99 protein-coding genes and 1 pseudogene (2 of these 100 only partly in view) are annotated in these 115,343 nt (G+C 69.9%); 56 read left to right on the top strand and 44 right to left on the bottom strand.

The features are described from left to right. Positions 1-1,396, top strand: partial view of a type 2 periplasmic-binding domain-containing protein gene (locus M4486_RS17040; protein ID WP_249478517.1) — the 3' portion only. Its footprint begins 248 nt before the window's first position; 1,396 of the gene's 1,644 nt are visible here — the last part of the coding sequence; its start codon lies off the left edge, out of view; it ends in the stop codon at positions 1,394-1,396. A 33-nt stretch (positions 1,397-1,429) separates the two neighbouring features. Here the strand turns inward: M4486_RS17040 and M4486_RS17035 are convergent, their stop codons facing one another. Beyond that, a complete protein-coding gene (locus M4486_RS17035; RefSeq protein WP_249478516.1) occupies positions 1,430-2,425 on the bottom strand; it encodes an amidohydrolase family protein in 996 nt (331 codons plus the stop codon). 11 nt (positions 2,426-2,436) lie between these two features. Then, positions 2,437-3,987: an MFS transporter gene (locus M4486_RS17030; protein ID WP_249478515.1), complete on the bottom strand. Its 1,551-nt coding sequence runs from the start codon at positions 3,985-3,987 to the stop codon at positions 2,437-2,439. Positions 3,988-4,273: 286 nt separating this feature from the next. Between M4486_RS17030 and M4486_RS17025 the strand changes: the two genes are divergently transcribed. Then, a complete protein-coding gene (locus M4486_RS17025) occupies positions 4,274-5,134 on the top strand; it encodes a winged helix-turn-helix domain-containing protein (RefSeq protein ID WP_249478514.1) in 861 nt (286 codons plus the stop codon). 60 nt (positions 5,135-5,194) lie between these two features. Here the strand turns inward: M4486_RS17025 and M4486_RS17020 are convergent, their stop codons facing one another. Together M4486_RS17020 and M4486_RS17015 are read right to left on the bottom strand one after the other, a co-directional pair. Further along, positions 5,195-7,087, bottom strand: coding sequence for a glycoside hydrolase family 35 protein (locus M4486_RS17020; RefSeq protein ID WP_249478513.1), 1,893 nt, complete (start codon positions 7,085-7,087; stop codon positions 5,195-5,197). 86 nt (positions 7,088-7,173) lie between these two features. After that, complete coding sequence (locus M4486_RS17015; RefSeq protein ID WP_249478512.1) at positions 7,174-8,310, bottom strand: CobW family GTP-binding protein; 1,137 nt, start codon at positions 8,308-8,310, stop codon at positions 7,174-7,176. A 56-nt stretch (positions 8,311-8,366) separates the two neighbouring features. On the opposite strand from M4486_RS17015, the gene rpmB reads away from it, so the two are divergent. The 5 genes from rpmB to ykgO all read left to right on the top strand — a co-directional run bounded on the left by rpmB (position 8,367) and on the right by ykgO (position 9,838). Next, on the top strand, positions 8,367-8,603 hold the full coding sequence (rpmB, locus tag M4486_RS17010; RefSeq protein ID WP_200502113.1) for a 50S ribosomal protein L28: 237 nt from the start codon (positions 8,367-8,369) through the stop codon (positions 8,601-8,603). Positions 8,604-8,897: 294 nt separating this feature from the next. Continuing rightward, positions 8,898-9,065 carry a 50S ribosomal protein L33 gene (rpmG, locus tag M4486_RS17005; protein ID WP_152351371.1) on the top strand — a complete coding sequence of 56 codons (168 nt, stop codon included), beginning with the start codon at positions 8,898-8,900 and terminating at the stop codon, positions 9,063-9,065. After that, a complete protein-coding gene (rpsN, locus tag M4486_RS17000) occupies positions 9,065-9,370 on the top strand; it encodes a 30S ribosomal protein S14 (RefSeq protein WP_249478511.1) in 306 nt (101 codons plus the stop codon). Before rpmG ends, rpsN begins: the two co-directional genes overlap by 1 nt. 70 nt (positions 9,371-9,440) lie before the next feature. Then, positions 9,441-9,719: a type B 50S ribosomal protein L31 gene (locus M4486_RS16995; RefSeq protein ID WP_249478510.1), complete on the top strand. Its 279-nt coding sequence runs from the start codon at positions 9,441-9,443 to the stop codon at positions 9,717-9,719. Further along, entirely contained in the window at positions 9,716-9,838 is a 123-nt protein-coding gene (ykgO, locus tag M4486_RS16990; protein ID WP_200502117.1) for a type B 50S ribosomal protein L36, read from the top strand. Before M4486_RS16995 ends, ykgO begins: the two co-directional genes overlap by 4 nt. A 141-nt stretch (positions 9,839-9,979) precedes the next feature. On the opposite strand, the gene M4486_RS16985 is transcribed toward ykgO, so the two are convergent. The 4 genes from M4486_RS16985 to M4486_RS16970 all read right to left on the bottom strand — a co-directional run bounded on the left by M4486_RS16985 (position 9,980) and on the right by M4486_RS16970 (position 14,079). Beyond that, on the bottom strand, positions 9,980-10,942 hold the full coding sequence (locus tag M4486_RS16985) for a carbohydrate ABC transporter permease (RefSeq protein ID WP_249478509.1): 963 nt from the start codon (positions 10,940-10,942) through the stop codon (positions 9,980-9,982). Next, positions 10,939-11,823, bottom strand: coding sequence for a carbohydrate ABC transporter permease (locus M4486_RS16980; RefSeq protein ID WP_249478508.1), 885 nt, complete (start codon positions 11,821-11,823; stop codon positions 10,939-10,941). The genes M4486_RS16985 and M4486_RS16980 overlap by 4 nt, the downstream gene beginning before the upstream one ends. Beyond that, positions 11,820-13,154, bottom strand: coding sequence for an ABC transporter substrate-binding protein (locus M4486_RS16975; RefSeq protein WP_249478507.1), 1,335 nt, complete (start codon positions 13,152-13,154; stop codon positions 11,820-11,822). The genes M4486_RS16980 and M4486_RS16975 overlap by 4 nt, the downstream gene beginning before the upstream one ends. A gap of 184 nt (positions 13,155-13,338) precedes the next feature. Continuing rightward, on the bottom strand, positions 13,339-14,079 hold the full coding sequence (locus tag M4486_RS16970; protein ID WP_249478506.1) for a GAP family protein: 741 nt from the start codon (positions 14,077-14,079) through the stop codon (positions 13,339-13,341). A 103-nt stretch (positions 14,080-14,182) separates the two neighbouring features. Here M4486_RS16970 and M4486_RS16965 point away from each other — a divergent pair, with 103 nt between their 5' ends. Both M4486_RS16965 and M4486_RS16960 read left to right on the top strand, forming a co-directional pair. Next, on the top strand, positions 14,183-15,499 hold the full coding sequence (locus M4486_RS16965; protein ID WP_249478505.1) for a sensor histidine kinase: 1,317 nt from the start codon (positions 14,183-14,185) through the stop codon (positions 15,497-15,499). After that, complete coding sequence (locus M4486_RS16960) at positions 15,499-16,251, top strand: response regulator (RefSeq protein ID WP_249478504.1); 753 nt, start codon at positions 15,499-15,501, stop codon at positions 16,249-16,251. The genes M4486_RS16965 and M4486_RS16960 overlap by 1 nt, the downstream gene beginning before the upstream one ends. Positions 16,252-16,313: 62 nt before the next feature. On the opposite strand, the gene M4486_RS16955 is transcribed toward M4486_RS16960, so the two are convergent. Next, positions 16,314-17,327, bottom strand: coding sequence for a hypothetical protein (locus tag M4486_RS16955; protein WP_249478503.1), 1,014 nt, complete (start codon positions 17,325-17,327; stop codon positions 16,314-16,316). Positions 17,328-17,571: 244 nt separating this feature from the next. Between M4486_RS16955 and M4486_RS16950 the strand changes: the two genes are divergently transcribed. The 3 genes from M4486_RS16950 to M4486_RS16940 all read left to right on the top strand — a co-directional run bounded on the left by M4486_RS16950 (position 17,572) and on the right by M4486_RS16940 (position 21,497). Next, positions 17,572-18,753: a MarP family serine protease gene (locus M4486_RS16950; RefSeq protein WP_249478502.1), complete on the top strand. Its 1,182-nt coding sequence runs from the start codon at positions 17,572-17,574 to the stop codon at positions 18,751-18,753. Continuing rightward, entirely contained in the window at positions 18,741-19,682 is a 942-nt protein-coding gene (locus M4486_RS16945; RefSeq protein WP_249478501.1) for a phosphotransferase family protein, read from the top strand. Before M4486_RS16950 ends, M4486_RS16945 begins: the two co-directional genes overlap by 13 nt. A gap of 120 nt (positions 19,683-19,802) precedes the next feature. Continuing rightward, positions 19,803-21,497: a glycoside hydrolase family 16 protein gene (locus M4486_RS16940; RefSeq protein ID WP_249478500.1), complete on the top strand. Its 1,695-nt coding sequence runs from the start codon at positions 19,803-19,805 to the stop codon at positions 21,495-21,497. A 77-nt stretch (positions 21,498-21,574) separates the two neighbouring features. Here M4486_RS16940 and M4486_RS16935 read toward each other — a convergent pair whose 3' ends face one another. From M4486_RS16935 to M4486_RS16925, 3 genes are all read right to left on the bottom strand, one after another. Next, positions 21,575-22,624, bottom strand: coding sequence for a putative FMN-dependent luciferase-like monooxygenase (locus tag M4486_RS16935; RefSeq protein ID WP_249478499.1), 1,050 nt, complete (start codon positions 22,622-22,624; stop codon positions 21,575-21,577). A 94-nt stretch (positions 22,625-22,718) separates the two neighbouring features. Further along, the gene (locus M4486_RS16930; protein WP_249478498.1) at positions 22,719-24,233 is read right to left on the bottom strand and encodes an amidohydrolase; all 1,515 of its coding nucleotides are present in this window, start codon (positions 24,231-24,233) and stop codon (positions 22,719-22,721) included. Continuing rightward, the gene (locus M4486_RS16925; protein WP_249478497.1) at positions 24,233-24,916 is read right to left on the bottom strand and encodes an FMN-binding negative transcriptional regulator; all 684 of its coding nucleotides are present in this window, start codon (positions 24,914-24,916) and stop codon (positions 24,233-24,235) included. The genes M4486_RS16930 and M4486_RS16925 overlap by 1 nt, the downstream gene beginning before the upstream one ends. Positions 24,917-25,072: 156 nt before the next feature. Here M4486_RS16925 and M4486_RS16920 point away from each other — a divergent pair, with 156 nt between their 5' ends. The 6 genes from M4486_RS16920 (at position 25,073) to M4486_RS16895 (ending at position 32,488) form a co-directional block, all read left to right on the top strand. Then, positions 25,073-26,656 carry a peptide ABC transporter substrate-binding protein gene (locus tag M4486_RS16920; RefSeq protein WP_249478496.1) on the top strand — a complete coding sequence of 528 codons (1,584 nt, stop codon included), beginning with the start codon at positions 25,073-25,075 and terminating at the stop codon, positions 26,654-26,656. Positions 26,657-26,745: 89 nt separating this feature from the next. Further along, a complete protein-coding gene (locus M4486_RS16915) occupies positions 26,746-28,194 on the top strand; it encodes a M14 family zinc carboxypeptidase (RefSeq protein ID WP_249478495.1) in 1,449 nt (482 codons plus the stop codon). Beyond that, positions 28,191-29,138, top strand: coding sequence for an ABC transporter permease (locus M4486_RS16910; RefSeq protein ID WP_249478494.1), 948 nt, complete (start codon positions 28,191-28,193; stop codon positions 29,136-29,138). Before M4486_RS16915 ends, M4486_RS16910 begins: the two co-directional genes overlap by 4 nt. Then, the gene (locus tag M4486_RS16905) at positions 29,135-30,013 is read left to right on the top strand and encodes an ABC transporter permease (RefSeq protein ID WP_249478493.1); all 879 of its coding nucleotides are present in this window, start codon (positions 29,135-29,137) and stop codon (positions 30,011-30,013) included. The genes M4486_RS16910 and M4486_RS16905 overlap by 4 nt, the downstream gene beginning before the upstream one ends. Before the next feature lie 85 nt (positions 30,014-30,098). Beyond that, positions 30,099-30,695, top strand: a complete 597-nt coding sequence (locus M4486_RS16900; protein WP_249478492.1) for a GbsR/MarR family transcriptional regulator — start codon at positions 30,099-30,101, stop codon at positions 30,693-30,695. A gap of 2 nt (positions 30,696-30,697) precedes the next feature. Beyond that, a complete protein-coding gene (locus M4486_RS16895) occupies positions 30,698-32,488 on the top strand; it encodes a dipeptide ABC transporter ATP-binding protein (protein ID WP_249478491.1) in 1,791 nt (596 codons plus the stop codon). 45 nt (positions 32,489-32,533) lie between these two features. On the opposite strand, the gene M4486_RS16890 is transcribed toward M4486_RS16895, so the two are convergent. The 4 genes from M4486_RS16890 to M4486_RS16875 are packed head-to-tail and all read right to left on the bottom strand — an operon-like array spanning position 32,534 to position 36,937. Then, positions 32,534-33,892, bottom strand: a complete 1,359-nt coding sequence (locus M4486_RS16890; protein ID WP_249478490.1) for a sulfatase-like hydrolase/transferase — start codon at positions 33,890-33,892, stop codon at positions 32,534-32,536. Between the two features lie 2 nt (positions 33,893-33,894). Continuing rightward, positions 33,895-34,794 (bottom strand): carbohydrate ABC transporter permease, encoded by a 900-nt coding sequence (locus tag M4486_RS16885; RefSeq protein WP_249478489.1) that lies wholly within the window; start codon positions 34,792-34,794, stop codon positions 33,895-33,897. Beyond that, positions 34,791-35,696, bottom strand: a complete 906-nt coding sequence (locus M4486_RS16880) for a carbohydrate ABC transporter permease (protein WP_249478488.1) — start codon at positions 35,694-35,696, stop codon at positions 34,791-34,793. Before M4486_RS16880 ends, M4486_RS16885 begins: the two co-directional genes overlap by 4 nt. Before the next feature lie 5 nt (positions 35,697-35,701). Further along, the gene (locus M4486_RS16875) at positions 35,702-36,937 is read right to left on the bottom strand and encodes an ABC transporter substrate-binding protein (RefSeq protein ID WP_283257984.1); all 1,236 of its coding nucleotides are present in this window, start codon (positions 36,935-36,937) and stop codon (positions 35,702-35,704) included. A 112-nt stretch (positions 36,938-37,049) separates the two neighbouring features. On the opposite strand from M4486_RS16875, the gene M4486_RS16870 reads away from it, so the two are divergent. Further along, positions 37,050-38,330, top strand: coding sequence for an ROK family transcriptional regulator (locus tag M4486_RS16870; protein ID WP_249478486.1), 1,281 nt, complete (start codon positions 37,050-37,052; stop codon positions 38,328-38,330). Positions 38,331-38,469: 139 nt separating this feature from the next. Here M4486_RS16870 and M4486_RS16865 read toward each other — a convergent pair whose 3' ends face one another. The 7 genes from M4486_RS16865 to M4486_RS16835 all read right to left on the bottom strand — a co-directional run bounded on the left by M4486_RS16865 (position 38,470) and on the right by M4486_RS16835 (position 45,857). Beyond that, the gene (locus M4486_RS16865; RefSeq protein ID WP_249478485.1) at positions 38,470-39,876 is read right to left on the bottom strand and encodes an MFS transporter; all 1,407 of its coding nucleotides are present in this window, start codon (positions 39,874-39,876) and stop codon (positions 38,470-38,472) included. A gap of 26 nt (positions 39,877-39,902) precedes the next feature. Next, positions 39,903-41,321 (bottom strand): aldehyde dehydrogenase family protein, encoded by a 1,419-nt coding sequence (locus M4486_RS16860; RefSeq protein WP_249478484.1) that lies wholly within the window; start codon positions 41,319-41,321, stop codon positions 39,903-39,905. Further along, positions 41,318-42,385 carry a mandelate racemase/muconate lactonizing enzyme family protein gene (locus M4486_RS16855; RefSeq protein ID WP_283257983.1) on the bottom strand — a complete coding sequence of 356 codons (1,068 nt, stop codon included), beginning with the start codon at positions 42,383-42,385 and terminating at the stop codon, positions 41,318-41,320. Before M4486_RS16855 ends, M4486_RS16860 begins: the two co-directional genes overlap by 4 nt. Positions 42,386-42,453: 68 nt before the next feature. Continuing rightward, entirely contained in the window at positions 42,454-43,323 is an 870-nt protein-coding gene (locus M4486_RS16850; protein WP_249478482.1) for an NAD(P)-dependent oxidoreductase, read from the bottom strand. After that, complete coding sequence (locus M4486_RS16845; protein ID WP_249478481.1) at positions 43,320-44,027, bottom strand: GntR family transcriptional regulator; 708 nt, start codon at positions 44,025-44,027, stop codon at positions 43,320-43,322. The genes M4486_RS16850 and M4486_RS16845 overlap by 4 nt, the downstream gene beginning before the upstream one ends. Positions 44,028-44,315: 288 nt before the next feature. Further along, positions 44,316-45,086, bottom strand: coding sequence for a glucose 1-dehydrogenase (locus M4486_RS16840; protein WP_249478480.1), 771 nt, complete (start codon positions 45,084-45,086; stop codon positions 44,316-44,318). 84 nt (positions 45,087-45,170) lie between these two features. After that, complete coding sequence (locus M4486_RS16835) at positions 45,171-45,857, bottom strand: helix-turn-helix transcriptional regulator (protein WP_249478479.1); 687 nt, start codon at positions 45,855-45,857, stop codon at positions 45,171-45,173. A 238-nt stretch (positions 45,858-46,095) separates the two neighbouring features. Here M4486_RS16835 and M4486_RS16830 point away from each other — a divergent pair, with 238 nt between their 5' ends. Genes M4486_RS16830 through M4486_RS16805 form a run of 6 tightly spaced genes read left to right on the top strand, consistent with a single transcriptional unit; the run spans position 46,096 to position 52,592 of the window. Next, positions 46,096-47,490: an MFS transporter gene (locus M4486_RS16830; protein WP_249478478.1), complete on the top strand. Its 1,395-nt coding sequence runs from the start codon at positions 46,096-46,098 to the stop codon at positions 47,488-47,490. A 1-nt stretch (position 47,491) separates the two neighbouring features. After that, positions 47,492-49,216, top strand: coding sequence for an N-acyl-D-amino-acid deacylase family protein (locus M4486_RS16825; RefSeq protein ID WP_249478477.1), 1,725 nt, complete (start codon positions 47,492-47,494; stop codon positions 49,214-49,216). Positions 49,217-49,248: 32 nt separating this feature from the next. Further along, positions 49,249-49,653: a RidA family protein gene (locus tag M4486_RS16820; protein ID WP_228357248.1), complete on the top strand. Its 405-nt coding sequence runs from the start codon at positions 49,249-49,251 to the stop codon at positions 49,651-49,653. A 20-nt stretch (positions 49,654-49,673) separates the two neighbouring features. Next, entirely contained in the window at positions 49,674-50,666 is a 993-nt protein-coding gene (locus M4486_RS16815) for a sugar kinase (protein WP_249478476.1), read from the top strand. After that, positions 50,663-51,280 (top strand): bifunctional 4-hydroxy-2-oxoglutarate aldolase/2-dehydro-3-deoxy-phosphogluconate aldolase, encoded by a 618-nt coding sequence (locus M4486_RS16810; protein ID WP_249478475.1) that lies wholly within the window; start codon positions 50,663-50,665, stop codon positions 51,278-51,280. The genes M4486_RS16815 and M4486_RS16810 overlap by 4 nt, the downstream gene beginning before the upstream one ends. A 34-nt stretch (positions 51,281-51,314) precedes the next feature. After that, positions 51,315-52,592 carry an alanine racemase gene (locus M4486_RS16805; RefSeq protein WP_249478474.1) on the top strand — a complete coding sequence of 426 codons (1,278 nt, stop codon included), beginning with the start codon at positions 51,315-51,317 and terminating at the stop codon, positions 52,590-52,592. A gap of 19 nt (positions 52,593-52,611) precedes the next feature. On the opposite strand, the gene M4486_RS16800 is transcribed toward M4486_RS16805, so the two are convergent. From M4486_RS16800 to M4486_RS16780, 5 genes are all read right to left on the bottom strand, one after another. After that, entirely contained in the window at positions 52,612-53,406 is a 795-nt protein-coding gene (locus tag M4486_RS16800; RefSeq protein WP_249478473.1) for a class I SAM-dependent methyltransferase, read from the bottom strand. Next, entirely contained in the window at positions 53,403-54,194 is a 792-nt protein-coding gene (locus M4486_RS16795) for an ABC transporter ATP-binding protein (protein WP_249478472.1), read from the bottom strand. Before M4486_RS16795 ends, M4486_RS16800 begins: the two co-directional genes overlap by 4 nt. Beyond that, positions 54,191-55,216: an ABC transporter substrate-binding protein gene (locus tag M4486_RS16790; protein WP_249478471.1), complete on the bottom strand. Its 1,026-nt coding sequence runs from the start codon at positions 55,214-55,216 to the stop codon at positions 54,191-54,193. Before M4486_RS16790 ends, M4486_RS16795 begins: the two co-directional genes overlap by 4 nt. After that, positions 55,216-56,358, bottom strand: a complete 1,143-nt coding sequence (locus M4486_RS16785; protein WP_249478470.1) for a FecCD family ABC transporter permease — start codon at positions 56,356-56,358, stop codon at positions 55,216-55,218. The genes M4486_RS16790 and M4486_RS16785 overlap by 1 nt, the downstream gene beginning before the upstream one ends. A 75-nt stretch (positions 56,359-56,433) precedes the next feature. Continuing rightward, positions 56,434-56,862, bottom strand: a complete 429-nt coding sequence (locus M4486_RS16780) for an ArsR/SmtB family transcription factor (RefSeq protein WP_249478469.1) — start codon at positions 56,860-56,862, stop codon at positions 56,434-56,436. A 199-nt stretch (positions 56,863-57,061) separates the two neighbouring features. Between M4486_RS16780 and M4486_RS16775 the strand changes: the two genes are divergently transcribed. Further along, entirely contained in the window at positions 57,062-57,736 is a 675-nt protein-coding gene (locus tag M4486_RS16775; protein ID WP_249478468.1) for a YitT family protein, read from the top strand. 14 nt (positions 57,737-57,750) lie between these two features. On the opposite strand, the gene thmT is transcribed toward M4486_RS16775, so the two are convergent. Continuing rightward, a complete protein-coding gene (gene thmT, locus M4486_RS16770) occupies positions 57,751-57,960 on the bottom strand; it encodes a 2-hydroxymuconate tautomerase (RefSeq protein ID WP_200502154.1) in 210 nt (69 codons plus the stop codon). Between the two features lie 102 nt (positions 57,961-58,062). Between thmT and M4486_RS16765 the strand changes: the two genes are divergently transcribed. Further along, entirely contained in the window at positions 58,063-58,395 is a 333-nt protein-coding gene (locus M4486_RS16765; RefSeq protein ID WP_249478467.1) for a winged helix-turn-helix transcriptional regulator, read from the top strand. A gap of 12 nt (positions 58,396-58,407) precedes the next feature. On the opposite strand, the gene M4486_RS16760 is transcribed toward M4486_RS16765, so the two are convergent. Then, complete coding sequence (locus M4486_RS16760) at positions 58,408-59,043, bottom strand: TetR family transcriptional regulator (protein WP_249478466.1); 636 nt, start codon at positions 59,041-59,043, stop codon at positions 58,408-58,410. A gap of 142 nt (positions 59,044-59,185) precedes the next feature. On the opposite strand from M4486_RS16760, the gene M4486_RS16755 reads away from it, so the two are divergent. Next, positions 59,186-59,839 carry a hypothetical protein gene (locus M4486_RS16755; protein WP_249478465.1) on the top strand — a complete coding sequence of 218 codons (654 nt, stop codon included), beginning with the start codon at positions 59,186-59,188 and terminating at the stop codon, positions 59,837-59,839. Between the two features lie 84 nt (positions 59,840-59,923). On the opposite strand, the gene M4486_RS16750 is transcribed toward M4486_RS16755, so the two are convergent. Together M4486_RS16750 and M4486_RS16745 are read right to left on the bottom strand one after the other, a co-directional pair. Continuing rightward, a complete protein-coding gene (locus M4486_RS16750) occupies positions 59,924-61,453 on the bottom strand; it encodes a GMC family oxidoreductase (protein ID WP_249478464.1) in 1,530 nt (509 codons plus the stop codon). 413 nt (positions 61,454-61,866) lie between these two features. After that, positions 61,867-64,041 (bottom strand): substrate-binding domain-containing protein, encoded by a 2,175-nt coding sequence (locus M4486_RS16745; protein WP_283257942.1) that lies wholly within the window; start codon positions 64,039-64,041, stop codon positions 61,867-61,869. Positions 64,042-64,225: 184 nt separating this feature from the next. Between M4486_RS16745 and M4486_RS16740 the strand changes: the two genes are divergently transcribed. The 13 genes from M4486_RS16740 (at position 64,226) to M4486_RS16680 (ending at position 81,777) form a co-directional block, all read left to right on the top strand. Next, on the top strand, positions 64,226-65,680 hold the full coding sequence (locus M4486_RS16740; protein WP_249478462.1) for an ABC transporter substrate-binding protein: 1,455 nt from the start codon (positions 64,226-64,228) through the stop codon (positions 65,678-65,680). After that, entirely contained in the window at positions 65,655-66,617 is a 963-nt protein-coding gene (locus M4486_RS16735; RefSeq protein ID WP_249478461.1) for a carbohydrate ABC transporter permease, read from the top strand. The genes M4486_RS16740 and M4486_RS16735 overlap by 26 nt, the downstream gene beginning before the upstream one ends. Further along, positions 66,614-67,546 (top strand): carbohydrate ABC transporter permease, encoded by a 933-nt coding sequence (locus M4486_RS16730; protein ID WP_249478460.1) that lies wholly within the window; start codon positions 66,614-66,616, stop codon positions 67,544-67,546. Before M4486_RS16735 ends, M4486_RS16730 begins: the two co-directional genes overlap by 4 nt. Before the next feature lie 105 nt (positions 67,547-67,651). Further along, a complete protein-coding gene (locus tag M4486_RS16725) occupies positions 67,652-69,091 on the top strand; it encodes a sulfatase-like hydrolase/transferase (RefSeq protein WP_249478459.1) in 1,440 nt (479 codons plus the stop codon). Positions 69,092-69,438: 347 nt separating this feature from the next. Further along, entirely contained in the window at positions 69,439-70,413 is a 975-nt protein-coding gene (locus M4486_RS16720; RefSeq protein WP_249478458.1) for an ABC transporter permease, read from the top strand. Further along, entirely contained in the window at positions 70,410-71,375 is a 966-nt protein-coding gene (locus M4486_RS16715; RefSeq protein WP_249478457.1) for a carbohydrate ABC transporter permease, read from the top strand. Before M4486_RS16720 ends, M4486_RS16715 begins: the two co-directional genes overlap by 4 nt. A gap of 2 nt (positions 71,376-71,377) precedes the next feature. Further along, positions 71,378-73,012 carry an extracellular solute-binding protein gene (locus tag M4486_RS16710; protein ID WP_249478456.1) on the top strand — a complete coding sequence of 545 codons (1,635 nt, stop codon included), beginning with the start codon at positions 71,378-71,380 and terminating at the stop codon, positions 73,010-73,012. Beyond that, positions 73,009-74,712, top strand: a complete 1,704-nt coding sequence (locus M4486_RS16705; RefSeq protein WP_249478455.1) for an arylsulfatase — start codon at positions 73,009-73,011, stop codon at positions 74,710-74,712. The genes M4486_RS16710 and M4486_RS16705 overlap by 4 nt, the downstream gene beginning before the upstream one ends. Positions 74,713-74,973: 261 nt before the next feature. Further along, on the top strand, positions 74,974-76,044 hold the full coding sequence (locus M4486_RS16700; RefSeq protein WP_249478454.1) for a LacI family DNA-binding transcriptional regulator: 1,071 nt from the start codon (positions 74,974-74,976) through the stop codon (positions 76,042-76,044). A 228-nt stretch (positions 76,045-76,272) separates the two neighbouring features. Then, positions 76,273-77,556, top strand: coding sequence for an ABC transporter substrate-binding protein (locus M4486_RS16695; protein ID WP_249478453.1), 1,284 nt, complete (start codon positions 76,273-76,275; stop codon positions 77,554-77,556). Between the two features lie 3 nt (positions 77,557-77,559). Next, the gene (locus tag M4486_RS16690) at positions 77,560-78,534 is read left to right on the top strand and encodes a carbohydrate ABC transporter permease (RefSeq protein WP_249478452.1); all 975 of its coding nucleotides are present in this window, start codon (positions 77,560-77,562) and stop codon (positions 78,532-78,534) included. Then, entirely contained in the window at positions 78,531-79,436 is a 906-nt protein-coding gene (locus M4486_RS16685) for a carbohydrate ABC transporter permease (protein ID WP_249478451.1), read from the top strand. The genes M4486_RS16690 and M4486_RS16685 overlap by 4 nt, the downstream gene beginning before the upstream one ends. A gap of 184 nt (positions 79,437-79,620) precedes the next feature. Then, positions 79,621-81,777, top strand: a complete 2,157-nt coding sequence (locus tag M4486_RS16680) for a beta-galactosidase (protein ID WP_249478450.1) — start codon at positions 79,621-79,623, stop codon at positions 81,775-81,777. 62 nt (positions 81,778-81,839) lie between these two features. On the opposite strand, the gene M4486_RS16675 is transcribed toward M4486_RS16680, so the two are convergent. The 3 genes from M4486_RS16675 to M4486_RS16665 are packed head-to-tail and all read right to left on the bottom strand — an operon-like array spanning position 81,840 to position 85,089. Next, positions 81,840-83,408: an FGGY family carbohydrate kinase gene (locus tag M4486_RS16675; RefSeq protein WP_249478449.1), complete on the bottom strand. Its 1,569-nt coding sequence runs from the start codon at positions 83,406-83,408 to the stop codon at positions 81,840-81,842. A 42-nt stretch (positions 83,409-83,450) separates the two neighbouring features. Then, positions 83,451-84,005, bottom strand: coding sequence for a hypothetical protein (locus M4486_RS16670; RefSeq protein ID WP_249478448.1), 555 nt, complete (start codon positions 84,003-84,005; stop codon positions 83,451-83,453). 7 nt (positions 84,006-84,012) lie between these two features. Further along, positions 84,013-85,089 (bottom strand): helix-turn-helix domain-containing protein, encoded by a 1,077-nt coding sequence (locus tag M4486_RS16665; RefSeq protein WP_249478447.1) that lies wholly within the window; start codon positions 85,087-85,089, stop codon positions 84,013-84,015. Between the two features lie 222 nt (positions 85,090-85,311). Here M4486_RS16665 and M4486_RS16660 point away from each other — a divergent pair, with 222 nt between their 5' ends. The 9 genes from M4486_RS16660 to M4486_RS16620 all read left to right on the top strand — a co-directional run bounded on the left by M4486_RS16660 (position 85,312) and on the right by M4486_RS16620 (position 93,806). After that, a complete protein-coding gene (locus tag M4486_RS16660) occupies positions 85,312-85,773 on the top strand; it encodes a PTS sugar transporter subunit IIA (protein ID WP_249478445.1) in 462 nt (153 codons plus the stop codon). A 62-nt stretch (positions 85,774-85,835) separates the two neighbouring features. Continuing rightward, complete coding sequence (locus tag M4486_RS16655; RefSeq protein WP_249478443.1) at positions 85,836-86,138, top strand: PTS sugar transporter subunit IIB; 303 nt, start codon at positions 85,836-85,838, stop codon at positions 86,136-86,138. A gap of 1 nt (position 86,139) precedes the next feature. Further along, the gene (locus tag M4486_RS16650; protein ID WP_200502170.1) at positions 86,140-87,429 is read left to right on the top strand and encodes a PTS sugar transporter subunit IIC; all 1,290 of its coding nucleotides are present in this window, start codon (positions 86,140-86,142) and stop codon (positions 87,427-87,429) included. Between the two features lie 44 nt (positions 87,430-87,473). After that, a complete protein-coding gene (locus tag M4486_RS16645) occupies positions 87,474-87,962 on the top strand; it encodes a hypothetical protein (RefSeq protein WP_249478441.1) in 489 nt (162 codons plus the stop codon). Positions 87,963-87,978: 16 nt separating this feature from the next. Beyond that, positions 87,979-88,824: a class II fructose-bisphosphate aldolase gene (locus M4486_RS16640; RefSeq protein ID WP_249478439.1), complete on the top strand. Its 846-nt coding sequence runs from the start codon at positions 87,979-87,981 to the stop codon at positions 88,822-88,824. A 38-nt stretch (positions 88,825-88,862) separates the two neighbouring features. Then, entirely contained in the window at positions 88,863-89,651 is a 789-nt protein-coding gene (locus M4486_RS16635; protein ID WP_249478437.1) for a P-loop nucleotide/nucleoside kinase family protein, read from the top strand. After that, complete coding sequence (locus M4486_RS16630) at positions 89,648-91,672, top strand: BglG family transcription antiterminator (RefSeq protein WP_249478435.1); 2,025 nt, start codon at positions 89,648-89,650, stop codon at positions 91,670-91,672. The genes M4486_RS16635 and M4486_RS16630 overlap by 4 nt, the downstream gene beginning before the upstream one ends. 96 nt (positions 91,673-91,768) lie before the next feature. Next, positions 91,769-92,089: a nucleotide pyrophosphohydrolase gene (locus tag M4486_RS16625; protein WP_249478433.1), complete on the top strand. Its 321-nt coding sequence runs from the start codon at positions 91,769-91,771 to the stop codon at positions 92,087-92,089. After that, entirely contained in the window at positions 92,076-93,806 is a 1,731-nt protein-coding gene (locus M4486_RS16620; protein ID WP_249478431.1) for a DUF2075 domain-containing protein, read from the top strand. Before M4486_RS16625 ends, M4486_RS16620 begins: the two co-directional genes overlap by 14 nt. 330 nt (positions 93,807-94,136) lie before the next feature. Here the strand turns inward: M4486_RS16620 and M4486_RS16615 are convergent, their stop codons facing one another. The 9 genes and pseudogenes from M4486_RS16615 to M4486_RS16580 form a co-directional block, all read right to left on the bottom strand. Beyond that, complete coding sequence (locus tag M4486_RS16615) at positions 94,137-96,113, bottom strand: sialidase family protein (RefSeq protein WP_249478429.1); 1,977 nt, start codon at positions 96,111-96,113, stop codon at positions 94,137-94,139. Then, positions 96,110-96,778, bottom strand: a complete 669-nt coding sequence (locus M4486_RS19840) for an extracellular solute-binding protein (RefSeq protein ID WP_283257941.1) — start codon at positions 96,776-96,778, stop codon at positions 96,110-96,112. Before M4486_RS19840 ends, M4486_RS16615 begins: the two co-directional genes overlap by 4 nt. Positions 96,779-96,845: 67 nt before the next feature. After that, positions 96,846-97,244 (bottom strand): annotated as a pseudogene (locus tag M4486_RS19835) (ABC transporter substrate-binding protein); the annotation flags it as partial. A gap of 262 nt (positions 97,245-97,506) precedes the next feature. Continuing rightward, a complete protein-coding gene (locus M4486_RS16605; protein ID WP_249478427.1) occupies positions 97,507-98,406 on the bottom strand; it encodes a carbohydrate ABC transporter permease in 900 nt (299 codons plus the stop codon). Positions 98,407-98,408: 2 nt separating this feature from the next. Continuing rightward, positions 98,409-99,332, bottom strand: a complete 924-nt coding sequence (locus tag M4486_RS16600; RefSeq protein WP_249478425.1) for a carbohydrate ABC transporter permease — start codon at positions 99,330-99,332, stop codon at positions 98,409-98,411. A gap of 9 nt (positions 99,333-99,341) precedes the next feature. Further along, positions 99,342-100,745, bottom strand: a complete 1,404-nt coding sequence (locus M4486_RS16595; RefSeq protein WP_249478423.1) for a hypothetical protein — start codon at positions 100,743-100,745, stop codon at positions 99,342-99,344. Beyond that, entirely contained in the window at positions 100,742-101,635 is an 894-nt protein-coding gene (locus M4486_RS16590) for a dihydrodipicolinate synthase family protein (protein WP_249478421.1), read from the bottom strand. Before M4486_RS16590 ends, M4486_RS16595 begins: the two co-directional genes overlap by 4 nt. Further along, positions 101,632-102,360, bottom strand: coding sequence for a FadR/GntR family transcriptional regulator (locus M4486_RS16585; RefSeq protein WP_249478418.1), 729 nt, complete (start codon positions 102,358-102,360; stop codon positions 101,632-101,634). The genes M4486_RS16590 and M4486_RS16585 overlap by 4 nt, the downstream gene beginning before the upstream one ends. A 1,010-nt stretch (positions 102,361-103,370) precedes the next feature. After that, a complete protein-coding gene (locus M4486_RS16580; RefSeq protein WP_249478416.1) occupies positions 103,371-104,510 on the bottom strand; it encodes a zinc-binding dehydrogenase in 1,140 nt (379 codons plus the stop codon). Positions 104,511-104,866: 356 nt separating this feature from the next. Between M4486_RS16580 and M4486_RS16575 the strand changes: the two genes are divergently transcribed. The 6 genes from M4486_RS16575 to M4486_RS16550 form a co-directional block, all read left to right on the top strand. After that, positions 104,867-106,528 carry an alpha-L-arabinofuranosidase C-terminal domain-containing protein gene (locus tag M4486_RS16575; protein WP_249478414.1) on the top strand — a complete coding sequence of 554 codons (1,662 nt, stop codon included), beginning with the start codon at positions 104,867-104,869 and terminating at the stop codon, positions 106,526-106,528. 250 nt (positions 106,529-106,778) lie between these two features. Continuing rightward, positions 106,779-109,565 (top strand): ATP-binding protein, encoded by a 2,787-nt coding sequence (locus M4486_RS16570; protein ID WP_249478412.1) that lies wholly within the window; start codon positions 106,779-106,781, stop codon positions 109,563-109,565. A gap of 10 nt (positions 109,566-109,575) precedes the next feature. Next, complete coding sequence (locus M4486_RS16565) at positions 109,576-110,595, top strand: hypothetical protein (protein ID WP_249478410.1); 1,020 nt, start codon at positions 109,576-109,578, stop codon at positions 110,593-110,595. A gap of 863 nt (positions 110,596-111,458) precedes the next feature. Further along, positions 111,459-113,198, top strand: coding sequence for a DEAD/DEAH box helicase (locus tag M4486_RS16560; RefSeq protein WP_249478409.1), 1,740 nt, complete (start codon positions 111,459-111,461; stop codon positions 113,196-113,198). Between the two features lie 56 nt (positions 113,199-113,254). Continuing rightward, a complete protein-coding gene (locus M4486_RS16555; protein ID WP_249478407.1) occupies positions 113,255-114,307 on the top strand; it encodes a restriction endonuclease in 1,053 nt (350 codons plus the stop codon). An 82-nt stretch (positions 114,308-114,389) separates the two neighbouring features. Further along, positions 114,390-115,343, top strand: the 5' portion of a protein-coding gene (locus M4486_RS16550) for a TerB family tellurite resistance protein (RefSeq protein WP_249478403.1). The gene runs 261 nt beyond the window's last position; the window shows 954 of its 1,215 coding nt (coding positions 1-954); its start codon is at positions 114,390-114,392; its stop codon lies off the right edge, out of view.

The raw sequence follows: 115,343 nt of genomic DNA, 5'->3' as shown, positions 1-115,343 counted from the left end.
GATCACCTCGGGCACGATCTCGGCGCTCACGCAGACCTTCGCGACGCCCCCGCCGCCGATGAAGTCCAACCCGTTCTGGAAGAACCTGAACTCGGAGCTGGGCGGGACCCTCAAGATGCAGGTCGTCATCGACTCCTACCCGGACAAGTTCGCGACGATCCTCGCCTCCGGCGAACTTCCCGACCTCATGTGGGTCCCACCGAATCAGGGCATCCCGAACGTGGGCCCGATGCTCGAGTCCCAGTTCACCGACCTCACGGAGTACCTCTCGGGCGATGCCGTCCTCGAGTGGAAGAACCTCGCGGCGCTCACCCCGAGCTCGTGGCGCACCGCCGTGGTCAACGGCAAGATCTGGGGCGCCCCGATCCCCTCGACCCCGTTCGGCCAGGTCTACCTGGGCAACCCCGAGGTGTGGAAGGAGGTCGACGGCTTCCAGTCGAACGACGCCGACGAGTTCCTCGAGAAGTGCAAGGACGTGTCGATCAAGGGCAAGCGCTGGGCGCTCGAGCCTTTCCTGCCCAACGCCTTCCACATGTTCGGCGAATGGTTCGGGGTGCCCACGGGCTACCGCGTGAACGAGGACCGCACTCTCACCGCCTCGTACCAGACCGACGAGTACCTCGAGACCCTGGAGTACGCGCAGAAGGTCTTCAAGGCCGGCGTGTTCTACCCGGACCTGAACCTCGCCGAGTCCTCGCAGTACTTCGCCAACGGCACCATCGGCGCGATCGTGTCCGTCGGCCCCCGCGGCGCGTCCGAGTACCGCCACTACAACAAGGACCTGCTCGCCGACATCCTCATCCCGTTCGCCGCGGACGCGGACCGCACCCAGGTCTACGACATGGGCTACGGGACCGTGGGCTTCACGCCGCTGAAGAAGACCGACGACGAGAAGAAGATCCGGGAGCTGCTGGATCTCATCAACTACCTCTCGGCTCCCTTCGGCACCGAGGAGTACATGACGGTCAACTGGGGCCGTGAGGGCCAGGAGTACGAGGTCGAGGACGGCAACTACGTGCTCACCGAGGACGGCGAGACGAACGTGCCCGGCCTCCAGAGCGCACTGGAGATCATGGCCGCCGGCGAGGGCGTCATCTACAACCCGATCGCCGACGACTCCGAGTACATCTACAAGCAGGAGAAGAAGCTGCTCGAGCATGCCTCGCAGTCCCCGATCAAGGGGCTGTACTCGGACACCGCCTCCTCCAAGGGCACGGAGCTCAGCACTCGCCTGAACGACGTGCGCGACGACGTCATCCAGGGCCGCAAGACCATCGACGACTTCACCAAGGCGCTCAAGGCCTGGGAGGACGGCGGCGGCAAGAAGATCCTCGAGGAGTACGCGGAGGTGCTGCCCGCGGACGTCCCGGTGACCAAGGACCCGAAGAAGAAGTGACCCTCTGAGGGGCGTCCTGCCCCCGGTCGCCCCTCAGATCCTCCCGCCGTACAGGCGCTCGGCGTTGCCGCGCAGGATCCCGGTGATCGCCTCGTCGTCGAGCTGCGCGGAGCGCACGTAATCGACCGCGCGCACATACTTCTCGCGCTGGAAGTACGGGTGGTCCGAACCGACCATGATCCGCGAGGCGCCCAGGACCTCTGCGGTCACCCGCAGCGACGGCTCGGAGAAGTTCGCCGCATCCACCATCAGGGAGGCGAGCGTCGTCGACGGCGAGGCCGGGAACGCGTTCCAGTCCTCGTAGTTGTCCTCGAGCCGCCGGACCAGGAACGGGAGATCGCCGGCCAGGTGGGCGATGTGCAGGGTGAGACGAGTGAACCGCTGCGGGATCCCCGCCTTCATCAGCTGAAGGGTGGCGATGGCATCCTCGACGGGTGCCCCGTTCACCCAGTCCAGGCCCCAATCCGTGATCAGCGGGGATCGAGCCCCGCTCCCGGTCGCATGAATGTTCACCACGGTCCCGAGCGCGTCGAGAGCGGCCCACACCTCCTCGAAGGCTGCGTCGGCCGGAGAGGCGCCGTCGGGCAGCACCGCCGGCAGGGAGATGCCGACGACCCCTTCCTCGCCGGCGATCCGCTCGAGCTCGCGCAGCGACGCCTCCACGTGCGGCAGGGGCAGCGCGCCGTACAGCAGGAACCGATCCGGGTGAGCACGCCGGATCCTGTCGTACTCGTCGTTGATCCAGCGGGCCGCGACCGCGGAGGCCGAGGGGTCGGGGAGCGACGGGCTCTGGGGCGTGACGGCGAGGACCTGGACGCCGACCTGGGCGGCATCCATCCAGCGCAGCCGTTCGGACAGGTCCGCGTCGCTGGAGTCGGCGCCCAGGTTCCGGGCGATGGCCGTCGTCGAGGGATCGGCCCCGCACTCCTCGAGCAGATCGAGGTAGGCGGCCGGGTAGACGTGCGCATGCGTGTCGATCGCTCCGTCGGCGAGCGCACCCGATCGCGCGGTCGATGCGTTCGTGGTCATGGAGGACTCCTTCATCGTTCCGCGGACGGCACGGTGCCATCATGCCTCTCGCCCTGACGACGGGCGAACGACGCGAGCACTGTGCTCACCGCGCTGAGCACGAGGCCGATCAGTGCGATCGTCCCGAGCGAGGTGGCCGACGGGACGATGCCGCCGTCGGCCTCGGCGACCAAGCCGGCGGTGATCGCGGCGACCAGTGCGCTCGCGATCGCCGAGCCGATGGCGCGCATGAGCGCGTTGACCCCGTTGGCCGATCCCGTCTCGCGCGGCGGCGCGTAGCGGACCACGAGCATGGGCATCGCCGCGTACGCGATGCCCACGCCGATGCCGATCAGGGTGGTCCACACGATCGCGACCGGTGCGCTCGGCGTCACGAGCAGGCGCAACAGATACCCGAGCGCCGTGACGACACCGCCGATCTCGAGGACGGGACGCGGGCCGAACCGTGCGGCCAGCCGGGCCGTGAGCGCCGCCACGGCGAACATGGCCGCCGCGTTGGGGAGCATCGCGAGACCTGCGGCGCTCGCGCTCCACCCGAAACCGCCCTCGGTCGTCGGATTCTGCAGAGTGCGGGTGGTCAGGAGGAGATTCATGAACATGAGGATCCCCATCAGGATCGAGGCGGTGTTCGTGAACAGCAGCGGACGCGAGCCCGAGGTGCGCAGGTCCACCAGCGGCGACGCCTGACGCAGCTCGAACGCGCCCCACGCGACGGCCGAGACGACGCCGACGAGCAGGCTGCCGAGCGACGCGGGACTCCCCCAGCCCCATGTGTTCCCCTGCGACACGGCCAGCAGCAGAGACGTGAGTGCGATGGACAGGAGCACCGCACCCACCAGATCGAAGCGGCCACGAGGATCGGCGGGGGCGCTCGCGGGGAACACGAGGGCGATGAGAAGGATCGCGGCCACGGACAGCACGGCGGAGGTCCAGAACATCCCCGTCCAGCCGATGGACGAGAGGATCACGCCGCCGAGCGGCACACCGATCCCCCCGCCCACGCCGAGCGTCGCCGAGAGGATCGCGAGCGCCCCGCCGACGCGGTGCGGTGACAGGCTGTCCCGCATCTGCGCCATCGCGACGGGCACGAGAGCGGTGCCCAGGCCCTGGAGTGCACGTCCGAGGACGAGCGTCCCGATCCCGCCCCAGGGCGCGATGACGGAGCCGAGCAGCACGAATGCCATGGACAGCACGAGCATGCGGCGCTTGCCGAACAGGTCTGCAAGACGGCCGATGATCGGGGTCGCGACCGCACCGGTCAGCAGCGTCGCGGTCACCAGCCAGCCGACCGCCTCCTGCGTGGTGCCCAGGAGTGCCGGGAACTGCGGCACCGCCGGCACGACGAGCGTCTGCTGCAGCGCGACCACGAGACAGCTGAAGGCCGCGACCGCGATCAGGAGCCCGTGAGGAGCGTTCGCCGGTGCAGCGCTGGGGCCGGCCGGAGCGTCTCGGGGGCCTGAACCTCCCGGATCCGCATTGCGGGCGCGCCTGTCCAGGGCATCGGCAGATACGGGATCGAGGGCGGCGCCGGCGGAATGCGCGCCGGTTGCAGTGCGTGGCATGAGCTTCTCTCCGAGGTGGTGCGAGTTCCGATGCGCGCGCCGCGCATCGGGCGTCCTGACGCCCTCGATCCCAGCGCGGCGGCGCCCCGTACCGGTGGAACTCGCACGTTTCCGGCAGACTGACAGCTGAACTCCACGTGAGCCACCCAGAAGGAGCGCCATGGCCGCAGAACCGTCACTCCCGCCCGAGCGGACACGGCACTCCGGAGCGAGCGCGGGGCGGCCCCTCCACCACGGGTCGTCGACCGGCGTCCCCCGAGGTCCCCTGTCCGTCCGATTGGACCCGATGGACAGGCGTCTGCTGACGGCTCTGGATCGGGACCCGGGGGCCAGCATCGTGGAGCTCGCCGGTCGGCTGGACGTCTCCGAGCGCACCGTCGCGCGCCGTCTGCACAGGATGATCAGCGCAGACGTCGTCCGGATCCTGGGGCGCACTCTGCCGGGGTTCGGGGGTCGTCTCGCGCGCCTGGTCCGCGTGCATGGGCCGACGCCCGCGCTCGCGCACCTGGCCGGCGACATGGCGACGCAGGACGAGAGCCGGTGGGTGCGCCTCTCCCGGGACGGCGGGGAGCTGATGTGCGGGTTCGTGGTGAACGCGGACGAATCTGCCGATCCCCTGCAGGCGGCGGCCGCGGAGAGCCCTCGGCTGCAGGTGCAGGCGCACGACCTATTGGAGGTGTGGAGCGGCTCGGCGGACGCCGTGCTCGCCCCGGCCCGGGAGCTCGAACCCGTGGACCACGAGATCCTGTCGGCCCTCGCCCACGACGGCAGGATGCGCAGCGAGACTCTCGCCCGACGCGTCGGCGTGGACCGCAGCACCGCGTCCCGGCGCCGACGGCGACTGCTCGAGGAGGGGGTCCTCTACCTCGAGGCGGACATCCACCCGGCCGCGGTGGCCGAATCAGGAGACGCCATGCTCTGGATGCGCGTCGCACCGGGAGGGATCCGCGAGCTCGGTCGTTCCCTGCGCTCGCGCCCCGAGGTGCGGTTCGCCGCCGCGACGAGCGGCCCGTGCACGATCGTCGCCAACGTCGCGCTGCCGGATCGTTCCGACCTGGTGACCTTCGTGGACGAGCAGCTGGCGGGCCACGGGGTCGCGCACTGCGAGATCGTCACCATGGGACGTGTGCTCAAACGCGCGGGGTGAGGCGACAGGCGGCTCGAACGCGTCGACGGCAGCGGCCCGAAGCACGCCATCGCCCGACGGTCAGTCGAACAGCGGCCGGTCCACCAGACGGAGGCGGCTCGGCACCCGATCGAGATCCAGCAGCAGGACCTCGTTGCGTCCCTCGCGGATCCAGGGCGCGGGAACGTACAGCGACTGCTGGGGGCCGATGCCCCAGTACCTGCCCACGCAGCGCCCGTTGACATAGGCGACGCCGTGCCCCGCTGCGGAGAGGTCCAGGTGGGCGTCCGCCTGCTGCTCGGTCTCGAAGGAGGCGACGACGAGCACGGGGAGGGCGTCCGCCTCGGCAGCACCACACGGAGCGGCCTCGACCGGTGGCAGGTCGGCGGCCACCCGGGCGAGCTCCTCCCCCATCTCCTCGAGCGGCCAGGGATCGGCCTCCCAATCGCCCAGGAAGCGCACGCGGTCCCAGACGCCGCGCAGGATGCCCTTGCGTCCGCCCAGGTAGGGGCCGAAGTTCACGCGCCCCAGGTTCTCCACGAGGATCTCCACGCGCACCGTGCGGTGCCCGCCCTCGGGCAGCAGACGGTCGACGAACGGCGCGAGCTCGACGACGGCGGGATCGGTCTCCCCGGCCACGGTCCCGTCGACCGCGCCCTGCGCGCCGATGCCCGCGGACCCGACGGCGATCCCATCGACGTAGACCCATGCCCGGTCGGCGAGGCCGAAGAGCTTCAGGGGCGCGAGGGTCCGGGTGCCGTCGGCGCGGTCGGAGGCCTCGATCTCGACGTCCCGTGAATAGCGGAGGATCCCGCGCTCGAGCCCGAGGTCCTCGAAGGCGGGCGGCACCACGTGGGTGGGCGCGGTGCGGGTGAAGCGCTCGGACGCGCGCAGCGGCGCCATGCGCTCGATCTGCACGTCGCGGGCTCCCAGGGCGGCCGGCTCCGCGTCGATGCCCAGCTCGGCCAGCTGCTCGGCGAGTGGCGGCAGGTCGCGATGGCGGGCGATGACCTCGCGGAAGGCGTGGAACTTCTCGGTGAGGCGGCCGTCCTCGGCGATCGGGGCGTCGTAGTCGTAGCTCGTGGTCGTGGGCTGCAGGACGCCGTCGTGGTTCGCGCCCGCGGTGAGCCCGAAATTGGTGCCGCCCAGCGCCATGTAGAAGTTCACGCTCATGCCGGCGGCGAGCATGTCCTCGAGCTCGGCGGCGGCGCTCCCGGCGTCCCGGCTGTGGTGCTCCTCGCCCCAGTGGTCGAACCAGCCGTTCCAGAACTCCATGCACATCAGGGGCCGTGCCGGCAGCTCGCGCTGCGCCATCTCGAGCACGTCCCGGGTGCGGGAGCCGAAGTTCACGGTGGGCAGCGCGCCGTCGATCGTCCCGGCGGTCAGCCACATCCGCGCGGGGCCGTCGGACGTCACCAGCAGCTCCTCGATGCCGCGGGCGCGCAGGCCGTCGCGCAGGTGCGCGAGGTAGAGGGTGTCGTCGCCGTAGGAGCCGTACTCGTTCTCGACCTGCACCATCACCACATTGCCGCCGCGGCCCACCTGCCGCTCCGCGATCACGGGGATCAGCCGGTCGAACCAGTCGTCGACGAGCCGCAGGTAGGCCTCATCGTGCACACGCAGACGCATCCCACGGTCGCGCAGCACCCAGCCGGGGAACCCGCCGTTCTCCCACTCGGCGCAGATGAAAGGGCCCGGCCGCACGATCGCGTCCAGCCCCTCCTCGGCCGCGATGTCGAGGAAACGCCCCAGGTCGGCGATGCCCTCGAAGGTGACAGTCTCGGGATCGGGCTGGTGGATGTTCCAGGCGACGTACGTCTCGACGGTGTCGCAGCCCATGGCGACCAGGCGGCGCAGCCGGTCCCGCCACTGGTCGGGGTGGACGCGGAAGTAGTGGATCGCGCCGGAGACGATCCGGTGGGGCTCGCCCCCGCGCAGGAAGCCGTCAGGGGTGGGCTCGAGCAGGGCAGGCATCGTCGGGAGTCCTCTCGGTGAACCGTTCTACGGGCGCCAGTCTTCCACGGTCCGGCGCGGGGCGAGCCGCCGCCCGCCCCGCACCCTCAGGCGGCGGCCTCGCGCTCCCCGAGCCACGGGGCGAGCCGGTCCTCGATGCCGAGCCACGGGGCGAGCCCGTCGGCCCATTCCTCCGGGGTGAGCAGGATGCGGCCGAAGGCGCGGCGCACGCGCTCGGCATCGGCCGGTCCGACGCCCGTGACGACGAGCCGCGTGGTGGGCAGGTCGCGCCCGGCGTCGGCGATCGCGCCGATCGAGACCTGGCCGCCGGCGCCGTCCCACTGGCAGATCGTGCCGGGGCGGTCCGGGACCCAGAAGCGGCCGCGGCCGCGCAGCCGGCCCGCGCCGAGCTCCTCGATGTGCTCGAGGAGGCGATCCGGGTGGAAGGGCCGGTCGGAGCTGAGGTCCAGGGTCCAGGTGCCGTGCGCAGTGGGCCCGCCGTAGGGAGCGACGCGGCGGGGGTCGCGGCGCGCCTCGGCGCGGGCGCGGGAGTGGCGGCCCAGCAGCAGGGTCTTGGGGTGCAGCGTGTGCATCGAGGCGGCGACCTGCTGCTCGGGCGCCCGGAGGTGCTCGATGAGTTCGCGGGCGGCGCCGTCGGCCCCGTCGAGGACCAGCAGATCGGCGTACTCGATCTGGGCGGCGAGGGCCTCGCCCACCGCGCGCTCGTCGCCGTCGGCCCACTGCAGCCCGCGCTCGGCGAGGGTGTCGTCCTCGAGGAGGTCGTGCACGGCGGTGCGCGTGTCGACGACGGCGGCCGAGGCGCCCAGGTGCCAGCCCTGCCGCCCGGGCAGGATGGTGCGCACGACCACCTCGGGGTCGGCGCTGATCGGCGGGGCGAGCAGCAGCCCGTTCCAGCGGCTCTCGCCGGCGAGGCGCGCGAGGAGCGGAATCGCGTCCTCGCGCATGGCGCAGGAGACGCAGGGGTGGTCGAGCTCGACGAGCGAGTCGTCGATCACGCGCTCGGCGTCGCCGAGGACGCGGCGCAGCGCACCGTGCTCGGCGTCGACGTCGTAGCGCAGGGCGAGCATGCCCGGACGCTCGAGCAGCAGGCTCGTGACCAGCACGTCCCGCAGGACCGGGTCGATCGAGGAGATCAGGCTGACGGGAAGGGAGCCGGTATCGGGCACGGGGCGGAGGGGCCCGTGGGCATCGGGGCCGCCGTGTGCGGCATCGTTCGCGGACATCGGTCGCGACCTCACTTCTTGACGAGAATGATTATCAGTAGCTAGTCTCCTCCATCATGACCCAACGTTGTCAAGTCACCGGCGCCGTGCCGCGGATGGGACGGAACGTCTCCCACTCCCACCGCCGTACGCCCCGCCGCTTCAGCCCGAACATCCAGCACAAGAAGTACTTCGTCCCCTCGCTCGGCCGCACCGTGCGGCTGACCCTCTCGGCCAAGGGCATCAAGATCATCGACCAGCGCGGCATCGACGCGGTGGTCCAGGAGATGCGCGCGCGGGGCGAGAAGGTCTGAGGGCCGCGGGGCCGACGGGACGAGGGTCCGACGGGCCGACGCCCCCAGGGGCCGACGGTGATGTGACGTGCGAGCACCTCTGACATCGGGACGGGGCTGCCGGGCGTCGTACCGGGCACGGAAGGAACGGGGCGCGCGATCTCAGGCAGGCGGCCCCGCCCCCGCCGAGTCGAGCACCGCGTCGCACGGATCCCTCGCGGCCCCGCTCCTCGATCACCAGTCCTCACCACCCCCGCGCGGCGCCGTCGGCCCGTGCGTATCGATCCACCCATCACGACCCGCAGGAGGGCACCCATGAGTCGTCGCAACGACGTCCGCCAGACCGTGAAGATGCGTTCCACGGCCGGCACCGGTTTCACGTACATGACCACCAAGAACAGGCGGAACACTCCCGACCGCCTCAGCATGCGCAAGTTCGACCCGCGCGTGCGCGAGGTCGTCGAGTTCCGGGAGGAGCGCTGATGGCCAAGACCTCGAAGATCGCCGCCGACGAGCGCCGACGCGCCGTCGTCGCCCAGTACGCCGAGCGTCGGGCCGCCCTCAAGCGGGCCGTCAAGGACCCGGCCTCCTCGCCCGAGGAGCGCGCCGATGCCCAGCGGTCCCTGCAGGCGCTCCCCCGCGACGCGAGCCCGACGCGCCTGCGCAACCGCGACGCGATCGACGGCCGCCCCCGCGGCCATCTGCGCCGCTTCGGGCTCTCGCGCGTCCGCTTCCGGGCCGCCGCCCACCGCGGCGAGCTGCCCGGCATCACCAAGTCCAGCTGGTGAGCCGCGTCCGTCGGCCGATCCGCCGGCGGCCCGACTCCCCCATCCCTCCGACTCCCCGAAGGAGCTCTGCATGAAGAACGGCATCCACCCCGACTACCACCACGTCGTGTTCCGCGACGCGGGCGCCGGTCATTCGTTCCTGACCCGCTCCACCGTCACCTCGGACAAGACCGTGCTGTGGGACGACGGCCGCGAGTACCCCGTCATCGACGTGGAGATCTCGTCCGCCTCGCACCCCTTCTACACGGGCAGCGCCCGCGTGGTCGACACCGCCGGTCGCGTCGAGAAGTTCCGCCGCCGCTACGGCACGAAGAGCGCCGGCGCATCCACCCAGGAGGCCGCCCGATGAAGGTCCGCAACTCGCTGCGCGCGCTGAAGAACCTGCCCGGATCGCAGGTGGTCCGCCGCCGCGGGCGCACCTACGTGATCAACAAGAGGAACCCCCGCCTGAAGGCCCGACAGGGCTGACCGGGCCGGCCGCGCCGAAGGCGCGCAGCGCCGCACGTCGGCCCCGACGACGAAGCGAGGGTGGCGAACCAGGATCCGTGGATCGTGGTTCGCCACCCTCGCTTCTCTGCGTGCGGGCCCGCGACGCGGACCGCCCCGCGCTCAGCCCTTGACGGAGCCCTCGGTGAGGCCGCCGCGCCAGAAGCGCTGCAGCACGATGATGAGGATCGCCAGCGGGATCACCGAGAGCAGCGCGCCGCCCACGGTGAGCTGGTAGAACTCCGGCAGACGATCGGTCTGGGCCCGCCAGTTGTTCAGGCCCAGGGTGATCGGGTACAGCTTCTCGTCGGCCAGCATGACCAGCGGCAGGAAGTAGTTGTTCCAGATCGCGACGAACTGGAACAGCAGGATCGTCACGATCGCCGGCACCAGCTGGCGCAGCACGATGGTGTGGAAGATCCGCATCTCGCTCGCACCGTCCATGCGGGCGGCCTCGAGGACCTCGTCGGGGATGGCCGCGCTCGCGTAGATGCGGGCGAGGAACAGGCCGAAGGGGCTCAGCAGCGAGGGGATCAGCACCGACCAGTAGGTGTTGGTGAGCCCGATCTTGCTGAACACGAGGAACAGCGGCAGCGCGGTCGCCGTGCCGGGCACCAGCACGCCGCCCAGGACGAACGCGAAGATCGCGTTGCGGCCCGGGAACTCGAACTTGGCCAGGGCGTATCCGGCGGCCACGGCGAAGTAGCACGCGAAGACCGCGCCCACCCCGGAGTACAGCAGCGAGTTCAGCGCCCAGCGCGGGAACGCACCGCCGTTGGCGGTGAGCACGTCGCCCAGGTTCGAGAACAGCTGGAAGCTCTTGCCCAGCCAGAAGCCGTTGGTGCCGAAGAGGTCCTCGGTGGACTTCGTGGCGTTGACGATCACCCAGTACACGGGCACCAGGAAGTACAGCGCGACGATCACCAGGATCGCGGTGACGATGATGGTGGTGGTCGGCTTGGTGCCGGCGGTGCGGGACTCGCGGGCGGCCTTGCCGGTCTTCGTGCGCTTCGAGGTCGCGCCCGGCGTGCCGGCGCCCCCGGTCGAGTGCGCGGACGATCCCTGCGTCTGCGTCGAGGTGCTCATGACTTCCTCCCCAGACGGTTGGAGATGCCCAGCGCGGCGGCCGAGAGGATGAACGCGGCGAGGGCGATGATGACCGCCTCGGCCGAGGCCATGCCCAGGTCGTTGTACTGGAACGCGTAGGCGTAGGCGGACAGGTTGGGCGTGTACTCCGAGTTGATGCCGGAGCTCATCGAGGAGAGCACCTGGGGCTCGGCGAACAGCTGCAGCGTGCCGATGATCGAGAAGATGATCGTGAGCATCAGCGCCGGACGGATCAGCGGCAGCTGGATCGAGGTGACCACGCGCAGCGGTCCGGCCCCGTCGATCTTCGCGGCCTCGTAGAGGTCAGCGGGTATCGCCTTCAGCTGGGCGATGATGATGAGCATGTTGTACCCGGTGTAGGTCCAGGTCACGATGTTCGCGATCGACCACAGCACCATGTTCGGACCCAGGAAGTCGACGTCGATGCCGACCCAGCCCAGGGCGTCCACGATCGGGCTGAGGCCAGGGACGTAGAGGAACGACCACAGGATCGTCGCGATCACGCCGGGGATGCCGTAGGGCAGGAAGTAGGCGGCGCGGAACAGGCCCGGCCACCTCGCGCTCGCGCTCTCCAGCAGCAGGGCGAGGATCGTCGAGGCGACGATCATGACGGTCACCTGCACGACGCCGAAGGCCAGCATCCGCAGGATCGAGTCGGTGAAGTTCTGGTTGGTCAGGGCCGCGAGGTAGTTCTCCAGGCCGGCGAAACGGCTGACGGCGCCGTCCTCGCCGACCAGCCCCGTGCGCTGCACCGTGAGGAAGGACTGGACGATCGCGATGATGATCGGCAGCACCATGGTGAACAGGAACAGCAGCAGGAAGGGCGCCATCAGCACCCAGGGAGCGCTCTTGCTTCTCATTTGGCGATCTCCACCTTCAGGCCGATCTTGCGCATGATCTCGGCGATGTCGTCCTGGGCCTGCGGGAGCATCTTGGTGAAGGTGCTGCCGCCGCCGACGACGTCGAGCATGCCGTCGCCGAGGCGGTCGATGATCCGCTGCATGAGCGGCGCCCAGGTCCAGTCGAGGTTCTGGCCCTTGGCCATCGGCTCGATGACGTCGACGTTGTACTTCTGTCCGGAGAAGAAGTCGCTGGCCTTCTCGCGGGACTTGCCGATGTAGTCGGCGGCCGGGGACCAGCCGATGCCCGAGTTCTCGATCATCGCGTCGATGCCGTCGGGGTCGGTGCACATCCAGCGCAGGAACTCGAGGGCCTCGGCCGGGTGCTCGCTCGTGGACAGGACCGCGGCCGAAGAGCCGCCGAGCCCGCCGGAGGCGTACCCGTCGTCCCAGCGGGGCATGTCGGCCACGGCCCACTTGCCCTTGCCGCCGGGGACGGTCTCGATGAGGGCGTCGCCCCACGAGCCGCCGACGTAGGAGAGCACGTCGCCCTTGCCCGCCGCGGCGTACCACGGCGTCGAGAACGCGCCGTAGCCGGTGGAGACGAGCTTGTCGGCGAAGATGCCGTCCCAGAAGTCGGCCATCTCCATGGTGGGGTCGTCGGCCATGTTCAGCACCCAGGTGTCGTCCTGGGGCTCGAACCAGACGGATCCCTTCTGCATCGCCCAGAAGGGCAGCACGGACCCGTCGCCGGGGTCGAGCGTCATCAGGGTCTTGCCGGCCTTGGTGACCTCCTCGGCCACGGTGCGGAACTCGTCCCAGGTCTTCGGCGGGGTCAGTCCGAGCTCTCCCTCGAAGACGTCCTTGTTAAAGAACATCGCGCCGGGCCCGGTGTCCTGCGGGACGGCCCACAGCGAGTCGCCGACCTTGATCTGCGCGAAGGCTCCAGGGTCGAAGTCCTTCTCGTCGTCGGCGAAGCCGTAGCGCGAGAGGTCCGTGAGCGCGCCGGCGAGGGCGAACTCGGGGACGCTGCGCAGCTCGACCTGGGCGATGTCCGGGCCGCCGCCCGCGGCGACGGCACTGAGGATCTTGGCGTAGCCGCCGGCGTTGCCGCCGGGGATCCAGGTGGCGTTGACCGTGATGCGGTCCTGGGAGGCGTTGAACTTGTCGGCGACCTTCTGGAGGTCCTTCAGCCAGGCCCAATATGTCAGGGTGACGGGCCCGTCCGACGGAGGGATGACCGCTTCCGCGTTCACCTTCCCTGCGCCGGTGGGGGCACATGCCGCGAGGCCCGCGGCGAGGGCTGCTGCGCCCCCGGCGAGGGCCGTGCGGCGTGGCACGAGCGGTCTCATGGGTACTCCTCTTCCTTGCGAAGTCGGGGCCCACATTAGCGCTCGGCGACTATTTGTGGGGCGCCACACAGCTCCCGGAGTTCCGCATCGGTGGCGCGCAGAGCTTCCGCAGGTCCGCGACCTCGTGATCGTTCACGGCCGGGTGTCGTGATTCACACCCGCGGAGGGGCGTCGCCGCACCGCTTCACCCGACGCCGAGCGCGTCCAGCACCGTCCCCAGGTTCCGCAGCAGGAGGATGACGCCGACGATCCCGACCACCCAGGAGAGGGTCTCGGCGGCGCTGCGGATCGCCCAGTCGTGCAGGCGCTGGAGCAGGCGGTCGGCCCGGGCCCCGGCGAGCGCGCGGACGCCCGCGAGCACGAGCCCCGGCACGATCATTACGGCGCAGTAGCCGACCAGCACGAGCGCACCGCTCGCGAAGCCGAGCCCCATCTGCCCGATGATCCCCATCGCCGCGAGGTACGGGAGCATCGACGCGGCTTCGATGACGCCGGCGAGGAGGGCGAGGCCGACGAGGGCCCGCGGCTTCCCGGCCGCCGCCCGCACACGCTCCGACCAGCGGCGCGCGGAGTCCTCGGGATCCCCGCCGCGCTTGCGGATCGACTTCGGGTCGAGACGGAACGACCAGGCGAGCAGCCCGGCGCCGATCAGGGCCAGGGCGACGCCGGCGGCCGGGGTCTCGAGCAGGCCCTGGGCGGAGTGCATGAGCGGCAGCAGCCCGGCCAGCAGGACCACTCCGAGCACGAGGTAGAAGACCCCGATGACCAGGAGGTACAGCACGGTGCGAGCGGCCACGCGCCGTGCGCCGCCCTGGCCGAGGACGAGCAGCATCGCGGGGATCACGAGGGTCCCCACGGACGTCGAGTCGACAAGGGCGAGCACCACAAGTCCGAGCGGGCCCGTGGCATGGGTCAGAGCATCCATGGGTTCCAGGTTTCCGGTCCCGCGGGACCGGTGCGTCATCCCTTGGTGCTGGACCCCTCGATCACCGGTGCCGGCCTCCGCCGCGCCGTCTAGCCTCGTGGGCATGGAATCCGAGCCCGAGCACGCACCGTGGCTGCCGCGCCGCGACCTGCTCGTCGCGGCGATCTACGTGGTCGCCGTGGTCACGCTCGGCGGCATCGGCGGACTCGGGATCGGCACCCAGGGGCTGCTGGCGCAGGGGCCGCTGTGGTCGAACGGCGCATCGATCGCGCTTCTCGTGCCCGCGGCCCTGGCGACGGCGCTGCGGCAGCGGGCGCCTGCGGTGACGCTCGTCGTCACCGGCGCCCTCTCGTGCGCCGAGGTGCTGGGCGGTTCCACGATCGGCGGATACGTGCTGCTCTTCGAGGCGCTGTGGTCGCCCCTCGCCTACGGGTCCCGGCGCCTGGCGCATGTGACGAGCGGCGTCGGGGTGGCGATCTCGATCGCGATGATCGCGGTGACCTCCACCTGGCCGCAGCCGGGCCCGTCGATCATCGTGGGGCTGCTGCTGATCGTCGTGGTCGTCGGGACTCCCCTCGCCTGGGGCTGGGAGGTGCGGCACCTGCATCTGGCGCGGGCGACGGCCGAGCGTCTCGCCTCGGCCGAGCAGGAGCTCGCCGCCGAGCGGGCGGAGCGCGCGGTGGAGACCGAGCGTCGGCGTCTGGCCCAGGATCTGCACGATGTGCTGTCCGGGCATCTCAGCGCGGTCACGCTGCACGCCGGGCTCGCGACGCAGCTGCCCTCGGCGGACGCGCGCGAGCGCTCCCTCGTCACCACCCGGGAGTCGGCGCAGGCGGCGCTGCGGGACCTGCGCTCGGTGATCACCATGCTCACCGACGAGAGCGCGGTCCAGCCCGAGGTGACGCTCAGCTGGGATGCGCTCGCGGCGCGGCTCGATGCGGGGGCGCACACGCCGGTCGGCGGCGTCGGCGGCGACGGGGCCGACGGGGCCGACGGGGCCGACGGGGCCGACGGGGCCGACGGGGCCGACGGGGCCGACGGGGCCGACGGCGGCAGTCTCGTACAGGTCGATCCGGCGGTCGAGGATCCGGCGCGCGTGGATCCGACGCTGCGGGCCGCGCTGCTGCGGATCGGCGCCGAGGCCGTCGCGAACGCCCTCGCCCACGGACGGGCGCCGCGCCGGCTGGACGTCTCCGCGGACGCCGACGCGGTCCACCTGATCTGCACCAACTCATTCGTCCCCGGCCGTATCCGGGCAGACGACTCCCCCGGGCTGGGTCTCACGACGATGCGCTCGCGCGCCCTCGCCGTCGGCGGTTCCCTCAGCGCCGGACCGGACGCGTCGGACCCGTGGACCTGGCGCGTCGAGGTCCGGGTCCCGACGCAGGACCACTCACCGCTCACGACGGAGGCCCCCTGATGTCCGACGCACCCACACCGCCCCTCGCCCAGGTGGCGCCCGAGACGCCGATCCGCGTGCTCGTGGCCGACGACCACCCGGCGGTGCGCGCTGGACTCGTCGCCCTGCTCGAGGCCGACCCGAGCACCGAGGTCGTCGCCCAGGCCGCCGACGGCGACGCCGCCGTCCGGCATGCACGGGCCCAGCGCCCGGACGTCGCGCTGACCGACGTGCGCATGCCCGGAGCGACCGGCATCGAGATCACGCCGGCGCTGCGCGAGGCCGGCGCGCGGGTGCTCGTGATCTCCGCCTTCGACCTCGACTCCTATGTGCTGGGCGCACTCGCGGCCGGGGCCGACGGGTACCTCGTGAAGACGGAGGAGCCGCGCAGGATCCTCGAGGCCGTGCACGCCGTGGCCAGCGGTGACGCCGTCCTCTCCCCCGCCGCCACCCGGGCGGTGGTCGCTGCGCTGCGGAGCGGGTCGGCGGAGGCCCCGTCGGCTCCGTCGGCCCTGACGAGCCCGTCGTCCGCCGTGGCCGCGACGACGAGCGCCGAGGACCGTCCGACGCCGACGGCACAGGGCGCTGAACTCACGCGGCGCGAGGAGGAGGTGCTGCGCCTGCTCGCCCGGGGACTGTCGAACCAGCAGATCGCGCGGGATCTGGTGGTCGAGGTGACGACCGTGAAGACCCACATCACGCACCTGCTCACCAAGCTGCAGGTGGAGTCGCGCGTGCAGGCCGCGCTGTGGTGGCACCGCCACCGAGGATGAGATCGGCTCGACGTGCACGGCCGCAGCCGAGGTCCTGGTGCTGTCAGGACGCGAGCCCGGCGTCACTGACCGGTGCCGGACCCGCCCTGCGCACCGGAGCCTCCGGAGCCCGAGCCGCTTCCCGACCCGGAGCCTGAGCCCGAGCCACTGCCGCCGCTCCCGGAGCCGCTGCCCGATCCCGAGCCGCTGCTCCCGGAGCCGCTGTCACCGGAGTCCCCCGAGCTGCCGGACCCGCCGGAGCTGCCGGAGCCGGAGCTCCCGGAGTCGCCGCTGTCCCCGTCCGTGCTCCCAGAGCCCGAGGAGTCGTCGCCGCCGAAGGGGTTCCAGCCCGAGGAGTCGTCCGTGTCGTCCCCGGTCGAGTCGTCGCCCGTCTCGGAGTCGTCGGTCGTCGAGGAGTCCCCGGTCGAGTCGTCGGTCGAGGAGGAGTCGTCGCGGGTGGAGACGTGCTCGGTGCCGGTGACCGAGCGCTGGATCTGGCCGGTGCCCGGCGAGAGCTCCGTGCCGACGACCCGCTGGACGCCGAACACCGCGGCGATGCCGATCACGGCCATCGCGAGCGCGAGCAGGATGATCCTCGGCGCCCGGGACTTCTTCGCGCCGTCCTGACCCTCGGCGTCCTCGGCGCGCTCGGATCCGGCGCCGAGCGAGGCGACGCCCGCCGCCGCGTCCTGCTGGGCCGCGCGGCGACTCGTGCGCGAGGAGTGCGGGAGATCGTTGACGGAGGACGCGGACGCGCGTGCGCCGGGCTTCAGCGCCTTGACCTGCACCTGCTTGAGCTTCTGCTTGCTGCGGTTCACGGAGTCCGTGTAGAGCGCGAGCGCGGCGGCGGAGACCACGGAGGTCAGGGCCGCGCCGAGCACGGTCCCGGCGATGCCGAGCTGTCCGCCGATCACCGAGGCGGTCGCCGCGGCGGCGCCGCCCGCGACGAGGCCGGAGGGCGAGAGCTTCTTGACCTGGGAGTCCGAACCACCCTCACGGCCGTCGCCGTGCGCGGGCCCGCCGCCCGGTCCGGCGCCTCCGCCCCGGTGGTGATCATCGAGGGCAGGGCGATCCGAGGCATGGGAAGAGGAGGACATGCGCTGAATCTTGCTGCTCTTCGTCAAAGATCGCGACGACGGACCTCACAGTTCGCTGAGAGCCCCCGGAATCACTGCATGACCTGGTCCTTCTTCGATGATGAAGCGCGTCACAACCCTCCCCCGCGGTCCGATGCGCCACGCCCCCGGGGCCGGCCGGCGACCGGGGCGGGGCGACGGTCAGCCATTCCTCGCGCGCACCCGGCATCATGGGGGCATCGCGCACGGCTGAGGAGGTGGACCGATGGTCTGGATCGTCGATGTCGTCGCCGTCGTCATCGTGCTGGCCTCGCTCGCGGCCGGACTGCGCTCGGGCTTCGCGGCGACGCTCGGCGCCCTGCTGGGGCTCGCGGCCGGTGCCGCGGCCGCGGTGTGGGCACTCCCCCACGTCTCCGGCGCGGTGGATCCGCCGTGGCGCACGGCGGCCGTGCTCGGCGCACTGTTCCTGCTGCTGGTGGTCGGCTGCGCGATCGGCTCGGGCATCGGCGGGCTGATCCGTCGGGGCGCCGACCGCATCCACCTGCGCGTCCTCGAACGCCTCCTCGGCGGGGTGCTCGGGCTCGTGCTGGGCCTGGTCGTGGTCATGTTCGGCGGGGCAGGACTTGTCTCCGCGGGCATCCCTGGCGTCTCCAGCACGGTCGCGTCCTCGCGGGTCCTGCAGCAGATCGACCGTGCCACACCGGAGCCCGTCGACGACGCCCTCGCCCAGCTGCGCGCGGAGGTCGTCGGCGCCCTGCCCATGCCCACCATCGTGAGCCCGCCCGAGGGACTGGGCGAGGCCGACGTCCCGACGTCGGCCCCCGTCGACCTCGACCAGGCGGACCTCGCGCAGGCCGCGCAGTCCGTCGCGCGCGTCTCCGGGCCGACGAACGGCTGCGGCACCATCTCCACCGGGTCCGGCTTCGTGATCGCGCCCGATCGCATCGTCACCAACGCCCACGTGGTGGCCGGCGTGGAGCATCCGATGGTCGAGCTGCCCGGCGAGAGCGCCCGGGAGGGCCGCGTGGTCCACTTCGACGTCGAGAACGACCTGGCCGTGATCGCGGCCGACGTCGACGCCGAGCCCCTGAAGCTCGTCGACACGCTGGACGACGGCGCCTCGGCCGTGATCCAGGGGTATCCGCACGGCGGGCCGTTCCGCTCGTCGTCGGCGACAGTGCGCGCCTCGGGCAGCGCCGAGGTGCACGACGCGCACGGCGAGGGCAGTGTGCGCCGTGACATCTACGTGCTGGACGCGGAGGTCGAGCCCGGCAACTCGGGCGGTCCGCTGCTGGACTCGGACGGCGGCGTCGCGGGGGTGGTCTTCGCGCGCGGTGAGTCCGACGACGACGTCGCCTACGCGATGACCAACGCCGAGCTGCTGCCCGTCATCGCGCAGCTCGACGGCGAGACGGAGACCGTCTCGACGGGCGCGTGCACGGCGTGAGCGCCGAGGGCGTCGAGGGCGTCGAGGGCGCTGAAGGCGCTGAGTACGATCTCGACCCGGAGCTGCGCCGCTGGCTCCACCCGCTCTTCGGAGAGGTCGAGCTCGTGCGTCCCCTGGTCGGCGGGATCACCGGTCAGATGCTCCAGTTGCGGCGAGCCGACGGCGGCGACGATCTCGTCGTCCGCCGCTGGCGCCGCACGGGGTCGGAGGAGCAGGACCGGGTGCGGCGCGAGGTGACCGGGCTCGAGGCGCTGGCCGCCTCGGGGCTCTCGATCCCCCGGCTGCTCGCCGCGGATCCCGACGGCAGCGGATCGGGCCTGCCGACGACCGTGACCACGTTCCTCCCGGGCCGGGTGGAGCTCGATCCCCCGGATCTGCGGGAATGGGTGCGGCGGCTCGCGGAGATGCTCGTGCGCATCCATGCCGTGCCGCCGCCCGCGCTCAAGACCTGCGAGTACATGCCCTATGCGCAGCACCCGTGGCTCGTCGCCCTCGACGACGCCGGTCTCGCCCGGGATGCGCACGAGCTCGCCTCGCGCACCCCTGATCCGTCGACCGCAGTGCTCTCCCACGGCGACTTCCAGCACTTCAACGTGCTGTGGGAGGGCGCGGAGCGGCCTCGGATCCGTGCCGTGGTCGACTGGCCGACGGCGGGCCTCGCCGACCGCGGTCTGGACGTGGGCCACTGCCGGCTGAACCTCGCCGTGCTCTTCTCGGCCGATGCCGCCATGTGGTTCCTCGAGGACTACGAGCAGGTCGCCGGGGTACGCGTGGCCCCGGCTGCCGACGTCGCGCAGCTGCTGGGATTCAGCGATCAGTGGCCCGGGTTCATCCCGATCCAGGTCGCGGGGCGCCGGGCCGTGGACGGGCCCGGGATGGCCCGCCGGGTGCAGGAGACGATCCGGCGGACGCTGGATCGGTCGGGGTGAGGGGACGAGCCAGACCCTCACCACACACCAAAAGCGTCACGAGTATTGACACTTTTGCGTCCCCTCTCTAGCGTGAGCGCACCCCGTCCGGGCACACCATCCTGATCCAGGAGCACGACGATGACGTCATCCCGCCCTTCCGACTCGTCCACACGAACTCTCACGGGCCCCGCCCTGCGACGCCGCACCCTGCTCGGCCTCGCGGCCGCCGGCACGGCCGCCGCCGGGATCGCCCCCTCGTTCCTGCGCCCCGACGCCGCCCACGCGGCCGGCGGCCCCACCGACGACTCCGGGCACGCCGATTTCTCCCTGACCTGGGAGGAGAACTTCGACGGCTCCCGCCTCGACCCCACGACGTGGGAGTACGAGCTCGGCAACATCCGCGGCAACGAGCAGCAGCACTACTCGAGCAGCACGGACAACGTACGCATCGAGGGCGGTCGCCTGATCCTCGCCGTGACCGATCGGCCCGCGGCGGACCAGTACCGCAACACCGAGCGGCTGGGCTCGGCGGCGCGCCTGGTCAAGTACAACTCGGGCAGCGTGCGCACCCACGCCGGGCGGGACTTCCTCTACGGCCGCCTCGAGATCCGGGCGCGACTGCCGAAGGGCAAGGGCGCGTTCCCCGCGATCTGGACCCTGGGCCACGACTTCCCGATCGACGGCCGGATCGACCCCTCCCAGGGGTACGGCTGGCCCTCGACGGGAGAGATCGACATCGCGGAGATGATCGGCGCCCCCACCGCCGAGCGCGCAGCGCAGGGCGAGACGGCGAGCGCAGGCACCAGCAACAGCACCGTCTACGGGACCCCGCACTTCTGGTACTCGGAAGGCGACGCCGACGGGGACGGCACCTATGCCCCCTACGCGCTGGGTGGGAAGACCACGACCACGGAGGACCTGCACGAGGATTTCCATGTCTTCGGCGTCAACCGGACGCCCGACAAGCTCGCATGGCTCCTGGACGGGGTCGTCTACAAGACCCTGCACTTCGTCTCCGAGGACCCGGCGGACCAGGCGCGGCGCGACGCCGCCCGCGCGGGGCTCGCACGCCCCGCCTACCTGCAGATCAACCTCGCGACCGGCGGCAACTGGGCGGGCGACGCCGGTGACCACCTCGCCGAGGACGGCGCCCGGTTCGAGGTCGACTGGGTGCGCTTCTCGCAGACGAAGGAGCAGGCGGCCCAGGACGCCGCCTACCGCTCCTCGATGCCCGCGCTCTCCGGCGTCGAGGACGTGGCCATCCGCCAGGGCGATCACGCCGACCTCGTCGCCGGCGTCACCACCGACACCAAGGACCACGCGGTGGAGGTGTCCGTCAACGACAGCCCCCTGTTCGTCAACACCGGGGCGCCGGGCGGCCGGAACGAGGTGCATCTGCGCGTGGCCTCCGCCGACGACGCGGATGCGGTCGCCGCCCTGCCCGAGGGGACCTACGCGATGTACCTGACGGCGGTCCCGCGCGGAGAGGCGCTGAGCGGCGGCCGTGTGCCCACCGCGCTGACCCGACGCAGGAAGGCGACCCTCACGGTGCTCCCGGCAGAGGGCATCGAAGGAGACTCCCGGGGCACCGTGGCGACGGTGGACCTGCCGGACGGGTACTCCTTCCGCGACCCGTCGCTGCGCTTCTCACGGAACGACGAGTACGTGGTGGACTTCGTGAACCCGGAGGATCCGATCCCCGCGCGCAAGCGGCCCGTCCACCCCTTCGTCCTGCAGGAGTCGGCGATCACCCTGCGCGCCTGCTCCCCCGCACACGGGGATCCGCATCCGCGGAAGGGAAAGAAGAAGGGCCGGGGCCGCCACCACCGCTGAGAACGCCGTCCCGGCCGCCGGGGCCAGGGGAATCGTGACCGACGGGGCCAGGGGAATCGTGACCGACGGCCACGGGCTCAGGATCCGGCGCCCACGGTCCCGGCGCGCAGGGACGCGGCCGCCTCCCATCCGGTGGCGAGGCCGAGGCGCGGGGCGACCTCCGTGGCCAGCAGCTCGAGGCTGCGCAGGGTCATCTCGTGGGGCGCGGCGATCGAGTGCACCTGGAACGAGACGTCGGTCGCCGCGGGCAGCGTCTCGTCGGCCGCGAGCGTCTCGCAGACCTCGTCGACGGTCCCCACGTGCGTGTCGGTGACGGCGACGAGCTGCTCGATGCTCGCTCCGGCGGCGTCGAACCCGCTCTGGCCCGCGGCGAGCGCGCGCAGCCCGGGCTCCGCGAGGGCCAGCGCGCGGTCGCGATCCTCGGGATCGACGACCAGAGCCGTGCGCGAGGCGAGGACCCGCGGGACCGCCCCCGCGGGGAGCGCGCTGCGGTAGGCCTCGATGATGGGCAGCTGGAGCTCGTGCAGGGGCAGGTCGAGGGCGTCCTCGGGGCGCACCTGGGTGCGCGAGAGCATCAGCCCGTCGCCGGCCTCGCCGGCGCGTCGGCCGCCGTCGGCGGAGAACGTCGCCTGCCAGATGCGCCGGCCGAGGTCCCCGGCGGGCGGGTAGATCCTCGACTCGGTCCCGCGGACCCCGCGACCGGCGAGCGCGTCCCGCAGCACGCCCAGGTGCTCGGCGAAGATCTCCCGGCGCCGGGCGGGGTCGCGGCCGAAGGCGGGGAACGACGAGGGCGTGCCGCCGGCGGCGATCCCGAGCTGCACGCGCCCGCCGCTCAGGGCGTCGAGCACGGAGGCGTCCTCGGCCGCGCGCAGAGGACCGTCGATCGGGAGGGTGAGCACCCCGGTGGCCAGTGCGATGTCGCGCGTGCGCTGCGCCGCGGCGGCGAGCAGCACGAAAGGCGAGGGCAGGCCGCCCTCGTGCTCGCCGAAGTGGTGCTGGGCGACCCAGGCGGAGGCGAAGCCGAGCTCGTCGGCCCGGCTGATCTGCTCGAGCGCGAAGCGGTAGCGGTCGGCGGGGCTCGCCTCCTCGAGGAGTCGGGTGAACAGTCCCAGGCGGGGTCGGGTCATGGTGCGGGGTCTCCTCTGGCGCCGGGTGCGGATCCGGTCCTCCCGAGCATCTCACCCGTGGGCCGCCCGCGGACATCCGGGGCGGCCGCGCGGCTCAGAGCGCGCGGTGCGTCCAGGCGCCTGCGCGGATCGTCCCCAGCACCTCCATGTCCCGCAGCGCCGATTCCGGCACCGCGAGGGGATCCTCGGCGGTGAGCACGAGGTCAGCCGTGTCCCCGACGCCGATCGATCTGCGGCCGTCGGTCGACGCGCTCCAGGCGATCTCCCGCGGGATCCGCTGCTCGGGATGCCAGGCCTCGCGGCCGTCGCGCTCCCTCGTCACCGCCGCCGCCATCGAGATCCAGGGGTCGAGCGGGGCGACGGGGGCGTCGGACCCCAGGCGGAGCCGCGCGCCCGCCCGCACGAGCGAGCCGAAGGCGAAGGCGCGTCCCGTGCGTCCGCTCCAGTGGCGGTCGGCGACATCGCGGTCGTCCATCGCGTGCTCCGGCTGGACGCTCGCCTCGACGCCCAGCTCCGCGAAGCGGGGCAGGTCCTTCTCGCTCACGAGCTGCGCGTGCTCGATGCTCCCCCGCGCCCCCGTCTCCTCGAAGATGTCGAGCGCGAGGGCCACCGCACGATCGCCGATCGCGTGCAGCGCGGGGACGAGGCCGCCGTCGTGCGCCCTGCGGGTGAGGGCGAGCGCCTCCTCGGCAGACAGCGCGCGCAGTCCGTGGTCCGTGCCGTCGGCGTCGTAGGCGTCCTCGACCCATGCCGTGCGGGTGCCGAGCGACCCGTCCAGGACCAGCTTGAAGGGCCCGACGGTGAGCAGTCCCGCGGTGCCCTCGACGGACTCGCCCGTCCGCAGTCCGTCGCGCAGCGCGCGCTCCAGCTCGCGCGGATAGATCCCGGAGCGCACGCGCAGAGCATCGGCGCCGGCAGCCATGCGGCGCTGCCAGGACTCGATGCCGAAGCCCATCTCCAGGTCGACGACGCCGACCACGCCGCGCTGCGCGGCGTCCCGGACGGCCTCGCGGACCCAGCCGTCCAGGGTCTCCTCGGGCACCCGGGACAGCTGCCCGGTGGCGTCGAAGGCATCGGCCTCCCGCAGCACCCCGTCCCCTGGGAGGGGCCTGCCGAGCCCGCGCGCGAGCAGGTCCAGGGCGGGTCCGTTCGCCCAGACCGTGTGCAGATCGTGGCTGATCGCGACCGCCGGCCGGTCGGGCACGGCGGCGTCCAGGAGGGCCCGCTCCGCGCGATCGGGCCACACCCCGTCGCGGAAGCCGTGCCCGATGAGCACCGGGTCCCGGTCGCGGTCGCCGGTCCCCGCCGCGGCGGCCATGGTGCGGGCGAGCTCGGCCGCGCTCGCGCACGCGGAGACGTCGATGCGGCGCCGCGCGAGGGACCACTGGTCCATGTGCGTGTGGTGGTCCCAGAGGCCGGGGCCCACCCAGGCGCCGCCTGCCGCGACGACCTCGTCGTCGGCGCGCGCCGCGAGCCCGCCGGCCGGTGCGATCTCCTCGATGGCCCCCTGGACGATGCGGAGGTCCACGGGCGCCGCGTCGGCCCCGATGCGACGCACCTCCTGCAGCAGCGTCGCCGGCGGCACCGGCGTGGGCGTCGGCGTCGCCATCAGTCCTCACCCCGATCCGCGGACGGATCCTGCGGGGCCGACCGCTGCGGGTTCGGCTCCCCGTGCTCGCGGACCATCTCGGCGGCGAGCGCCGGGTTCTCGTAGGGCCCGGGCGCGCGCAGCGCGGAGATCACGGACTCGATCACCGCGGGGCCCTTGTCCTGGCTGAGCTTGGCGCGGGCGTCGAAGCGCCGGACCCGCACGCGGATCCCGACGGTCCCGCGTGCGATGCCCCTCGCCCGCTCCTCGTCGATCTGCAGGGAGACGGGGTGGGGCATGCGCTGCTCGAAGTGGTCGACGAGCCGGAAGAGCACGGCGAAGTTCTCCTCGTCCGAGAGGATCTCGGGCGTGCCCCAGAGGTGGGCGGTCACGTGGTTCCACGTCGGGATGAACTGATCGGGCGGGTACCAGCCAGGCGAGACGTATCCGTGGGGGCCCTGGATGATCACGAGCACCTCGTGGCGGCCCAGCTCATGGGCCTCCTCGTCCGGCCGGCCGACGTGGCTGACGAGACTGATCCCGTCCCCCGGGTCCTCGCCCTCGGCCGGCTCCTCGAGCAGGAAGGGGTAGTGGGAGGCGACCAGCCCCGAGGCGGGCGAGACGATCGTCGCCCAGGGGTTGCCGCGGATCAGGCGGCGCACCTCGTCGGGATCCGTCAGCAGGTACGAGGGTGTGTGGCGCATGACCGACACGTTCCCACGAGGTGCTCGCCCCCGCCGCTCCAGCAGATCACGATTCTATAAACTTTCACTATTCACTGAGACTTGAAAGAAGTGCTCCCATACGGTCGACCCACGTCGCCCCCGAGCGGCGGTCGAGGACGACCCACCGGAGGAACCATGCGCAGAGGAGCAGCGCTCACGCTCATCGCCTGGGCCGCGACGCTCACGCTGATCACCGGGTGCTCCGTGGGCACGCCGCAGCACAGCGACCCCGACGGCTTCGTGTTCGCGACCGGCGAGCCCGACCACCTCACCCCCGGCCGGCAGACCGTCGCCTACGACCAGATGCGGGCGCTGTTCTCCCCGCTCGTGTCCGTCGACGACGACGGCACGGTGCACGGCGTCGCCGCGAAGAGCGTCACCAGCGACGACAACGTCACCTGGACCATCACCCTGCGCGACGACTGGACCTTCCAGAACGGTGAGCCCGTCACGGCCGAGAGCTACGTGAAGGCCTGGAACTTCGTCGCCTACGGCCCCCACGCCTGGGAGGACTCCGGCCAGCTCGCCGGCATCAAGGGGTACGCGGACCTCAACCCCGAGTCCGGGAAGCCGACGACGAAGACGATGAGCGGACTGCGCGTCACGGGGAAGAACACCTTCACGGTGACGCTCACGGGTGCGGACAGCTCCTTCCCTCTCCAGCTGACTTCTTCGCAGACCGCGTTCTTCCCGATGCCCGAGGCCGCCTACGACGACCTCGACGCCTACGACCGCAAGCCCGTCGGCAACGGCCCCTACGCGATGACCGAGGCATGGAAGCCCGGCGGCGAGTTCACCGTGCAGACCTGGGACGGGTACCGGGGCGAGGAGCCCCGGACGCAGCGCGTCACCTTCCGCAGCTACCAGGACCAGAACACCGCCTACACCGACGTGCTCTCCGGCAGCGCCGACGTGCTGACCCTGCCCCCGGAGAAGATGACCAGCGCGTCCGCGGACTTCGGCGACCGCCTGCACACCTTCGACGCCGCGGGCATCGACTACCTCGGCTTCCCCCTCTGGGACGAGCGGTACGACGACCCCCGCGTGCGCGAGGCCATCTCCATGTCGATCGACCGCGACGCCGTCAACAGGGCGTTCTTCGGCGGGCTGTACGAGCCGGCCACCTCCCTCACGCCGCCCAGCATGATCGGGGCGAAGGAGGGAGTCTGCGGGAAGCACTGCGAGTTCCATCCCGAGGACGCGAAGGCGCTGCTGGACGAGGCCGGCGGCTTCGACGGCACGATCACCCTGGTCTACCCGGGAGGCGCGGGCCTCGACGCCCTTTACCAGGGGTACGCGAACCAGATCCGCCAGAACCTCGGCGTCGAGACCGTCGCGAAGCCCACCACGGACTTCGCCTCCTTCAACACGGAGCTCGTCGAGAAGACGGTCGACGGACCCCACTTCGGCCACTGGGGAGCGCTCTACCCCAGCCAGCAGGGCACCCTGCGGGCCCTGCTCACCCCCACCGGCGGCTGCGCGCCCTGCACCGGCTACTACCAGGACGACGACGTGGACGCCCTGCTCGCCCGCGCGAGCGCCGCGGCCGACGAGGACGAGGCTGCCGACTACTACGCCGAGGTCCAGGACGCGGCCTTCGAGGACTTCCCCGTCGTCCCCACCTTCTTCGACAAGTACTCCTACGTGACCAGCGAGAAGATCACCGACCTCCCCGATGTCCGGGGCGACGTCGCGATCGCGGAGGTGACCGTCCGATGACCCCGGCGACCCCGCGTCGCAGCCCGGGCCCCGACACCACCGCCGAGGCCGCCCACGGGCCGTCGGCCGTCCGACGAGAGGAAACATGCATGTCCCACCCGGCCACCGACCCGCACGAGGGAGCGCCCCTGCGCGCACCGCAGATCCTGGATCTCGTGCGCGCCCTCCCCGACCACAGCGGATTCCCCACCGTCGACGAGCTGCACGAGAGCTTCGAGGCCCTCGCGCGCAGCACGGATCGCGTTCGCCGGCGTCGCATCGGGACCAGCCGGCTGGGCGAGCCGATCCACGAGTTCGTCGTCGGCGACGGACCCCACCAGGCGGTGATCGCGGGCGGCGTCCACCCCAACGAGCCCATCGGCTCGTGGACCGCCCTGCACCTCGCCGAGATGATGCTCGAGGACGACGGCCCCGCGGAGGCGCTCGCGACCACGTGGCACATCGTGCCCACCATCGACCCCGACGGCATGCGGCTGAACGAGGGCTGGTTCGCCGATCCCTTCGACCGCTCCCACTACTCGCGGCACTTCTACCGCCCGGCCCCGGACAGCCAGGTCGAGTGGACCTTCCCCACCGACTACAGGGACGCCTACTTCGACACGGTCCTCCCCGAGACGCTCGCGCTCATGCGGCTCATCGACGACGTGCGCCCCGACCTGCTGGTCACCCTGCACAACGGGGAGATGGGCGGGGTCTACTACTACCTCTCCCACGACGAGCCGGAGCTGATCGCGGACCTCCACGCGATCCCCGACGCGCTCGGCCTGTCCCTCGACACCGGCGAGCCCGAGTCGCCGCACCTGCGCACGCTCGCGACCGCGGTGTTCGCCATGGACCACATCTCCACGTACTACGAGTACCTCGAGTCGATCGGCCTCGATCCGGCGCCGCAGATCCGCGGCTCCTCCTCGGCCTCCTGGGGCGCGCGCCACGACGCGCTGTGCCTGGTGGCGGAGCTCCCCTACTGGACCCACCCCGACGCCGGCGACGAGACGCCCACCTCCGAGCCCTACCGGGACCTGGTGCTGCGCACCGCCGAGACGATGGGCGCCTCCGGTGAGGCCCTGCAGCAGATCCTCGACGAGGCGGAACGGCACCTGAGCCTGGAGACCCCGTACCTCGAGGCCTCCCGGGCGTTCGTCCCGATGCTCGGGGCGATCGCGGAGACCGACCGCCGCCGGGCGCCGCTCGAGCCGGCCGAGCGGCGGGCGACCGTCGCCGAGCAGTTCGCCTGCGAGGACCTGGTGCGCTGCTTCCGCCTCCGCTACGGCGGGATGCTGCTGCAGGCGATCGAGGCCGAGACCCGGGCGGGCATCGCCCCCGCTCCCCTGCGCGCGCTGCGCGAGCGGATGGCCGCCCTGTACGAGGAGTGGCTGGCCGACGCCGCCACCGAGGCGACGCCCATCCCGATGCGCACCCTCGTCGGCGTGCAGCTCGGGGCGGTGCTCGCGGGCGCCGCGCACGTGGCCGCGACGCGGCCGACGCGGGACGCGCCGTCGGCCGATCTCCCCGTCCCCGGCGACGGCGGCGCGTCATGAGAGGCGCGCTGCTGGTCGCAGCGCGCCGGATCGGGACGCTGGTGATCGTCTTCCTGGGCGTCACCTTCCTCATCTACGTGATGACCTTCGCGCTGCCCGGCGATCCGATCCGCGCGCTCGGCGGTGACCGTCCGCTGAGCGACGCGACCGTGCACACCCTGCAGGCCCGCTACCACCTGGACGAGCCGCTCTGGCAGCGCTACCTGCGCTACCTGGGCGGCCTCCTCCACGGCGACTTCGGCACCGACTTCAACGGCGTGCCCGTCGGCGAGCAGATGGCCCAGCGCTGGCCGGTGACGATCGTCCTCGCGCTCACCGCCTGGGTGATCGAGGTCGTGGCGGGCATCGCCCTGGGCGTCGCGGCCGCGCTGCGCCGCGGGAAGGCCGTCGACCGGGCGGTGCTGATCTCGACGATCACGGTCGCCGCGATCCCCGTGTTCGTGCTCGGCGTCTCGCTCCAGCTCGTGTTCGCGGTGCGCCTGCACTGGTTCCCCGTCGCCGGCACCGCCCAGGGCTGGCCCGTCTCCTTCCTGCTGCCCGCGCTGGTCATCGCCCTGTTCGGGCTCGCCTCCGTCTCCCGCCTCACCCGGGCCTCGGTGATCGAGACCCTCGCGACCGACCACATCCGCGCGGCCACGGCGAGCGGCCTCTCGCGCCGACGGATCATCGGCGTGCACGTGCTGCGCAACTCGCTGATCCCGCCGGTGACGTACCTGGCCACGGACCTCGGACTGCTCATGGGCGGGACCGTCATCGTGGAGGGGATCTTCAACGTGCCCGGCATCGGCAACCTGCTGTTCCAGGGGATCCGCTCCCACGAGGGCGCCACGATCGTCGGCATCTCGACCGCCCTGATCCTCGTCTTCCTGCTCACCAGCCTGCTCGTGGACGGCCTCCACGCACTGCTCGACCCGCGGATCCGCACCAGGGGGACGACGTCATGACCAGCTTCGTCCGCGCCGCCGACGCCCCCGTGCGCCACCGGGTGCTCTCCCCCGCCCTGCGCCGGCCCGGGGTGATCGTCCCCGCGGTCCTGCTCGCGCTCATCCTGCTGATCGCGATCGCCCCGGCCCCGTTCGCGGGGCTCTTCGGGCACGGCGACCCCCGCTTCTGCGACCTCACCCGCAGCGGCGCCTCGCCGACCTCCGGCCACCCCTTCGGCTTCGACGTCCAGGGCTGCGACGTCTACGCCCAGGTCATCTACGGGACACGCACCTCGATCGGCGTCGCCGCCCTCACCACCGCGCTCGCGGGGATCGTCGCGATCGTGGTCGGGACCGTCGCGGGCATGAGCGGGGGCTGGGTCGATTCGGTGCTCTCGCGCCTGACCGACGTGTTCCTCGGCTTCCCGTTCCTGCTGGGCGCGGTGGTCGTGCTGAACACCGTGGGCACGCGCTCGGTGCTCACGGTCTCCCTCGTGCTCGCCCTGTTCGGATGGCCGACGATGGCGCGGCTCGTGCGCGGCTCGGTCCGCGCCGTCGCGCGCTCCGAGTTCGTCTCCGCGGGACGCACGATGGGGCTCTCGCCCTGGTGGATCGCCACCCGGTACGTGCTGCCCTCCTCGCTCTCGCCGCTGCTGGTGCTCGCCACCATCACCGTGGGCAGCGTGATCGTCGCCGAGTCCTCCCTCACCTACCTGGGCATCGGCCTCCAGGCCCCGGCGATCTCGTGGGGGCTCCAGCTCTCCGCGGCGACCGGGCAGTTCCTCTCCGCCCCGCACATGCTGGTCTTCCCCTCCCTGTTCCTGGTGGTCACGGTGCTGACCGTGACCACGCTCGGGGAGACCCTGCGGACCCTGCTCGAACCGGCCCACGGATGAGGGCGGGCGGAATGAGAAGATCCGGAGCACGGCCCGCGGCACTCCCCCGCACGGCCGACGACCCCGGACGGATGGAGGAGAGAGCATGCCCGAGGACCGCAGCGATCCGCGCAGGAGCACCGAGGACGCGCAGGAGCCTGCCGAGCACGACGTGTACCTCGACGCCGATCGCCAGGGCTTCGTCGAAGACCTCGCCGTGATGATGAACCACGCCGCAGGGCTCCCCCTCACCGACGGCCGCGTGCTCGGCTATCTGATGATGACCCAGGCCGACCACACCTCCTCGGCGCAGCTCGCGCAGGGCCTGCAGGCGAGCTCGGGGGCGATCTCCATGGCCACCCGGCGCCTGGTGGAGTCGGGCTTCGTCAAGCGGCACGTGATCCCCGGGGACCGCCGCCACTACTTCCGCACCGAGACGGACGTCTGGGGCAGCTGGCTCGCGACCGAGCGCCGCTACCTCGACCGCCAGCGCGACGTGATCGCCCACGGCCTCGCGACCACCGATCCCGACGACCCGGCGGACGCCCCCGTCCGCGAGCGCCTGGAGAACGGGCGCGACTACATGACCTGGCTCCAGGGGCATCACCGGGCGATGCTCGCGGAGTGGGAGGCGTTCAAGGCCGAGCGCCGCAGCGGGAACCGGAAGAACCGCTCCCCGACCACCCACGAGGAAGAGGACTGACCATGAGCACGAGGCCGGACGCGTCGGAGCACGGCGACGAGGACTCCGCGGCGGTCCTGGAGATCGCGGATCTCCGGGTGCGCTTCGAGACCGACGAGGACGAGGTCCTCGCGGTCGACGGGGCGTCCTTCGAGGTCCATCAGGCGGAGGTCGTGGCCGTGGTCGGCGAGTCCGGCTCGGGCAAATCCATGACCGCGATGTCGATCCTCGGCATCGCTCCCGAGGACGCCCGGATCACCGGCTCGATCCGCGTGCGCGGCGCCGACGATCGCTTGGTGGAGGTGCTCGGCGACGGTCCCAGTCCTCTGCCCGAGCTGCGGGGCCGACGGGTCTCGATGATCTTCCAGGACCCCACGGCCTCGCTCGACCCGGTCTTCAGCATCGGCTTCCAGCTGGCCGAGGTGGTGCGACGCGCCGCCCCCGGGACCAGCCGCCGCGAGGTGCGCGAGCGCAGCCTCGAGCTCCTGCGCGAGGTCGACATCCCGGACCCGGAGGGCGCGCTGCGCAGGTACCCGCACCAGCTCTCCGGCGGGCAGTGCCAGCGCGTGATGATCGCGATGGCGCTCGCCTCCCGTCCGGACCTGCTGATCGCCGACGAGCCGACCACCGCCCTGGACGTCACCGTGCAGGCGGAGGTCCTCGACGTGCTGCGCCGCCTGCGGGAGTCCACGGGCACGGCGGTGCTGCTCATCACCCACGACATGGGCGTCGTGGCCGACCTCGCCGACGCGGTGGTCGTGCTCAAGGACGGGAAGGTCGTCGAGCAGGGGCCCGTGCGCCAGGTGCTGGGATCCCCGCGCGAGGAGTACACGCGCACGCTGCTGGAGGCCGTGCCGCGCCTCGAGATCGACGAACGGCCCGGGCGGGAGCCGGCTCCGCATCGCGAGCCCGGGGGCGAGGACCCGGGGACGACCGAGGGCCCGTCCCAGGGCGCGACCGGGGACTCACACGAGGGCGCGGGCCGCGCGGGGTCGGCGGGCGATCCTGACGCAGCGCTCTCGATCCGCGACCTCTGCGTCGACTACGGGCGCGGCGCTCGCCGGTCGCGGGCGGTCGACGGGGTCGGCCTGGATGTCGCGCCCGGCGAGATCCTGGGCCTGGTCGGCGAGTCCGGGAGCGGGAAGACCACCATCGGCCGCGCGATCGTCGGGCTCGTGCCGGTCGCCCAGGGCTCGATCCTCGTCGAGGGCCGCGATGTGGTCACCGCGGGCCGCGTCGAACGCCGCGCGATGCGCCGGCGCGTGGGCGTCGTGTTCCAGAGCCCGCGCTCCTCCCTGAACCCCCGGTACACCGTGGAGCGGACCGTCACCGAGCCCCTCGTGAAGATCCTCGGGCTCTCCGGGGAGCAGCTCGAGGAGCGCACCTCGCGACTGCTCGCGGGCGTCGGCCTCGACGACTCCTGGCGCCACCGCCGGCCGCACCAGCTCTCCGGCGGCCAGTGCCAGAGGGTCGCGATCGCCCGAGCACTCGCCCTCGATCCCGCCCTGCTCATCGCGGACGAACCCACGAGCGCCCTCGACGTCTCCGTGCAGGCGCAGGTCCTCGACGTCTTCCGCGAGCTGCAGGAGTCCCTGGGCTTCGGGTGCCTGTTCATCACGCACGACCTCGCGGTCGTCGACCAGCTGTGCGGACGCGTGGCGGTCATGCGCTCCGGGGCCCTCGTGGAGACGGACGACAGCGCCCGGGTGCTCCACGATCCGACCCAGGAGTACACCCGGCGCCTGATCGCCGCCGCCCCGGTGGCGGACCCGGACCTGCAGGCCGACCGCAGGGCGCGGCGCTCGGCCGCGTGAGGAGAGGCCCCGGGACGCGGGCGCGGCCCGGGAGGCGTGTCGCCCTCAGCCGTCGCGGCGGGATTGCTCCCACTGCACGGCGGCCTCCTGATAGCTGCTGAGCACGCGTTCGAGGTCGGCCACGATCCGGGGCGCCTGCCCGGAGACGTCCGTCGACTCCTGCGGGTCGGTCTCGAGGTCGAAGAGTGCAGCGCTCACTGCAGCGGGCGGGTCCATGCCCTCGCGAGCATCGTGGACGAGCTTGAAGCGACCTCGCCGCACCGCGTACTGGCCCTGGTACTCCCACACGACGGCACGCTCGGCGGACTCGCCCGCCGATGGGACGTCGCCCTCACCTCCGCCCGCGATTCCACCTTCGGCCCGCAGCGCATCGAGCAGTGAGATCCCGTCGACCTCGGGCAGCTCCGGCTCCTCGCCGTCCACGGCGTGCAGGAGCGTCGGCAGCAGGTCCATCATCGTTCCCACCTGGTCGTACTCGGCGCCGGAGCGGAGCTGCGCGGGCCAGGAGACGATGCCGGGCACGCGGATCCCCCCTTCGAACACGGATCCCTTCGAGCCGCGGAGCCCGCCGGCGGAGCCGCCCGTGTAGGAGATCTCCTCGCCGTCCAGCCAGTTGCGGCTCTCGCGGGAGGGCCCGTTGTCGGAGGAGAACAGCACGATCGTGTCGTCCCGGACGCCGCTGCGATCGAGGGCCGCGAGGATCTCGCCGACGGCATCGTCCATCGCGGCGATCATCGCCGCGCTCTCCCGTCGCCCGGGAGGCAGGTGATCGACGCGCCGCATGTGCTCGTCGGGCGCGTGCATCGGGTAGTGCGGCGCATTGAAGGGGACGTAGCAGAAGAAGGGCGATTCGGGCGCGGTACGAGTGATGAACTCTGCGGCGCGGTCCCCGATGACCGTGGTGAGGTACTCGCCGTTGCGCCACACCTCGTCGTCCCCGTCCCAGAGGTCGTGCACCGGGTTGTGGTCTCCCCAGTAGAAGATGTGCGAGTAGTAGTCGACGCAGCCGGCGCGGAAGCCGAAGGTCTCGTCGAACCCGAAACGAGCGGGCGCGTAGGCGGGGTCGGCCCCCAGGTGCCACTTGCCGAACAGGCCCGTCCGATACCCGCGCTCACGCAGGTGCGAGGCGAGGGTGGGCTGATGGGGCAGCCCGGGCGTGCGCCGGGTGCCGCCGAGGATGGATTCCACACCGGCGTGGGCGGGGTATCGCCCGGTCATCAGCGCGGCCCGCGAGGGCGAGCACACCGGGGAGTTCGCGTACCACTGGGGAAGCCGGACCCCGGCCGCGCAGAGGGCGTCGAGGTGCGGGGTGGGTATGTCCTCGGCCCCGAAGCAGCCGAGGTCACCCCAGCCGAGGTCGTCGGCGAACACGATCACGATGTTGGGGCGGCTCGGCTCTGTCATCTTCACTCCTTCACGGCTCCCGCGGTCATGCCGGCGACGAGCCGACGCTGCAGCAGGGAGAACAGGACCACGGTGGGCAGAGCGGCGACCACGGAGGCGGCCATGACGACTCCCCAGTCCGTGCCGTACTCGCCGAAGAGCCCCGCGATGCCCACCTGAACGGTCTTCAGGGAGTCGCTGGTCAGGAACACCTGCGCGAACAGGAACTCATCCCACATGGCGATGAATGTGGTGACCCCGACCGTGACGATCCCGGGCCAGACCAGCGGCGCGATCACGCGCACGATGACCGTGAGCGTCGAGGCCCCGTCGATCCTCGCCGCCTCATCGAGCGTCTGCGGCACGGCGTTCAGGAATCCGGTCATGAGGAGCGTGGCGAGCGGGGTGGTGATCGCGACGTAGACGATGATCAGCCCGGCGAAGGAGTTCAGCAGCCTCAGCTCGGCGAAGAGGAGGTAGACCGGGGTGATCAGCACGACGAAGGGGAGCAGCTGCGTGGCGACCAGCACCAGCATCACGGCCGGCCTCCCCCGGAACGCGAAGCGCGAGAGCGCGAACCCGGCGAGCGTCGCGATCGCCACCGTGATGACGGTCCCGCTGACGCACACGATGATGCTGTTGGGCAGGTAGCGCCCGAATCCCGTCTGCTCGAACAGGCGCGCGTACGAGTCCAGGCTGAGTCCCGAGAAGACGTTGCGCCAGGTGATGCCCTGCGAGATGGCTTGCACCGGGCGCAGAGAGCTGTAGAGCATCCAGATCACGGGGAAGAGGATCACCAGGAGGACGACGGCGAACGGCACGAGGAACACGAGGTCCCGCGGACGCCTGTTCTCACGCGATGCTCGCCGTGGTGCGGGCCGGGACCGGGCCACGGTCATCCGGTCGGAACGTGCCGTCGTCATCGGGAATCCCCCTTCGTGGAGGTGACACGCAGGTAGACGACGGCGAAGATCGCCATGATCGCCGTCATCAGCAATCCGATCGCCGCGCCCGCGCCGAGGTCGTTGTCGAAGAACGCGGCGCTGTACAGCTCGGTGGCCAGCACGGCGGTCGCATTCCCCGGTCCGCCGCCCGTGGTGAGCCAGACGTACACGAAATTGTTGAAGGTCTGGATCACGGTCACCAGCACCACGACGGTCAGCACGGGACGCAGGTGCGGAACGGTGACGCTGCGCCAGGACGCCCATCGACCAGCGCCATCGACCGCGGCGGCCTCGTACTGCTCCGCCGGGATCGATTGCAGTCCGGCCACGAGCACCATGACCACGAACGGGAGCTCGCGCCAGACGATGATCGCGATGATCGACCACCACACGGTGCTGGTCTGCGCGAGGAAGGGGACGCCCTGATCGATGAGCCCGAGCCCGGTGAGCGCCTGGTTCAGCACGCCCGTGCTCCCGTCGAGGATCCACCGCCACGCTGCGATCGCGACGACCTGGGGGACCATCCACGGGATGAGGATGATCGTGCGGGAGACGCCGCGGAGCCGCCACCGCCTCAGGATCGGGGACTCCAGAGCGAGGGCCAGCCCCAGCCCGATGCCGAGGCGCAGGACCACGGTCGCCGCTGTCAGCCAGAGAACGGTGTTGAGTGCGGCGTGCGGCAGGTCTCCGCTGCTCCACAGGTCGGTGAAGTTCTCGAGGCCCGCAGCTTCGGCCTCGCCCGGCGACTGGTAGGGCGTGAGGTGCTGGAAGGCGAGGACCACGTTGTAGACGGACGGGATGAGGAACAGCAGTCCGATCACGAGCAGAGCGGGGGCACTGAGCAGGTACGGCTGCGCCGAGCGGAGGCGGGATGCGATCACGTCGATCACTCCTCGAGCCCGCGGGCGAGGGCGTCGAGGAGCTTGTGCGACGCGTCCTCGGGCTCCGATTGACCGGAGTAGACGGCGGAGAACTGCTGGTTCACCTGTTCTTGGAGCGAAGCGATCGTGATCGGCGCGTCCGCGTAGCGGGCGAAGGATTCGGAGTGCGGGAGCTGCTTCGTGAATCCTCGCTCCGACGGGTCCACGTCCACCCGATCGAGGGTCGCGGCCGACGCCGGGTACTGCGGGTACAGCTCGAAGGTCTCCGGGGTCAGCAGGTGGGAGACGAACGCCCAGGCCGCTTCCGGCTCCTCGCAGTTCGCGTTGATGCCGAGCGCTCGGCCGCCGAGATGTGTCGCGCCGTCGACGAGGCCGCACGGCATGGGGGCCGTCATCAGCTCGGCGTCGATGCTCTCCCGTGCGGCACGGAATGCCGTCGGCGGCATGAACGTCATCGCGCAGCTGCCCTCGCCGAGAGCGCCTACGATGCTCGGGTCGCCGTAATCGGTGACCGCCTGCATCGCCGCCGGAGTGATGCGCTCGGTGAAGAAGGTGTTGAAGTAGGTCATCGCGTCGGTGAGCTGCTGCTCGTCGACTGCCACCTCCCACGATTCTCCGTCGGCCCTGATCAGTTGGGAGCCGTGTGCCCAGAGGTAATAGTTGATGGGGAACCACTGGGCGCTCGAGTACTGGGCGGCCGCCGGGAACACGAAACCACTGACATCGCCCCCGGAGTCCTTGGTGATGCGCGCTGAGACCTCCGCCAGTTCCTCCCAGTCCTCGGGAGTGTCTGCCACTCCCGCCTTCTCCAGCACATCGGGCCTGTAGACGAGAGCCATCGTGTCCGCGGTCCAGGGGATCGCCCAGGTCTGGCGGTCGTACGTCGTCATGTCTGTGGCCAGGAGATCTTCCTGTCCTTCCGCCGGCTCGCTGGACATGAGCCGATCGAGCGGCGTGAGGATGCGGGGCTCCGCCATGAAGGACACATCGGTGAACGCCAGCTGAGCGATGTCAGGGCCCGAACCGGCATTGGCCTCGCGCGCGAACTGCTGCGGATTGTTCGGCGACAGCGTCTCCATGGTGACGGTGTAATCCGGATGCTCTGCGTTCCATGCCTTGACCGCCTTCGCGAGTCCTGTCGCCTGATCCGCAGGATCGAACTGGCGGAAGACGCGTCGGCCTTCCCCTCTCCCGCCGGCGCAGCCGGCCAATGGGAGCGCCGCCAATCCGGCGGCCAGCATCGTCCGTCGTCTCATGACCAGGTCTCCTCCTGAGGTCTCCACGTCGAGCCTCGGCATTCGCCAGTAGACATGATCAATTTGAATAAGTCAACGGCCGACGTACCATCGGCCCATGGCAATGCAGTACCCGCAGCCGGCGATGGAGCGACCGGGGCGCCGCGGGACGAACCTTCCCCGCGTCGCCGGGTACAACCAGGTCCTGGTCCTCGACCTGATCCGACGCTCTCCCGGCACCAGTCGCAGCGAGCTCGTGCAGCGCACGGGACTGACACCGCAGACGCTCTCGAACATCTGCCAGCGCCTGGTGACTGCGGGACTGATCCGGGAGTCAGGGCGCGTGCGCTCAGGGATGGGCGCTCCACGCATCGTCTACGAGGTCGTTCCCACCGGCCGGTACTCGATCGGACTCCACATCGATCCGGCGAGCCTCTCCCTGGTGCTGCTCGACCTCACCGGCGATGACGTCCATGCGCTGACCGTGCCCACACCGCAGGCACCTGGGCCCGAGCACGTGCTCGAATTGGTCGACGAGCAGGTGCGAGCTCTGCTCGAGGAGGCCGCGGTCCCGCATGAGGAGGTCGCCGGACTCGGTGTGGCGACCCCTGGTCCGCTCGACGTCGAGCACGGATCGGTCGTCGGCCCTCCCCTGCTTCCTGGGTGGGGGACGGTCGAGCTCCGCGAGGAGATCGCGCGGCGCCAGCGCCTGCCGGTGGTGGTCGAGAAGGACAGCACCGCCGCAGCGATCGGCGAGATCTGGCGAACACCGCGCGATGCGGAGAATCTGGCCTTCCTCTACCTGGGGAGCGGCGTGTCAGCCGGGATCGTGCTGGACGGACAGCCGCTGCGCGGAGCAGGGAACGCTGCCGGACGCCTCTCCCATCTGGGCAATATCGGACACCTCACCGCGGACCCGGATGGGCCGCCGTGCGAATGCGGGGGCCGCGGCTGCGTGGCTGTCTCCTCTCTCCCGTCACGGATCGTGGGGACCGCGGTGGAGCAGGGCGCCCTGGAGAAGGGGACCGAACTCGACGACGCACGCTCCGTGGAAGCCGCACTGTCCCGACTCGCGGAGCGCTCGGAGCATCGCGGCGACCCCGTGGCCCGGAAGATCCTCGAGGACGCCGCGCGCGGCTTCGCTCGGGTCGGCATGCAGCTGGCCAACCTGCTGGACCTGGACAGCATCGTGTTCGGCGGTCCGCAGTGGCCGGCATTCGAGGCCGCCTGCCTGCGGATCGCTCCAAGCCTGGTGAACGAGCACTACGTGGCGAAGAACGACCACGCGGTCGATGTGCGGGGAACCGCGATCGGAGGCCACGTCGGCGCCGTCGGCGCCGCGTCCCTGGCGATGGCGGAGACCATGTTCGACGCACCGGGCCAGCTGTATCTGGGGTAAGGGGCTGCTTCGCACGCCGCACGTTGCACTCCCACGCATCCACGACGGCACCCCGGGCCACCCGTTGTGCGTGGCACGGAGTCCACTCGAGGAACACCATCGTCGAAGTTCACCGCACTGCACATCCGCAGAGGCGAACTCACCGAGGCAGGACCTGCTTCCCCTTCTCGACGCGCACGGGACGGATCGAACCGCCCTCGATGTCCACGTCCTTCGGGTCCCATCGGGCCACGAGCACAGTGATGAAAATGATCAGTGGAACGACGGCCAGGATGATCATGGTGTGCGAGAGCCCCACGGCCGCGACCACCAGCGGGAAGACGTAGAACCCGCCGATCGATCCGACGCGGCTGCATGCTTCCGCCCACCCGGTTCCTGTGCCGCGCAGATCGGTCGGGTACGAGAGCGTCGCCATCGTCTTCCCCTGGGACCCGGGTCCGAAGGAGTGGCCGAAGATGAACGCCCCGACGAGCATGGCCGCGAGATACGGGGCCGATGCGACGTCGACCATACCCACTGCGATGAGTGCGACCACGCAGATGGCGCAGCCGATGAGGGTGAGGGCGCGCCCTCCATAGCGGTGGGTGAGGAACGGTTGGATCCCTCCACCCACCAGCCCGAAGAGATTCAGCAGGATCGTACCGAGCACGATTGACGTGACATCGAGTCCGAAGATGAGGCCGACGATGACGGGCAGGTAGAACCCCACCGCGAAGTACTGGACCGCTTGGAAGCCGCTCACCACGGCGACGACGAGGGAGCGCACTCTGTATCCGCTCTCGAATATGCGCCCGAGGCGTGTGTCGGCTTCCTTCTCCTCCTCGCCCTCCTCGATTTCGAACTCGGTACCGGGGAAGTTCTTGCGCAGGATCTTCACTGCCTCGCCCATGCCGAGATTGTGCGCCGCCCACATGGGGCTCTCGTCGGCGAAGAGGAATCGCAGGGCGAGCACGATCAAGGCCGGCACCGCGCCGAAACCCACGGCCCAACGCCACATGTGATCCCCCATTCCGAGGAACACCAGGGGCAGCACGAAGGCCGCCGACGTAATGGTCGCGAGGTACCACATGGGCTGCCAGAGGTTGACGAACTTTCCCTTGTCCTTGTTGCGCGTGAATTCTGCGACCAGGCTCAGCGCGGCCGGCATGTCGAGGCCGACGCCCACCCCGAGCAGGAAACGCCAGAGGATCAGAATCCCGATCGAGGGTGACAGGGCCGAACCGAGCGCGGCCACCACGAAGAGCACCAGATCGAGGATGAGCAGCTTGTACCTGCCCAGCTTGTCGACGAGGTATCCCCCGAAGATCGCCCCCAGCAGGGCGCCCACCGCCATGGCGGAGGTGGTGGTGCCCACCTGGAAGGGAGTTGGGTTCAGCTCCGCCTTCATGGTGTCCAGCCCGATGGCGAGGGACGTGAAGTCGTAGGCGTCGATGAATATCGACCCCAGCGCAATGAGAGCGATGATCCTTCCGCGCGAGCTTCCGGTCGGGTGGTCGTTGACGAACGTGATCACATCGCGCTTCGTGCGCAGGACGACTCTGTCCATGGTGGTCCCTCTCCTGAAAGGTGTGCTCAGCGCGCCGCCGAGATGGTCTGCAGTTCGGTGAACTCGTCGTAGCCGACTAATCCGCCCTCACGCCCGACGCCCGAGTCGCCGAACCCGCCGAAGGGGACCTCGGGAGTGTTCGGGGCACCGTTGTTGATGCCGACGATGCCGATGCGGAGTCGCTCGGCGAGTTCCTGCGCTGCGGCGATGTCACGCCCGCACACGTAACCAGCGAGCCCGACGCCCCATCCGTTAATCTCACTGACGAGGGCGTCCTCGTCCTCATAGATGTCCATGGCGAGGACGGGCCCGAAGATCTCCTGGGCATACAGCTCGGAGTCCCGCGCATCCTCGACCAGGACGGCAGGCATGAAGGCCCCGGAATCGGGGCCCTCCGGACCTCGGACCACTCGTTTCCCTGCGCGCTCCGCCTGCGCCACGAGCGCACGCAGCCTCTCCACCGCTCTCGTGTCGATGAGGGGGCCGAAGTCGGCGTCGGGTTCCTCCTGGCGCCCAGGGCGCACTCCGGCAAGGCGTGCAGCGAGAGCATCTCGGAATTCTTCGGCGAGCGAGGCGTGCACGAACAGCGTGTTCGCCGCGATGCACGACTCCCCGTTGTTGCGCAGTTTCGCGACCATCAGGTGCTCCACGGCGTCGGCCACGTCAGCGTCTTCACGCACGATGAAGGGTGCCCTGCCACCGAGCTCCAGGCATGCACGGGTCAGTGTGCGTGCAGCGCGCTCGGCGATCACCTTCCCGATCGGCGTGGAGCCCGTGAAGGTCACAGCAGCCACGCGGGGATCATCGATGAGGGCGTTCGTGAGCTCGATCCCCTCGCCGATGACCTGCCCGATGACTCCTCGCGGCAGATGCCTCTCACAGATCCGCACGAGTGCGTCTGCTGAGATCGGCGTCCGTTCGCTCGGCTTGAGCACCGTCGGACAGCCGGCCGCGATCGAGGCGGCGATCTTGCGGGCGGGAATCGAAAGGGGGAAGTTCCATGTTCCGACCGCGGCGACGACACCGACGGGATGACGACGCACCCGGAAACGACGGTTCGCAGTGGTGCGCCCCGTCTCCTCCTCTGCGATCACAGCAGCGTCGGCGAACCAGTCGAAGTACTTGGCGGAGAACTCGACCTCACCCTCCGCCTCGCCGAGGAGCTTTCCCGACTCGGCTGCGAGCAAGGGAGCGATGTCCGTCGTCTGTGCACGCAGATCGGAGGCGATGGCACGCAGCGCTGCGGCACGCTCACGGGCCGCGGTCGCGGACCAGAGCTGGAAGGCCTGCGCGCCGGCGCTGACTGCCTTCTCGACGTCGGCGGCGCCCGTCCATCCGACGCTGGCGATCGCCGCGCCGGTCGAAGGATCGATCACGTCGTGGACGTCACCGCCCTCGACGATTCGCCCGGCGATCCGGGCGGCAGGAATGCGGTTGTCGGTCATGGGAGTCTCCGTTCGTCGGTCTGGACTTGGAATCGGTCCACGGCGTCGGGGTCGAGATCACCGACGAGCCCGTGGGCGCTGGGAAGGCTGATGGCTCCATCCGAGAGAGGGAAGCCATCGGTGACGAGCGCGTCGCGAAGCGGGTTGTCGCGTACGTCGAGTTCGATCCATCCGGCCTGTTCGACCGTTGTCGCGAGCGTGATCGAGGCCCGCAGGCCGATGGCCCCGGCGTACCAGTGAGGGCTCAGCGCACACCCCGTTCCAGGGAGGCGCTCGGCCAGTCGAAGCGGGATGGTGAGCCCTCCGGACTTCGCGACGTCAGGCTGGACATGGATCAGACCCTCTGTGCCCGCATAGCGAACGAGGTTCTCGAGTCCGTACACGTTCTCGCCGCCCGAGAGCGGCATGTCGGTGGCCTCGTGCAGAGCGACCAGATCCTGGGGGGAATCTCCGGAGACGGGCTCCTCGAGCCACTCGACGCCGGCATCCCGGAGCCAGGTCGCGTTCTCGACGGCCTCCTCGAAAGTCCACGCCTGGTTGGCATCGGCGAAGACCCGCATATCGGGTGCGGTCTCGCGCACGGCTGCGATCGTGGCGCGATCGGTGTCCGCGCCGAAGCCCACCTTCGTCTTCACCGCGCCGAGCCCCATCTCCGCGGCGCGTTCGGTCAGCTCACGGACCTTCGTGGGGCCCACGCCGCTCGCATACGCGGGGACGGACTCGCGCCTCGGCCCGATCAGCGCGGCGAGCGGTACGCCCGCCAAGCGTCCCTTCAGGTCCCACAGGGCGATGTCGAGGCCGCTGATCGCCTGCCAGATCGGGCCGCGGGCACCCCACTGACGCCCCACGCCGTCGAGCGCGGTGATGAGAGTGTCGAGCACGTCGCCCGGGTCTTCTGCGTCGCGCCCCAGTGCCAGGGGCGCGACGCCTTCGAGCAGGGTCGCCAGCCTTTCGGTCGCTCCCCAGTTCGGGTAGTTGATCCAGCTCTCGCCGATCCCGATCGCGCCGCCCGCGTGCACCTCAACGAGGAATGTGCGGCGAGCGCTCAGCTGCGAGAAGGACATCGGAACCTGGTCCTCGAGTGGACATTCCAGGACCCGCGCGACGATGCGCTCGATGGGCAGTCCGCTCATCAGACGTTTCCGACCTGCGTGCTGTAGAGCTTCCGGACAACTCCCGTGTCCTCATTCGCGAGGCCCTGGTCCATGGCCGCGGAGTTCACGCGGTCGATGACCTCCGCGAGATGGGTCGGAGCTCCGACCGAGCGAGCGAGATCGATCGCGAGCTTGTTGTCCTTGGCCAGCAGCCCCAGCGCGAACGCGGGGTCGAAGTCGCCCGCGATCATCTTCGGGGCGATCTCGCGGAACAGGTTCGACACCGTGGCAGCGCCTGAGTCGGCGACCGTCGAGACGAAGACCTTCGGGTCCACGCCCGCAGCCTCGCAGGTGGTGAGGACCTCAGCGGTGATCGTATTGATCGCACCGAACATCAGGTTGTTCAGGACCTTGACGGCGTGCCCGGCACCGACGTCGCCGACCCGGATGACCTTCGTGGCCACCGTTCCCTCGAGGACGGAGCGCGCCAGCTCAGCGGCATCTTCCGGCCCGCCCGTGGGAAGGGTCCAATGACCGATCTTGTCTGGGCGTCCGAGGACTGGAGCGTCGACGTAGACGACGTCCTGGTCCGCAAGGATCCCCGCTGCCTCGCGGGCTGTGCCGGGATCGATGGTCGACATATCGGCGACCACCGCACCGTGAGCGGTGGAGAGCGGTCCCCGGGCCGTCTCGAGGACGTGTTCGGGACGCGGAACCGAAAGCACCACGAGCTCCGCATCCTGGAGCGCGGCCTCCGCGGTCTCAAAGACGTCGATGCCCGAGTCGGCAGCAGCCTTGCGAGCCCCTTCGAAGGGGTCGAAGCCCCTCACCTCGTGGCCACCGGCCGAAATGGTGCGGGCGATACGCCCTCCCATGGTTCCAAGTCCGATCACAGCGGTGGTGGTCATGATTCGTGCCTTTCGTCGAGGTCCTGGTTGTCCGCGAGAGCCGCGTCGTGCAGGCTCTCGCGCAATCGAACGATGTGATGGCGGGCCACGGATTCTGCTTCTTCCGGATCGCCCGCCGTGATCGCATCGATGAGGGAACGGTGCTCGGCGAGTGCGGCGTGCATGCCGCCGCGGCGGGCGACCGTCGTGTTCATGGCGACCCGGATCTGGCCCTGCAGCCTGCGCAGGCTGTCCGCCAGTCGACGGTTGCCGCTGGCCTCCCGCACGAGTCTGTGGAATGCGGCGTCGAGCTCCATGTGTCGCTCCACGTCACCGCTCTCGACGGCATCGTGGTGAGAGTTCCAGTTCGTCTCCAGCGCCTCCGCGAGCTGCGGATCCGACGATCGGGCCGCGAGCCGTGCGGCCAGTCCCTCGAGGACTTCACGCAGGTCGTAGATCCCGATCAGCTCGTCGAACCCGATCTCCACGACGACCGCTCCGCGGTGGGACACGCTCTTCGCGAGCCCCTCGTACTCGATGCGGGCGATCGCCTCACGGACCGGGCTCCGGCTGATGTCGAGTTGACGCGCGAGCTCCGGTACGGACAATCGGGCCCCAGGTTCGAGCGCCCGGTCGAGGATCGCGCCGCGAATGACCGTGTAGGCCTGGTCCACCAGCGCATCGCCTCGGCTGATCGATCCCGTGTCCAGTGTCGGCTGAGTCATCATCGCCCTCCTTGAGCCGGAAGATTACATGCAACATGTAATTGTGGCAACGAGTACTGATCCACGGGACGCGTTGGTCCGCGCTCGACCGGAATGCATCGAGGCGCCCAACGATCAATGCCCGGGACGACACGTCAAGCCCCTGAACTGGCAAAATGGCACGATTACGCCCAAGGGACACGAGAGATCAGAGGGCGCACGACACCGGGCCAGTGCGCCGGTGCCGGATCCGCGAACGGCATGCAGAGAACACCCGGGGCGTCGCTTGACCGCCCGGGATTCCCGCACTCACACCACCGTGTATCCCCCGTCGACGGTGAGCACGGAGCCCGTCGCGAAGCTCGAGGCGTCGGAGGCGAAAAAGAGCACCGCCGGGGCGATCTCCTCGGGCATGGCGTAGCGCTTCATGGGGGCGTCGTCGATCCAGCGCTGGCGCAGGGACGGGTCGTCGACGGGCGCCATCTCGGTCTTCACGTAGCCCGGGGCGACGGCGTTCACGCGGATGCCGTGCTCCGCCCACTCCATCGCGAGCGACTTCGTGAGGTGGTGGACGGCGGCCTTGGAGGCGTTGTAGATCGGCTGCAGCTGGGGGCGGTTGACGATGTCTCCGGACATGGATCCGATGTTCACGATCGAGCCGCGACCTGCGGGGATCATGGCGCGCGCTGCGGCGCGGCTCATCTCGAAGACTCCGCCCACGTTCGTGTCGAGCACCGTGCGCAGCTCCTGCGCGGTGACGTCGAGCGCTGGTGCGTGGAAGCAGGCGCCGGCGTTGTTCACGAGCACGTCGAGACCCCCGCCGAGCTCCACTGCGGCGGCGACGGCCGCCTCGCACGACGCCGGATCGGTGACGTCCAGGGCGATGCCACGGGTGCGCCGACCGGTCTCCTCTGCGAGGTCGCGCGCCGCCTCCTGGGAGGCGGCGCCGTCGCGGGCGCCGATGACGACGTCGGCCCCGGCCTCGGCGAGACCGCGCGCGAAGGCGAGCCCGAGGCCGCGATAGCCGCCGGTGACGATCGCCGTGCGGCCGGTCAGGTCGAAGGTGGAGAGGATGCTCATCGGGGGATCACCGTCTTCGTCGGGGGCGCCATGGGAGACCGAGCGGAGAGCGCGGCCCGGTGGCAGGGACGCTACCGGAGCCGCTCAGCCCCGCCGCACCTCGTCCAGGTACCCGTACGTCGTCACCCGCGAGACGCCGAGCCGCGCGGAGACCCGCTCGGCGGCGCGCTTGATGTGGAAGGCGCCCCTGCCCTCGAGCAGTCGCAGCACCTCGATGCGATCGGCCTTCGTCATGGCCGGTGCGGGCTTGCCGACGGCGGCGACGGCCTCGGCGATCATGTCGTCCAGGACGTCCGAGACGTTCGGGACCACGAGCTCCTGGGGCTCGGAGGCGGCGTCCTCTGTGGCGGCGGGGAGCAGCGCGGTGAGCGCGTCCACCGCGCCCTGCACCGGGGTGAGGTCGCGGTTGATGCACAGCGCCGCGATGATGCGGCCCTCGTGGTCGCGGTAGTAGACCGAGGAGCTGATCAGCTCGCGCCCGTCGGCCGTGCGGGCGCGATACCCGAAGGCGTTGTGATCGCGGCTCTGGTCGTGCAGCACCTCCGCGCCGAGGTTGGTGGAGGGGCCGCCGACCCTTCGGCCGCTGACCTCGCCGTGGAGGATCGCGTGGATCGAATGCTCGAGGTCGCCCGCCGAGAGGTCGTGCAGGACCACCTCGCAGTGCGGCCCGCCGACGGCGGCGATCGCCTCCATGACCGGCGCGAGAGCGCGATGGGCCTCGTCGATGTCGGCGAAGCGCATGTCCGTCTGCGCAGCTGAGGTCGTCGTCACGGCACTCTCCGTTCGTCGATGCACCGCCATCATCGCACCCGGGTGCACAGACATTCTGTCAGGCTCCTAGAATTTCAGTACACATTTGGGTAGTCTCGCACCGCATCGGCGCTCGACCGGCTCCGATCACCCCGCTTCTGCCGCGCTCCCCGCCCTCTCGAGGTGAGGGCGCGCCCCATCCGCAGGCCACGTCGAGGAGGACACGAGCCATGACGACGACCCCCGCCGCGAGGCGCTCATGAGCGCCTCGACCCCTCAGCGATCCCCGGAGTCCCGGGCCGCGCACAGCCCTGCCGGGGCCGGCCCCGGCACCACCGGGCCCGGGCGCCCGCGCCGCAGGCAGGCGCGCACCATCGCCGGCGGCGCCGTCGGCACCCTGATGGAGTACTTCGACTACTACCTGTACGGACTCGCGGCCGCCGCGGTGTTCCCGCAGGTGTTCTTCTCGGGCAACGACCCCTTCGTCGCCCAGCTCGAGTCCTTCGCGACCTTCGCCGTCGGCTTCCTGTTCCGTCCCCTCGGCGGCGTCGTGTTCGGCTACATCGGCGACCGCATGGGCCGCAAGGTCACGCTGCTGGTCACGGTGATCGGCATGGGCCTGTCCACGGCTGCGATCGGATTCATCCCTCCCGACCACATGATCGGCCTCGCGGCGCCCGTGCTGCTGCTGGTGATGCGGATGCTCCAGGGCCTGTTCGTGGGCGGGGAGATGGGGGGCGCGGCGACGATGGTCGTCGAGCACGCGCCCGTCGGCCGGCGCGGCCTGTTCGGCGCCTTCCTCATCAGCGGAGCCGGGGTCGCGAACGTGCTCTCCGCGGGCATGATGGCGGGCCTGGGTCTGGGGCCGGACTCGTTCTTCATGACCTGGGGCTGGCGGATCCCCTTCGTCTTCTCCCTGGTGCTCTCCGTCTGCGCGGTGCTGCTGCGGCGCCAGCTGCAGGAGTCCGAGGAGTTCACGACCCACACCCAGGAGATCGAGCTGGGCAGGATCCGGCGCCGCTCCCCCATCGTCGAGGTGCTGCGCCACCCCCGGAACACGATCCTGGGCATCCTCATCGGGCTCCCGCAGTCCATCGCGGGCTACATCGTGCTCACGTACGGGCTCTCGTACATGGTCTCCGGCGGCGTCCCGCCCCAGGTGGGCTTCCTGGGGACGATGATCGTGGGTGTGCTGCAGTTCTTCGTCGCCCCCGCCTACGGGGCGCTCTCGGACCGGGTGGGCCGCCGCCGCGTCTACATCGCCGGCTGCATCGGCTTCGCCCTGCTCGTCTGGCCGGCGTTCCTGCTGTACGGGACGCACGTGCCCGCGCTCATCTGGCTCGGCATGATCGTGGGGTTCGTGATCCCCGGCGTCATGATGCAGGGGACGCTCTCGACCCTGCTCACCGAGATGTTCGACGTCGAGGAGCGCACCACCGGCGTGAACGTCGGCTACCAGCTCTCCAACACGCTCGGCGGCGGGCTCGCCCCCTTCATCGCGACCGCGCTCGTGGGCTGGGCGAGCGGCGAGATCTGGCCGGTCATCGTCTACGTCGTCGTCATCTGCCTGATCGGAGCGATCGCCACCGCCGCCGCCTCGATCCGCCCCGATACGGCCGACGCCGGCCGGCTCCACGCCCTGGAGACGACCTGACATGGGCCGGCTGCTGATCCGCGGAGGGCGCGTCGTCCCCGGTGACGGCACCGCGCCCGTGCGCGCCGACCTGCTCGTGGACGGCGAGCGCATCGTCGAGGTCGCCGCGCCGGGCGCGGGACACGCGAGCGCCGACCTCCCCGGGACGCACGTGATCGAGGCCGACGGACGCCTCGTGATGCCCGGCTTCGTCGACGCGCACTCCCACGCCGACGCCGCCGTCTTCGACGAGGACGTGCAGCTCGCGCTGCTGCGCCAGGGCATCACCGCCGTCATCGGCGGGCAGGACGGCGTCTCCTTCGCCCCGGGCGACGGCGCCTTTGCCTCGGAGTACTTCGCACCGATCAACGGCGCGCATCCGGGGTACCCGGCACGGGCAGGAACCGCGGCCCGCGGCGGCGACCCGGGGCCGACGGGCGGGGAGGGGTCCGCCTCTCCCGGAACCCGCTCTTCCGGCAACCGCTCCCCCGGCGCCCGCGTCGCCGACCTGCTGGCGAGCTACGACGGCCGCATCCCCCTGGGCGTGGCCTACCTGGTGCCGGCCGGGACGGTGCGCCACGAGGTGATGGGACCGGCGCAGGACGCTCCGTCGGCCGCGCAGCTCGAGCGCATGGTGGCCCTGGTGACAGAGGGCGTGGCCGACGGGGCCGTGGGCCTGTCCACCGGGCTGGACTACGCGCCGGGGATCTTCGCGGACGCCGCCGAGATGGCTGCGCTGTGCGCGCCGCTCGCGCCCACGGGCCTGCCGTACGTGACGCACATGCGCGGCGGCTACGAGGACAACGCGCGGGTGGGCGTCGAGGAGGCCGGGCGCATCGGCGCCGCCGCCGGCGTCCCGGTGCACATCTCGCACTTCCACACCCCGGCCGACGAGGCCGCACGGCTCATGGACTGGCTCACCGCCCAGGGCGTCGTCGGGAGCTTCGACGCCTACCCGTACACGCGCGGCTGCTCGATCCTCGCGATGACCATGCTGCCGCCGGAGCTGAACGCGATGCGGGCCGACGACCTCGTGCCGCTGCTGCAGGACCCTGCGCAGCGGGAGCGCCTGCGCCGCGAGTGGTTCCCGCGCGTCGCGAAGAACCCGAGCCTCGGCGAGGAGTGGCCCGAGCTGATCACCCTCGCGCACACCTCCGCCCCGGAGCTCGCGTGGGCGCCGGGCCTCACCCTGGCCCAGATCGCGCAGCGCCGCGGCACCGACGCCGTCGATGCGGCCCTGGACGTGCTGGTCGCCTCCCGCCTGGACGCGAACGCCATCATGGCCGCGCACCATCAGCGGCCCGTCGAGGACCTGGGACGGCTGCTCGCGCACCCGGCGCACATGGGCGGGTCGGATGGCATCTTCATCGGCGCGCACCCGCATCCCCGCGCCCGCGGGACCTTCGCCTCCTACCTCGCCACCTATGTGCGCGAGCACGGCTACCTGAGCTGGTCGCAGGCCGCGACGCACCTGTCGACCGCGGCCGTGGACCGCTTCCACCTGGGCGATCGCGGCCGCATCCGGCCCGGTGCGATCGCCGATCTGGCCCTCGTCGACCCCGACGGCGTGCGGGACGCGGCGACCTACGCCGCGCCGCTGCAGCTCGCCGAGGGGATCGACGACGTGATCGTCGGCGGCCGCCCCGTCCTCGCGGACGGCAGGCTGACCGGCGTCACCCCCGGCGGAGGCATCCGCGCCTGCGCCCCCGGCGGCCGCGGTGAACCCCCGTTGGACGCCCGTCCCTGACACCATCACCGGACACCCACCGAAGGAGCACCATGAGCACCGAGAGCACCCAGAAGATCGAGAAGACCGCCATCGTCAGCGAGAGCGCGCCGCAGCCCGCGGGCCCCTACAGCCAGGGCATCGTCAGCGGCGACCTGCTGTTCACCGCCGGCTTCGGCCCGCAGGACCGCGCGAACGGCAACGCCGTCGCCGACTCCGTCGCCGAGCAGACCCGACAGGTGCTGCGCAACGTCCGCTCCGTCCTCACCGAGCACGGCGTGGACATGGACGCCGTCCTGAAGACCACCGTGCACCTCGCGGACCTCGCCGACTTCGCCGAGTTCAACGAGGCCTACGCCGAGTTCTTCACCGAGCCGTACCCCGTGCGCACGACCGTCGGCTCGCAGCTCGCGAACATCCTCGTGGAGATCGACGTCGTCGCCCGCGTGAAGGCCTGAGGACGACGGGAGGGCGCGGGATGACGAGCGACGTCGGCGCGGCGAACCCGACGCGGGAACACTCAGGAGGCGGATCCCGACCCCTGGATCTGCTCGCGATCGGGGAGACGATGGCGCTGGTGACGCCCGCGCGGCCGGAGCCGCTGGAGTCCGCCCGCGACTTCCACGTCGGCACGGGCGGCGCGGAGTCCAACGTCGCCTGCCACCTCGCCGCGGCCGGACGCCGGGTCGAATGGTTCAGCGCCCTGGGCGATGACCCCCTGGGCCGCCGCGTCCGGGCGTTCATCGAGGCCAGCGGTGTGTCCGTGGCGCGGGTTCGCCTCGATGCGGGCGCACCGACGGGCCTGTACGTGAAGGATCCGGGCGCCGGGGTCTCCTACTACCGGAGGGGCTCGGCCGCCTCCCGCCTGGGCCCGGAGGATCTCGCCGGGATCGACGCGGCGCAGGCGCGGATCGTGCACCTGACCGGCATCACGCCCGCCCTGTCGGAGAGCTGCCGGGCGCTGGTCTCCGCGGCCATCGACCGCGCGCACGAGGCCGGCGCGCTGGTGAGCTTCGACGTGAACCATCGGCCAGCCCTGTGGGCGTCGACCGACGAGGCCGCGCGCACAATCCTCGCCGAGGCGCGCCGGGCCGACATCGTGTTCGTGGGCCGGGACGAGGCCGAGACCCTGTGGGGAGCGCGCACCGCGGACGCCGTGCGGGAGCTGCTGCCCGAGGTGCCGCACCTCGTGGTGAAGGACGCCGACGTGGAAGCCGTCGAGTTCTCGGCGGACGGCCGCACGGCCGCCCCGACCCCGCGCGTGGAGGTCGTGGAGGCCGTCGGCGCGGGCGATGCCTTCGCCGCCGGCTGGCTCGACGGCCTTCTCGAGGGCGCGTCCGCACGCTCGCGCCTCGGGCGCGGGCACCAGTGGGCGGCGCGGGCGCTCTCGAGCACCCAGGACATCCCCGAGCACGGCGATCACGCCGATCGCGACGGCTCAGCACGCGACATCCAGGAGGCGACGGCGTGAGCACCCCGAGCGACAGCGGCGGATGGTTCAACGAGGCCTTCCAGGCGGCGCCCCTGATGGCGATCCTGCGGGGCATGGGGACCGAGCGCAGCCTCGAACTGGCCCGCACCGCCTGGGACCTGGGCATCGACATGGTCGAGGTCCCGATCCAGGGTCCGGCCGACGAGGAGGCCCTCGCCGCCGTGGTCGAAGCGGGGCGCGAGCGCGGGAAGGCCGTGGGCGCCGGCACCGTCGTCGACACGGAGACCGTGCAGGCCTCGGCGCGAGCGGGTGCGGCGTTCACCGTGAGCCCGGGCCTGGACCTCGACGTGGTCCGCGCGAGCGAGGCGGCGGGCATGCCCTCGCTGCCGGGCGTCGCCACGGCATCCGAGGTGCAGATCGCCCAGAAGTCCGGGCTGACCTGGCTGAAGGCGTTCCCCGCCTCCGTGCTGGGCGCCGAGTGGTTCACGGCGATGCGCGGCCCGTTCCCGCGCGTGCGCTTCGTCGCGACCGGCGGCATGCACGCGCGGAACGCCCCGGACATGCTCGCCGCGGGAGCCCGAGTCGTGGCCGTCGGCAGCGCCCTGGCCGATGCGGACGAGCTCCCCCGGCTCGCACGGATCATCGAGAACTGACCGACCCACCACGAGACCGAGGACGATGGAGACCATGACGACGACGCAGCCCACTCCCCCGACCACGCGCACCGTCACCGCCGACGACAAGTCCTTCCCCGCGGTGCTCGTCGGCCGCGATGTCGCCGACCTCGACGCGCCGCTCGCGGAGTTCTCGACGCCGCTGTTCGTCCTGGACCGCGAGGCGATGGACCACAACCTCGCCACGATGGCCGCGTGGACGAGCGCGCGCGGGCTGGAGCTGATGCCGCACGGCAAGACGACGATGGCGCCCACGCTCTGGCATCGCCAGCTCGCCGCGGGCGCCACCGGGATCACGGCCGCCACGCCCTGGCAGGCGAGCGTGGCCCTGCGCGCCGGGATCCCCACGGTGCAGATCGCGAACATGTGCCTGGATCCGGGGCAGCTGCGGCAGCTCGCGGCGCACCTCGCCGCGCACACGGAGCAGGAGGTCGTGTGCTGGGCGGACTCGCTCGCGGCGGTCGGGCTCATGGAGCAGTCGCTCCCGGCCGACGCCCGGCTCGGGGTGCTCGTCGAGCTCGGGGCCGACGGCGGGCGCACGGGCGCGCGCCGTGAGGACGAGGCGGTCGCGATCGCCGAGCGCATCGCGGCCTCGCCCGTGCTCGCCCTGCGCGGCGTCGCCGGCTACGAGGGCGCGCTCGCGCACGACCGCTCCCCGGGGTCGCTCGCGACGGTCGGCGCGTACTGCCGTCGCCTCGCCGCACTCGTCGAGCAGGTGCGGCCACTCGTCGACGGCACCCCGTGGGTGACCGCCGGGGGCAGCGCGTACTTCGACCTCGTGGCCGAGGCGTTCGCGGGCCTCCAGGACGTGCGGGCGATCCTGCGCTCGGGCGCGTACATCGTGCACGACAGCGGGTTCTACCGCGGCATCTCCCCGCTGGACGCGACCCGCGGCGTCGCCCCGGAGGAGGCCCTGCGCCCCGCCATGCGCGCCTATGCGCGTGTGGTGTCCCAGCCCGAACCCGGGCTGGGCCTGCTCGACGCCGGCAAGCGCGATGTGCCCTTCGACGAGGGACTGCCGACGGTGCTCGCGGTGGCCGACGAGCTCGGCGGCCAGGAGCGGGCGGTCGAGCCGGGTGCCTTCGAGGTGACGGCACTGAACGACCAGCACACGTTCGTGCGGTGGGGCGCCGCGGGCACGGCGGGTGTTGAGGGTGCGGCGCCTCTCGCCGTGGGGCAGGTCGTGACGCTGGGCCTCTCGCACCCGTGCACGGCCTTCGACAAGTGGCGCCTGGTGCCCGTGGTCGACGGCTCGGGCACGGTGGTGGAGGGCGTGGCCACCACGTTCTGACCGCGCGGCGCGGCGCCGTCTACGCCCGCACGGCCCGGTAGAGCATCTGCAGCTGAGGGCGGTGCCCGGGAGCGACGCCCTGACGTCGGTCCAGCTCCAGCACTTCGTACAGCGGGGTCGCCGTCACGTGCGCGAAGCCGCCGGCCTCCAGGGCCGCCCGCACCTCCGTCTCCCTGCCCGCGGCCAGGGGAAGCTCGCTGATCACGCCCGCCCCGTAGGCGTCCCGGAAGTCCTCGCCGCGTGCTCCCTCGAGGCCGTCACCCAGCTCCCCGTCCTCGGGGAACCAAGCGGAGTCCACGGCGGCGAGGATCCCGCCGGGTCGCAGCAGACGGTGCCACGCGGCGAGGGCGCGCTGCGCATCCCGCAGGGTCCACAGCACGTAGCGGCAGATGATCGCGTCGAAGGCGCCCTCGGGGAACGGCGGGGCGATGGCGTCCCCGGGCAGGAAGCGCACGCCGGACGCCTTCGCGCGGGCGCGCTCGAGCATGCCCGGGGCGAGGTCGATGCCCGTCACCCGGTGCCCGAGCCCGGCCACCTGGATCGCGGCGTTCCCGCTGCCCGTGCCCACGTCGAGCACGTCGAGCGCGTCCGGTCGGTGTGCAGCCGTGGGATCGTCGCCCGGATCGGGCGCGAGCGCGCGCTCCCAGACGTCCCGCCAGGTCCGTCGGGCATCCGCGGATCGCAGGCGCGCGGTCTGCTGGTCGTCGTACTCGTCGGCCCATCGCGACCAGTACGCGGTCATCCGGTCCTGGAGCGTCAACCGATCCTGGAAGGCCATGCGGTCCTGGACGGTCATGGGGTGCTGGACGCTCATGTGGTGCTCCGGTGGTGGAAGAGGAACTGGGCGGTGCCGTCGTCGGCCCGGCGCTCCTCCGCGCCGACGCCGTAGACCTCCTGCAGCTGCGGGGCGCGCAGGGCCTCGGCCGGCGTCCCCTCGGCGAGCAGACGGCCGTCGTGGAGCACGGCGACCCGGTCGCAGTAGCGGGCCGCGAGGTTCAGATCGTGCAGGACGACGATCGTCGCCAGCCCCAGCTGCCGCACGATGTGCAGCACCTCGTGCTGGTAGCCGACGTCCAGGTGGTTCGTGGGCTCGTCGAGCAGGAGCATCTCCGGCTGCTGGGTGAGCGCCCGGGCGATGAGCACGCGCTGGCGCTCGCCACCCGAGAGGGTCGCCATGTCCCGGCGAGCGAGCGCGAGAGCGCCCACCTGCTCGAGGGCCCGTCGGGCGATCTCCCGGTCGCGACCCGGCCGGTGGCGCAGCCCCCGGTGGGGCGCGCGCCCCAGGAGCACCACGTCGGCGACGGTCATCGGCAGCTCGCCGCCGTTCTCCTGCACGACCACCGCGAGACGGCGCGCCCTCTCCCGTCCGCTGAAGGACCGCACCGGCCTGCCGTGCAGCAGCACCTCGCCGCTGGCCGGGCGCAGGGCGGCGGTGAGCACGCGCAGCAGCGTCGTCTTCCCGCTGCCGTTGGGGCCCACGAGGCCCACCACCTCGCCGCGCCGCACCGCCAGGTCCACGCCGTCCAGCACGCGCGCGGAGGCGAAGGAGTGGTGGATGCCGCGCGCGCTCAGCACGGCCGGGTGCTCAGGATCAGGGCTCATGCGTGGAGCTCCGAGAGCCAGTGAGCGAGCTGCTCGGCGCCGTCGACCACGAGCGGCGAGGCGGGCTCGGTGAAGTTGAAGAGCTGGGCGCGCACGCGCCCGTCCTGCACGGCGGCGAGGTCTGCGGTCCCGGCGGTGCGCTCCAGCTCCGTGAGCACGTCGGAGCCGTCGCCCTCGTCCTGGTGGAGGACGATCAGGTGGTCGGGGTCGGCGTCGATCAGCGCCTCGCTGCTGACCTCGAACACGCGCTCGGACGAGGAGGCGAAGACGTTGTCCAGGCCCACGGCGTCCAGCTGGGGCGTGGCCATGGAGGCCGCCCCGTAGGTGTACAGCGGCCCGCCCCCCACCGTCGGGTAGAGGACCGCGGCCGTCATCCGCTTCCGCGAGGAGGCCCCGTCGCGCACCGTGTCCAGGCGCTCGTCGAGTGCGGAGACGAGCTGGTCGGCGGCCTGCTGCCGGTCGAAGATCCTGCCGTACTGCCGCACCTCGTCGAACAGGTCGTCCCAGTCGGCGGGGCCGGCGCCGTCGCAGTACACGTTCTGGACGAGCACCTGCGCGCCGCCCGACGAGAGGCCCTCGCGGGTCACGCCGTCGGGAAGGCCGAGCACGAGGTCCGGCGACCGGGCGATCACCACCTCCTGGTTGATCTGGAGGTGGCCCGCGCCGTTGATGTCATCGGAGAGGACGTCGATGGCGGCGACTCTCTCGGCGAGGTCCCCGAAGTGCTGGGCCCGGTAGTAGGCCGGGGAGAAGACGCCGGCCTTGGCCACCACGGTGTCCAGCACGCCGATGCCGTCGAGGATCGTGACCGGTGCCGTCTCGAGCAGCACCACGCGCTCGGGGGCGGCGTCGAAGGTGAGGGTCGCCTCGCAGTCGGTGAACTCGAGCGGGTACCGGGTCGTGCCCTCCCCGTCGGACGGCCCGGCGGCGGACGTCGCGAAGCCGTCGTCGCAGCCGGAGAGCGCGGCGGTGCCGAGCGCGCCGAGCACGAGAGGGGCGAGCAGGGCGGTGCGGCGGTCCATCAGAGGCCTCTCGTGTGCAGGCGGCGCACGAGCACCACCAGGAAGGGGGCGCCCACCAGGGCGGTGAGGACGCCGATGGGCAGCTCGCGCGGGGCGAGCGCGATCCGGGCGAGGGCGTCGGCCCAGATCAGGAAGAGGGCGCCGAGCAGGGCGGCGACGGGCAGCATGCGGCGGTGCACGCTGCCCACCAGGCGTCGTGCGAGGTGCGGGATGACCAGGCCCACGAAGCCGATCGCCCCAGCCGCGCTCACCGCCGCCCCGGTGCACAGGGACACCACGACGAGGAGGCCCACGCGGGAGCGGTCGGGGTGGATGCCGAGCGACCAGGCTGTCTCGTCCCCCGCGGCGAGCGCGTCGAGGACCGGACCGAGCACGGTGAGCGCGAGCGTGCCCAGCAGCCCCGCGGCCAGGACCAGCGCCAGGAAGACGTCCCAGTGGCCCAGGGCGAGCGAGCCGAGCATCCAGAACATCACCGACCGCGAGCCCTCCGCGGAGTCGGAGGTGAAGATCAGCAGGTTCGTCACCGCGGAGAGCACGTAGCCGACGGCGATGCCGGCCAGCAGCATCCGCAGCGAGGTCACCGCCCCGTGGGCGCGGGCCAGGACGAGGACCGCGAGGGCGGCGAGCATGGCCCCGGCGAAGGCGAGCACGGGCTGGGCGGCCGCTCCGAGCATCCCTCCCGCCCCGAAGAGGATCGCGGCGGCGGCGCCCGCCGAGGCGCCGCCGGAGATGCCGAGCACGTACGGGTCGGCCAGCATGTTGCGCACCATGGCCTGCAGCGCCGCCCCGGACACGGCGAGGCAGGCGCCGACGCCCGCGCCGAGCACGACGCGCGGAGTCCGCACCGCCCAGATGATCGAGTCCTGCGCGGCGGTGGCGTGCGCGTCGACGGGGAGGCCGAGGTGAGCGAGCACGATCCTCGCGGCGCGCAGGGGTGGGATGGCGACGGGGCCGATCCCGAGGCTGACCACGATGCTGAGCAGCAGTGCCGCGGCGAGCGCGACGGTCCACAGGACCGCCCGACGCTCGCGTCGGGCGAGGCCGAGCGGGTCGTGCACGGGCGCCCCGGGGGCCGACGCGAGGTCCCCCTGTGCTGTGCGCGGCGGCGTCGGCGCGGGGTGCGGCGCCTCGATGCGGGTCATGGTTGCAGATCCTTGCAAGTAACGGCGAGGTCGAGCGGTTGCCGTCTGGTGGCATGGCCCTGTCGCCGGGCCCGATCAGGAGCGGTGCTCGACCCCGGGCAGGTGGTCGGAGCCGAGCTCGTGGAGGATGCGATGGCCCAGGGGGTCCGCGAGGTGATAGCGCACCTCGCGGCCGCGCTGCTCCGTGCGCACCCACCCGGCCGTGCGCAGGAGCGTGAGGGCGTGGGAGGTCGTGGAGTCCAGCGCCCCCGTCACCCGGGCGACGTCGGAGCTGCGGATCCCGGGGTGGGCGTGCACGGCGAAGAGGATCCGCAGTCTGCGGGGATCGGCCAGGACCGAGAGCCGGCGCGCGAGCTCGTCGAGGTCCTGGCCGCCTTCCAGCAGCTCGGCCGTCGCGCGCACCGCGTGCTCGCCCTCGAGCGCCGCGGGTCCGACGCTCACGTGCTCGTGCCCCTCGGCGTGCGCGTGCTGGTGCGCTGCGGCAGCACTCGAGTCCTCGACCATGGCTCCATGATCCCCCGGATGCCGGGTCCGGGTGCGCCGGATGCGTGCACGACGGCGGGCGAGGAACGGGCACCGGCGCCTGAGGAGCGGGCGGCTGCAGAGCGGGACCCATCCGCCGACGGACCGGCGGTTCCGGGCGACCGTACGGCGGGACCGGGGAAGCGCCGAGCGCTGACCGCGCGCCGCCTAGGGTGACGCCATGCCCCGCACCACCGACTCCTCAGGATCCGCGGAGAGCGACGGCGCCGACGCGGCCCCGGTCGCTCCTCCGCCGATCGACGTCGTCATCCCCCATCGGCCGACGGAGGACGTGCTCGGCGTCATCACCGGCACGTTCCTCGCCTCGCTCGGTCTCTACCTGCTGCAGTGCGCGGGCGCCGTCACCGGCGGCACGGCGGGGCTCGCGCTGCTGCTGACCCATGCCCTGCCGGTCCCGTTCGCGGTGCTCTTCGCGGCCGTGAACCTGCCGTTCTTCGTGCTCGCCCTGTGGAAGAAGGGCTGGTCGTTCACGGTGCGGACCGTCATCTGCGTGGGGCTGATCTCGCTGTTCAGCCTCGTGCACCCACGGTTCCTCGCGCTCGGGCACGTGCCGCTCGTCTACGCAGTGATCGGCGGGAACCTGCTGGTGGGCGTCGGCCTGCTCATCATCTTCCGGCACCGGGCCAGCCTGGGAGGCTTCAACATCCTCGCGCTGATCCTGCAGGAGCGCGCGGGGCTGCGCGCCGGCTACGTGCAGATGGCCATGGACGTCGCGGTGATCCTGCTGTCCCTGCTGGTGCTCGATGTGCCGCGGGTGCTGCTCTCCGCCGTCGGCGGGATGATCCTCAACGTGGTGCTCGCGCTGAACCACCGCCCGGAGCGGTACCGGGCGTGAGGCGGGCGGCGCGATCAGCCGTGCTGCATCCTGTCCCGCAGCAGCTCGCCGCCCACGGAGTACTTCGCATCGGAGACCTCGCGGATCAGCACGTGCACGGACTCCGCGGGCGCGCCGGTGCTGGTGACGATGGTGTCGGTGATCCCCGCAGCGATCTTCTGGTACTGCTCCTGGCGGTCTCCGAACATGAGCTCGGGGACGATGTCGAGATGGACGATCGGCATGATGCCTCCTGGCGGTCGGATGCTGTGTGCACCAGACTGCGCGGAGGACGCGGAACGCGGAAGACGGCACTTTCTTCTCAGGCACCGACCTCGAGGTAGGACATGGACGATTCAGGAGCACCCGGCGAGGACTACTGCGGGCAGAGCGTGCGCACCACGATCGGCATGATCGGCGGCAAGTGGACGATGCTCATCCTCTTCGAGCTGCTGCAGAGCGAGCGGCGCTACGCGGACCTGCAGCGCCGGGTCGACGGCATCTCGCAGAAGGTGCTGTCGGAGGAGCTGAAGCGGCTCGTGGCCGAAGGGCTCGTAGCGCGCCTTGTCGTCCCCACGACTCCGCCGCAGGTCACCTACAGCATCACCGAGCACGCTCGGAGCCTGGACACGGTGTTCGCGGCGCTGCACGAGTGGGGGCACGGGCACCAGGACAGGTGAACGAGGCGCCCCTCACCCGTCGCGGTCCACAGGGGCGAGGGCGACGTCGGCGGCCGCGAAGAGCACCTCGGACTCGACCTGCGTGAGGGAGTCGACGGCGGGCATCGCGCGCTCCAGGGAGAGCCCGTCGAGCACCGTGCCGAGGAAGCGCGCTCGGCGCGGGATGTCGTCGGCGGGGATCTCGCATTCCTCGGCGAGCGCGCGCAGCCAGCCCTCCGTGCGGCGCTGACCGTCGCGCTGGGCCGCCAGGTAGGCCTCCCGCACGGACGCAGTCTGCTCCGCAGTGATGAAGGTGCTGGTCATCGTCGTCATCGCCTCGCGGGCCTGCGCGCCCGTGCCGCTGAGGTCCAGCACGTCGAGCAGGCACTGCACGAGGCGCTCCCGAGGGGGCACCGAGCGGTCTCCGATGCTGCTGCGCGGCATCATCCAGTCCAGGACGCGCCGCATGACCTCGTCCCGCAGATCCTGCTGGGTCGGGAAGTGGTGGCGGAGGGAGCCCACGCTCACGCCTGCCCGGGCGGCGACCGCGCGGACGCTGAGACGCGCCGTCGCACCGTCCTCGCCGAGGATCGCGGCGGCCGCCGCGAGGATCCTATCCCGCGTGCTCGGCTCCTGCTGGTCGTCCACTGCTCCCCCGCCCTCGCTCATCGTCCGCCCTTCCTCTCGGCCCTGCCGTCGGCCCGCCCCATACTTTCTGCTGATACAGCGTACTAGTACAGCGTGCTAGTTTCGCGTCATGTCCGGCCGATGGGCGAGCCGGCCCGCACCCGAGTGCCGAGGAGGCACCCCGATGTTCGAGCAGTGGCGTCGCCGACGCGCGGTGAAGCGGATCGATCCGGGGGACGGCAGTCCCCTCAAGCGGTTCCGCTGGTGGCAGCTGCTGGGGCGGTCGCTGTTCCATCTCGACCTCGAGGATCAGGGCCGCCGCCCCGTGCGATACACGGTGGACGTGCGCCAGTGGAAGACCGACGACAACGGCTACGTGAAAGTGCACCTGTTCCGGGACGGACGCCAGCACGCGGTCGCCCGCGCGCCCGCCGTGTTCCCCGTCGAGGGCGGTGCGATCGAGGTCGCGGTCAGCCAGTTCGGGCTCAAGCGCTGCCACCTCGTCACCGACGACGGCGCCGAGCATCAGCTCGTCCCCGATCCACGCTCGGCGGAGGGCCGACGCGCCCGCTTCGAGCGGCGACGCCCCGGCCTGAGCCGCCTGGTCGGCGCGGTCTCGACCGTGGCGCTGCTGGTGGGCGTCGCCCTGCTGCTGCAGCAGATCGCGGTGCCGGTGCTGCGCATCCCGCCGATCGCGGAGCGGATCGGACCCGTCGACCCCCTCGTCGTCCTCCCGCTGTGGCTGAACATCGCCCTCGCCGTGGCCGCGGCGGCCGCGAGCACGGAGCGGGCGCTGCGCCTGAGGTACCACTGGCTGCTGGACGCGGCGGGGAACTGAGCAGCCCGCCGCGTCGGTTTCGGCCCGATGGGTGCGGCCGAGCGGGATCCGTCACCGATTCTCGGAACGGCCGCCTCGGGTGGATCACTGGATGAACTCGGCGGCCCTTTCGGCGATCATCACCACGGGCGCCTGGAGATTTCCGCGGGTCGCCGTGGGGATCACGGACGCGTCAGCGACGAACAGGTTCTTCACGCCGTGCACACGGAGAGTCGGGTCGACGACCGTGCCGGGATCGGTGCCGAGACGGCATGTGCCCGCAGGGTGCCATTGGGTGCCCATGGTGCGGACCACCCAGTCCTCGATGTCATCGGACGGACCGGGGTTCAAGCGCTCACCGGTGAAGTCCGCCATCGCCGGGCTCGCCATCAGGCGCTCGACGAACCTCACCCCCTCGACCAGCCGCTCGAGATCGCTCGGATCGGACAGATAGCGGGGATCGATCTGCGGAGCAGCTGCCGGGTCGTTCGAGGCGAGAGTGACAGATCCGCGGCTCCGCGGAGTCAGCAGTCCGAGAGTCACGCTCAGCGCAGGCGTCGCATGAGGGGTCATCGATTCATCGAGTCCGAGAAGGTACGGGAGCAGCTGCCATTCCGCGGCGCCTCCTGCTGGGCCGGGAACCATCATGCCGACGGTCGGCAGGGAGGCAAGAGGGCCCCGTCGGAGCGTTTCGTAGACGGCGCGATTCGCGGGAGTGTCGCTGTCCAGAAGCGTGTACCCCTTGAGCATCTCCCACGCCAGGATGACGAGCGGGTGATCGTGAAGGTTCCGGCCCACTCCAGGAAGGTCCAGCTCGGGCTCGATCCCCCGCTCACGGAGATGATCCGCGGGACCGATGCCGGAGAGCATCAGCAGGTGAGGGCTCCGGAGAGCACCAGCGCACAGCACGATGCGGTCGGCAGCGATCTCGGTGCCGTCCGAGAGGACCACCCCACGTGCGAGGTCGGCGTCGTGCACGATCCTGTCGACGCGGACGCCCTGTCGGATCTCGAGGTTCTCCCGGTGGCGCGCCGCCGCGAGATAGCCGTCGACGGGGCCGCTCCGGACTCCGTTCTCGGTGTTCGCGGTCACGAGGCCTGCCCCGACGCGCTGGTCGGCATTGAAGTCCTCGGTGAGGGGAAGACCCTGCTTCGCCCCCGCTGCGACGAATGCCAGCAGGGACTGCTCGATGTCGGGCGCCTTCTCCGTGCGCATCCCTCCGGCGCGATCCGACGTGTCGGCATCAGCTTCTCGGAGGCGCCGGAACACCGGCTCCACCTCGCGCCAGCTCCAGTCCGTCGCTCCCGCGGCCGCCCAGGCGTCGTAGTCCTCGGGATGCCCTTCGAACCAGGCGAGCAGGTTCACCGACCCGCTCCCGCCGAGGCCTCGCCCCGACGGGATGGCGCTGGCGCGTCCGCCCAGCCCCGGCTGAGGGGTCGTCTCGTTCGCGTAGAGGCGGTCAGGCGTCAGCGCGAAGAATGCCGATCCGGGCGTCTGCGTCCCTTCGTCCGACACGGCCTCCGCGGCCTCCAGGAGCAGGACCGAATGACGCTCGTCCTCGCTGAGCCTCGAGGCCAGGACGCAGCCGGCGGTTCCGGCGCCGACGATGATCGTGTCGTAGTGCTCCGTGGTCATGGGTGGGGCCTTTCCGTTGACGGGTGCGGCGACGGCTGAGTCCATGCCGCGGCTGCGGCGATCATGTCGGTGGGGCGTTGTCGATGGTGCGGACGGGATCGGAGGTCCCGATGGGATCCGGGAGACGGTGCAGGTGTCTGTGCACGTGGAAGGGGCAGCCCGTGAGGACCACGACGGGCTCCCCTCGGGTCATGACATCGCCGGGGCCGTGATCCGGCTTCACGAGGGCCGTGGCCATGTCGAGCTCGAGCGCGGTCCTGCTCGATGTTCGGCGACGCGTTGAGTACCAACAGCCGTAAAGTTACGTCTGTTAGTCAAGGCTGTCAACGGTGGCACCGCGACCCGCCGGGGCGAGCGTGCGGTGGGCGCGGGCGGCGACGCGGTGGAGGCGGGTCGGGCCCAGGAGCCCCGGTTCATCGCGGTTCGCCGCCGTGTGAGCGCCCCCTGACCTCCGCAGTCGACTCGCGCACCACGAGCCGGTGAGGGGCGGTGGTGTGCTGGCGAGCCGGCTCGCCGGCACGCTCTTCCGGGGTGCGCTGGCCGTGCCCCGTCACCAATTCCAGAGCGGCGTCGGCGATGGCGTCGAACGCTGGAGCGACGGAGGAGAGGCTGGGCGTGCTGTAGCGCGCGTCCTCCGAGTTGTCGAAGCCGATGAGGGCCACGTCGCCAGGCACATCGTGTCCACGGGAGAGCAGGGCCCGCTGCGCGCCGAGCGCCAGCTCGTCGTTGAACCCGATGACCGCATCGAAGCGCGCGCCCTGGTCGAGCAGCTCATGGATCGCTCGCTCTCCGCTCTCGCGATCCCAGCGCGGGGCCGGCGCGAGGAGCGTCGGGTCGATCTGCACACCGTGCATGGTGGCAGCGCGGCGACAGCCGCGGACCCGCGCCTCGGCGACGGCGCGATGGGCGAGGCCGAGCAGGACGATCCGGCGTCGTCCCGTGCGGAGCAGGTGCTGCATGGCGGTGCTCGCCGCGTCCGAATTGCTGATCGTGATCTGGGCGACCCGGTGCTGGGGCACTCCCTCCCCCAGGAGCACGAACGGGACCGTCGACGAGGCCCGACGGATGTCGTCCTCCCGGAGACCGTGCGCCGCGATGATCAGTCCGTCGGCCTGGTGACGGGCCATGTCGATCGCCCCGAGCTCGCGCTCGCGCCGTCCGCCCGTGGTCTGGACGAGGATCCCGAGGCCTCGGGCGGCCGCCGTGGCGATGACCTGCTCTGCCAGCTGTGCGAAGTAACTGAGCCTGAGCTCGGGCAGCGCCAGGACGAACGCATGGGGTCTGCCGGTGCGCAGCTGGCGCGCTGCCGGATGCACCTGGTAGTCGAGCGCGCCGACCGCCTCTTCCACGCGCGTGCGCGTCGCGGCGGAGACATGCTTCGCCCCGGTGAGGACGTTGGACACGGTCTTCACCGACACGCCTGCTCGAGCGGCGACGTCGCTCATGATCGGGCGCCGCCCGACGCGGTCGTCTCCGTGCCCGGTCCCGCCCGCGAGAGCCCTCTCGCCGCGTGGCGAGGTCGGCGCGCCGTCTCCTCGGTCCGCACGATGCGGCGCGCGCCCGGACGGGCTGTCCGGGACCTCGCTCGAGGGTCGCCCCGCATCGTCCCGCAGAACGCGGCCCTCCGCCGCCATCCCGCCCTCGGCATCGAGGTCCGACCAGATCAGGACGCCATCGCGCGACCTGGCGGTGCGCACCGCACTCACGGCCCGCCCCAGAGCCGCCCCGGACCGGGATCGGTGCGACACCAGGGCGAGCACGTCCAGCACCCGGAGCCACTGCGAGAAGGTGTCCACCGCGGCGATCACGTCGCCGTCCATGTCATCGGTCGACGGCGTGATGCCGCAGCAGACGAGGTGCACCCCGGATCTCACGAACGCCTCGAGGGCGCCCTGCACTTCGAGATCATCCGACGGGGCGCGCTCGGCCTCGCGGGCAGCGTTTGACCCGCTCACCGAGGGGTCCACTAGGCGTTCCGCGTGCTCGCGCACCGCGCGGGAGAGTGCCGTCGGCCGCGTCGGCGCAGAGGCGGATGGTCGCGTCGCTCCGTGCTCCGTGGCGCCCGGCGCGAAGGCGAGCACGGCCCGTGGCGGATCGAGGACCAGCCCGACGATGGTCCCGTCGGTGACCGAGAGTCCCGGACGGCTCGACAGCTGCACCCCTCCGCCGCGCGCCGGGCTCACGCCGTAGAGGCTCCAGGCCCTCGAGACCGACGAGGCGCTGATGCCCAGTTCTACCCCGAGCGACCGCGTGGTCCACCGGGGACTCCTCGCCGCCGGCGAGGACGGGGGCGGCTCCAGCGTGCGCAGGATGATGTTCTGCGGGTCAGCCACGGGCGGGCGGCCTCCCCGTGGACGATCTCCGAGGCAGTCCACCCCTTCCGACTCGTACCTCTGCCTCCACCGGATGACGGTTCCTCGACTGGTCGACTCCATCGTCGCGATCTCAGTATTCGAGAATCCCCGCGCCGCGAGCAGCAGGATTCCTGCCCGCCGCGCGACGGCCGGCGCCGCCCTCCTCACGGCGGACAAGAGCACCTCTTCGTCGCCCGACCGCAGCCCAAGCGGTTTCGCAGGTCCCCGTCCCATCCCTTCCCTTTCCGTCTTCTGTTCCGGTACAGCATTGTTGCACGAATACTGACACATACGTCGTACGCGAGCGTGGCACATAGCGCTTCTGCCAGCTACTTTTCTCCGCTTCGAGCATTGACGTCCCGTTGTGCACCGCATACCGTCCTCGCAGTACACCGATGTACCGGGCGGAGGAGCTGCGATGGAGAGGATTCCCCGACGGGACGCGCTCGCGCTGTTCGCCGCCGGCGTCGCCCTGACGGCGAGCGGCTGCGCACGATCCTCGACACGTGGCGGCGTCGCGCATGGCGATGCGGGCTCCCTGCAGTGGTGGGATCACTTCGACCCGCTGAAGTCCGCACTGACCGGGCTCTTCGACGAGTTCGAGGGAAACGCCGGCGTCGCGGTCGAGCGGACCGTGTACAACCCCGACAGCATGGGGCAGGCGCTGCAGCTGGCCGAAGGCAGCGACCAGCTCCCCGACGTGTTCACGAACCTCTTCGGCGCGCCCTCCGCGTCCCTGGTCGATCGCGGCACGGTCGCTCCCGTGGAGCTCAGCGATGAGGCCCGCCGCCGGCTCGAGGGCTCGCTGTTCGAGGGAGTGCACACGTTCGACGGGAAGACCTTCACCGTCCCGATCTTCAGCCACCGCCAGAATTCCACCCTGACGTGGGCGAACTCCAGTCTGCTGGAGAAAGCCGGCCACGAACCGGAGGATCTGCCGAGCACATGGGACGGGTTCCGGACGCTCTGCCGCGACCTCGTGGCCTCCGGAACGGAGCATCCGTGGGTGGCACCACTGGCCCACTCGGATCGGATGCAGGAGCATCTCGTGGACCTCGCGCAGTCCGCTGGTCAGACCCTGGCGATGGTCGGATCCAGCGGAAACGGGATCACCGACGCGAGGACCGGGGAGTTCCCCTTCGCGAGCGAGGCCTTCCTCGAAGCGTTCACCTTCCTGCACTCCCTGATCACGGACGGCTTCATGCTGCCCGCGTCCACGTCTCTGGACGCACGGGAGGCGCGCGTGCGCTGGGCGTCGGGCGAGGCCGCGATCTTCTTCGACGGCCCCTGGAACGCAGGCGTCCTGAACGGTCAGTTCGGCGAGTTCATGAAAGGCGTGCGCGTGTCGGGCCCGCCCTCACCCGACGGGCGCGGACTCACAGCGCGGCCGCCCGCCGACGGCCAGTTCTGGTGCGCGGGGACGTCGCACCGCCGCGAGGAGGTCGGGGAGCTGTTCTCGCTGCTGACCCGACCGGAGTTCGCCGTGGCGCTCGCCGAGAACATGGATCAGCCGCCGGCGGACCCGCACGCCCTGGACAGGGCCGAGGTCCCCGCTCTGTACTCGCGCGCTGTGCGGCTGCTCGAGAAGAACGTGCGCACGGCACCCAGCCCCGTGGTGCGGAACCCCGCCGTGGGGTCCGTGATCGCGGAGATGAACGACATCCGGCCCGACCTCGGTGACATCACCCAGGGGTATCTGGGCGGCGATATCGATGACCTGGGGAAGGAGCTCACGCGCTTCAACGATCGTCTGTCGGCGGAGCGCGACCGGGCGATCGACGTGGTGAACGGCGCCGGCGGAGACGTCTCCGTGGACGACTGGATCTTCGAGGAGTACAGGAGCGGCGATGACTTCGATGTCACGGACTACTGAGCCGGAAGCCGCGGGAGCGGCTCCCGCCGCCGCGCGCACGGTCCCGAGGCGGCGCAGGCCCTCCCTCTGGATCTACGTGTTCCTCGCGCCGACGGTGGTGCTCTTCGGGATGTACACGGTGTGGCCGAGCGTCTCGAGCCTGGTGTACTCGACGCTCGAGTGGCGCGGACTGGGCCTCGAGCGCTCCTTCACCGGTCTCGAGAACTATCGGCGCCTGCTGACGGATCCGCTGTTCTGGAAGTCCCTGTGGATCACCCTGCTGATCATCGTGGTGACGGTGCCCCTGAGGGTGGGAGCGGGGCTCCTCCTCGCACTCGTGCTCAACAATCCTCGGCTGCCGCTCGCGGGTCTTCTGCGCACCGCGTTCTTCGTGCCGGTCGTCGCGACCACGGCGATCGTCGGCATCGTCATGGGTTTCGTGCTGGACCCGTCGGCGGGCCCGATCAACGAGGTGCTCTCGATCTTCGGCGCCGGTCCTGTCGATTTCCTCGGCAGTTCGCGGACCTCCCTGTGGGCGGTCATGGGCGTGCACGTCTGGAAGTGGTTGGGCGTCACGCTGATCTACTGGCTCGCCGCCCTGCAGACCGTTCCGCGAGAGCTCCTCGAAGCCGCCGAGACCGACGGAGCGGGGCCCGCAGCGCGGCTTCGTCACGTGACCCTGCCGCTGCTGCGTCCCTTCGCGGTGATCATCGTGGTCCTCACCATCATCGAGACGATGCAGATCTTCGACCTGGTGGTCACGATGACGGGCGGCGGCCCGTTCTTCTCCACCCTGGCCACCGAGGTCTACATCTACGACACGGCGTTCGGCGCGGCCAGACCGGATCTGGGCTACGCATCGGCCATCGGGGTCGCCTTCGGCGTCCTGACGGTCCTGCTGATGGTGGTGCTCACGCTCGTGATGCGACTGGCACAGCGACGACAGGAGCAGAGATGACCACCGCTCAGACACGGGAGCCCTCGCGGGACCTGGCCGCCCGTCGAGAGCCAGGACGCAGCCACGGCCGACCGATATCGGATCCGAGAACCCGCGGCCGCGGGAAGCGGCGTATCGGGAGATGGGCGCAGACCCTCGTCCTGGGAGGTCTGGGCCTGCTGTGGATCTACCCACTGCTGTGGGTGCTGGCGGCCTCGTTCAAGGATTCTCTCGACATCTTCTCGGGCGGCCTGGGGCTGCTTCCCGACTCCTGGCACCCGGAGAACTACCTGCGCGCATGGCGCGATGCGAACTTCTCCGGGTACATGCTCAACACGGTGCTGATCACCGCCGGCAGCATCGTGCTGGTCGTGGTGCGGTGCGCGATGGCGGGCTACGTGATCGCACGCTTCAGGTTCCTGGGGCGCAGGGCCGTCCTCGCGGTGCTGGTGGCGACCATGTTCATCCCCACCGGACTGTTCGTGGTGCCGGTCGTGGAGCTCAGCGACCTGCTCGGACTGCTGAACACGCGGACCGGCCTGGTGCTCGCGATCGCGGGCGGCGGGAACGTCGCCGCGGTGCTGCTGTACGTCGGCTTCTTCTCGCGGGTCCCGAAGGAGCTCGAGGAGGCGGCGGTGATGGACGGGGCCGGCTTCCTGCGCGTCTTCTTCCGGATCATGCTGCCGCTGTCGGGCCCGGTGACGGCCACGGTGGTGGTGCTGACGTTCCTCTCGAGCTGGAACAACTTCTTCCTGCCGCTGGTGTTCACCTTCAGCACGCCCCAGAACCGCACGCTCGCCGTCGGCATGATGGCTTTCCAGGGGACCAATTCCACGGACTGGGCGGGGCTGGCTGCCGCCGCGTCGATCTCCCTCGTGCCGATCGTGCTGCTGTTCCTGCTCCTGCAGCGCTATTTCGTCGAAGGGATCGCCGGTGCCGTGAAGAACTGAGCCGCATCACCCCGCTCCTGCGCGAGAAGACCGCGCCCCACTCTCCCTCGCCTCCCGCCGGATCCGATGTCCGGAGAGGCCCGGAACGACAGCCCCGGAGGAACCATGCCCCGTCCCAACATCCTGTTCCTGTGCACCGACCAGCAGCGCTACGACGCGCTCGGCGCCGCGGGCAACGAGCACATCCGCACCCCGCACCTCGATCGTCTGGCGGCGCAGGGCGCGCGGTTCACGAACTGCTACACGCAGTCGCCGATCTGCGCGCCCTCCCGCGGGAGCCTGATGACGGGCCGGTACCCGCGCCATCACAGCCTGTGGGCGAACGGCGTGGACATGGACCCCGGCGAGCAGCTGTTCACCAAGACCCTCGCGGACGAAGGCTACGACTGCGGCCTCGCAGGGAAGCTGCATCTCGGATCGGCCTTCGACGGCAGGATCGAGCCGCGTCTGGACGACGGCCTGCGCGTGTTCCGCTGGGCGCACGACCCGTATCTGCGCTCGGCCGGGAACGAGTACCACCACTGGCTGCGGCGCACGCACCCCGAGCTGTACGAGAGCGCCGTCGTGAAGCGCGAGAGGTCCATCGACTCCCTGCCGCAGGAGGCGCACTATTCGCACTGGGTCGCCGAGGAGACCATCGAGTTCCTCGGTCACTCGCGGCAGAAGGATCGTCCCTTCTGCTTCATCTCGAACTTCTTCGACCCCCATCACGGGTTCGAGGCGCCCCAGCGCTTCCGGGACCTCTACGACGCGTCGGCCCTGCCCGCGCCCGTCACGATCGAGGACGAGCTCGCGACCAAGCCGCCCATCTATACCCAGGAGTCCGCGAAGTCCTACGCCGGGCACATGCCGGGGTTCGACGACTACACTCCCGAGGACCTCCAGGAGATCAAGGCCCAGTACTTCGCGATGGTCTCCCTCGTCGACGAGGAGGTGGGGCGGATCCTCGACGCCCTCGAGCGCGAAGGGCTCGCGGACGACACCCTGGTGATCTTCACGAGCGACCACGGGGAGATGCTGGGCGACCATCGCATGCTGCTCAAGGGGCCGATGATGTTCGACTGCTCGGTGAAGGTCCCGCTGCTCATGCGCTGGCCCGGGCAGGTCCCCGAAGGCATGGTCGCCGACGAGCTCGTCGAGTGGATCGACCTCACCCGCACGGTGCTCTCGGCCGCGGGATCGACCGGGCTGCCGCGGGCGCAGGGGCGCGACCTCGCAGGGCTGTGGTCGGGCGACGCCGAGCCGTTCGATGATCGCGACTGGGTGCTCTCGGAGTACCGCGACGGCTGCTGGGCCTACGACCCGCCCGTGCAGACCACGATGGTCCGACGGGGCACATGGAAGATCGTCGTGCACCACGGGCGCCCCTCGACCGACCGGGAACGCACCGGGGAGCTCTACGACCTGGCCGCGGATCCGGACGAGCTGCACAACCTGTGGGACGAGACGGCTGCACGGGAGACGCGGGCGGAGATGCAGGCGTTCCTGGTGGACGTGCTGGTGGCGACGGAGGATCGGTCGCGGGAGCGGCTGGCGCCCTTCTGACGGACAGGACCGCGGGGCGGCACGGACAGGAGGGCCGGCCGACGGCCCGGAGCGCCGCAGGGCAGGAACGCGCCGCACCGGCAGACCCGTTCGACGGTCGCGACAACCGACGGCAACCCGCCTGCCCCTCCAAAATTCCCACGTAGGAATTAACGCAGTCGCCCGACCGGACGGTCGCCATGTCCATCGTCCGAATCGCTCCACCCGCCCGATCGACGATCCGCGCTGGACGCCCCATGCAGCTGTGGGAGCCGCCCCACTGCACGGGCGGGGAAGCACCCCGTCCGCCCACGGGAGCACCGGGTCCGGGACCCCGACGACGAAGTCACTGAAGGAGGACGCCCACGATGGCCGTCACCGACATGCAGTCACCACCGACAACCGCCTCGCCGCCGCCGGCGAGGCGCCCACGACCCTCGCTGCTGCGGCGCATCCTGCGCGACCGCACCGTGCTGCTGCTGGCGCTGCCGGGCATGGTCCTGCTGATCGGGTTCCAGTACTTCCCGCTGCTGGGGAACGTCATCGCCTTCCAGGACTTCCAGCCCTACCTGGGGACCGACGAGAGCCTGTGGAACGGCCTGGACAACTTCCGCATCCTCGTCACCGGCGACCCGGCGTTCCTCAACGCGCTGCGGAACACGCTGGTCCTGACCCTGATCCAGTCGGTGATGATCTTCCCGGTGCCGATCGTGCTGGCGCTGATGGTCAACAGCCTGATGTCCGAGAAGCTCCGCCAGGGCGTCATGTCGGTGCTGTACCTGCCGCACTTCCTGTCCTGGGTGATCGTGGTCGCGGTGTTCCAGCAGATGCTGGGCGGCTCCGGCATGGTCAACAACCTGCTCCGCTCCAACGGCCTGCCCACCTTCGACGTGATCGGCAACGCCGACCTGTTCAAGGTGCTGCTGACCTCTCAGGTCATCTGGAAGGACACCGGCTGGGCGGCGATCCTGTTCATCGCCGTGCTCGCAGGGATCGACAAGTCGCTGTACGAAGCGGCGGCCGTCGACGGCGCCTCGCGCTTCCAGCAGACTCTCAACGTCACTCTGCCGGGCCTGCGCCCCATCGTGATCCTGCTGTTCATCCTCCAGCTGGGCAACTCCCTCAGCGTCGGCTTCGAGCAGATCATCCTGCAGCAGCAGGCCGTCGGGATCGACGCCAGCGAGGTGCTCGACACCTACGTGTTCAACGAAGGCATCGCCGGCGGCCAATGGGGAACCGCGGCCGCCGTCGGCCTGGTCAAGAGCGTGATCGGACTGATCCTCGTCCTCGCCGCGAACAAGATCGCCCATGCCATGGGCGAGGAAGGGGTCTACAGGGCATGAGCACCACGACCCAGAACCCTCAGGGCACCGCCCCCGGCGCGTCCGGGCCGGAGCTGTCCACCGCAGCCGATGCCCGCCGGCGGCGGGCGAACCTCAACGCCGCCGGGCCCGTCGAGAAGTCGACGAAGACGATCGTCCTGGTCATCGCCTGCGCACTGGTGATCGTCCCGTTCATCGGCATCGTCGCGACCTCCATCGCCCCCGCGGATCAGGTCACGAACTCCGGCGGGTTCGTGCTGTTCCCGCGCGAGATCGACCTGACCGCCTACCGCTCGATCCTCTCGGGCGGAGTGGTCTCCCGAGCCCTGCTGGTCTCGATCGGCATCACCGCGGTCGGCACGTTCCTCAGCCTGCTGATCACCGCGATGCTCGCCTGGGCCCTCTCCCGCCGCGGCACCGTCGCGAACCGCCCGATGCTGCTGCTCGTGCTGTTCAGCCTGCTGTTCTCCCCCGGCCTGATCCCGACCTACCTGGCCGTGCGCCAGTTCGGTCTGATCGACACCTACTGGTCGCTGATCATCCCGACGGTGGTCAGCGGGTTCAACGTGATCGTGGTGCGGAGCTTCTTCGTCAGCCTGCCCGACGAGATCCTCGACGCCGCGAAGGTCGACGGCGCCAGCGAATGGCAGATCTTCCGCCGCATCGGAATCCCGCTCTCCCGGGCCGCACTGGCCGTGATCGGGCTGTTCTACGGCGTGAACTACTGGAACGCGTTCTTCAACGCGCTGCTCTACATCAACGACGCCGCGAAGTGGCCGCTGCAGATGGTGCTGCGCACCTACGTCGTCAACGGCGCGCAGATGGGCACCTCCGAGCTCGGCACCGCCGTGGAGGCGGCCCCGCCGCAGGAGACCATCCAGATGGCCATCCTCGTCATCTCCATCGTGCCGATCCTCATCGTCTACCCGTTCCTGCAGCGGCACTTCTCCAAGGGCGTGCTGACGGGCGCGGTGAAAGGCTGATCATGTCCTCACGATTCGACCCCACCCGCCGCGCGCTCCTCGCCGCAGGCGGTGCGGGCGCCGCCGCGCTGCTCGCCGCCTGCAGCAACGAGGGCCGGGGCGGCATCCCGGTGAAGTACGCGAACGCGCCCGTGAAGCTGCCGGAGCACGTCCCCTACCAGGGGGTCTCGCCGGACCTGCCCGGCGATCCGAAGACCGGGCTCATGGACGGGTACTTCGAGTACCCGTCGTCCCCCACCGTCGCCACGTCCGGCGTCCCGGGAGACGGAGATGTCATCGGCTCCCTCGTGCGCACGGACTCCCCCGTCCCTCCCGGCGTCTCGCGGAACGCGTTCTGGCAGGCGCTGAACGAGCGTCTCGGCTCCGACCTGAAGATGAACATCGTGCCGGCGCCGGACTGGGACCAGAAGTTCGCCACCGTCGTCGCCGGCGATTCCCTCCCCGAGCTGTTCGTCGTCGCGGGCGGGATGCAGGAGCTCCCGAAGTTCCTCGAGGCCACCGCCGCCGATCTCACGCCGCACCTCTCGGGGTCCGCGGTGAAGGACTACCCCTTCCTCGCCAACATCCCGACGGACACGTGGCAGCAGAGCGCGTACAACGGCAAGATCATGGGGATCCCGGTCCCCCGGGGGATCATGAGCTCCTCGATCCTCTACAAGAGGACGGATCTGCTCAAGGAGAAGGGCATCACGGAGGACCCCGCCTCCTTCGACGAGTTCCTCGCCCTGTGCAAGGAGCTCACGACGCCGCGGTCCAACGTGTGGGCCCTGGGGGCCGCACCCCTCGACGCGGTGCGTCAGATGCTCGGGATCCCCAACACCTGGTCGGAGAAGGGCGGGCGGCTGACACGCAGCCTCGAGGCCGAGCAGCAGAAGGAGGCGCTCGAGGCGACCCGGAAGATGGTCGAGGCAGGCGTCGTCAGCCCCGATGCGTTCTCCTCCCAGGCGACCGACCGCAAGAACTGGTTCGTCGCGGGCCGCAACTACTTCATGATGGACACCCTCTCCGCCTGGCCGAACTTCGAACAGATCCAGTCCGTCGGCGACAGCTTCAGGATGGACGCCCTGCGCACGCCGGGATTCCACGGCGACCCCGGGATGGCATGCGCCTGGCTCGGCAACCCGACCTACGGCATCTCGAGCATCCGCAAGGATGCCGGAGATCGGATCCCGACCCTGTTGAGGGTGCTGGACTTCCTGGCGGCTCCTTTCGGCACGGAGGAGTACCTGTTCCGCAACTACGGGGTCGAGGGCGTCGACTACGACCTGAAGGGCTCGGATCCGGTGGCGACCAACCGGGGCGTCACCGAGACGCCGCTGGGATTCCGCTACCTCGCGGACTCTCCGTGGCCCGTCTACGTCCCGGGCAAGAAGAGCTCCACGCAGAGCTGGCACGACGCGCAGAAGATCGTCGTCGGGTACGGCGTCGCGGACCCCACCCTCGGGCTCTACTCGGAGACCGACACCCGGATCGGCGGCAGCATCACGGGACGCATCGACGACCTCACCAACGACATCCTCCAGGGCCGCAAGCCGGTGTCCGCATGGGACGACGGGGTGGCCGCGTGGAAGAAGGCTGGCGGGAACCGGATCCGCGACGAGCTCGAACAGGCGCGGGCGGACAAGGAGTCCTCATGACGTCGACGACGCAGCCCGAGGGTCCTGCACGAGGACCCAACATCATCCTGATCCTCGCCGACGACATGGGGTTCTCCGACATCGGCTGCTTCGGCGGGGAGATCCGCACACCTCATCTGGACCGCCTCGGGGCCGAGGGGACCAGGATGACCAGCTTCTACAACACGGCACGGTGCTCGCCGTCGCGCGCGTCGCTGCTCACCGGCCTGCATCCCCATCAGACCGGGATCGGGATCCTCACCGGGAGCACGCTCCCCGCCGGGTATCCAGGAGACCTGGACCCGCGCTGCGCGACCATCGCGGACATGCTCGGCGACGCCGGCTACAGGACGTCCTGCGTCGGCAAATGGCATCTCGCCGGGAATGTGCGGGAACCGGGCCCCGCATGGCCGACGCGTCGCGGGTTCGAGAGGCATCACGGGCCGCTCGGAGGTGCCACCAGCTATTTCGATCCCGTGACGATGGTCGAGGATGAGGAGCCGATCGAGACCTTCGACCCGGACTTCTCGCTCACCGAGCATCTCGGCGAGCGTGCCGAGGCCGAGGTCCGCGACGCAGCGAAGGATCCTCGGCCCTTCTTCCTGTATCTGGCGTTCACCGCGCCGCACTGGCCCCTGCATGCGCGTCCCGAGCAGGTCGCCGCGTGCCGCGGGATGTACGACGACGGCTGGGACGTCGCACGCGCCCGACGCCTCGAGCGCATGGGCGAGCTCGGCGTCCTCGAGTCGGCCACGGAGCTGACCGAGCGGGACGAGGACGTGCCGGCCTGGGAGGAGACCGCCCACCACGCCTGGCAGGCGCGGCGGATGGAGGTGTATGCCGCCCAGGTCGGTGCGATGGACGCCGCCATCGGCAGGGTCCTCGACGCTCTGGAGGCCACGCAGCAGTCGGAGGACACGATGGTCCTGTTCCTCTCGGACAACGGAGGATGCGCCGAGGAGATCGCCCCCGGATGGGCCGACGAGATGGATCCCGTCCCGTACAACGTGCCCGTGCGCACCGCGGCCGGGGAGAGGGTGCGCAAGGGGAACGATCCCTCCGTCGTCCCCGGTCCGCCCGCGACGTTCGCCAGCTACGGTCGCGCGTGGGCGAACGTGTCGAACACTCCGTTCCGCGAGTACAAGCACTGGGTCCATGAAGGGGGCATCGCGACGCCGCTGCTCGCCCGATGGCCGCGCGGGGGTGTCGCCGCCGGCTGGGACCGCACCCCGGCCCAACTGACCGACATCGTCCCCACGCTGCTCGAGGCGGCGGGCATCGGCGCAGCGGATCGGACCTCGCATCCCGAGAGCCCGCCGCTGGAGGGCTCGTCCCTGCTCGCGGGATGGAAGGGCGAGAAGAGCACGGAGGAGCCCCACCCCCTGTTCTTCGAGCACGAGGGGAACGCCGCCGTCCGCTGGGGCCGATGGAAGGCGGTACGCGCTTTCGGCAGCGACTGGGAGCTCTACGACCTCCGGGTTGACCGCACCGAGCGCCACGACCTCTCCGCGGAGTTCCCGGAGCGTGTCGAGTCGCTGGTCGGCGCGTGGCGCGGATGGGCGGACCGATGCGGTGTGCGCGATCGGACCAGCATCCTCGATCAGCAGCAGCGCGGACGGGGTCACGGGGCTGGTCGCGGCCCGGGGGCCGGCCGCGGCCGCGGCCGCGGGCTGATCCAGGACGTGCGGTCCGCGTGGACCGTGCGGGAGACGCAGGTCTGAGCGAGGTCGTCCTTGGCCGTGCTGGCCGGCCGTGCGGGGTCGGGTGAGGGTGGGCGGGGTCGGGCGCGGCGGTCGTCCGCCCGCCCAGAGCACCCTGCTCGGTGCACAGGGTCCCGAGCAGGTGCCCCGGTGCGTCGTCGAGATCCCCTGAGGGGAGCGGCGCGGCCGCGCGGTCGCGATCCACTACCTCTTGACTACGCAGTCAGCCCCTCATTACGCTCGCCGTCAGATCCGCGACGAGGCCGAGAACGAGGAGGCGTCGTGACGACAGAGTCCGACAGCCGGACCGACCGCTCCGCGCGGCGCGCCGTCTCGATGATGGACGTCGCCGCCCACGCCGGTGTCTCCCAGAAGACGGTCTCCCGGGTCGTGAACGGCGAGCCTCACGTGCGCCCGGAGGTCCGCGAGCGGGTGCAGTGCGCGATCGACGCGCTGGAGTTCCGCCCGAACGCCGCCGCGCGCTCGCTGGTCACCCGGCGCACCCGGCGCATCGGCGTCGTCGCACTCGGAACCTCGTTCCACGGCCCCACCTCGGCACTCGCGGCCCTCGAGTCCGTGGCCCGCGCGGGTCACTATTCGCTGAGCGTCCACCGCACCGACTCGACCTCGCGCACGGAGATCCAGGCCGCAGTCGACACACTGCTCAGCGAGGGCGTTGAAGGCATCGTGCTCTCCGAGCCGATGCACCTCGACGGCGCTCCCCTGCGGATCCGGGGGGACGTCGCCGTGCTCACCCTGGGCGCTCGCGGGCTCACCTCCCGCCCCGACGAGCTCGTGGTGGGCACGGACGAGGAGGACGGCGGTCGCGTCGCCGCCGAGCACCTCGTGACCCTCGGCCACGAGACCGTCCACCACCTCGCCGGCCCCGAGGGCTGGATCTCCAGTCAGCTGCGCCGCGAGGGCTGGGAGTCGGTCCTTCGGCACCGGGGTCTCCGTGTGCCCGAGCCCGCCACCGGCGACTGGTCGCCCCGCAGCGGGTACGAGGCGATGCAGCGCCTGCTCGACAGCGATGATCCGCCGACAGCTGTCTTCGTCGCGAACGACCAGATGGCCGTCGGTGCGATCGCCGCGATCCAGGCAGCCGGGCTGCACGTCCCCGAGGACGTGAGCATCGTCGGCTTCGACGACATCGACGTCGCCGAGTTCCTCGCAACCCCTCTGACCACCCTGCGCCAGCAGTTCACCCTCGCCGCCCATGACGGCATGAACCAGCTCATCCGCGCCATCGACGGCGGCGTCCGGACCAGCCCCGCGCACCTCGTGCCGATCACCTTCGTCGAACGCGCCACCACGGCGCCTCCGCGCCCGTCACAGGCTCCCGACCACAGGTAGCCCACCCCGGGCCGTCGGCTTCCGCGAGGCAGCCGACCGCCCGCGCACATCGCACCCACCACCTCGGCAGTTCTCTGTACCCACGATTGACAGCGTAGTCAGGAGTGCACCATGCCTCGTCCCCACCCATTGCTCCGCGGCACCCGCGGACCTCGTCCCGCCGCCTCGGCTCCCCCACCCGGGCACCTACGGCCCACCCGCCGCGAGCTGCTGAGAATCCCTGCCGCCGTGGCCGCGGGCACCGCCCTGACCGGCGCTCTTAGCGCCTGCGGGAGCGGCGACACCACGGAGATCACCTCGGGAACCGTCGCTCTGGACTTCTGGACCCACGACGACGGCTACATCAAATTCTTCGAGGGCGCCGTCCCCGTCGCGGAGAAGGGCTCTCCCTTCGACTACGACCTCCGCGTCACCAAGATCGCCGCCGCGGACCTCGTCACGAAGCTCATCGCGCAGGCCGTGGCCGGCACCGGCACACCTGACGTCGCGGGGCTCGAGATCGGAGCGTTCTCCCGCATGCTGCGCGGCGAGATCGCGCCGGAGCTGCTGGTCGACCTCACGCATGACGTCGAACCGTTCACCGACGACCTCATCTCCGCCCGTCTCACCCCCTTCAGCAAGGACGGTGCGCTCTACGCCCTGGACTCCGACACCCCGGTCACGGTGCTCTACCACCGCGCCGACGAGTTCGAGCGCCTGGGCATCGACGCCGACTTCGGCACGTGGGAGGACTTCGCGGACGTCGGCCGCACGCTTGCGGAGAAGAAGGGCCTGTCGCTCGGGGCCTTCGCCGTCAACGACCCGGGCGGCACCGTGCAGTGCTTCCACATCCACCTGCTGCAGCGCGGCGGCGACCTCTTCGACGCCGATGGCGCGCCGACCCTGCAGAGCCCCGAGGCCGAGGAGACCCTCGCCTTCCTCGTCGACGGTGTGCAGAGCGGGTTCCTCACGACCGTCGCCGACATGTACGGCCCCAGCATCCAGAGCGGCCTGAAAGCCGGGAAGATCCTGGCCGTGAACATGCCGTCCTGGTACTCGAGCTACGGCATCCAGCCCAACGTGCCCGAGCAGTCCGGGAAGTGGCGCGTGGCCGCCCTGCCCGTCTTCGCGGGCGGAGGGCACCGCACCGGCGTCGGCGGAGGCACCGGCTTCGCGGCGCTCACCGACAAGCCGGCGACGGCCGCCGCCCGGAACCTCGTCGTGAAGGGCTACTTGGACCCCGACCAGCAGATCGCGCGCTACAAGGACCTGGGCTACCTGCCCACGCTGCGCTCGGTCTATGACGCACCCGAACTGCTGACCCTGGAGAGCGAGTACTTCGGCGGGCAGAAGCTGTTCGAGACCTTCCGGGACATCGTCGACGACGTCCCGGACGTCCACCAGAGCGCCGACATCTCGATCATGAACACAGTGCTGTCGGGCCACGTGCTGCGCGCCTTCAAGGGCACCGTCAGTCCTGCTCAGGCGCTCGCCGATGCCACCGAAGACTTCCGCGGGCAAGCGAAGGGCTGACCGATGACCACCACCGACATCTCCAACACCGACGCCCCGGCCGCACGCGGCGGCTCTGCGGCCCCCGTACCGTCCTCCCGCCGCGGCTCGGCGGGTCGGCGCACCGGCTCCCTGCGCGGGGGCGCCGCGCCGTACGCCTTCATCGCACCCTTCTACGTGCTCTACGTGCTGTTCATGATCATCCCGATCCTGGCGGCGCTCGTCCTCAGCCTCACCGAATGGGTGGGGCTGGGCATGCCCCGATTCATCGGCCTCTCGAACTACGCGAACCTCGCGACCGACTCGAGCTTCGCGACGGCGCTCGCGAACTCCCTCGTCTACACGCTGGTCGCAGTGATCATCGTGGTCCCCTGCGCGCTGCTGATCGCCCAGGGGCTGAACGCCAAGGGTCTGCGGATGCGGGACCTGTTCCGCGTCGCGTTCTTCGTGCCGATGGTGCTCTCGCCTATCGTCATCGCGCTGATCTACAGCCTGATCTTCGACCGCGACTACGGCCTGCTGAACGCCTCACTGGATGCCCTGTTCGGACTGCCGCACGTGGACTGGCTGGGCGATCCGACGCTCGCGAAGGGCGCGATCGGCTTCGTGCTGCTGTGGAGGACCGTCGGCTATCTGACGATCTTCTTCCTCGCCGCGCTGCAGAACGTGCCGGCCGAGCAGTACGAGGCCGCAGCGCTCGACGGCGCGGGCCGCGTGCGCACCTTCCTCGCAGTCACCGTCCCGGGCATCAAGCCCATCTCGGCGTTCGTCATCGTCACCTCGTTCATCGGTGCGGCCCAGCTGTTCGACGAGCCGTACCTGCTGACCAAGGGCGGCCCCGGCGAGGCGACGATCTCGGTCGCCATGTTCATCTACCGCGCCGCCTTCGAGCGCCAGCAGTTCGGCTACGCGGCCGCGGCGGGCGTCGTCCTCTTCATCATCGTCTTCGCTGTCAGCCAGGGACTGAACCGTCTCCTGGGCATCGGGAGGGACTCATGAGCACCATCGACGCCGCATCCGCATCCCCCGCACCGACTGCCCCGCCCGGTCGTCGGGCCGAGCGCCAGAAGTCGCCGCGCCGCTTCCGCGTGCGCCGGGGACTGCTCTACCTGACGCTCTGCGCCCTGCTGGTGGTGTTCATCCTGCCGCTGGTGTGGGCGCTGAGCGGATCGTTCAAACAGCGCGGTGACATCTTCGCGACCCCGCCATCGCTGATCCCGAGCCCGGCGACGCTCGAGAACTACCGGAATCTGCTCACGACCCAGCCGTTCTGGTCGTGGTTCGCGATCAGCATCGGCACCGCGGCGATCGCGACCGTGGTCTCCGTGTTCGTGTGCGCCATGGCCGGATACGGCTTCGCGAAGTTCCGCTTCCGAGGCAAGCGGATCCTCTTCGCGGTCATGTTCAGCTCGCTGTCGATCCCCTTCGCCGTCATCCTGATCCCGCTATTCATCCTGGTGGTCAAGAGCGGTCTGGCGAACCCGTGGTTCGCGCTGATCGTCCCCTGGGTGGCGCCCGCCTTCGGGATCTTCATGATGCAGCAGTTCATCGTGCAGGCGATCCCCGACGAGCTCCTCGAGTCGGCGCGGATCGACGGCAGCAGCGAGTTCGGCACCTTCCGGCGTGTCGTGCTGCCGCTGCTGCGTCCCTCGCTCGGAGCGCTCGGGGTGTGGAGCTTCCTGCAGAGCTACAACAGCTTCATGTGGCCGCTGGTGATCATCTCCAACACCAGCCAGTACACGCTGCCGCTGGGACTGAACATCCTCTACGCCTCGGAGAACCGCAGCTACGACCTGGTCCTCGCCGGCGCCGTGCTCGCCTCCATCCCGACGATCCTCGTCTTCATCCTGCTGCGCAGGCAGCTGCTCGAGGGCCTCGTCGCCGGAGCCGTGAAGGGGTGAGATCCGGCCGACGGCCCGGCACGGCCGGGTCGTCGGCCGACACCTCGCTCCGCTCGTGACTCGACCGCATCAACAGACGCCCCCAACGGGATTCGAACCCGTTCCGCCCTTCCCGCCCAGCACTGCCTCTCGCCGCGCCCTGCGCCGGCCCGCACCCGAGCCCCTCCCCCGAAAGGACCGCCCCATGTTCCAGCAGCCCGACCACGTGCTCTTCGGCGCCGCGTACTACCACGAGTACCAGCCCTCCCCGCGCCTGGAGACCGACATGCGCCAGATGCGCGAGGCCGGCTTCACCGTGATCCGCGTGGGCGAGTCCGTGTGGTCCACCTGGGAGCCCGAGGACGGCGTCTTCGACCTCGAATGGCTCGCGCCGGTGCTGGACGGGGCCCACGAGAACGGCATCTCCGTCGTGCTCGGCACCCCCACCTACGCGGCGCCCATGTGGCTGGTGCGCCAGGTGCCCGAGATCAACGTCGAGCGCACCTCGGGGCAGCGGATGGGCTGGGGCGCCCGCCAGGAGATCAACTTCGCCCACCCCGCGTTCCTCTTCCACGCCGAGCGCGTGATCCGCCGGATCATCGCCCGCTACGCGGACCACCCGGCCGTGATCGGCTTCCAGGTCGACAACGAGCCGGGCAATGAGGTCTTCGCGAACGACCAGGTGTTCCAGAAGTTCGTGGACCACTTGCGTCGCAGCTACGGCTCGGTCGAGGAGCTCAATCGGGCCTGGGGGCTCACCTACTGGTCGCACCGTCTGAGCGACTGGGCGGACCTGTGGCGCCCGGACGCGAACGTGCAGCCGCAGTACACGCTGGCCTGGCGCCGGTTCCAGGCCCAGCTGACCACCGATTTCATCGGCTGGCAGGCGGAGGTGGTCCGCGAGTACGCCCGCGAGGACCAGTTCGTCACCACCTGCATCTCCTACGACCGTCCCACGCTGGACGAGGAGAAGGTGGCCCGCTCGCTCGACGTCACCGCAGGGAACCCGTACTACCGGATGCAGGACTCCTTCGCGATGCCGAACCGCGACCAGGACGCCCAGTTCTGGACGACCACGGGCGTGTGGTCGCTCATCACGCACGCGGATCGCATGTACGGCACGAAGCAGGCGCCGTTCCTCGTCACCGAGACGAACGCACAGGCCATCGGTTTCCCGTGGATGAACGAGCCGGCGTTCGACGGGCAGTGGCGCCAGGCCGCCTGGGCGCTGATCTCGCGCGGCGCCGCGATGATCGAGTACTGGCACTGGCACACCCTGCACGCCGGCGCCGAGACCTACTGGGGCGGGATCCTGCCCCACTCCCAGGAGCCGGGACGGGTCTACCGTGAGCTCGCGCAGATCGGCGAGGAGCTGCGCCGTGCCGGCGCGAGCGTCACGGGATTGGAGCCGGACGCCGACGTCGCGCTGCTGTTCGACAACCCCTCGAAGTGGTCGCTCGCCGAGTATCCGGCGTTCGCGAAGGCGGACGGCAGTCCGGACCGCCGCTCGTTCCAGACCGTCTACGAGGCGTTCTCGCGGGGTGTGGTCGATGCCGGGCTGCAGGCGAACGCCGTGCACATCGCGCAACTGCGCGAGCAGTCCCCGGCGAAGTTCGCGCAGCGCCGGCCCGTGCTGGTCGCCGCGGCGTTCACGATCGCCTCCGATGAGGACCTCGTCTGGCTGCGGGAGTACGCGGAGGCCGGAGGGCACCTGGTGCTCGGGGTGCGCACCGGCTACGAGGACGAGGAGGCGCGGGCGCGCCTGGAGCGCAAGCCGGGGTTGCTCGATGAGGCCGCGGGCGTCTGGTACGACGAATACTCGAACCTGCGCGGGCCGGTCGCGCTCGAGCCGGGCGACGGAGCCGAGGACGTCTCGTTCTCCTTGACGGCGGGCGCGTCAGGCACGCGCTGGGCCGACGGCGTGCAGGTGACCGACAAGGCGACGCAGGTGCTCGCCCAGTACGCGCACCCGCACTTCGGCCGCTGGCCCGCCGTGACCACGCGGGAGGCCGGAGACGGGCGGATCACGTACGTCGGCACCGTGCCCGATCAGGGTCTTGCGGCCGCGCTCATGGAGTGGGCCGTGCGGGTGGGCGATGGCGGGGACGGTGAGGGCCGTGGGGACGGCGAAGGCTGCGGGGACCGTGCCGCGTGGCGTCCGGCTACCGGGTCCCAGACCGTGTTCTCCGCGCGCAATGGAGCCGGCGAGCGCGTGCGCTTCCTGCACAACTGGTCGTGGGAGCCGAGCTCGTTCGCCCTCCCCGCCGCCGTGACGGATGCCGTGAGCGGTGAGGAGTTCGCCGCAGGCAGCGAGCTGGAGCTCGGGGCGTGGGATGTGCGGGTGGTCGTGGAGCGGGAATGACATCTGCCGATGCACTCCGCCTGGCCGACCGGGCGAACAAGGGGCAGCCCGCCAGGGAGCCGCTACCGGCCCATCGTGCCGATCCTCGCGGCCGCATCGTAGAGCGCACGGTGAGCCGGGCGCAGTTCGGCGTACGCCGCGGCGGCCGACGAGTCCGGGAACAGCACCTCGCCCTCGCGCTCGGCGAGCGGCGTGATGCGGTGGTCGAGGCGGACGGCTTCGGCCCCGGCGATCGCCGCGCCGATCAGGGTGGCCTCGAGCTGCGCCTCGGCTTCCGAGGACGCCCCAGCGCCTCGCGGGAGGTGGATGGGGCGGTCGAAGACATCGGCGAGGATCCGACGCCACGGCGCCGAGGCCGCTCCCCCGCCCACGACCGTCATCGGAGCCGTGGTATCCACGGACTTCTGAGCGCCGGTTTCCATGCGGGAAGAGGTGTCCTTCAGGGCGTGGGAGAGGGCGAACGCAACGCCTTCGAGGACGCCGGCGTAGAGGTCGACGGCGTCCATCCGAGCGTCGAGGCCCATCAGCGCCGCACGCATGCCGTCGTCCCTCACCGGGTAGCGCTCCCCTGCGAGCGCGGGCACGAACAGCAGGCCCGTCGGACCTCGACCGTGCTCGTGTGCGCGGTGCTCGAGACGCTGATCGGCGATGAATGAGCCCATCCCTCGCAGGAATGCCTCACGTGCCCAGGCTGCGGCCGCGCCGGCGCTCAGGACTGCGGAGATCCGCAGCTGACCATCGCCGAGGGCCAAGTGGTGTGACGCCTCGTGCTGCGAGGGTCCATCCGGGGAGCCTCCCGTGGTATCCGGTCCTTCCTCGTGACGGTGGATGCCGGCGATCCACCCGCTCGTGCCCAGGGAGACGTGGTCGCGATCGGTGTCCAGTCCCGTGACGCCGATGGTCGCGGTGCCGGCGTCGCCCGGGGCGAGCACGATCGGCACGCCCGCGTCGAGACCGATCAGCTCGCGGGCATCGGCGTTCGTGCTGCCGACGACCTGGCCAGGGCCGCTCGTGAGCGTGGGCAGAAGGCCTGGATCGATACCAGCAGCGCGAACGACGTCGGGTGACCACGCGCGAGCGGCGGCATCGAGAAGGCCCAGCGCAGAGGCGGTGGTCGGGTCGCACCAGGCGCCCGCACCGAGCCGGTGGGCGAGGTGCCCGGCCGGCCCGAAGGTGAGGGCTCGAGTGCGGTCGATGGCGTCCGGGTCGGTGCGCGCGAGACGGCGGAACATCGCGGCGCAGCTCGTCGCATCCTGTCGGTTCCCGCAGTGCGCGTCCCAATCGATGCTCTTGTGGGCGAGGTCCTCCCGGATCTCCCGGGCTTCTCGTGCGGCACGCTGATCGGAGTAAATGATCGCCGGGCGCGCGGCACCATGGTCCCCTTCGAGGATCAGGTCCTGCATCTGGCCGGTGAGGCAGAGCGCCTCGATGTCGACCCCCGGCGGTGTCGACCGCGCGATGACCGTGCGGGCGGCACGGATCCAGTCCTCGGGTTCCTGCTCCACGCCGCCGTCCGACGTGCTCAGTGTGGGATAGGGGGCGCTCGCGCCGGCGAGCCGGCGTCCCTCGAGGTCGAACAGCGCGGTCTTCGCGGATGAGGTGCCGAGGTCGAGACAGAGCAGGCCGATCATCACGTCAGGGTAGGCGGCGGGCCGAAGACTCACGCCTCCGCTTCACATCAGGCTGTTCTCGAACCGCTGCTGCGTCCCGATCTCATGCGGGGGCGTTCCGCCGGCGCTGACGAAGTCCTGCCACAGCCTGACCGCGTCGCTCCGACTGACGATGTTCCGGCGGTGGGCGAATCGGAGCAGCTTCCAGGTGCCGACGCACTCGACGGGTCGCGCCCAGTGCGTCGCCGCACGGTCGTCGGTCACGAACACTGCTCGGAGCATCCGCTTCTGGATGAGGGTGATCGACTCCGCCTCCCCGAGATGCTGCTGGGGGTGGTCTCCGGGAGAGGACATCTGGAGCCGCAGCTGCCGGATCGAAGCGTGCTCGCCGTTCTCGGGGTACAGCGGATCACCCAGCAGCTGCGCCGCGGCATCGACGAGGCCCGGGAGCCCGAGCTGCTCCTGCTTGCGCTCGCACTCGGTGAGGATGGTGCCGGTCCAGCGCACGTTCGTCCCGAGCAGCTCGCCCAGTGCGGGGATCAGCCCGGGACGATGGAAGTTCACGAGCACGGAGGTGTCGTGGAAGAAGAGCAGCGGGTCCTCGGGCGCTGAGATCATCGAGCGCTCACCCGAGCAGGGCGTCGAGCGCGTCGTCCGAGAGCTCGGAGACCCGCTCCGGTTCATCCACCTCGAGGGACTCCGCAGGGACGCCCAGCATCCACGCGAGCGTGCCCTTGCCGACTCTCCCCTGAGAGATCTGCTCGAGGTGGGCCTCCTGCAACCATGCCGGGAAGCGCCGTTCGCCGGCTTCCGACATGCGCACGGAGATCGGGTCGCCGACCTTCGCACCCGTCCAATGCCGACGCAACAGCTTCTGCGTGCTCCACGTGAGCGCGTCGGCCACCTCGTCCGTCGGCTCGAGGCCGAGGGCGTTCAGCCTGCGACGCAGCGCATCCGTCGAGATACCCCGGTCCCAGACGAACTCTGCGACCGAGTGGACGTCGAGTCGCTCCCACGCGATCTCCCGCATGTCCTTCTCAGGGAGCAGGAGCTCGGCTGCGAAAGCATTCGCAGCCCGCTCGTCCGCCTCATACCCGGGAGCACCCGGGACGACCCCCTCGTGTCCGAGAGCCAGGTGGCCGAGCTCGTGCGCGAGCGACCAGTTCTCGTAGAACCAGTTCCCGGTCTCCGCCAGGAGGATCACGGGCCTTCCACCCGCATGGAGTGAATACGCAGTGCTCAGTCCCCCGATCCTCACCACGTCGACCCCCACCTCCGCGAGGCGGGCGATGAAGGTCCGCACGAAATCCGGATGCAGGAGCAGCCGGACCTTCTCCTCCTCCGCCGGAAGGTCGGAACTGGATGGGGCCGCGTCCACCTGCGCGTACGCCAGGCGCACGTCATCCAGCAGAGCCTCGTCCTCCGTGAGTCCGTCGACGCTGCGCAGCCCGGTGTCATGATCGAAGGCGTGCCTGGCCGACAGCACCAATCGATGCGGGTCGGGTTCGCCGGTGATGAGCTCATGGATGTCGGCATCGAGTTCAGAGGCGATGGCGGCGAGCTCCACAGCCGCGAAGCCCCGCTGGTCGCTGAGCGCGCGGGAGAGAGCGTCGGGAGTCATCCCGACGCTCTGAGCGAGCTGCTTCTGCTGCATCCCTGCGTCGCTCATCGCGGCGCGGACGCGGCTCCCGATCGTCGTCATGCCTCGACCCTATGCCCGGATTGGGAATTTCCCAACCAGTTGTGGACGGAGACACCGAGGTTCGACGCGACCACATCCCGGCCTCAACCCAGCGCCACTTGCGCAGCGCACTCGGCCGCCCTTCCGCCACCCCCGCCCCACGCGGAAGAACATTTGTTGGCCCCCGCTCCCCCGCGCCTCGCATGCTGATCGGGACGTTCCACCCGACAGAGAGGTCGCATCGTGCCGACATCGCTTCCCCAGCTGATCACCGAGGACCACGTGGTCCTCGGGGCATCGCCGGCGTCCTGGCAGGACGCGATCCGTGAGGCGGCGGCGCCGCTGCTGGCCTCCGGGTCGATCGGCGGGGGCTACGTGGAACGGATGATCGAGGTCGTCGACCGCTTCGGCCCGTACATCGTGCTGGCCCCGGGCGTCGCGCTCGCGCACGCCCAGCCCGACGGCTCGGTCGCCCGCACGGCGATGAGCGCCCTCACCATTCCGGGCGGCGTCGCCTTCTCCCACGAGGAGAACGACCCCGTCCGCCTCGTGCTGTGCCTGGCCGCGGCCGACGCGACCTCGCACCTCGAGGCGCTCAAGGGATTCGTGCAGATCATCCGGCACCCGTCGGCCGTCGACCGGCTCGTCGCGGCGCACTCCCCCGCGGACTTCCGCGGCGCTCTCACCCCCGCGCCCGTCGACTGACCGGCGTCCCCGACACCAGAACCTGCCCGACCACCGGGCCCTTGCAAAGGAGCAGACCCACCATGGCGAACACCCCCACGATCTATTTCATCTGCGGCGCAGGACTGGGCAGCAGCCTCGCCTGCCAGATGGAGGCCGAGGAGGTCCTGGCCTCGCACAAGATCCGCGCGAATACCGAGCACGAGTCCGTCTCCTCGGTCGGCGGCATCAAGACCGACGTGATCGTCTCGGCGGAGAGCTTCCGCCCGCAGATCGAGAAGTACGACATCGACCCGTCGATCACCCTCGTCTACCTGCACAACATCGTGGACAAGGACGAGATCACCCAGAAGCTGATCCCCGCGCTCGAGGGTCGTGAGGCCTGAGATGGGCGTCCTCGACTGGATCATCTCCAACATCTTCACGCAGGCCGGGATCGTCATCGCCCTGATCGCGATGATCGGCCTGATCCTGCAGCGCAAGGACGTCGGCTCGATCGTCTCGGGCACCTTCAAGACGCTGCTGGGATTCATGGTCCTCGCGGCCGGCTCCGCGGTGCTGGTCGCGACCCTTACCTACTTCGGCACGCAGTTCGAGGCGGCGTTCAACCTCACCGGCATCGTCCCGTCGATCGAGGCGGTCAATGGGTTCGCGACGAACGACCTCAAGCTGGGCGGGCCGATCGCGATCGCCTTCCTGGGCATCTTCATCGTGAACGTGCTGCTCGCCCGCTTCACGCCCTGGAAGTACATCTTCCTCACGGGTCAGGCGCTGCTGTGGATGGCCACGATGACTGTGGTGTTCGGATCGGCCATGGGCCTGTCCGGAGTGTGGCTGATCATCGCCTGCAGCGTGGTCGGAGGCATCTTCTGCGTGGCGATGCCCGCGATCGCCCAGCCCATCATCCGCAAGGTCACCGGGAACGACGCGATCGCCCTCGGGCACTTCTGCACCATCGGCTACATGGTCGAGGCGGGCGTCGCCTACCTGGTGCGCGATCGCAGGCCCGATCGGAAGACCACCGAGGACCTCAAGCTCCCGCGGGCCTTCGAGTTCCTGCAGGACACCTACATGTCCCTCGCTGTCGTGATGATCCCGCTGTTCCTGATCACCGCGCTGTTCGCGGGCCCGGCCGCCTCGGCCGACGCCGCCGGGGACACGAACTTCCTGGTCTACGCGTTCCTGCAGGCCATGCAGTTCGTGGTGGGCGTGTACGTGCTGATGGCCGGCGTGCGCCTGCTGCTCGGCGAGATCGTCCCCGCCTTCCGCGGCATCTCGATGAAGCTCGTGCCGAACTCGAAGCCCGCGCTCGACGCGCCGGTGCTGTTCCCCTACGCCCCGAACGCCGTGATCATCGGCTTCCTCACCACCACGATCGGCACGGTCATCGCGATGTTCGTGCTCCCGCTCGCGGGCTTCGCCGTGATCGTCCCGGGCATGCTCACGAACTTCTTCGCGGGCGGCACCGCGGGCATCTTCGGCAACGCCGTGGGCGGCCGTCGCGGCGCGATCATCGGCGGCCTGGTGCACGGATTCTTCATCACGCTGCTGCCGGCGCTGCTGGTGGGCACGTTCCAGACCCTCGGCTTCCCGAGCCTCTCGGCGACCGACGCCGACACCATCGTCGCCGCCCTGCTGTTCGCCTGGGTCATCGGCCCGATCATCAAGGCCTTCTGAGGCCGACGACCACCTCCGCACCCCTCCGAGAGACAGGAGACGCCATGGGATTCTTCGACCGCCTGCTGGGCACGCGCCCGCGGACGAGCACCGATGATGCGGCAGGCTCGGCCGACGCCGACGCCGCCGACACCGCCGACGCCGCGTCCGAGCTCACCGATGCCGAGCGCGAGCAGACCACCGCGCGCATCGCCGAGATCGACGCCGAGCTCGCCTCCGCGCCGGACCCGTCGGCCGCATCGAGCCCGTCGAGCCCGTCGAGTCCGTCCACAGCGGACCCGGCCGACCTCCACGAGGAGCTCGGCACCCTGCACGAGCGCCTCGGGGACACGGGCGCCGCGATCGCTTCCTTCGAGGCATCGCTCGAGGCCAGGCCCCGCTACGGCACCTCGTACAACCGCCTCATGGACCTGTACAACACGCGCCGTGCGCAGGCCGCCTCGGCCGGCGACGGCGCCGCGATCAACCAGTGGATGTCGAAGATCGACGCGCTGCTGGCCACCTCCAAGCGCATCATGCGCGAGAACTACTGAGACCCAGGGAGCACCCGTGTACGTCACCCTCAGCGAAGTCCTGACCGAGGCCGAGCGCATCGGCTCGACCGTCGGCGCGTTCAACGCCCACAACCTCGAGATGATCCCGCCGATGATCCTGGCCGCGCGCGACGCCGGCAGCCCGATCATCATCCAGACCTCCGTCGGCACCGCCCGGTACATCGGCATGGAGAACCTGGTGGCCCTGTGCCGCGGCATGGCCGAGCGCGAGCCGGTCGACGTGGTGCTGCACCTGGATCATTCGACGAAGCTCGAGGACATCCGCGACGCGATCGACGCCGGGTACAGCTCGGTCATGTTCGACGGGTCGTCCCTGCCGTTCGCGGAGAACGTGCTGAAGACCCGCCGGGTCGTCGAGTTCGCCCGCGAGCGCGGCGTGAGCGTCGAGGGCGAGATCGGCACCATCGGCGGCACCGAGGACGGCATTTCCGTCGCCGAGGGCGCGCTCACCTCCCCCGAGGAGGCGCGCGCCTTCCACGAGGCGACCGGCGTGGACGCCCTCGCCGTCTCCATCGGCACCCACCACGGCTCGTACAAGGGGAAGACCCAGATCGACGTGGGGCTCGTCGATCGGATCCACGCGGCGGTCGACGTGCCGCTCGTGGTGCACGGCGGCACCGGCGTGGACGAGGCCGACTACGACGCCCTGCGCCGCGCGGGCGTGCGCAAGTTCAACATCGGCACCGAGCTCATCGTCGGCTGGACCCGCGCCGCGAAGGAGACCTTCGGGGCGACGGAGGTCAACGCGTCCCTGCGCAACAACATCGTCCCCGCGAACGACGCGGTCGCCGGCATCGTCCGCCACAAGATCGGATGCCTGCTTCCCGCCCGGATCTCGTGAGCGGGGCGGGGACGGTGGCAGGCGATGAAGCGGCCGACGTGGCACGCGCTGCCGGTGCGGGCTCGGCCGACGCCGGCTCGTCGGCCGACGAGCACCTCCTGCTGCTGATCGCCGGCTATCCGGGCACGGGCAAGAGTCGCATCGCCGCCCTCGTGCAGGAGCATCTGGGGCCCTTCCGCGCCGTCTCCATCGATGACCTCAAGGAGCAGCTGTACGACCAGGAGGGCTTCGCCGACGCCGACGCGAAGGCGCACCTGGATCGCGCTGCGCTCGAGCTGTTCTTCGCCCGGGTGCATGCGGCGATGGCGGATGGCGTGCGCGTGCTCGCCGAGTACCCCTTCAGTGACAAGCAGAAGGACGTGCTCGCCGCCGCCTGCCGCCGCTACGGATATCGGCCGGTGACGGTGCGTCTAGTCGCGGACTTCGAGGTGCTCTTCGAGCGCCAGCGGCACCGCGACCTGGATCCGACCCGCCACCTGGGACACCTCGTCGATGCCTACGAGCACGGCGATACGCTGGCTGATCGCCGTGCGGCTCCGCAGCTGCTCAACGTCGAGGTGTTCCTCGGCCGCTATCTGCACCGCGGCTACGGGGAGTTCGTGCTCGGCGACCTCGTCGAGATCGACACCACCGACTTCGCGCAGATCGACGACGCCGACATGCTCGCCCGGATCGGCGCGGCGGTCCGCCGGGGCGACGGGAACGACACGAAGGCCGCGGCGGATGCGGAGCGCGTGGAGGGCGCGATCAACGGAGCCGACAACCAGGACGCACCATCGCAGAACGGGACCCGCCCGACGTCGGAGAGGACGGAGCACACGCCATGACCCCGTCCCGCACCGTCTCTGCCGCACCCGCGCCCACCCGTCGCGACCCATGGGAGGCCACGCGCCAGCGCCTGCTGGGCGCGCTGGTCGAGGCGGGACCGGGCGCGGTCTCCGCCGAGGACCTGTCCCGGCGTCTCGGCGTCTCCACCCGCAGCATCCGCACGTACGTCTCCCGGTTGAACGCCGAGCACGACGCGGAGGTCGTCTCCTCCTCCCGCGCCGGCTACACCCTGGACCACGCCCGTCTCGCCTCCGCCGGCGCCGGCACCGAGCGGCCCGATCCTGGCCGGCGCGTGCTGAGCCCCGGCGAGCGGCTCTCCGCGCTGCTGCGCTCGATCGTCACCGCGGACGACGGCGCCGACGTCTTCGAGCTCGCCGAGGACCTGCGCGTCAGCGACTCCACCCTCGAGGCCGACCTCACCAAGGGCCGCGCGCTGCTCGCCATCCACCACCTGCGCCTGGAGCGCAGCGGACCCCGCGTGAGGATCGACGGCCCCGAGCTCGCCAAGCGCCGCCTGGTCCGCCAGATCATGACCGACGCCGCCCGCTCGCGCGCCCAGTTCGTCTCCGTGCGCGAGCTCGCGATCGAGTCCTCGGAGCCGTCGCTCATGGGGTTCCGCGAGGGCCTCACCCGGATCCTCCGCGAGCTGGGCCTGCTCGCGACCGAGAACAACCAGCACGCGATCCTCGCGCACGTCGCCGTGATGGTGGGGCGCGTGCGCCAGGGCCACCAGTTCGACGCGCCCGCATCCACCAGCACCGCCGACGACCTGCGCCGCGACGCCGCCCGCCGCATCGCCGAGCTCATCGAGACCACCTTCGAGCTGCGCCTCCCCACCGGCGAAGAGGACTATCTGGTGGGGCTGCTGGACGAGAACACGACCCCGGAGGACCTCTCGCTCGTGGTCGCCGGACGCCTCGCCCCGCGCGAACGGGTGCCGGAGACGACGGCCGACGCCGAGGTCGACTTCGTGGCCGTGGTGCGGCGGATCGTCGCGCAGGTGGGCGAGAACTACCTGATCGACCTGGACAACGAGCGCTTCATAGCCTTCCTCAGCCTGCACGCGCGGAACCTGGTGCGGCGGGCCCGCCGGCGCCAGAGCGCCCACATCCCCGTCGGCCAGTCGATCAAGGACACGCATCCGCTGATCTACGAGGTCGGGATCTTCATCGCGCGCCGGCTCGAGCTGGCGCTGGGCGTGGAGATCCGGGCCGACGAGATCGGCCTCATCTCCTTCCACGTGGGCGCGCACTTCCAGAGCGTCTATGCGCGCGAGCGCCTGGTGCGGATCGCGATGATCTCGCCGACCTACCTCGACCTGCAGGACTCCGCGCGCAGCCTCCTGCAGTCCGCGATCGCCGGGGTCGGAGAGATCGAGACCATCGCCTTCGACGAGGCCGAGATCGCGACCGGCCCCTCGGCGCCCGACCTCATCGTCTCGACCGTCCCCCTGCAGGGTCTGCAGCGGGAGCTCGCCTCCCCCGTGCTGCACCTCAGCGCCCTGCCCGGTGCCCAGGACCTCGAGCAGGTGCGCCGGAGCGTCCTCGAGATCGCCGCGGAGAAGCGGCGCAGCCGCGTCGGTGCCTCCCTCGTGAACCTCATCGAACCGCAGCTGTTCCTGGACCTCGAGGCGACGACCCGCGAGGACACGATCGCGCAGATGTGCGCGGCCCTCGGCAAAGCGGGGATGGTCGAGCCGGGCTTTCACCGGGGCGTGCTGGAGCGCGAGGAGATGTCCTCGACGTCGCTGGGCACGGGCGTCGCGATCCCCCACTCGATGGTGATCGACGCTCACACCTCCTCGATCGCCGTCTACGTGCCGGACGAGCCGATCGTGTGGGGCGAGGACGAGGTCTCGATCGTCGCGATGATGGCCTTCAGCAAGGACAGCCGCGAGGAGTTCGGCGAGCTCTTCGAGGCGCTGATACGCGTGCTGTCCAAGCGGGAGAACGTGGAGCGGCTCGCGGGGCGGGCGGGGACGTACGAGGAGTTCATCCGGGGGTTGTTGGAGGTGATCTGAGCGGTCCCTTCCAAGGCACCGCACGCAGAGCGGCAGCCGTCCAGAACGACTTCAGAGCCTCCCGCACGGTCGACGAATGCTGTTAGGTTCACCATCATGTCGACAGAGCGCACGATCGAGGCCCTGAGAACCTTCATGGCCGAGCGCGACTGGGGACAGTTCCACTCCCCCGAGAACCTCGCCAAGTCGATCTCGATCGAGGCCGCCGAGCTCCTCGAGTGCTACCAGTGGGACGGCGATGCCGATCGCGACGAGGTCACCGGCGAGCTCGCCGACGTCCTCACCTACGCGCTGCTCCTCGCGGACAGGCTCGACCTGGACCCTGAGCAGATCGTCCTCGACAAGCTCGAGCGCACCGGCCGGAAGTACCCGGTCGAGAAGGCCAAGGGACGGAGCACGAAGTATGACCGGCTTTGAGATCGAAGAGCTCCGCTTCACCCCCGACTCCGTCGAGGAGACGCGAGGACGACTCCCCCGCTTCTCCAACTGGCCGGTCGTCTACCTCATCGAGGACGGTCACGACATCTACGTCGGCGAGACGGGCAGTGCAGACCGTCGTATGCGCCAGCACCTCAAGTCCGAGCAGAAGCAGCACCTCAAGGAGGTGCGCATCGTCTTCGATGAGCGCTTCAACGGATCCGCCTGCCTGGACCTCGAATCCCTCCTCATCCGCCTGCTGGGCGGTGACGGCAAGTACGAGGTGCTGAACCGCAACGAGGGCATCACCAACCAGGACTACTTCCAGCGCAGCGAGTACAACGACACCTTCAAGGAGATCTTCGAGGAGCTCCGCGGTCGCGGATACTTCGAGCGCTCGATCCCCGAGATCGAGAACTCCGACCTGTTCAAGCTCTCCCCGTTCAAGGCGCTCAACACGGAACAGGGCATCGCCGTCCTGGACATCATGGAGGGACTGGTCGAGGACCTCCAGCACCCCGATGTGCGCACCATCGCGGCGATCCAGGGCGATCCCGGGACTGGCAAGACGATCGTCGGCATCTACCTCATGAAGCTCATGCGCGACCTCGCCGTCTTCGACCCGACCGACGAGGTCGAGGGCGACTCGATGTTCTCCGACCTCTTCGTCGAGGGGAACCGCGGGCTCTTCAGCGACCTGCGCATCGGCCTCGTCATCCCGCAGAAGTCCCTGCGCAAGTCCATCAGCAAGGTGTTCAAGAAGGTGCCCGCGCTGAGCGATGCACAGGTGCTCACGCCGTACGAGGTGGCCGAGGCCGAGGAGGACTTCGACGTCATCGTGGTCGACGAGGCCCACCGCCTCACCCAGCGCGGCGCCCAGGCTCATGGCACGCTCACCGCGCGCTATGGCGAGATCACCCGCCGACTCTTCGGTGAGGACGACCTCTCGATCAATCAACTCGACTGGATCCGCAAGCGCTCCCGCCACACCATCCTCCTGCTCGACACCGCCCAGAGCGTGCGACCGATGGACATCGAGCCCGAGGTCTTCGAGCGCGTGCTTGCAGAGACCAGGGAGCAGAAGCGCCTGTACCCCTTGGACACCCAGATGCGGGTGAAGGGCGGCAAGGAGTACCTCGAGTTCGCGCGTGCACTCATCTCCGATGACCCGCCCTGGAAGATCCCGGATCTCGGCGACTACGAGTTCGAGCTGTTCGACGACCTCGGTGCGATGCACCAGAGGATCCGCGAACGTGACGCTCAGTTCGGGCTCGCACGACTCGTCGCTGGCTATGCCTGGAAGTGGCGGAGCAAGGGCAAGACTGGACTCCACGACATCGAGCTCGACGGCGTCGCCCTGGACTGGAACAGGTCCGACGTCGACTGGATCGCCTCGAAGACCTCGCTCGAGGAGGTCGGCTCGATCCACACCGTCCAGGGATACGACCTCAACTACGCCGGCGTCATCATCGGCGGCGACCTGCGCATCGACCCCGAGACCGGCAGGCTCGTCGCCGACCGCAAGAACTACTTCGACAGAAATGGAAAGATCGACAACAGGACGCGTGGTCAGACCACCACCGACGAGGATCTGCTCCGCTACATCACCAATGTGTACCGGGTGCTGCTGACGCGGGGGATGCGGGGGACCTACATTTACGTGGCCGACCCATCGTTGAGGTGCCGCATCAGGCACCTCCTCGAACACGACAGCTAGAGGCCGAAGCAGCACCCGCACCACCGCTCCGACCACAGGTCGGACACGTCGGCTCTGCCAGGCGGCATTCGCATGCATCGTCTCCTGTTGACCAGGTCAATCCAGGCCCCATCCGTCACGGAATCGCCCTTCTCCGGGTCGTCCAGATCCCCGACGAACTCCTCCAGGGCACCCAGGGCTTCCCCCGGTCCGCGAGGTGATCGAGGCCCTCTCCAGATCAACAGTCAACCGGTCGAGGACAGGACCGGACATGGCGCCCGACTCCTCGTATTCCTGGAAGGCGTCCGAAGGGTCGGAGAGCCCGTGGACGGCGTCGGGAGGATCTGTCTCTCAGTCCGCATCGCTCACCTCATCCAAAGGCAGGTGAAGGCGCAGATCGGAGTCGTCCCCGAGCAGCATCTTCCCGTCGGCGAGCGCACCGATCTGATCACCGTCGAGCGCCGTGTCGTAGACGCGCACGTCGTCCAGTGCACCGGCGAGTTTGTTGTTCCCGTCGAGTCGCTGGCCGAGGAAGAAACCATCGATCCCCAGCAGATCACCACCGCGGGTGAGCGATCCGGGCGGGGTCTTTCCCTCGGCCGTCTTCACTCCATCGACCCACAGCTGGACGACGTCATCCGTGCGGGTCATCGCGAGGTGATGCCACGCCTTGTCGTTATAAGCGCTCTTCGTGGTCAGTGAGAGATCACCGGTCTCGGTGCCGATCATCGCGCGGAGCCGGTCCGCTCCCGGTTCGCCGCGGACCCAGAGGCCGGGCAGGCCGCTGCCCATGTTGTAGGCCCAGAAGAGGGCCTGGTCATGAGGTTCGTCCCCGTAGCGGAACCAGGTCGAGATGGTGAAGTCCGAGTCGTCGAGGTCCACTTCCTCCCCGTACGGCACGTCCACCCGATCGTTGTCGCCGTTGTCGGCGGGCTCCATGTCCATCTCGAGGGCCTTGCCATGCACGCCGTCGACCAGGTCGGGGTTGCCGCGCACGTAGGCGGTGTTCTCCCGTCCGGAGACGTCCGGGGTGGTCGGCCCGTCGGGATGCTTGATCACGCCGGGTGCCTCGTCGTTCGGGGAGTCGAGGTATGCGTTGTCGAAGCGGGCGAAGCGGATCTCCTGGTAGGCGTCCTCGTCGCCGGTCTCGTAGACGAGGGCGAGCTCCTCGTCCGTCAGCGGCAGGATGTCGGAGTACGCGGCGTTGCCCCAGTTGATGACCTTGCCCTCCTCCCAGGACTGCCAGGTCTTCCCCTGGTCGAAGGAGGACCGGATCGAGAGCACTTTGCGTGCCCGCGGATGGGATTCGCCGGCGTAGAGCACCCGGTCCCGGCCCTGGTCGTCGATGTACGTCTCGATCGCGCCCTGTGAGACGGGCGTCGCCAGATCGGGGTCGGTCTTGAAAGTGCCGTCGTAGCTCTCCCCGCCGTCGGAGCTGGTGGTGAAGGCCCGATTGCCCTCGGCGGAGCCGTGCTGCTCGCGGGCGGAGACGAGGATCTTCCCGTCGGGCAGCTCGGCGAGGCTCAGCTCCTGGGGCTTCAACTCCTCCGGGACGAAGCCCTCATCAGCCCCGAGCTGCCAGGTCACCCCGCCATCGTCGCTGTAGGCGAGGGCGGCGCCGGTGTCATGCGACTCCGACCCGGAGATGTAGCCCTCGTGGTTCAGTCCGATCAGCATGCGGCCAGCGTGCGGGCCGTGCTTCAGCTGGATCCCGTGGCCGGGGCCGGTGGCGAACCACTTCTGCCAGGACGGATCCATGATGTCGTCCTTGATGTTCTTCCGCTTGCTCCAGGTCTTGCCGTCGTCATCGGAGTACTGGACGTACGGAGTGCGCAGATTGTGGTTCGTCGCCGGGTTGTGCGTCGTGATCAGCACGATCCGACCGGTCTTCTGGTCGACGATCGGCAGCGGGCCCCCGATGGTGTCCACGCCGGCATCGTCGATGAGTTCGACAGCTCCCCAGGTCTTCCCGCCGTCGTGCGATCGGCGCACGACGGTATCGATGTTGCCGGAGTCGCCGCAGCCGCTGTCCTTGCGGCCCTCGGCGAAGGCGAGCAGGGTGCCGTCCTTCGTCTCGACGACGGCTGGGATGCGGAAGCAGAAGTAGCCGGCCTGCTCGCGCTGGAAGATGGTGCTCTCGTCGAACCGGGGCTTAGCGTCCTTCTCGGTGGGAGTCACCGGTGCGGCCTGCGCGGTGGTGGTCGGGGCGAGTCCCAGCGCGAGGGCGAGGACTGCGACGGTGAGGGAGGCGAGCAGTGCTCGGGCGCCGGTCGACCATCGGTGTGCGGAGGCGGGACGGGCGGAGGCGGTGCGGTCCATGGCGCTCATCCCTCCTCCACCGTGAAGCCCTGGTCCTTGCCGTACTTCACGAGGGCCTGCTGCCAGCTCTGCAGCCCGTCCGCAAGGCTCTCGTCGCCCTCGTACGCACCGCCGATGTTGTCGTGCAGGATCGAGTTGGCGTACACCTGGTAGGGCAGGAAGGACCAGTCCTTCGGGACGTTCGCGGCGGACTCGGCGAACACCTCGTTGATCTTCTGGCCCCCGAAGTAGTCGGACTCCAGGTCCAGGAACTTCGCCGACTCCAGGTCAGCGACGGTGGACGGGAAGGTCGCATTGATGCGGGTCTCGACCCCGTCGCCGGTGGTGGCCCACTCGACGAAGGCGTAGGCGAGCTCCTTGTTCTTCGAGGCATCCACGACGCCCAGACCGGATCCTCCGTTCTCCGCCGAGCTCTTCTCCCCGGACTCCCACTGCGGCATCGGAGCCACACGCCAGTCGCCCTTGCCGCCGGCGACCCCGGACTCGAAGTTCCCGGGCATCCAGGCGCCGGAGACCAGACTCGCGATGGTGCCGTTGGCGAGCCCCTGGTACCACTCGTCGCTCCAGTCCTCGATCGGTGCCAGCAGCTCGTCGTCGATCAGCTGCTGCCACAGATCGGTGTACTTCTCGACCTCGGGACCGTCGAGGGCGATGCGGACCTTCTCCCCGTCCACCGTGTACGGGGGTGTAGCCCTGCTGCCACAGCAGTCCCTGCAACAGGTTGGCCGAGCCGGTGTCGTTGGCGATGTAGGCCTTCGGGTCCGCCTTCTTCAGGGCCCGCCCTGTCTCCAGGAACTGTTCCCAGGTCTCGGGGACCTCGAGCTCGTGCTTGTCGAACACCTTCTTGTTGTAGAACAGTGCCATCGGGCCCGAGCTCATCGGCATGCTGTAGATGCCGCCGTCGAACTGGACGGCCTCCCAGGTGCCGGTCGTGAACTCTTTCGCGTGCTCGTCCGCGGCGTACCCGGAAAGGTCGGCGAGGGTGCCGTCCAGGGCGAACTGGTTCACCGCCTGGTACTCCATGACAATGACGTCGGGGATCCCCGATCCGGCCTGGATGGCGTTCTGCACGGCGGTGTAATGGTCGATGCCGGTCCCGACGTTGACCAGTTCGGCCTTCACGTCCGGGTAGGCCTTCATGAAGCCCTTGACCATCGGCTCCATGGCGCCGCCCCATCCCCAGACGAGGAGCTTTCCTCCCTCAGTGGCGATGGCGTCGGAGTCGATCGGTTGGGCGTCGGAGGTGGACTTCTTGTCGGAGTCGGAGCCGCACGCGGCAAGAAGGAGTGCTGAGGCGCCGAGGCCGGCGACTGCGAGCGCGCTGCGTCGTGTGGTGGTGAATGGCATGGTCCCGTTCCTTTCACGTCGTTGTGAACTAGAGGCCGGGCGGTCGTGCCCGGTGTTACTGCTTCACACCTCCCGCGGCCAACCCTGATTGCCAATAGCGTTGCAGGACGAGAAAGATCGCGATGATCGGGATGATCATCAGCAACGAACCGGTGATGACCAGGTCGAAGATCGCTTCACCCCCGGCCGTGGAGGCCTGCATGTTCCACGAGTTGATCCCGACCGTGAGTGGGTACCAGTCCGGATTCCGGATCATGATGAGCGGCAGGAAGTAGTTGTTCCAGTTGGACACCGTGGTGAACAGCAGCACCGTGACGACGCCGGGGCCCAGCAGCGGCAGGCCGATGGTGCGGAACGTCCGCAGCTCCGAGGCACCGTCCACCCGAGCGGCGTCCAGCAGGTCGTTGGGTATCGCGTCGGTGCTGTAGACCCACATCAGATAGAGACCGAAGGGTGCGACCAGGGAGGGGATGATGACCGCGAGCGGGTTGTTGGTCAGCTGCGCCGAGCTGAACAGCAGGAAGGTCGGAACGGCCAGCGCAGTTCCCGGAACCGCCACGGCGCCGATGATCACGGCGAACACGATCTTCTTGCCCGCGAAGTCGAACTTGGCGAGACCGTAGCCGCCGATGGTGGAGATGAGGGTGGCTCCCCCGGCGCCGACGACGACATACAGCAGCGTGTTCAGCAGCCACCGCAGGAAGACGCCGTCGTCGTAGGTCAGCACGCGGGCGATGTTGTCGAAAAGGGCGAAGTCGGAGGCGAACCAGAGTCCGAAGGAGGCGCGCAGCCCCTCTTGCGTCTTGGTGGCGTTGACCAGGAGCCACACCAGCGGAAGGAGGCTGTAGAGCAGCAGCACGCCGGTCCCCAGGGTCAGTCCCCAGCTGCGCCGGATGCCGATCCGGTGGCGCACACGACCGCGACTCCGACGAGCCCGCGAGGTCACGACTGCCATGGTCAGTCCCCCTTCCGCATGCCGCGGAGCTGCACGGCATAGGCGACGATCATGGTGGCCACGCCCATGATGATGGCGACCGTCGCGGAGTAGTTCTGCTGCCCGCCGCTGAAAGCCAGGTTGTAGGAGTACAGGTTGGGACTGAAGTAGGTGCTGACCGCGTTCGGCGCCATGGCCTGCAGGATCTGCGGCTCGTTGAACAGTTGGAAGCTCCCGATGATCGAGAAGATCGCCGCGATCACGAGGGCGCCGCGGATCGCGGGGAGCTTGATCGCGGTGATGATCCGGAGCTGTCCGGCGCCGTCGATCGCCGCCGCCTCGTACAGCTCGGTGGGGATGACTCGCAGTGCCGCGTAGAAGATGAGCATGTTGTAGCCGACGTTCCCCCAGATCAGGATGTTCGCGATCGCGGCGAGCACGTGCTTCGGGGAGAGCGGGTTCGGCAGCGTCGTGCTGAAGAGGTCGTTGAGGTTGGCGACCAGGCCGAAGTTCGAGCCGTACATGAATCCCCAGATGAGGGTTGCGACCACGGCGGGGACGGCGTAGGGCATGAAGATCGAGATCCGGAAGAATGCCATTCCGTGCAGCTTCCGGCTGTCCAGCGCGAGTGCTGCGGCGAGAGCGATGACCAGGAGCAGCGGGACCTGGATGACCAGTAGCACGGTCACCCGGCTGACGCTGGACCAGAACTGAGGGTCCTGCAGAGCGCTCGCGTAGTTCTCCAGTCCGACGAACACCGTCCCGCCGATCAGCCGGCTGCGGAACACGCTGAGGTAGAGGGCGTAGACGATGGGCGCGATGAAGCTGATCAGGAAGACGATGAGGAACGGGGTGAGAAACCACCAGCCGGTGGCACCGTGCCGGTCCCTGCCCTGACGGCGACGTCGGGCGGACGGGGTGGGGCGGCTGGCCGCTGTGCTCGTCATCGTGGCACCTCAGGTGTAGAACAGCTGCGCGGTGAGCACGGAGTCCTGGTCGCTGATCAACCGAAGCCAGTGCGCGGAGAATCCGGCGGGGAAGACGTAGGACTCGAGTGCGCCCGGAGCCACGGTGAGCACCGTATGGGTCCCGAAGGCGGCGTCCCCGCGGGGGTCGATCTGGATCGTGACCGTGACGTCGGCACCGCCGTGGTTCTGCAGGTGCAGCACCTTTCGGTCGAAGCCGGTCATCAGGTAGGGATCCGAAGGCTCTCCGGCTGAGACCTCGTCCTCCCACCACGGACCGCCCCAGCCGGCCGCCTTGCCGTAGGACCACAGGTCATCGGTCTTCCCGAACCAGAGGCCGGACTGCGGTTCCGCAGTGGTCACGTTGTGGCCGGTGCTCGGGGAGGCGTTGTCCGCGCCCATCACCAGCATGCCGAGCCAGGAGCAGAAGTCGCCCAGCACCCACAGGTGGGTGGAGATCGGTCGCACTCCCCAGACTCGGCCGCCGTAGGCCCACGGCGAGAGCTCGTAGTACATCCCGTGGTGGTCCAGCAGCAGGCGCTCGTGCTCGGTCTCGCGGATGCGCGGCCACTCCGTCTGCCACTTGTGGTCGAAGGTGTGCGAGGCCTTCGGCAGCCGGTAGCGGGTCCACGTCTGGTCGGACTCGCTGAAGACCTGGAGGATCGCGGAGGCCCGGTCCCAGCCGCTGGCGAAGATCGTGCCGGCGAATTCTCCGCGGCCGCCGATGGCGGTGAAGGGCTTCCGCTCCAGGATCCGCCAGGACTCGCCGTCGAACTCGGCGAGCCGACCACGAGCGCGCTCGCCCGCCCATTCCGCCTCGCCGTACTCGTTCGAGCAGACGAGGAAGCGCCCGTAGGCGGTGTAGCAGTCCTTGTAGTGGACCTTCCACTCGCCCTCGGTGGTCAGCTCGTCGTTCAGGTCCCACACCAGGGCGGTCTCCAGGGTGAGCACGTCCAGCTCGAAGACCAGCCCCTCCATCGTCAGCACGTAGACGTGGGTCTCAGGGGTGCGAAGGTGGTGGGCGGTGCCGCACAGCCGGTGCTCCTGAAGCTCGGGCACCACGTGGATGGTGTGGTCCTGCTCGATCACCTGCGGCCCGATGACCAGCCGGCCCGTCGGGTAGTGCACGAAGCGGTTGGTGTAGGTGCCGTCGACGCCGACGGTCTCGGGCACCACCTCCATGCTCATGTCCGGCTGGATCCGGCGCAGGCTCACCCCGGAGCCGCTGCGGGCCTTATGCGAGGTGTAGTTCTGGACGTAGAGGGCCCCGTTCCAGGGCATGAGCGCACCGACCCCGATCTCGGTGCGGGGCGGGCCGAAGTCGGCGATCTGGGCAAGGGAGGGGAACACGCCGGAGACCTGGAGAGGTTGGACGGCATCGTCGGTCGTGGTCACGAGGAATGCTCCTGGGTGAGAAGGGTGGACAGGAGGTCGTCGATCTCGCGCCGCTGGAAATCGGTGATGGCGGGCAGCGGGGCTCGACCATGACCGGTCTCGATGCCCGCGCGCCGCAGCGCCTCGCGGAGGAAGAGCAGGAAGTCGTAGCGGCCCATGTGGGCGATGAACTCGTTGGCGATGCCCTGCCGGCGGAGGGCAGCGGCGAGGTCCCCGTCCGCGACGTGGTCCGCGACCTGCCGGTAGACGCCGCCGATCACGTTGTAGGTGGATCCGATCCCGCCGTCGGCGCCGAGGGCGAGGCCGCCGATCAGCACCTCGTCGGAACCGTTGAAGACTACGAAGTCCGGAGGGGACTGGCGGATGATCTCGACGAGAGGGTGGAGATCGGTCGAGGTGTACTTCAGGCCCTGGAGGATCCCTTCGTCGGCGAGCCGGAGGAAGAAGTCCGGCGAGAGGTCGACGTGGCTGCGGCCGGGGATGTGGTACGCGATCAGGGGTGTCGGGCCGGCCGCGGCGGAGAGCTCGCGGAAGTACGCGGCGAGCTGGGCCTCGTCGAAGTTGTAGTAGATCGGGGTGACAGCGCTGACCGCGTCGGCGCCCGCCTGGACGGCGTGCTCGGTGAGGGACAGCGAGGTGCGGGTGTCCAGGCAGCCGGTGTGGGCGATCACGGGTCCGCGCCCGGCGACCTGCTCGACGGCTCCGGTGATGGTGGCGCGTCGTTCGTCGGCGCTCTGCAGGTAGGCCTCGCCGGTGGAGCCGGAGACGAAGAGCCCGTCCACGCCCTGGTCGAGAACGTGGTCTATCAGCTCCGCCTGCCGCTCGAGACTGAGTTCGCCGTGATCGTCGTAGGCGGCGATCAGCGCCGCATGGATGCCGGCGAGCCTCATGCCGGCCGCCCCTCGGGTGCGGAGGCTGGGGAGGTAGGGGCGGCCTCGACGTTGCTCTGGATCGGTGCGAAGTGCACGGCCACCGCTCGGGTCATCCGCTGGGCGTCGCCGCTGCGGATCGCGTCGATGATCTCCTGGTGGTCCTCAACCGCATGGTGGTTGATCGGCGCCGGAGCGATCGCGGCGAACCGGGCGTGGACCTCCCAGAACGTCTCGATGAGCTGGTTCAGCATCTGGTTCCTGAGCGGCTCGAACAGGGCCAGGTGGAAGGTGTGGTCGAACCCCCGCGGCACCTCGCCCGCCATCGACTTCTCACGCATCTGCGCGACCAGCTCATCGAGGGCGTCGAGCTGGGCTTCGCTGAGCTCCTTGCTCGCCTGGACGATGAGAGCCTCCTCGATCGCAGCCCGGACCTGCAGGATCTCTCGCAGCGAGGTGTCGTTGACAGTGAGCTGGTAGGGCAGCGCGTCGACGACGGGGCGCAGGCTGAAAGCACCCACGTAGAGGCCGCGTCCTCGACGCACGTCGACGATGCCGAGCATCTCCAGACGGCGGATCCCTTCCCGGACCGAGGACTTGCTCATGCCCAGCAGCTGGCAGAACTCCCCCTCGCTGGGGAGGGGGTCACCCGGGTGCAGGCCGTTGTCGACGATGTGCTGTCGGATCGCCTGCTGAGCCTGGTGGGACAGCGGAAGCCGCCCCTCATCGCCTTCGGTGCGTGTCATACACCACAGTAGATAGCGGATATCAGATATCTGTCAAGCGACCGATCCTTGCGTCAGTTGGCGGACTTGCCGCGATCCCCATCTCGCTACTCCGGCCTCCGCCGCCCACCCGAAGTCATCGCGTCCCTCGTCGTCCTGGCGAGAACGGGAGTCAACTTCCTGAGTGCATAGAGGCCCTCGACGTTGACGGCGAGGGGCTCGACGGTCTCGACGAACGTGCGCTCTCCCGGAGAGCCTCGTGTATACGGCGCGAAAAAGCACCACGCTCGGTTGTGCCAGGGAGTGATCGGGGGGCCCGTCGAGCGGCCCGTGCAATCGCGATCCGCGCGACAGCTCGACCGCTCGACAGCCGTAGCGACGATAGGAGGAGCCACGTGCCGAGATGCCGCTGCTTGGATTCTGCAACTGCTCCTGCCGTCCCACACGGGCAGGGCTGCTCGGAGTTCAGGAGCGGGACGCGCCCGATGCCACCGGCGAGACTCTGGGCATCCCGCTGCAGTGCCCCCCCGGCGACGACGCCAGCGCCCACGCGGGCCGCGAGCTTCACGAAGATGAGGGCCCGCGCCTCGAGGTAGACGGTGATCCTGCGCAGGCGGGTTCGCTCGTCAGCGTCTCCATCGCAATGATCGCCTTGGGCCTGAGCTCCCTGTCGGGCTTGGGGTCGCCGCCGGCCTCATCGTCGGCGTCACCATCCTGCGGTACTTCTCTGCATCCGACTTCACGGTCCTCACCGGTCGCCGAGCCTCCGCTGCATCCGCTGAAGTGATCACGTTCCGAGGCACGTCTCTGAGGTCACGGCCAGATGCCGATGCCTCTACGCCGCCCACTGCGCATCGCTTCGCTCTCTTGTCTGTGATGGTCCCCCGCCGGCACCTACCCGGCGAAGCGAACTCCTCTGTTCCGAACGAATCATGAAGGTTTCACGTCTCCCGACAACCGGACGCCCCCCAAAAAAAAAGGGCGCTCGACAGGAGCGACTCCACGTTCTGCTCGGACTCCAGTCGCGGAGGTCACCTGAGTTCCGGCCGCACCACAACCAGCCCCCGCCCACGGATCTCGCGGTCGTTCAGCTTCCGGTACGCCTCACCGATCTCCTCGAACGTGAACCGATCGGTGATCAGCCGCTCGAGGTCGATGTTGCCCTCGGCGGCCAGGCGGATCACCTCGGGCATCGTGGTCGAGGCGGGGGCACCGAAGGAGCCGAGGATCCGCAGCTTGCGTCGCACCAGCTTGGCGATCTCCACGTCGAGGGTCTGCCCGGCCGGGGCGATCCCGGCGAGGACGGCGCGGCCGCCGTCGTCCAGCAGGTCCACGGCGAGGGACACGGTGGCCACGGAGCCGAGGGCCTCGAAGGCGACGTCGACGCCGTGGCCGAGGAGTCGTCGCACCTCGTCGGCCGCATCTTGGGTGCTGGAGTTGATGACGTCGGTGGCGCCGAGCTCCGCGGCGAGCGCGAGCTTCTCGTCGTCGATGTCGACGGCGATGACGCGCTGCGCGCCCGCGGCCCGCGCGAGGTGGATGATGCTCAGCCCCACCCCGCCGGTGGCGACCACGGCGACGTTCTCCCCGGGCTGCACGTCTGCGACGCCGCGCACGGCTCCATAGCCGGTGAACAGGCTGCAGCCCAGAATCGCCGCGTCGTGCAGCGGCACCTCGTCGGGCAGCGGGAACACGGCCCGGCCGGGCACCACGCAACTGCGGGCGTGGCCGCCCATGGAGTACATCGCCACGTCCTCGCCCTCGCGACTGTACCGGGTGGTGCCGTCGTAGAGGTGGCCGGCCAGTCTGTTCTGCTGGAAGAAGGTCTCGCAGAGGTCCTCGAGTCCCTTCTCGCAGTGCCGGCAGGTGCCGCAGGGCATGATGAAGCTGCAGGCCACGCGGTCGCCCGGGGCGACATGGGTGACGCCTTCGCCCACTTCCCGCACCACGCCGGAGACCTCGTGGCCGAGCACGGCCGGGGTCGGGAAGGCGACCTCGTCCTTCATGACGTGGAGGTCCGTGTGGCAGACCCCGCAGGCGGCGACGTCGACCAGCACCTCGCCGGGGTGCGGGGCGGCGACGTCGATCTCGTCGGCGTGGAGTCGCTCAGGGCCGACGGCGGTCGAGTCCTCGGCGGGCTCCAAGACGAAGGCAGGAACGTGCTGCGGCATAGCGGGCACCTCGGGGTCTCTCTGCTCGGCGTTGAGAAGGTTCCTCACTGATCATGGTCCTCGGAGTTCGCGCCGGTCAAAGGCGTGCCACGGGTGCGCGTCGACTCCGCCGTCGGCCGTTTCCACGGGTGCGCAGGTAGCGTCCACGCATCCCTCGCCCTTTCCGTGGTTCCCTCTGCGGGGCGATGCGCTCTGGGGCAGGATGGAGCAGTGCCTTCCCTGCGGCACGCGGAGAACGTGCGTCATCGGTGATCACGGCAGGGACGCCGGATTCCATGCGCCCCGATGACGGGTCTCCTGAGACGCGATGCCCGCTCGCACGCCGTCGTACACACCCACGCATCCGAGAGGACCCCGTGCATTCCCCCTCCACCCCCACCACCACGGTCACCCCCACTGCCCAGATCGCTCTCACCCACTCCCCCGACTCCGCCGCCCTCGACTCCAAGATCTACGGCCACTTCCTCGAGTCCGCCTTCTTCGGGAACATCGAGGGCGGCGTCTTCGACGAGGGCTCGCCGCTCTCGGTGACCGGCGACGGCCCGCTCGACGGCTGCCGACAGGACGTGATCGACGCCTGCCGCGAGCTGGGCATGCCGGTGGTGCGCTGGCCGGGCGGGAACTTCACGTCGGCCTACTGGTGGCAGGACGGCACCGGGCCGCGGGACGAGCGTCCGCGCCGGCTCGAGCTCGCCTGGGGTTCGGAGGAGACCAACAGGTTCGGCACCCCGGAGTTCCTCGCCTGGTGCGAGGCGACCGGCGCGACCCCGTACCTCGCCCACAGCTGCCGCAGCGTCGAGGACGCCGCCCGCTGGGTCGAGTACTGCAACCACACCGGCGACACCGCGATGACCCGCCAGCGCTCGGCCGACGGCCTCGACTCCCCGCGCCCCGTCCCGATCTGGGGCATCGGGAACGAGGTCTACGGTCCCTGGCAGATGGGCCATCGCAGCGCCGAGCAGTACGCGCACGACGCCCGCGAGCACGCCCGCTTCATGCGCGCCGTGGACGGCTCGATCCGCTTCGTGTGCGTGGGGCTCGACGACGACCGCTGGACGGACGTGGTGGTGCGCGAGCTCGGCGAGCTCACCGACTGGTTCTCGGTGCACGCCTACGGCGCCGGCTTCCACCTGGTGGATCCCAGCCGCGAGGAGTTCGACGCGATCGTCGCCCAGGCGATCCACATGGAGCAGGTGCTGCAGGGCTTCTCGCAGAAGGTCGCCGCCGCGGCGAACAGGCACGGCATCACCAGCCCCTTGCAGATCGCCTTCGACGAGTGGAACATGCGCCACTACGAGCCGCGCAGCTGGCCCGAGCCGCAGCCCGGCGCCGACGGCGGCATCGCACCCCGGGACACCTCCGGCCCGGCCGACGCTCCCGGCGTCGCGGCCGACGTCGGCTGGAAGGTCAATCGGTACTCCCCCAGGACGCTCGCCGACGCACTGTTCTACGCCGGGGTCTTCCACGCGATCCACCGCACCGCCGGCAACCGCGTGCCGGTGACCATGGCGAACACCGTCAACCTCGTCAACGCCAACGCCCTGCTCGCTGTGCGCGAGGGAGGCCTGGTGAAGTCGGCGACCTTCCACGTGTGGGACCTGTACCTGAACCACTTCGGCACCCGGCCCCTGCGGGCATCGGTGTCCGGCCCCGCCGTGACCCTGCCCGTGCGCCACGAGCAGGGCTGGGGCGGCGAGGCGCAGTGCGTCGACGTGCTCACCTCCGTCGCGCTGCTGGACGTCAGCGCCACGGAGTCGGCCGACGGCTCACGTCGCTACCTCGCGGTCATCAACCGCTCGGCCGACCAGGACGTCGAGGCCACCCTGAGCGTCGAGGGCGAGCTCGTGGCCGGGCCCGTCACCGTGCACAGCCTCGGCGACGGGGTCGAGGACCTGTTCGCGGTGAACACGATCGAGGAACCCGACACCGTCGCCCTGCGGGAACGGTCGGTGGAGCTGGAGGATGGGAGGTTCACGGCACCGGCGCACTCGGTGAGTGTGCTGTCGTGGGTGGTATAGACAGGCCGCCACGACGCACGGATTTCGGGATGACCCCGGGTCAGGGTCGTGGTTACCCTTCAACAGGTTATAGGAGTCTTAGCCACACCTGTTGATCGAAGAGGGGCTGATGCCGGGCGATCGGCAACCGAAGGCATCGGGGCGGCGATCCCTCACTTTCATAACGTTCGACCAAGGATTTGCATTCCACCTGAGCAACACCCAAGGCTCGCCTCGGCTAGGATAGGTGCGAGCCGTCACGAGGGGGATCATGCACGAGGGAATTGCACACGGACTCAAACCAGCCGAGCTCGAGTGGGTTTGCGGCGGAATCATCCGAGATATCGCCACGGATCTCGACGAATGCCCTGCTGACCTACCAGAATTGATGGCCCCAAGTCACGACGGCGGCATTGAAGCAAAGGTGCAGACTAAGTCCGGGTATCTCGCGGTACAATGCAAAGCATACAACGACTTCGCGAGTGAGACCAGAAGCATCAAGTCCTCTTTTGCGACATTTCTGGATAGCCCCGAACACGTCACCGTGAACCGGTACGTCTGGTGTTCCACAGCACGCAGAACGAGTGGTACCGGTCCGCCAGCCGGACGCAAGACCGGGAATGATTCGAAAGCGACTGACGCAATCCGGTCGATGCATGCTGCGGCAACAGCTAAGCAGCGCAAGGTCACGGTAACCGTCCTTTTCGCCGACGATCTCGACCGAATACTCCGAGAGCGGCGCCCAGAGTATTTCGCTGTCATCTCGGCGAAATCCCCACTGCAGCGTGCAGCAGTGGACCGGCACTCTAAGTGGCAGGCATCGCAGATACTTTCCCGCCTTGGCAGCGATAGCGCACCACGGATCGAGTTCCCGATCCAGCAGACCGCAACATTCCTCGACCGGTTTATCGCAGCCTCTAATGCGCCTCGCTATGTGGAGGGCAAGGAGATAGGAGTGATGCTCAACGAGCTCGAACAGCGAGCCCGGTGCCTGCACTCGGATCAACCGCTCTGCGAAAAATTGGCGGCGAGCGTGCGCACCCTCACGCACGAGGCCTCGCATTTGACATCCCAACCTGTCGTCGCATCTCGGGATGAGGCCCTCCGAGTTCGCACTCTGCAAAACCATGTGCAGTCTACACTGAATGACGCGATCGATATTCTTGAGGGTGCAACAGCCGCCGCGTCAGAGATCTCTTCTGGTGACTACCAGAATTGGTTATACGCGGATGAAGTCAAACGGTGCGCGAGATCATTGATCGCCTTGCTCGCCGATGTGGAGTTGATCAACTGCATGATCGACGCAGTGCTGTCTCGCACGCTCCTAATAACAGGGCGATGGGGCACCGGTAAGAGCTTTCAGCTCGCGATGCTAACCCGTCGTGCATTAGCTGCAGGTGTGCCGGTGCTGTTGCTGCGGGGACGCGATTTCACTCGACCGGACGCACCGATACTTTCCCAGCCATGGCGTAATGGACTCGACAATGAGAACGCCGAAACCGCAGCCGTAGCAGCAATGCTCGATGCCATCGGTCGCCGCAGTAATCATCCGCTCTTTATCATCATCGACGGGCTGAACGAATCGTCTATTGAAGACCCCGCAGCGGCGCTGCGCCATCTCCAGGAGATGATCCAGCGCTTCCCGAATCTGCGGCTCATCCTCTCGAGTCGCAGAGATCGTATGGAAATGGCGGACGACTCGCTACCTGAACTGGTCCACAAGTCGCCTGACCGGGTGACCATGGCTCGATCCGTGGAACTCGCCCTCCAAGCTCGCCCCGGGACGAGGTGGCACGCTGCGCTCACCAATCCGCTGCTGGCTTCCGTAGCGGTCCTCGTGCTCACGGCCGACCCGGGGGCATCCGATCGCCTGCTCAGCCGCACAACCCTGTTCGACGCTTGGGTGGAACTGCTCGCAGCGGAGGCATCTGCAGTTCTCGACGTGCCCGTGGCAACGATCCGGCGACTGATCGACAATCTTGCGGAGGTCGGCGGCGAACGGAGCATCATCGAGCTGTCAGCCGAGACGCGACTCCATTCAGACCGTGTGGACCGCATCGTCCAGCAGCTCGCAGACGACGGTTTCCTGGAGTTGGACTCGCCCGCGCGGGACACCGTGCGCTTCCGCTGGGACGCGATGAACGACATGTTGCAGATGCGCCATGCGATCCAGGCGGGCAGGCTCGACGCCCTTCTCTCGGCGCGTGATGAAGACCGCAGGTTCGCCTTGTCGAGCTTGGCTGCCGAACTCGCCCCCAAAGAGAACCCCGCCCATGAACTACCCGATCTCAAGCTAACGTCGATTTCGGCTGAGGAAAGCGATGTGGCGTTTGCACTGTCTCTCGGTTCTCGCGCCGACGGTGAGATCACCCCCAGGACACGACAGCTCGCAGAACGACTGCTCGACAGCGGCGGCGAGATGAGTGAGATCATCGTGAGGTCGGTGCTCGATTTGCCGCACCGCAAGATGCTAGGCGCTCGCTGGCTGAACCAGTTCTTGCGAGGGACCCCCTTGCGCCGGCGCGCTCGTTTCTGGCCACAAGCCCTGGAGAGTCTCAGCGAGGCGTCACAGTTCGATCAGAAGAACCTCGAATCGCTGCTGGGTTGGTATGTTTCAAACCGCTGGAAGTCCCTCACCGAAAATGGTTCAGAATCAGCCGTTGAACTGCTCGCCTGGATGGGGTGCGCCGCATCCGGCACGGGATTGCCCGAACTCGCCGTCTGCAGCCTAGTCGAGATACTCCACCGTGACCCTTCGACGCTCGAGCCCGTGCTGCACCGACTCCGGGACGTCGACGACGATCACCCGCACGACGCACTATTCACCGCAGCAGCAGGGGTAGCCGCCCGGTGGCCGGAATCCGCCGCTGCACGGACCATGCGCAGTGTCTGCTCGCGCGCACTGTATTGCACCCCCCCGTCCGCAGTCCTATCGATCACTAGCCGCGATCCACACCGTAATTCAATCCGAGCAACCCATGCACGAATTCCTCAGCCAATCGTTACCGCCCCTAAAACGACGCCGCTCACTGCGACTGCGACCGCTCATCGGCGATGAGGATCGAGGAATGTTCGCAGACGGACGAGGGCCTTACAAGGCAATGGTCTTCGAATCGCGCATCCTGTCCTCGCTCGGTATCGCGGGGGGATACCACCAATGCCTTGCGAAAGGCGGTCAAACAGATTCCCAACATGACCACATCGGTTCGCTAGTGTTCGGTCGATGGCTCGCACGGCAGTACGCCGAGCACCGCGCCGGCGCACGGATGTTCTCGATGCGGGAAGGCACCATCAAAGCTGGCACTGCCGCGAACCCGGCGGGCGATCTCCTGGAACACCCCGGCGGCGCATGGGACTTCTACGTCGACCCAACGGCACCAATGGACCTGCTACTCCATGCTGACGACACAGTGCACTCGGGCACCTGGTGGGCACTTCGCTCCATGCCCGCCTCAGGCTCGGTCGCCGATCTTCGTGTGACCGCGCCAGATGGTGTCACTTGGATCGTCATCGATGGTCGTTTTCGGTTTCTCACCCCACCCCGTGCGGCATCGTCGCGACCCACTCCACGGCTCGGGCGCTCTCGCTGGTCCATCGAGAGCACAGATGACGGCCGCCCCCTGCCAGGCCGAACCCGGCACGAGGTCTTGCGCGTCGACGGCGCCACCTTGTCTCCGCGCTCAGCGGCTTTCGAGACACAGTCTCCCGCGCGCAGTAGAAGACTCCGCTTCGCGGACAGCTTCGTGCTCCCCTCTGACGGCGGAGAAATGGTGAGCACCCGGAGCGACGGAAACGTGGCTCCACCCACTGCCGATGCACTCGAGCTGCTGAACGCACGGTGGTCGGGCGATGGCCTGGACTGCGTTGATGGGTCGGGGACCCTCGTCATCACCGATCCCGCAGTCGGCCAGGATGCGCCCCACGCCGTCCTGGTGCGCGAAGACGCCCTCGTCTCGGCACTGAGGGGCACCGGTCAACAGCTGACCATCCAGTTAGAAGCAGTGAACATCCTCTCCCGCACCATAAACACCCCAGTGACGCAAACCATTGTCGTCGAGGGGGACATTGCACCGATAGATAACACCTGATCTGACTTACCGACTGGGCGCAAACATCGCAAAGGAATTCGTAGGTACGCGATATGCACGAATCCGCGACCCCATATTCGCCCAGCGCGGGAACTTTCTCCTGCGTGCCGCTGCAGGTCTCCGACCTGCTCGCGGAAACCCCTGGCGCGCTAGTGCTCTGCTTGGCCTCTAAAGGGGAGCCGCTCCGCAAACCCCTGTCTACCTCGGACGTGGGCGGCGGCGAGGGCAGGGGCGCTGTGGGCTCCCTGCGCGTGCCGCTTGCACACCTCGTAATCCTTTTCCCTTGTGGCCACCTATTCACTGTTTCGTAATATACCAAGAAGGGTCACAATAGATCTGAACTGGCGGTATGTCGCCTTCTCTCCGAGGAGTTCGGGTCCGTGCGACACCGCAACTCGACGAGATGATCCGCGCGGGACTTTGGCTTCCCAAGAGCAGAAGATTAAAATGCGCACGCTGCGGTCTACACTCATCAACGATGCTGGGAGCGGACCAGCCGAGCCGCTCGACGTGGACATGCACCTAGACGACAAGCGACAATGGTCACTCCGCGTATCAGTAACGTTGCTCGGCCCGACCTCTCCACGATCTGGGACCACACCGAAGGGTGTTGGCACTGCGCGAAAGTCGACATCTACGTCCACGTGCGCTACACGGCCGTTATGGGCGTCATTGGGATGCCCGAGCGCGGACGCCACGTGGAACAAATGCAAAAGGGGTTCCTCCGTCACGTCATCGGGACCCATCTGCTCTACTTCGCGGTCAGCGATGGCGATTTCACTCTGGTTCGCGACCTGTACAAGCGCATGGCTCCTGCACCCCGCCCCTAACCGCAGCTCGCTCCGCCTCGCTATCGTCGACGGGTGCTTGCTCCCCGTCGCTCCACCACTCGCCATCGCAAGTCCTCGCGCCGTCGCACCTCGAGCGGCTCGCGCCACGCACTGAAGGACCTGCCCTTCGTCGGCCCCGGCGAACGCCTCTGGGTCCTCGACGTCCCCTACGGCACCCATATCGAGGGCGCCACGTGGCACCCCGCCGTCCGCATGCACCTGCACGTCGGCCGCACCCTCCCCCAGCATCTCGAGCACTTCGCCCCCGGCCCCCACACCCTGGGCCGGTTCCTCGAGAACACGCTGAACCCCGACTCCCTCGCGCCGATCCCCGAACCCTCCGAGGACTTCGAGCCCCGGCAGAACCAGTACGAGGCGGCAGACGCGATCGCCGAGCGCGCCGCGGCCGGTGGCCGGCAGTTCCTGCTGGCCGACGAGCCGGGCGTCGGCAAGACGATCTCCGCGGTGCTCGGCGCGAGCGCGGTGGGGTCTCTGCGCGACGCTCAGCGCGTGCTCGTGGTGGCGGACCGTCCGGCGGCGATCACGATCGGCCACTGGTGCCGCACCATCACTGCGCTCGGCGACAGCGGCCTGGAGTGGGTTGTGATCACCTGGGACCGTCTGGAGAAGGTCGCGGAGTACGAGTGGGACGTGATCATCGCGGACGAGGCGCACGCCCTGCGCCGCACTACGACGAAGCGCTGGAGGCTCTGGGCGAAGATCTCCGGGCACACGAAGTCACACGATGCGGTGCCGTTCGTCATCGCGACGACCGCGACGCCCGGCCACACTCCCCTCGAGCTCCCCTATCTCGCTCCTGCCTACGCGCAGGTGCACGGCGAGTCGATGAAGGAGTGGACCTCGGCTTCGAAGATCGACGCGTCCTTCGCCGATGCCCTCGAGCGCCACGGGATCGGCCTGGAGCGAGGGCGCTACGGCGCCACCTGGACGACGGACCCCGCACGCCGGGCCGAGGATCTTGCGCGGGTGCGCACCTGGCTCGAGGACGCGCAGCCGCCCGCCATGCTGCACCGCGCCGCGCCCTGGGGACCTGTGCCGATCTCGGGAATGCCGGTGGCGCTCACGCAGGCCGAGCGCGCGGCGTACGAAGCCGAATGGGGCGAGTTCTGCCGCGAGATGGACCTGGCCCGGCGCGGACGCAACACCGCGAAGGGCCGCGCGGCCCTGCTGAGGTTCCGCCAGAAGGCCGGGCTGATCCGCGTCGACTCGACGGTCGCCTGGATCGCCCAGCAGGTCGAGGCGGAGCGGCAGGTGGCATGCTCGGTCGAGTTCGTGGGCACCGCGGCCGACCCGATCACCGAGCGTCTGCAGGATGCTGGACTGGAGGTCGCGACGATCTTCGGACGGGACCGTTTCGACGTCGAGGCCGAGCGACTGAAGTTCCAGAGGGGCGAGGCGAAGGTCTGCGTGTTCACCTCGGTCGCCTCGATCAGCCTCCACGCCGGCGAAACCCTGCCCGATGGTCGGCAGGCCAGCACGGAGCCGCGCGTCGGTGTCTTCCACCAGGCCCGCTTCTCGGGCATCGCCGGCCGGCAGGTCACTGGCCGCACCCACCGCGACCACCAGGTCTCGCCCTGGCACATCGCCTATGCGCAGGACACCGTCGAGGAGCAGGTCAGCAAGGTGATGGTGGAGCGCATCGCCGCCGCGTCGGACACCGTGGGCGGGGACACCGAACAGTTGACCGACGTCGCACAGCTGCTCGGGGCGGACTGGCTGCCGGCGGGGAGCCTGGCGGACGGGGCGGGGTGACTCGCACGGAGCGTCGATTTCTTCAAGGCGCCGGCGCTCTCACGTAAGGTGCGCTCATGGTCAGCACAGCATGGGTGATCCGGTCAGGGCGCTATGGGGAGCGAGATGAGTGGGCACTTGAGAATGGGTGCTCCGGTGGCGGATGGCGCGAGGTCCCTGACCTGACCGGCGCCACATCGCGCGAAGACATCCAAGTGTTTGTCGATGAGGCGTACGGGCAGGATTCTTCCAAGGCCCGCACCAATTCTGTATCCCAGCTCTGGGCGTTGCGCGGGCGCATCTCCGTCGGTGACCTGATGGCGATGCCCATGAAGACCACGCGCGAGATAGCTCTGGGACGAGTGACCTCGTCGTACGAGTACATCGCGGGCAACGAGCCGGACCACCAGCACGTGGTGCGCGTCGACTGGCAGCGCCAGGTGCCGCGATCCGCGATGAAGCAGGACCTGCTCTATACCCTGGGCAGTGCGCTGACAATCTTCTCTCCGAGCCGCAACAACGCTGCCGCGCGCCTTGAGCACGTGCTCAGGACGGGCGAGGACGTGGGCTCAATTGGTCTCACCTCACCTACCCCGATCCCGCCGAGCGAGCGCTCGAACATCGGGCAGGCGGAGGTCGTCGACGATCCCGAGTCCGAGCCCGATATCGAGGTCATCGCGCACGATCAGATCACGTCGCGGATCGCCGAGGAGTTCTCCGGGCACTCCTTCGCCCATCTCGTGGCCGAGCTCCTGCGAGCCGAAGGCTTCGAAGCCGACGAGGCACCGCCCGGTGCAGATGGCGGCATCGACATCACCGCGGGGCGCGGCCCGCTCGGGCTCGAGTCCCCGAAACTGATCGTTCAGGTGAAAACGCCGCAGATCGGCTCAGAAGTGGTGTCGCAGCTCAACGGTCTGGTCCACACTCATGGCGCGGACTATGGCTTGCTCGCTACATGGGCCGGCTTGTCCAAGCCTGCGCGCGACGTGGTGAAGCACCAGCGATTCCGGGTGAAGGTCTGGAACTCGTCAGACATCGTCGAGGCATTCTTCCGCAACTACGAGAAGCTTCCCGAGAGCATCACGGAGCGCGTTCCTCTGCGGCGAGTCTGGATGCTCAAGGACTCCTGACTCCTCTTCAAGGTCGGCGCCAGGACCGCGCCTGGATGTCCCCCTCCCTCACTATCCTTTCCCCAGGGGAACAAGGGGAGCCATGAACGACATCGAGAAGACGCCGACCAGGGCGATCCGGTCCACGGAGAAGCTGCGACGACGTGCCGTCGACGCGGGTGCGGCAGCGCAGTCGCGCCTCGCGACGACCACCCGCGCAGCGCGCTCACGGCTGGTCGAGGCGGCCGGCACGACGAGCGCTCACGTGAAGACCGCGGCCGGCAGCGCCCAATCCACCGCCTCCGACGCATTGAAGAGGCTTCCGCTCTCCCGGGATCGTGCACTTCGAGCGGAGATCACGCCGTCGGAACTGTCTGCCGACGTGAAGCTGAGCCTCTGTCGGGAACTGGTGGCCCTCGCACAGGCCGACGGCGCGCTGCATCCCAGTGAGATCTCTGCGCTGTACCTGTTGCTGACCACGATGGATCTGGACCCCGAGGCACGCACCGAGCTCCGCGGGCTCATCGCCGCCGCCCAGCACACGCCCGTCGGCACCTCGCCTCGCGACGACGCCCTCGACGCCGGGCACGCACCGGGAGCCTTCCTCGACGACATCGCCGAAGAGCATCGTGAGGCCGTCGCCACCGCTGTCGTCCACCAGATGGTGAGTCTGGCGCTCTCCGACGGAGACATCAGCGACATGGAGCGCGCGGTGATCGACGAGGTCGCCACGAGGGTCTTCGATGAGCGGGGTCCGCACCTGGTGGCGTCCATCGAGCGTCTCGTCGAGAAGGAATCCGAGTTCCTGGCCGGCCGCATCACCACCAGCCAGTTCGAGACGGCGACGAAGGACATCGCCGCGAAGGCCGCCGCCTTCGGCACGCCGATCGCGGCTATCTCCCTCTTCGGCAGCGTGACCGGACTCGGAGCAGCCGGGATCACGTCGGGCCTGGCAGCACTCGGGTTCGGCGGCGTCCTGGGGCTGAGTTCGATGATGACGGGGATCGGCACCGTCGTGATCCTCGGCGTGCTCGTCCACCAGGGCACCCGATACGTG

The organism is Brachybacterium kimchii (assembly GCF_023373525.1).
Taxonomy (GTDB): Bacteria; Actinomycetota; Actinomycetes; order Actinomycetales; family Dermabacteraceae; genus Brachybacterium; species Brachybacterium kimchii.
This window is presented reverse-complemented; position numbering and strand designations above follow the sequence as displayed.

Bases quoted from the DNA above. Each gene is read 5' to 3' on its own strand.
- M4486_RS17035 (WP_249478516.1), bottom strand. From the start codon at position 2,425: ATGACCACGAACGCATCGACCGCGCGATCGGGTGCGCTCGCCGACGGA.
- M4486_RS17030 (WP_249478515.1), bottom strand. From the start codon at position 3,987: ATGCCACGCACTGCAACCGGCGCGCATTCCGCCGGCGCCGCCCTCGAT.
- M4486_RS17025 (WP_249478514.1), top strand. From the start codon at position 4,274: ATGGACAGGCGTCTGCTGACGGCTCTGGATCGGGACCCGGGGGCCAGC.
- M4486_RS17020 (WP_249478513.1), bottom strand. From the start codon at position 7,087: ATGCCTGCCCTGCTCGAGCCCACCCCTGACGGCTTCCTGCGCGGGGGC.
- M4486_RS17015 (WP_249478512.1), bottom strand. From the start codon at position 8,310: ATGTCCGCGAACGATGCCGCACACGGCGGCCCCGATGCCCACGGGCCC.
- rpmB (WP_200502113.1), top strand. From the start codon at position 8,367: ATGACCCAACGTTGTCAAGTCACCGGCGCCGTGCCGCGGATGGGACGG.
- rpmG (WP_152351371.1), top strand. From the start codon at position 8,898: ATGAGTCGTCGCAACGACGTCCGCCAGACCGTGAAGATGCGTTCCACG.
- rpsN (WP_249478511.1), top strand. From the start codon at position 9,065: ATGGCCAAGACCTCGAAGATCGCCGCCGACGAGCGCCGACGCGCCGTC.
- M4486_RS16995 (WP_249478510.1), top strand. From the start codon at position 9,441: ATGAAGAACGGCATCCACCCCGACTACCACCACGTCGTGTTCCGCGAC.
- ykgO (WP_200502117.1), top strand. From the start codon at position 9,716: ATGAAGGTCCGCAACTCGCTGCGCGCGCTGAAGAACCTGCCCGGATCG.
- M4486_RS16985 (WP_249478509.1), bottom strand. From the start codon at position 10,942: ATGAGCACCTCGACGCAGACGCAGGGATCGTCCGCGCACTCGACCGGG.
- M4486_RS16980 (WP_249478508.1), bottom strand. From the start codon at position 11,823: ATGAGAAGCAAGAGCGCTCCCTGGGTGCTGATGGCGCCCTTCCTGCTG.
- M4486_RS16975 (WP_249478507.1), bottom strand. From the start codon at position 13,154: ATGAGACCGCTCGTGCCACGCCGCACGGCCCTCGCCGGGGGCGCAGCA.
- M4486_RS16970 (WP_249478506.1), bottom strand. From the start codon at position 14,079: ATGGATGCTCTGACCCATGCCACGGGCCCGCTCGGACTTGTGGTGCTC.
- M4486_RS16965 (WP_249478505.1), top strand. From the start codon at position 14,183: ATGGAATCCGAGCCCGAGCACGCACCGTGGCTGCCGCGCCGCGACCTG.
- M4486_RS16960 (WP_249478504.1), top strand. From the start codon at position 15,499: ATGTCCGACGCACCCACACCGCCCCTCGCCCAGGTGGCGCCCGAGACG.
- M4486_RS16955 (WP_249478503.1), bottom strand. From the start codon at position 17,327: ATGTCCTCCTCTTCCCATGCCTCGGATCGCCCTGCCCTCGATGATCAC.
- M4486_RS16950 (WP_249478502.1), top strand. From the start codon at position 17,572: ATGGTCTGGATCGTCGATGTCGTCGCCGTCGTCATCGTGCTGGCCTCG.
- M4486_RS16940 (WP_249478500.1), top strand. From the start codon at position 19,803: ATGACGTCATCCCGCCCTTCCGACTCGTCCACACGAACTCTCACGGGC.
- M4486_RS16935 (WP_249478499.1), bottom strand. From the start codon at position 22,624: ATGACCCGACCCCGCCTGGGACTGTTCACCCGACTCCTCGAGGAGGCG.
- M4486_RS16930 (WP_249478498.1), bottom strand. From the start codon at position 24,233: ATGGCGACGCCGACGCCCACGCCGGTGCCGCCGGCGACGCTGCTGCAG.
- M4486_RS16925 (WP_249478497.1), bottom strand. From the start codon at position 24,916: ATGCGCCACACACCCTCGTACCTGCTGACGGATCCCGACGAGGTGCGC.
- M4486_RS16920 (WP_249478496.1), top strand. From the start codon at position 25,073: ATGCGCAGAGGAGCAGCGCTCACGCTCATCGCCTGGGCCGCGACGCTC.
- M4486_RS16915 (WP_249478495.1), top strand. From the start codon at position 26,746: ATGTCCCACCCGGCCACCGACCCGCACGAGGGAGCGCCCCTGCGCGCA.
- M4486_RS16910 (WP_249478494.1), top strand. From the start codon at position 28,191: ATGAGAGGCGCGCTGCTGGTCGCAGCGCGCCGGATCGGGACGCTGGTG.
- M4486_RS16905 (WP_249478493.1), top strand. From the start codon at position 29,135: ATGACCAGCTTCGTCCGCGCCGCCGACGCCCCCGTGCGCCACCGGGTG.
- M4486_RS16900 (WP_249478492.1), top strand. From the start codon at position 30,099: ATGCCCGAGGACCGCAGCGATCCGCGCAGGAGCACCGAGGACGCGCAG.
- M4486_RS16895 (WP_249478491.1), top strand. From the start codon at position 30,698: ATGAGCACGAGGCCGGACGCGTCGGAGCACGGCGACGAGGACTCCGCG.
- M4486_RS16890 (WP_249478490.1), bottom strand. From the start codon at position 33,892: ATGACAGAGCCGAGCCGCCCCAACATCGTGATCGTGTTCGCCGACGAC.
- M4486_RS16885 (WP_249478489.1), bottom strand. From the start codon at position 34,794: ATGACGACGGCACGTTCCGACCGGATGACCGTGGCCCGGTCCCGGCCC.
- M4486_RS16875 (WP_283257984.1), bottom strand. From the start codon at position 36,937: ATGCTGGCCGCCGGATTGGCGGCGCTCCCATTGGCCGGCTGCGCCGGC.
- M4486_RS16870 (WP_249478486.1), top strand. From the start codon at position 37,050: ATGGCAATGCAGTACCCGCAGCCGGCGATGGAGCGACCGGGGCGCCGC.
- M4486_RS16865 (WP_249478485.1), bottom strand. From the start codon at position 39,876: ATGGACAGAGTCGTCCTGCGCACGAAGCGCGATGTGATCACGTTCGTC.
- M4486_RS16860 (WP_249478484.1), bottom strand. From the start codon at position 41,321: ATGACCGACAACCGCATTCCTGCCGCCCGGATCGCCGGGCGAATCGTC.
- M4486_RS16855 (WP_283257983.1), bottom strand. From the start codon at position 42,385: ATGTCCTTCTCGCAGCTGAGCGCTCGCCGCACATTCCTCGTTGAGGTG.
- M4486_RS16850 (WP_249478482.1), bottom strand. From the start codon at position 43,323: ATGACCACCACCGCTGTGATCGGACTTGGAACCATGGGAGGGCGTATC.
- M4486_RS16845 (WP_249478481.1), bottom strand. From the start codon at position 44,027: ATGACTCAGCCGACACTGGACACGGGATCGATCAGCCGAGGCGATGCG.
- M4486_RS16840 (WP_249478480.1), bottom strand. From the start codon at position 45,086: ATGAGCATCCTCTCCACCTTCGACCTGACCGGCCGCACGGCGATCGTC.
- M4486_RS16830 (WP_249478478.1), top strand. From the start codon at position 46,096: ATGAGCGCCTCGACCCCTCAGCGATCCCCGGAGTCCCGGGCCGCGCAC.
- M4486_RS16825 (WP_249478477.1), top strand. From the start codon at position 47,492: ATGGGCCGGCTGCTGATCCGCGGAGGGCGCGTCGTCCCCGGTGACGGC.
- M4486_RS16820 (WP_228357248.1), top strand. From the start codon at position 49,249: ATGAGCACCGAGAGCACCCAGAAGATCGAGAAGACCGCCATCGTCAGC.
- M4486_RS16815 (WP_249478476.1), top strand. From the start codon at position 49,674: ATGACGAGCGACGTCGGCGCGGCGAACCCGACGCGGGAACACTCAGGA.
- M4486_RS16805 (WP_249478474.1), top strand. From the start codon at position 51,315: ATGACGACGACGCAGCCCACTCCCCCGACCACGCGCACCGTCACCGCC.
- M4486_RS16800 (WP_249478473.1), bottom strand. From the start codon at position 53,406: ATGAGCGTCCAGCACCCCATGACCGTCCAGGACCGCATGGCCTTCCAG.
- M4486_RS16795 (WP_249478472.1), bottom strand. From the start codon at position 54,194: ATGAGCCCTGATCCTGAGCACCCGGCCGTGCTGAGCGCGCGCGGCATC.
- M4486_RS16790 (WP_249478471.1), bottom strand. From the start codon at position 55,216: ATGGACCGCCGCACCGCCCTGCTCGCCCCTCTCGTGCTCGGCGCGCTC.
- M4486_RS16785 (WP_249478470.1), bottom strand. From the start codon at position 56,358: ATGACCCGCATCGAGGCGCCGCACCCCGCGCCGACGCCGCCGCGCACA.
- M4486_RS16780 (WP_249478469.1), bottom strand. From the start codon at position 56,862: ATGGTCGAGGACTCGAGTGCTGCCGCAGCGCACCAGCACGCGCACGCC.
- M4486_RS16775 (WP_249478468.1), top strand. From the start codon at position 57,062: ATGCCCCGCACCACCGACTCCTCAGGATCCGCGGAGAGCGACGGCGCC.
- thmT (WP_200502154.1), bottom strand. From the start codon at position 57,960: ATGCCGATCGTCCATCTCGACATCGTCCCCGAGCTCATGTTCGGAGAC.
- M4486_RS16765 (WP_249478467.1), top strand. From the start codon at position 58,063: ATGGACGATTCAGGAGCACCCGGCGAGGACTACTGCGGGCAGAGCGTG.
- M4486_RS16760 (WP_249478466.1), bottom strand. From the start codon at position 59,043: ATGAGCGAGGGCGGGGGAGCAGTGGACGACCAGCAGGAGCCGAGCACG.
- M4486_RS16755 (WP_249478465.1), top strand. From the start codon at position 59,186: ATGTTCGAGCAGTGGCGTCGCCGACGCGCGGTGAAGCGGATCGATCCG.
- M4486_RS16750 (WP_249478464.1), bottom strand. From the start codon at position 61,453: ATGACCACGGAGCACTACGACACGATCATCGTCGGCGCCGGAACCGCC.
- M4486_RS16745 (WP_283257942.1), bottom strand. From the start codon at position 64,041: ATGGGACGGGGACCTGCGAAACCGCTTGGGCTGCGGTCGGGCGACGAA.
- M4486_RS16740 (WP_249478462.1), top strand. From the start codon at position 64,226: ATGGAGAGGATTCCCCGACGGGACGCGCTCGCGCTGTTCGCCGCCGGC.
- M4486_RS16735 (WP_249478461.1), top strand. From the start codon at position 65,655: ATGACTTCGATGTCACGGACTACTGAGCCGGAAGCCGCGGGAGCGGCT.
- M4486_RS16730 (WP_249478460.1), top strand. From the start codon at position 66,614: ATGACCACCGCTCAGACACGGGAGCCCTCGCGGGACCTGGCCGCCCGT.
- M4486_RS16725 (WP_249478459.1), top strand. From the start codon at position 67,652: ATGCCCCGTCCCAACATCCTGTTCCTGTGCACCGACCAGCAGCGCTAC.
- M4486_RS16720 (WP_249478458.1), top strand. From the start codon at position 69,439: ATGGCCGTCACCGACATGCAGTCACCACCGACAACCGCCTCGCCGCCG.
- M4486_RS16715 (WP_249478457.1), top strand. From the start codon at position 70,410: ATGAGCACCACGACCCAGAACCCTCAGGGCACCGCCCCCGGCGCGTCC.
- M4486_RS16710 (WP_249478456.1), top strand. From the start codon at position 71,378: ATGTCCTCACGATTCGACCCCACCCGCCGCGCGCTCCTCGCCGCAGGC.
- M4486_RS16705 (WP_249478455.1), top strand. From the start codon at position 73,009: ATGACGTCGACGACGCAGCCCGAGGGTCCTGCACGAGGACCCAACATC.
- M4486_RS16690 (WP_249478452.1), top strand. From the start codon at position 77,560: ATGACCACCACCGACATCTCCAACACCGACGCCCCGGCCGCACGCGGC.
- M4486_RS16685 (WP_249478451.1), top strand. From the start codon at position 78,531: ATGAGCACCATCGACGCCGCATCCGCATCCCCCGCACCGACTGCCCCG.
- M4486_RS16680 (WP_249478450.1), top strand. From the start codon at position 79,621: ATGTTCCAGCAGCCCGACCACGTGCTCTTCGGCGCCGCGTACTACCAC.
- M4486_RS16675 (WP_249478449.1), bottom strand. From the start codon at position 83,408: ATGATCGGCCTGCTCTGTCTCGACCTCGGCACCTCATCCGCGAAGACC.
- M4486_RS16670 (WP_249478448.1), bottom strand. From the start codon at position 84,005: ATGATCTCAGCGCCCGAGGACCCGCTGCTCTTCTTCCACGACACCTCC.
- M4486_RS16665 (WP_249478447.1), bottom strand. From the start codon at position 85,089: ATGACGACGATCGGGAGCCGCGTCCGCGCCGCGATGAGCGACGCAGGG.
- M4486_RS16655 (WP_249478443.1), top strand. From the start codon at position 85,836: ATGGCGAACACCCCCACGATCTATTTCATCTGCGGCGCAGGACTGGGC.
- M4486_RS16650 (WP_200502170.1), top strand. From the start codon at position 86,140: ATGGGCGTCCTCGACTGGATCATCTCCAACATCTTCACGCAGGCCGGG.
- M4486_RS16645 (WP_249478441.1), top strand. From the start codon at position 87,474: ATGGGATTCTTCGACCGCCTGCTGGGCACGCGCCCGCGGACGAGCACC.
- M4486_RS16630 (WP_249478435.1), top strand. From the start codon at position 89,648: ATGACCCCGTCCCGCACCGTCTCTGCCGCACCCGCGCCCACCCGTCGC.
- M4486_RS16625 (WP_249478433.1), top strand. From the start codon at position 91,769: ATGTCGACAGAGCGCACGATCGAGGCCCTGAGAACCTTCATGGCCGAG.
- M4486_RS16620 (WP_249478431.1), top strand. From the start codon at position 92,076: ATGACCGGCTTTGAGATCGAAGAGCTCCGCTTCACCCCCGACTCCGTC.
- M4486_RS16615 (WP_249478429.1), bottom strand. From the start codon at position 96,113: ATGAGCGCCATGGACCGCACCGCCTCCGCCCGTCCCGCCTCCGCACAC.
- M4486_RS16605 (WP_249478427.1), bottom strand. From the start codon at position 98,406: ATGGCAGTCGTGACCTCGCGGGCTCGTCGGAGTCGCGGTCGTGTGCGC.
- M4486_RS16600 (WP_249478425.1), bottom strand. From the start codon at position 99,332: ATGACGAGCACAGCGGCCAGCCGCCCCACCCCGTCCGCCCGACGTCGC.
- M4486_RS16590 (WP_249478421.1), bottom strand. From the start codon at position 101,635: ATGAGGCTCGCCGGCATCCATGCGGCGCTGATCGCCGCCTACGACGAT.
- M4486_RS16585 (WP_249478418.1), bottom strand. From the start codon at position 102,360: ATGACACGCACCGAAGGCGATGAGGGGCGGCTTCCGCTGTCCCACCAG.
- M4486_RS16580 (WP_249478416.1), bottom strand. From the start codon at position 104,510: ATGCCGCAGCACGTTCCTGCCTTCGTCTTGGAGCCCGCCGAGGACTCG.
- M4486_RS16570 (WP_249478412.1), top strand. From the start codon at position 106,779: ATGCACGAGGGAATTGCACACGGACTCAAACCAGCCGAGCTCGAGTGG.
- M4486_RS16565 (WP_249478410.1), top strand. From the start codon at position 109,576: ATGTTCGCAGACGGACGAGGGCCTTACAAGGCAATGGTCTTCGAATCG.
- M4486_RS16555 (WP_249478407.1), top strand. From the start codon at position 113,255: ATGGTCAGCACAGCATGGGTGATCCGGTCAGGGCGCTATGGGGAGCGA.